We start from the raw sequence: 115,343 nt of genomic DNA, 5'->3' as shown, positions 1-115,343 counted from the left end.
GCTTGAGGACCAGCAAGGTCTTGATCACTCCGGCAATCCCGGCGGCGGATTCAAGGTGGCCGATGTTGGTTTTCACCGAGCCCAGGTAACAGCGCTGTTCAGGGTCGGCCCCCAGCTCGGCAAAGGCCTGTTTGAGCCCGCTGATTTCGATCGGGTCCCCCAGGCGTGTGCCAGTGCCGTGAACCTCGATGTAACCGATGCTGTTGATATCGATGCCGCGGCAGGCCTGTTTGATCAGGTCGGCCTGGGCTCTGGGGTTGGGCGCCGTCAGCGAGTTGGCATGGCCGCCGTGGTTTTCCGCCGAGCCGATGATCGCCGCGACAATATTGTCGCCGTCGGCCAGGGCCTGCTGATAGTCCTTGAGGATCAGCACACCGACGCCTTCGCCGCGAACATAGCCGTCGGCATCGGCGGCAAAGGCCTTGCAGCGCCCCGTGGGGCTGAGCATGCCGGCCTTGAGCGCACCGATGAACACCATGGGCTCGAAGCACAGATTGACCCCGCCGGCGACCGCCACCGTGCAGTCGCCATTGAGGATCGACTGCGCCGCCCTGTGTACCGCCACCAGCGAACTGGAGCAGGCGGTATCGATGGGGGCGCTGGGGCCGTGAAAATCGAACACAAAAGAGATGCGGTTGGCGATGATCGAGTGGGCATTGCCCGTGGCGTCGTGGGCCCCGGCCTCGGAACGGGCCAACAGGCCGTTGTAGTCGGCGGACGAGATTCCGATGAATACCCCGGTGTTGCTGCCGCGCAGCTCGTGCGGACAGATGGCGGCGTCCTCGAACGCCGCCCAGGTCTGCTCCAGCACCAGCCGATGCTGCGGGTCCATGGCCTCGGCCTCACGGGCGGAAATCTTGAAGAAGTCGGCGTCGAAAGCGCTGGGGTCGTTGATGAAGCCGCCCGGGCAGCTGAATGTTTCGCGCAGTTGCACACGCTCGGCAATGCCCGGCAGATGCCAGTACGGCAACTCGCTGATGGACGACCGCTCCTCCAGCAGCAACTGCCAGAACTGCTCGGCGGTGTCGGCGCCGGGAAAACGCCCGGAGAAGCCGACAATCGCCACCCTGGGAGGCTGCACGGGCGCCGCTACGGCGCCTTGAGGCCCCGCGCCGATCTGCCGCCGCGGCCTGGGTGCCTGGGTGTGCGGCGGTTGCTGAGTGGGCCGCTGATTAGGCAGGCGGATGTCCTGTGTATCGTTCAACGTCGTGTTATCCATTGTTCTGAATGCCCTTACCGTCCTGGTTTACCCGGCGGCCTGGCCAGCCGGGTCAATTCTTCAGATCAATGCAATGGTTCCTGGACCGCTTGCAGTTTTGCCGCCAGCTCGCCCAACTGCTGCTTTTCATAGAACAGGTCCGGCATCAGCCGGGTGCCGAAGTGTTTGTTCAGGCTGTCCGTCAGCTGCATCACCATGATCGAATCCAGCCCCAGGTCATGGACCTGCGCCGACTCGCCGATCTCCTGCGGCGCAAACCCCAGCTTGTGCTGCAACTGGTGCTGGATAAACGCCAGAATCTGCGTGCCGAAGGCGGCTTCAGCCTGGCCATCCTGCGCCGGGGGCGTGGTGGCCACGGGCTGCGGCCTGGGAGCGACCGGCACGCCGGCGTCGTCGGCAAGCGCCCCCGCCAGCCAGGGGTGATCCCGATGGACATGCGCCCGCTCCTGTTCGCCAAGGTGCAAGCTGACCCGATCGGCCTTGAGGCAGATCCGCGCCTGCTGATCGAGCACCAGCACGCTGAACCCCAGGGCGTCGCCGCTGAGGTCGATCTGCGTCAGCACCACCGAAAACGACCCGGCGGGCGGCTCGTAGCAACACAGCTGCTCGATGTTGCGCACGATGACCCGAGCCTGTGGCAGTCCCAGTTCTTCGAGCAGCAGACAAAGCGCTTTGTCGAGGGTGGTCGCCAGGTAGGGCGACAGCTGCAGGTTGTCGGCATGGTGATTGTGCCGATTGATCGGTGGCCGGCCCTCCAGCAACAAGCCGCTGCGGCTGATGGCCCCCCTGCCCTGGTGATCGAGGTAAGGCGCAAAGTCGTAACCGGCCTGGGCCAGTCGCTGGCTGATATCGGCGTCGCTCAAGCTGGCGTCAGCCTGCGTCTGGTTCAGCAACTCACTGGCAGCGTCCAGCAGCGACTGGGGCAGTGCCGGTTCGTTGCCGGTCAGCGGGTTGATCAGGGCAAACCCCAGGTTGAGTGACGGTTGCCCCGGACGTTGCACATCGAACTCGAGCTCCAACTGCCCTTCATCGATTTCCAGCAAGCGATACGCGAGCCCGCTGACGCTTGCCCAGTCGGCGACGAAGTGCTCGAACGCACAGGACACCGACAGGGTGCAGCCGGCAAACCGTGACACCAGCGCCGGCATCGCCAGGGCCACATCGGCAAAGTTGAAGGCGCTGATGCGTTGCCCACCGGGTGCCTGGTACAGGTAATCGAGCAATTGCGCCGGGACGAAGTCGGTGCGAAACAGTGCGCCGGGCTGGGTTGTCGAGCAGTTCTCGGCCACCAGGGGGTGCAGTTTCCCGGTGAACATCAGCGGATTGATGATGGCCGACTCGTAGTCCGGTTCGGTGTACCAGCAGCGGTTTTTTTCGAACGCGTAGGCCGGCAGGCTGATGCGCTGAGGCTGGCGCTGGTACAGGCTGGCCCAATCGACCTGATTGTCTCCCCCCAGCCACTGCTTCAAGCGTGAAGTCAAAGGCCCGTCGCCCTCGGGCAGCTGCGCCGCAGCGGTTTCCTGGAAGCGGTAGAAGGTGTTGCCGCCGTACTGCCCGTCGATGCAGGCGGTCAGCGCCTCCAGCAGCGCCTGGCGGCTGTCGCACCGGATCACCAGGCGGTTGCGCAGGTTGTTCTTGCCAACCTGCAGCGTGTAGGCGATCTGTGCCAGCGAGGCGTCGCTGCTGGCCAGCCAGTCGCGCAGACGGCTGAGGTTTTCCACCAGTAGCGACAGCTTGTGCACCGAGAACACAAACGCCAGGTGCTCCTCGGCGATCTGCCCGGCGGCGTCTGCCGGCTGCGGATATTCCTCGACGATCAGGTGAGCGTTCATGCCCCCGGCGGCAATCGAGGTCAATCCGGCCCGCCGTGGAAAGCGCTGCAGTTCACCATTGATCAGCCGCTCCGGGCGACGCCATTGGGTCAACTGCTGCGGCACCATGAAGGGCGTATCGGCAAAGTCGATGTCCTGGTTGAGCACACCGGAATGGATCGATGGCGCAATGTGCCCATGCTTGAGTTGCAGCAGGGTCTTGGTCAGCCCGGCCACGCCCGAGGCGGCCAACAGGTGGCCGATGTTCGACTTGATCGAACCCAGGTAACAGAACTGCTTATCGTCGGTGTCGACGGCAAAGGCATTCTTGAGCCCCAGCACCTCGATCGGGTCCCCCAGGCGGGTGCCGGAACCGTGGCCCTCGACATAGGAAATCGACGCCGGGTGCACCTTGGCCTGCTCCATTGCCTGACGAATCGCCAGGGTCTGCAGGTCGGGGTTGGGCACATTGAAGCCGTTGCGTTCGCCGGCGTTGGTGATCGCCGAGCCCTTGATCACCCCGTAGATCTGATCGCGGTCGGCGATCGCCCGGTCCAGGCGCTTGAGCAGCACCGCTCCCACCCCTTCGCCAATCACCGTGCCGTCGGCGCCCACCCCATAACTGTTGACCGATTGCGAGGTGATCGAGGTGAAGTTGCCCTGTGAGGTGTTGACCACCGTGTAGGGGTGGTACATCAGGTTCAGGCCACCGGCCAGCACCATCATGGTCTCGTCGTGGCGCAGCATCTGGAAGGCGCTATGAATGCAGGTCGAGGACGACGAGCACATGGTGTCGATAAACAGGCTGGGGCCGGTCAGGCCGTAGAAATACGACACCGTCATCGGGATGGTGGCCATGCCCGAGCCGGACGCGATCGAACCGCCGGACAGATTGTGTTCGAAACCGTAGTAGTGGTAGTCGTTGCTCATGGCACCGAGCAACACGCCGACGTTGCCGCCATAGCGGCTTTGCAGGGTTTCGCGCGAATAACCGGCGTCTTCGAAGGTGTGCACCGCCGTCTGCAGGAACAGTCGCACTTCCGGCGACATGTGATCGGCATAGACCTTGGGCATCTTGAAGTAGCTGTAGTCGAACTTGTCCACGTCCTTGATGAAGGAACCGTTGAGGCAGGTGCTCTTGCCCAGCACATCACGGTTCTTGTAGTAGAGCTTGCGGTGATCCCAGCGCTCGGCGGGGAACTCGCTCATGCAATCGACACCGTTGGCCAGGTTCTGCCACAGCTGGTCGATGCTGTCCGCACCGGGGTAATAGCCGCCCAGGCCGATCACCGCGACGTACTGCGCCAGGTCACTGTCCTCCACCGGCTCTGGGGCGGGCGAGGTGGCCGTGCTGCTGGCAACGGCGAAACGCTTGCCAGCCAGTGGCTGCGCTGAAGGCGCCGCAGGGCCGGCGGCCGGCAGCGGTTGCTGCTCATCTGCCAGCAGCGCGGCAAAGCGCTGGCGATACTTGACCGCGAAGTGCTCCACCATGCCGGCAATGTTGACGTGTTCGAACAACAGGGTCTTGGGCAGTGAGCCCAGGTGTTTTTCCAGTTCATGGGTCACCCCCACGGCCATGATCGAATCAAAGCCGTAGACCTCGAACTTTTCTGCCGGATGGATTTTCGCCTCATCGATCTGAGTCACCTTGGCGATGATCCGGGTGACAAAAGCCGCGATGTAGGTGCGCAGCTGGCTGTCGCTCAACTGCGCCGCGCCGCTGGCCGGCTGCGGTGCAGGCTGGTGCGCAGCCGGCGCCGGGACAGCGGGCGTCAGGCCAATGCCCGCCAGCCGCGACAACTGGCCATACACCACCCAGGCCTGAGGGTGGACCGACTGGGTCAACAGCTGGCGCAAACTGTCGAGGCCCTCGGCCTGTGGCATCGGCACGATGCCCAACTGTTCGCGCAGCTGTTGTTCGATCACCGGCGCAAGGCCCATGCCGCCGTCGCGCCACAACGGCCAGTTGATGCTCAGCGAGCGTCCTTTGCGCTTGCCATCGGCGGCCAGGTTCTGCCGGTAATGCATGTAGGCGTCCATCCAGGCATTGGCGCTGGCATAGTCCGCTTGCCCCAGGTTGCCCATTGCCGCCTGGGACGAACAGCAGAGCATAAAGTCCAGCGGTCGCTCGCCGATGGCCTGATCCAGGTTCTCGATACCGGCGACTTTCGCCGCCAGCACCTGGGCAAAGTCGCTGGCAGACTTGTGCATGATCAGGCTGTCGCGGATGACCCCCGCGCTGTGGATCAGCCCGTGCAACTGGCCCTGTTCAGCGTAAATGCCGTCCATCCACTGGCTGACCGCCGCGGCGTCGCTGACGTCCAGCGACCGGTACACAACCCGGGCACCGAGCGCCTGCAGTTGCTCGAACATCCCTTGAGCCGCCGCACTGGGTTGGGAACGCCCCGCCAGGTACAGCACCGGGTTGCGGCAACTGCTGGCGATCTGCCTAGCGAACACCAGGCCCAGGCCGCCGGCCCCTCCGGTGATGGCATAGACCCCGCCATCGCGAAATGCCCCGGGTTCATCGGCGTGCGCCGGCTGCACGGCCAGCTCGCGCCATTGATGGGCGTAGAGGCTGCCGCTGGCGAAGACCCGCACCCGTTGCCCGCAATGAAAGCGACTCTGCCGGGCGATGACCTGGCTCATGGCCGCGTCGCCCATGTCAGGGTCCACCGCCACCAGCCGGGCCTTGAGTTCGCAGTTTTCAATCATTGCCGTACTCAGCAACGCGTCCAGGGCCGTCAGGCGCAGGTCGTCCTGGCCCTGGCCGACATAAAGTTGCAGGTAATCTCCAGTCCCGGCACGGCGTTGCTGCAAGCACTCAAGCAGGGCCAGTGCCGCTGTCTGGTAGTGCGCCGCGCCGCTCGCCCCCGGTGCACCGGGCAATACGCTGACTTGCGGGCCGAACTGACGCCGCACATCCGCTACGACCGCGTCCGGCAGCCCCAACAGCAGCAGTTGGGGCCGGGCATCGCTGGGCAGCGCTTGACCTGGATTGTCGAGGGGTTGCCAGTACGGGGTGCGGATCAAACGGCCGAGTGCTTCGCCGCTCGCCCGCGGCGCCAATGTGGACACCGCCGGGGCTTCAACGCCGGTGCGCCGCGAACTGAAGCCCTCCAGGTGCAGCAGGCATGCGCCGGCATGGTTGCAAATCTGCAGATCCACCTTGTCCACCGCCGCGCCATCCGGCATGGCGCGGCGGCTGGCGATCACCGTCAACGGCGCCAGGCGCAGGGATTGTTCGAGCGAGCCGTACAGACGCAGGCTTTCCAGGGCAAAGGGCAGTGCCGCAGCGGCCGCCTGTTGCCCGGCACCCAGGGTCGTGGCGATATGCAGCGCACTGTCGACTATCCCCGGGGGCAAGGGCACGCCATCCATTTGTGGATCAAGGGCTGCGCCGGACAACTGGCCGAGCACCCGGTTCTGGCCAATGAGGATCTGCCCGGCCGCCCGGAAGCTGCTGCCGTAATGCACCCCCATGGACTCGAAGTCGCGATACAACGCGTCATGGCTACGCTCGCCGAGGTTGCACTCAGCGGCCAGTTGCGACAGATCCAGCGCCGCCGGCATGGGGGGGGCAACATCGGCCAGCAGCGCGTCGCCCTGGGCATGCAACTGCTGCACCGAGCCGTCGAGGCTGTAGATCCTGAATGACAGGCTGTCCCCCGAGCTGAGCGTCAACTCACAGAACAGCTCGACTTCGCCAGCACCTGCGCCCTGGGCAAAGGCCAGCGGCCGCAACCACACCAGGTTGCGCAGCGTGACCTGCTGCATGGGCCGCTCGCTGGCCCGGACAATCGCTTCGCGAGCCATTTCCAGGTACGCGGCGCCGGGGAAAATCAGCTGATCGCCCATTCGGTGATCCGCCAGAAAGCGCTCCCGACCGCTGAAACGGCTGACAAAACACTGGCGCGCCAGGGTTGAGACATTGCGCTGCAGCAGTGGGTGCAGGTGCTCTTTGGCCTGCCCGGCAGCGTCGGCCGAACGCGGGCGCGCCTGGGGCCAGTAGCGCTCGCGGGCAAACGGATAACCGGGCAGCGAAACCCGAGTGGGCGGCGCCGCAAACAGGCGCCGGCCGTCGATCTCATAACCTTGGCGGTAGCAGTCCGCCAGCCCTGACAACAGTTCGCGCAGCTCGTCGTCATGGCAGGTCAGGCTGTCGTCCAGCAACTGCTCGATGTAGCGCACCACGGTTTTGCGCGGGGCAAAGTCGCGTTCCACTTCACCGGCAAACAGGTTGGGCCGTTTCTCGCCGGCCAGGTAGCACTGCAGGCCGTAGCGGGTTTCTTCCAGATCCGCGGCCACCAGTGCCAGGCGATAGCGAAAGTGATGCCGCCCTTCGAGCAAGGTATGGCTGATCGCAGGCATCTGCGCATCCTGGTAACCGCCCTGCTCCAGCGCAACATTCAGTTGTGCGGCTTTTTCCTCCAGGGCCTCGGCGGTCTTGGCCGACAGCACCAGCACGTAGCAGGGACGCCGCAGTGCCGCGTCGTCGGCGCGCTGACTGTAGCTTTGCACAACCACGTGGGCGTTCGTGCCGCTCATGCCGAAGGCACTGACCGCGCCAAGGCGTTCGCGGTCGCGTCCGGCCTGGGGCCAGGGTTTGTTGGCCTTGTTGACGTAGAACGGGCTCTGTTGCCACTGGATGTAGTGGTTTTCCTGCTCGCAATGCAGGCTGGCCGGAATGGTTTCGTGGCGCAGCGCCTGCAACAGGCTGATGACGCTGACCAGCCCCGATGCGGCGAAGGTATGGCCCAGGTTGGTCTTGGTCGAGGTCAGGGCGCAATGGCCGGGGCTGTTGCCGCCAAAGGCATCGTTGAGGGCGTTGATCTCCACCGGATCGCCCAACTGGGTGCCGGTGCCGTGGGTGACGATGTAGTCCACCGCCTGGGTATCGATCCCGGCGCGGCGATAAACCTCTTCCAGCAAACGCTGCTGGGACACTCCGCTGGGGGCGGTAATGCCGTTGGTCTTGCCATCGTAGTTGAGGCCGCTGGCGCGCAATGTGCCGTAGATCCGGTCGCCATCGGCCTCGGCGCGGGCCAGGGGCTTGAGCAGCACGCAGCACACCGCTTCCCCCGGCACCATGCCGTTGGCCCGATGATCGAAGGCAAAGCACTTGCCATCCGGCGAGAGCATCCCGGCCTGGGTCATGCCGATAAAGGCATCCGCGGAAAAGATCAGGTTGACGCCGGCCGCGATGGCCATCTCGCATTCCTGGTTGCGCAGGCTGGAGGCCGCCTGATGCAAGGCCACCAAAGCCGACGAGCAGGCGGTGTTGATGGCCATGGTGGGCCCGGTGAGGTTGAGAAAGTACGCCAGCCTGGAGGCCAGAATGCCGTTATGGCTGGAGGTCAGGCTTTCTTCGCCTGCCAGGCGCTGGAAGTCGCCCTCCTCGACCCCGACGAACATGCCGACGCGCTGGGTTGCCAACTGACGCGGGCCAATACCGGCGTCCTCCAGGACATTCCAGGACTCCTGCAACAGCAGGCGCTGCCTGGGGTCGAGGTGGGTGGCCTCGCGGGGTGAAATCTCGAAAAACAGCGGATCGAACTCATCGATCCCCGGCACGCTGCCCATCCAGATGCAGCGGGTCTTGGTCGGGTTTTCCCGGGGGTCGCCATAATGCTCGCGCCAGTCATAACGCTCGGGCGGAATCTCGCCGACCATGTCACGGCCCTCGGCCAGCACCTGCCACAACTCATCGGTTGTGCGGGCACCGGGAAAGCGGCCGCTGATGCCAATGATGGCCATGGCCTCGGTGGCCGGGGCTGAGGCGCTGGCAGAGCTCGTCAGTGGTGCCGGTTGTGCTTCGGGTTGTGGTTCTGGCTGTGTTTCTCGCTGTGCTTCTGGCTCGGCTTGCGGGTCGCGGGTCACGGGGTGCAGGTAGCAGGCTTCAACCGCCTGGCGGTGCTGCGCCAGCAAGTGCGCGGCGAGCTTGGCCAGGGTCGAATGGCTGAAAAACACTTCCGGGGTCAACGTCAGGCCGAAGTGACGGTTCAACAGCCCGGCATATTCGGCCAGGCTGATGGAGTCGAAACCGAAGTCGGCGAGGTTGCACGCCTCCCCCAGGCTCTGCCGTTCGGCCTGTAGCGGCCGGCTTGCCAGTTCCCGCAGGTCCCAGGCCAGGGATTGTTCCAGGCTCAAGCCCTTGAGTTCGGGGCGACTGTGGGCCGGGGCGCGTGGCAGAACGGCGGCCGGGCGGCCAGCCGCGGCTTTGGCCGGCGGTTGATTGATCCCCTCCAGCAGCTGTTGCAAGCGCGCCAGTTGGCCTGCCAGCACCAGGACCTGCGGCATATCGCTGCCGACAATCTGGCGCAGCAATGCCAGGCCCTCGGCGCTTTCCAGCATGCGCTGGCCGCTGGACTTGAGGTAGAACTCGGTGGACTCGCGCTCGCCCAGCGCCATGCCGCCCTCGCGCCACAGCGGCCAGTTGATCGCCACCACCCGCCGGGCACGCCCACGCTGTACGTAACGGGCATAGGCCTGCTGGAAACGGTTGGCCATTGCGTAGCTGCACGCGCCCATATCCCCCAGCAACGCCGAGCTGGAGGAGAAATGACAGATCAACGCCAGGGGTTGCTCCGCCAGCACCTGGTCCAGCACCTGAGTGGCCCCGATCTTGGCATTGAGCACTGCGGCGAATGCCTCTGGCGAACTGGCCAGAACACTGCCACTGGCCTGCAGACCGGCCGCATGAATCAGGCCGTCGATCGGCCCGCTCTGCGCCAGTACCGGGGCCAATGCCGCCGTCAGCGCCGAGCGATCCGCGCAATCGGCCTGGACATGGAACACCCGGCAGTGCTCATGGCTCAGTGCGTCGATCCGTGCCCGGGTGGTGGCCGACAGTGGCGAGCGACCGTTAAGCAACAACTGCAATTGACCGTCAGTGCGCAGTCGTGCGCGGTTCGACAGCTCGCCCGCCAGCAACAAGCCCAGTTCGCCGAGGCCGCCGGTGATCAGCAGGGTATTGAGTGGGTCCAGGGCCAGCGGCTCGGCGGCAGCTTCCACGGGGGCCGCTATCAGGACCGGGCGCTGGGACCGTGTGTCGCGGTACAGCCGGCTGCCCGTCGGCTGGCCGCTCAGTTGCCGCCACAGGCGCTGCAACCAGCGACGCTCGTCGGCACCCGCGCCGGGCACGTCGATGGCCTCGTCGATGGCCTCGTCGATGGCCTCGTCGATGGCCACCTCGACGGCGCACGCCATCAGGCTGCCCAGGGAGCGTTCAAAGCCGATCCAGGACTCCAGGTGACAACGCTCAAGGCCATTGCTGGCCCGGCCTGCCAGCAACAGTCGCGCCACCGGCGCGGCGGTGACAGCCATGGCCTTGAGCAAGGCGACAATCGGGCTGCTGTCGCTGATCCAGCGGCGATCGTCCATGGCCCACAGATACAGGACCCGGGTCGCAACGGCGCTGCCCAGCACCTGCTGCAGCCCTTGCTGCAGCAGGTGCGGGTGATGCACCGCCACCCGGTAATGGCCCTCCTGGTCACGTTCATTGAGCGGGCCGGGCGCGACGAACAGCAGCTCGGTGTCCGGGCTCAGGGCCTGGACCTCATCGGCCAGTTGCCGACGCAGACCTGGCTCGGCCAACAGGCAGATCAGCCGCTTGATCCCGGCGCCGCCAATGGGTTCCTCGACGTCCTGCCACTGTTCGCTGCAGGTGAGCAGCGAGGTCTCAGGCGTCGTGGTTGCGCCGGTGGGTGTCGGCGCTTCCAGCCAGTAACGGTCTTTGGCAAAGGCGTAGCCCGGCAGGCCGATGCGCGCGGGACGGCGTCCGCTGCCATAGAGCTGCGCCCAGTCGATGCCGTTCTCAGTGTCTGCCCCCGCGAGCCACAGCGCCGCCAGTTGCCCCAAGTCAGCCGCAGCCAGGGCCTGTTCGCAGGTCATCAGCGGCACGGCTGGCGGGTCGGCGCGCTGGCCATCGATCCAGGCTTGTAGTTGCTGTTGCAGTTGCTCCTGGCTGTCCACGCTGAAAATCGCCCGGGCCGCCATGGCTTCGCGCCCGGTTTGCAGGGTGTAGGCCAGCGCGGCGAGGTCAGGGCTGTGTTGCTTGAGGTAGTCGAGCAGGCGCACCACCTGCTGCTGCAGACGCTGTTCATTGCGCGCGGACAAGGGCACCAGCACCGTCTGTCCCTGGTGCGTGGCGAACGTGCGTTGCTCGCGATACTCCTCCAGCACCGCATGGGCGTTGGTCCCGGAAAAACCGAATGAACTGACGCCCGCGCGCCGCGGCGTGGCTTGTTCCGGCCAGTCGCAGCCCTGGGTGTCGATCAACAGCGGCGAGTCTTCGAGCTTGATATGGGGGTTGTGCTGCTGGAAATGCCCCAGTGCCGGCAGCTTTTTGTGTTTCATCTGCAGCAGCACCTTGAGCACCCCGGCAATGCCGGCAGCGCCCTCGGTATGGCCGATGTTGGCCTTCACTGAACCGATATGGCAGAAACCCCGGTCGTTGGTGTAGCGGGCAAAGGCGCGCTTGAGCGCGTTGATCTCGATCGGGTCGCCGAGCCGGGTGCCGGTGCCGTGGGCCTCGATGTAACTCAGGGTGCGCGGATCGATCGCGGCGTTCTGCCAGGCCTGGACGATGACGTTTTCCTCCCCGGCCACGCTCGGCGCGGTGAGCGAGGGGGTGTAGCCGCCATGCAGGGCCGCCGAGCCCTTGATCACGCCATGGATCGGATCGCCATCGGCCAGTGCCTGTGCCAGTGGCTTGAGCAACAGCGTGGCGACGCACTCACCGGGCACATAGCCATCGGCGCGCGCGTCGAAGGTGTGGCAGCGGCCGGTTGGCGACAGCGCCCGGATCGCCGAAAAGTAGCGATAGTGCCAGGACGACAGCAGCAAGTTGCTGCCGCCGACCAAGGCCATCCCGCACTCGCCGTTGCGCAATGCCATGCAGGCGGCATGCAACGCCACCAGCGACGAGGAGCAGGCGGTGTTGAACATCAGGCTCGGCCCCTTGAAGTCGAACCAGAACGAGATCCGGTTGGCGGCGATGGTGCCGCTGCCGGTGGCGATGTAGGGGTCCATCGGCAGACCCAGTTCGCTGATCTTGTCGAGGTATTCGTTGAAGCAAGAGCCGATGAACACCCCGGTGTTGCTGCCGCGCAGCCCCGCAATCACCCCGGCATGCTCGGCGCAGGTGTAGGCGCTCTGCAGCAGCAGCCGCACTTGCGGGTCCATCCACTGGGCTTCGCGGCGCGACAGGTTGAAAAAGCCGGCGTCGAACTGGTCGACGTCGGCGATGAAGCTGCCCCAGCGCGAATAGGTCCGGTCCTGGGCCTCGGGATCGGCGTCGAACCAGGGCTCGATGTCCCAGTGATCTGCCGGCACCGGCTTGATCAGCTCCAGGTCCTGCCAGAGGTTGCGCCAGAACTGATCCAGATCCCCGGCTTCGGCGAACTGCCCGTGCAGGCCGATGATGGCGATATCGCTCTGGGGCAGCTTGCCCGCCTGGGGCGTGGCCTGGGTTTGGCTGATCACGTCGGGCCCCGTCACAGGCTGCGCTGGCCAGTCGACCTGCACTTGCACCGCCGCCCCGCTCTGCTCCTCCAACAGCCTGATGAACGCCGTGGGGTGTTCCTGCCAGAGAAACGTCGCCAGCTCGGCGAGGCTCGGGTACTCAAAGAACACCGTGGCTTCCAGTTCGATCTGCGCCGCGCTGGCGATGCACTGCGCCAACTGCACCAGTTGCACGGATTCGAGCCCCAGGTCCATCAGGTTGCGCAGGCGTTGCTGCTTGCCCACCTGGTTCGCGCCAATGCCGTGCAACTGAGCCAGCAGATAGTCTTCCACCGCGGCAGCGCTGCCGGTCCGGTGCGGCGCTTGAGGGGCAACCAGGTCGGCGCTGCGCAGGCGCTTGAGCGAGCAGCCCTTGAACTGGGCAATCAATGCGCCGTCGTCGCTGTACAAGTCAGCGTCGAACAACAGCAGTTCGCCGGAGTTCTTCAGCAAACGGGCATGAATCCAACCGCTGGCCGGGGCCTGGCGCCGATGAAACGTCAGGGACTTGATCCCCAGGGGAATGTAATGACTGGCCAGTTGCTCCGCGGCCAACAGGGGAATGAGGGTCATGAAGGCGCTGTTGATCAGCAATGGATGCAAGGCGTAGTGGCGCTCATCCTTGAGCAGCACCCGCGACACCGCCTCACGGCCGTTGGCTTGCAGGTAGAGCGCTTGCAGGGTGCGATAGCTCTGGCCAATGTGCAGTTGCTCGCTGATCCGGTAGATCGACTCCAGTTCCACCGCGGTCATGCCGGCGCGCAGCTCAGCTGGCGGCACTGACGGGGAGCTCATTGGCAGGGACGCCGCCGCGACCGCCAACAATTCGCCACTGGCCACCACCTGCCAAGGCTCCAGCGGCGTGCGCCGGCACACGGCCTCGAACCCGGGCTGCCCGGCACGGATCGCCACTTCAAGCTGTTCGCCTGCGGCCAGGGCCATGGGCGCGGCAAACGTCAGTCTCTGCAACTGCAGCACCTGGCCCTCGCTGAGCTGGCCCAGCCCGTGCTCCAGCGCCAGGCTGGCGTAGGTCAGCCCCAGGAGTATCTGCTGGTGATTGAACTGGTGATCGCGCAGGCACGGTTCATCGTAGTGATACACGGCGGCGGCGCTGAGCTCGGCATTGGCCGGTGGCGCTTCGATCCGTCGTGGCGCCGGCTCTTGCAGCGCCTCGGCCCTTAGCCTTTCGAACTCCAGCGCCGCTTGTTCGACACTGATTTCCTGCCGTTGGATCTTGCCATGCAGAACCCTGATTTTACTGTCCACTGCTCTCTCCAATCCTTGGTTCTGATAGTGCTCGCAATACGAAATCGACTCTGCGCCTTGCCGCCTCAGGCGCCGCTGAAGTCGAGGAAGGCTTTGTTCGAAGGCCGCAGGAACGGCAGGTAGGCCGGTGGCGGCATCTTGCCCACCAGGCGCGGCACGTTGCCCTTGGGCCCCAGCTCCCGGGCCAGCATGGCGATAAACAGGGTGATCTCCAGCGCCGCCACATGGCGCCCGAGGCAGGCATGGGGGCCGCCGCCGAACTGGCAGGTTTCCACCTGATTCAGCGCACGGTCCAGGCCCAGCCAGCGCTCCGGTCGCCAGCTGTCGGGGTCCGGGTAGCGTTCGGGATTGCGGGAAACGTGCAGCAGGCTGACCCCGGCCATGACCCCGGCGGGAATCCTCTGCCCGAGCAACTCGAACTCGGTGTGCACCTTGCGCATTTCAAAGGGCGCCGGTGGGTACAGGCGCATGGTTTCACGGAATATCCCTTCAGCCAGCGGCACTTGCCTGACCAGTTCCTCGTGGGTCACCGGCAGGCTCTCCAGCCCGGCGACCTGCTCGCACAGCTGCTGCCAGACATCCGGATGCTGCGACAGCATCAGCGCCGACCAGGCCATCACCGCCGCGGTGGTTTCCGAACCGGCAAACCCCAGCCCGAGAATGTTGTGCACCAGTTCGACTTCGGACAGGCCGTTGCCCTGTTCATCGCGGCCCAGGATCATCGCCCCCACCAGGCTGTCGTGATCATTGTTGGCCCGTGTGGTGGCGACAATCTGCGCCACTCGCTGCTCCAGCCAGCCCCGCGCCTTGCGACAGCGCCACGCCGGAAAACCGGGCAGATTGATCTTCAACGGAATCATGCCGAGGAAGAACTCCTCGTACTGGTGACGCCACAACTCCAGCTCGTGGGTTGCAATACCCAGAATCCGGAATACCACTTCCAGGGCGATGTCCTTGGTCTGGGGAAAAATCGCCAGCTGGTTTTCCCGGCTCCAGTGCTTGAGCCGCTGATCGATGGTTTCCACGATGAACTGGCCCACCTTGGCGCGGGTCAGGCCCTTGGGGGTGAAGGCATCGGTGCTGGCCTTGCGTGCATTGCGGTGGCGCGGGCCATCGAAGGCGTTCATCGCCTCCCCGGTAATCACCGGCATCTGTTCACGCAGGAATGAATTGTCGGTGTACTTGTTCTGCAGGATCGCCAGCCCCGCCTCGTCGACGATTTGCAGCACCGGCAACTGGCTGCCGAAATAGGTCCAGAACATCGGCCCGCACGCGGCCTCGGCCTGACGCAACTCGCCGAGGGCGTCCTTGCCAATCTTGTGCACGTGCCCGAGCAAGGGGATCTTGCCGGGCATCACCGGGAATCCGTCCTTGATCTTGATGTTGGCCGCCAGTGGTCGGGCAGCCTTGAGCCGCGGCTGGGCAGCGTCGGCCGTGCTCTGCGCGGGTGCGGTGGTGTCTTCAATCTGGCTCATAACCTTCCCTGTTCAGTGGTGGTGCCGGTGAGCAACTGGGCAAACTGCGCGGCGTCCAGCTCACCGCCGCTGATGCGCCGGTACAGATCACTGGAGAACAACGCGCTGGGCGCCGTGGCCGACTGGGGCGGCGCCGGTGGATGCTCAAACTCATAACCGGGCAGTTGCATTCGATTGCCGCCCTGGGGAAACAGCGCCGAAGTATCCAGTTCGGCGCCGCGACACCAGGCTTCGCCCTTTTGCGCCAGTGATCCGCTGGCGATTTGCGGCTCAGCCTCTTCAATGCCATCCAGCGGTGATAGCCAGCAGCCGTTATCCGGCGTGCCGGCCAACAACAATGTCAGGCGTGCCCGCAATTGCTGGCAGTCATCCACCACCAAGGCGGCGCGATGAGCCAGACGCTGTTCGCGCAGGGCTAAACTGTAGGCCAGATCTGACAGATCGATAGGCCGATTCCCATCGATTAATCCCTGAAGTTTGTTCAGATAGGCCAAGAGGCTGCCCCGGCTGGCTGCGGCGACGATCAGCAGTTGCTCGCCGGGCATGGGGCTCAGTGCTGGTCGCGCTGGCTGATACTCCTCCAGCACCAGACTGGCGTAGGTGCCGCCTGCGCCAAAGGAGTTGATCAGGCAGCGGCGCGGCTGGCCGCTGTCATCCGTGGCCCAGGACGACGCCTGTTGTTGCAGGTAAAAGGCGCTGCCGTCCAGACGGATATGCGGGTTCAACGGCTCGGCATTGATCGAGGGCGCCAACATTTGATGCTGCAGTTGCAGCAGCACCTTGGTCAGCTGGGAGATCCCCGAGGCGGCCTCAAGGTGACCGATGTTCGACTTCAGCGTGCCCAGCGCGCAGCTGCCCGGCGCCAGTTCGGCAAAGACTTTTTTCAACGCTGCCACTTCAATCGGGTCGCCGAGTTCCGAACCATTGGCCGCCGCTTCCACGTAGTTGATCTGCGCCGGCTGCAAGCCTGCGCGCTGGATGGTCTGGGCGATCAGGCGGGCTTGCTGGCGGGTATTGGGGGCCGAGTACTGCAGCTTGCCGCCACCATGATTGACGCCGGTGCTCTTGATCACCCCATGGATTCGGTCGCCATCGGCCACGGCCGCTGCCAATGGTTTGAGCAGCACGGCGCCGGCTCCCTCCCCCGGCAGCATGCCGTCGCTCTGGCCAAAGCCGCGACACGATTGGCCACTGCCCAGCAGATTGGCCAGCTTGAGGGTCTGGTAGCGGGACGGATCGAGGATCAGGTTGACGCCACCGGCCATGGCCATCGCGCATTCGCCCTGCAACAGACTCTGGCAAGCCAGATGAATCGCCGACATGGAACTGGCGCATGCGCTGTTGACCGCCAGGCTCGGGCCCTTGAGATCGAACGCGTGGGAAATCCGGTTGGGCAACTGCCAGTCGGTGACATTGGCCTTGATCGCCGCCTGTGCAGCTGGGTCCTCGCGCAGCGAGGACGGGTTGTACATCGAGCCGATGAACACCCCGATGGCCTGCGTGTCGTCCTGCTGGAACCGGGCCAGGGCATCGCTGTTGTAACCGGCGCTCTCGAAGGTCAGCCAGGCTACTTCGAGCATCTGCCGCAGCGGCGGCGAGCAGTGCTGCGCCTCGGCGTCGGAAATCGCGAACAGCTGGTGATCAAAGGCCTCGACCTGGTCCAGGAAGCCGCCGTAGTAGCGTTGATCGCCATTCAAGGCCGCTGACCAACGCTGAGCGCCAGCCTCGCTGATACAGTCGCGACCGTTGCGCAGGTTGTCCCAGAACCCGTCCAGATCAGCCGCCATCGGATAGCGCCCATTGACCCCGATAATCGCGATGTCGCGGCTCCCAGCCCGAGGCTCGACCCTGCCTGAGGCATGCGGCGCGGGCCGCAGCTGGGTGTGACCACGGGCCGGCAGCGGCACCTCGGCCCGTGCCAGCGGTGCCGGGCGTTCGGCCAGTTGCGGGGCAAAATGACGGGTCAGCGCCGGCCGGTGTTCGGCCACCAGGTAGCGGGTCAGCTGATTGATGGTGTTGTGTTCGAACAAGAGGGTGCGCGACAGATCGCCGGCGCTTTTTTCCAGCGCCTGGATCAGGCTGATCTGCAGGATGGAATCGATGCCATAGCGATCAAACGCGGTGTCGCGTTGCAAACGCTCGGGCGCCATGTTCACCAGCTTGGCCAGCACCTCGGTGATCAGTTGCCGGCAGTGTCCGGCCAGTACCTCTTCTTCCAACTCGGCCTCGGGGCCGGAGTTTGGCGCCTGGGGCGCGACCGGCAGCGGCAGCGGCGCGACGTCGACCCGGGCCGGCAGGCAGACCACGCCATCGCTAGCGGCAACGATGATCTGCTGGCCCAGGGAATGGCTGGCCGAGGCCGGAAAGGCAAGGTCCTCAAAACCTTGGTCCAGCAGCAGTTGCCGCCAACGCTCGGGGTACACACCAGGGCAGCCGGGAATGCGCAGCGCCGTGTCGTTGTGCAGCCACCAGCCTTCGAGCAGGCCGAACGTCAGGTGGGTGAACAGCGAACGGTCGCTGATTTCATTGAGCACCAGCAGCCCGCCCCGGCGCAGCGCGGTCTTGGCGTTTTGCAGGGTGCGCCGCAGGTCGGGGGTGGCGTGCAGCACATTGGTGGCGATCACCAGGTCATAGTGCTGCAGGCGGATGCCTTGCTCGGCGCAGGGTTTGCCCACATCGAAAATCGCCGTGCGCAGGTAAGGCGCCCGCGGCGCGAAATGCGTTTGGGCATGGTTCAGGAACGCCTGGGACAGGTCGGTGTAGCAGTATTCGGCAATGCCCTGCTGCCACGGGCCCAGGCTGTTTATCAGCCCCGCAGTGGTGCCGCCGGTGCCGGCGCCGATTTCCAGAATCCGCAGCGGCTGGCCGTTAGCGGCCTGACGGCGGACGACGTCGACGACCACCTGGCCCAGCACGGCATTGAAGTAATCGCAGACCCGATTGTTTTTGTAGATGCCCTCCACCAGGTCCATCGAGCCGTTGGGGAACATCACTGCGGTAGCCAACTGCTCACCGCGCAGAATGCCCGGCAACGCCCGGACAAAGGTCTGCAGCAGTTGCACTTGCGCCTGCAGGTCGGCGTCTTGGCACCATTGTTCACTGGCCAGCTGCCATTGCGCCGACAACGCCGCCTGATCAGGCAGGGCCGACAACAACCGCCCCTGCTCATCGATATCAGCGTTTTGCACCAACCAATCCAGACTTTCGCGCAGCCAGCGGCGATAGAACGGCTGGGCCCGCAGATTGGCCGCCACCGCCGGATCGGCCGCGATCCGTTGCTCGGTCAGCGGCCCGCCGGCGGCCAGGGCGCCGAGGCAGGCGAAGATGTGAGCCAGCAACAGCCGGTTCATATCGTTGGCCGCCGGATGATGTTGCGGCGCCGGGCCCGCGCCCTGGGCAACCTGCACCCAGTCGGCGCCCGCCAGTTCGGCTTGCGCCGGGTAGCAATCGAGCTGCCAGTGGCCGTTGATGCCGGCAATCGCCCGGGGCTCCAGCAACTTGACCAGTCCCAATTGCGGCAAGGGGCTGGCCAGCAACCGCTGCAGCGCCGCCATGCCTTCCTGGGGTTCGATGGAACCCAGGCCCTGGGCGGTCATGAGCGCCCGGTAGCCCGGATCGGCCACCACCCCCACGGAACCCCAATAACCCCAGTTGATGACCTTGACCGGGCAGCCGCCGCGCTGCCTGAGCTGGGCTGCCAAGGCATCGGTAAAGGCGCAGCCGGCGGCGTAGTTGCTCTGACCGGCAGCGCGGCTGAAGGCGATCATGGATGAGAAAAACAGCACGAAATCCAGCGCCGGGTTGTCCGCCGCGGCACAGACCTGCGCCAGGGCGCTGCTGCTCAGGCGCTTGGCATCGAACACCGCGCTGAACTGCGCTTCGTCCATCTGCGCCAGACGTCCATCGTCCAGTACCAGGGCCGAATGCACCCAGCCATTGATCGGCCCGCAGGCCTCGAGCACATGCTGCCGGGCCTGGGTCAATTGCCCGATGTCCGTGGCATCGGCCTGGATGTACAGCGGCGGCGCGGCGTTGTGTTGCCGGGCCAACCGTGCCAGTTGCTCCAATGAGTGCTTGATCCTGTCGTCAGCGGTGCGGCGGCCGAGCCAGACCACCCGGGCCCGCCAATGGCTGATCAGATGCCGGGTCCACACTTGGCCAATGCCTCCGGCGCCGCCGATCACCACATACACGCCACCTTCGCGGTACTGCACCGCGCCCGCTTCGACCGGCTCGCGCTCGGCCAGTGGCAGCAAGCGTTGGCAGAACCATTGGCCGTCACGCCAGGCCAGGCATTCCCCGGCCACTTCGGGCTCAGGCAGCGTCTGTGGCAGTGCCTGGCCGTGGGCCGGCAGGTCCATCAGTTCCACCCGCCACAGCGTTTGCTCCTTGGCCAGGGATCCGGCCAGCCCGTGGCAGGCGGCCTGTTCCGGCGCCAGGGGTTCATCGCGGTGCACGGCAACACTGGTGTTGAAGATCAGTTGCAGCTGCAAGGCCTGTTGCGCAAACCCCGACTGCAGCAGGGCCTTGATCAAGCGGAACAGCATCAGCGTGCTCTGCTGCGCCGGAGCCAGCCAGATCAGGCGCTGGAACGGTGCACAAGCGGCCAGTTGAGCACTGAGCGCCTCAAGGGTGGACGCCTGGGTCGGCATGAACTGAATCTGTGGATGCAGCCCGGCCAACCAGTCGCGCTGATCACTGGACGCACCAATGGCCAGCGTCGGCAAGGCTTGCATCACCTTGGCCGGGCTGTCGGCGATCAGCCATTGCGGGGCCAGCAGGCTCAAGCCTGCCGGCAGCACGGGCTCGCTGTCCTGCGCCAGCGGCTGTCCGCGGCCATCGCGCATGGGCCGGGAACTGAAACCGCGCAGCGACACGGCCACCTGGCCCTGGGCGTCGCACAGTTGGATGTCGATCCGCTGCACCGCGCTGCCCGGGTGACGGCTGTCGAGGCTGATCAGTGCCCACATCTGCGCTTGGCACCGGGCAAACACCTGCACGTGCTCAAGGGCGAAAGGCAGCAGCGTCTGGCCTGTGCCCTGGTGGTCTTGCAACAGACCGATGGAGGCCTGGACCGCCGAATCGAGCATGCCCGGATGCAACACCCAATCCCCCGCAAAACCCTCTGCCGCCAGCTCCAGGCGGGCCAGCACCCTGCCCTCGCCCAACCACAGCTGGGACACACCGCGATGGCCAGGGCCGTAGTCAATGCCCATCGCCGCAAACAGCGGATACAGCTCGTGCGCTTCCAGGCTGCGCTGCCAGGACGCCGCGCACAGCGTGGCCAGATCCAGCGCCGGCACCTGGGCTGCGGCAATCACCTGGGCACTGCCCTTGCAGTGTTCAAGCACCCCGCCCTCGGCGTCCGAATAAATCCTGAAGTCGATCTTGTGCTGCTCCAGTGTCAGTGCGACATGCAGCTCGCTGTGCTCCGCTGTCGGCGTATAGGGCGTCAACCAGACGACGTTGTTCAATTGCAGCGTGCCGCTCTGCGCTGCCTGCCGATCCAGCGAGCGCTCCACCGCGGCCCGGGCCATTTCCAGATAGCCGACGCCGGGCATGGTGTTGCACTGGTTGACCCGATGGTCGACGAACCAGCCCTCGTCGCCCTGCCAGCGGCTGCTGAAACGCTGCTGGTAGAAGTCCGAGGTGTTGCGCTCAAGCATCGGGTGCAGCCACGCCGCCGGCGCCCCACGGCCGGGCACTGCAGCGCCGGCCAGGTCTGTGACCCAGTGGCGCTCCTGGGCGAAGGGATAGCCCGGCAGACTCAGGCGCCGCAGCGGGCGATTGCTTGGATAGAGCTGACGCCAGTCGATCTGCAGGCCCTGCACCCACAGTTCCAGCAACTTGGGGTACTTGCGTTTGTCGATCCAGGCCGCCAGTGCACCGGCCATGTCCTCGTCCTGGCGAAACAGTGCCAGCGCCGGGTTGTCGCTCTCGGAGACGCCGCGATACAGGGCTTTGCCGGTCGCCGCAAAGTCATCGAGCTGGCGTTGCAGATCGCTCAGGGAATCGCTCAACAGCGCCACCCGCTCCTGCATCGCGTCGCGGCCCACTTGCAGGGTATAAGCCAGATCATCGAGGTAGGCCTGGCTTTCGAGCGGCTCCTGATGCGCTCGTGCGCCGATGAACGCTGCCAGGCGACGGGCAGCCTCACGCAGCCGCTCCGGGGTTCTGGCCGACAGCACAAACGCCCGCGCGCCGGTTGCCAGCAGCGGGCGCTCCACCTGCGGTGCGCGGTACTCCTCCAGCAGGACATGGGCATTGGCACCGCCAAAACCGAAGGAGCTGACCCCCGCCCGCCGCGGCAGTTGGTTGCCCTGGCGGTCCTGGATGGCCGCCCATGGACGATTGTGCTGCACCACGTAAAACGGGCTGTTGTCGAGTTCGATGTAAGGGTTGAGCTGTTCACAATGCAGGCTCTTGAACAGGGTCTTGTGCTTGAGTTGCAACAGCACCTTGATCACCCCGGCGATCCCGGCCGCCAGCTCCAGGTGCCCCATGTTCGACTTCACCGAGCCTACGCCGCAGTAGCCCTGCGCCAACGCCTCGTTGCCCAGCTCTTGGTTGAGTTCGCGGAAAGCCATTTTCAGGCCGTTGATTTCAATCGGGTCGCCCAACTCGGTGCCGGTGCCATGGGCCTCGATGTAGCCGACGCTGCGCGGATCGACGCCGGCCTTGCGGTAGGCCGACTTCAACAGCTCGGCCTGGGCCCGCGGGTTGGGCGCCGTCAGTGAGTTGGCCTTGCCGCCGTGGTTTTCCGCGGTGCTGCGGATCAGCGCGTAGATGTTGTCGCCATCGGCCTCGGCCTGGGCCCGTTTTTTCAGCACGATCATCCCCACGCCTTCGCCACGGGCATAGCCGTTGGCCTGGGCCGAAAAGGTCTTGCTGCGCCCGTCCAGGGCCAACATCCCGGCCTTGCTGAAGCTGATTTGCGCCTCGGGGGCGATCAGGGTGTTGACCCCACCGACCACCGCCATGGCGCAGTCGCCACTGTGGATCGCCTGAACGGCGCGGTGGATCGCCACCAGGGACGAGGAACAGGCGGTTTCCACGGGCTCGCTCGGGCCGTGAAAATCCAGCAGGAAGCTCATGCGGTTGGGGCCGACCGAAGGCACCATCGCCGTGGCGCTGTAGCCCTCCACCGGTATCCCGGCCTTGGCAATCAGGCTGCTGTAGCCGGTCACGCCGGTGCCGACGAAGATCCCGGTGTCACTGCCCGCCAGATCGGCGCTGGCGTAGCCCGCGTCTTCAATGGCCAGCCAGACATAGGTCATCAGCAGCCGCTGCTGCGGGTCCATCAACTGCGCTTCCCGTGGCGAAATGGCGAAGAACAGCGGGTCGAAGTGATCGACGCCGTGGATGAAACCGCCCCACTTGACGTTGGTCTTGTCGACTTCGCGATGGGGATCGCCGTAGTACTCGCGCCAGTCCCAACGGTTGGCGGGAATCTCGCTGATGCAGTCGCGCCCGTCCTTGAGGTTATGGAAAAACTGCTCGACGTCCTCGGCCATGGGAAAGCGGCCACTGATACCGATCACCGCGATCTCGTCATCGATGCGGTTTGCCGGTGGCGTTTGCCTGACTCCGCTGACGCCGTCCCCTGGCCCCGGGGCCATCGTTGGCAGCGCTTGCTGCCGGGGCTGGGCCGCGGCGGCTGGCGCTGCGCTGGCCTGCGGCGCGAATCGTGGAGCCAGCGCCGCCTGATGCTCGCGCTCCAGGTACGCGCAGAAACGGCCGACTGTGGCGTGTTCGAAAAAGATCGTCGGCGCCAGGTTGAGTCGCCATTGCTGTTTCAGGGTATTGGCCAGGGTGGTCAGGCTGATCGAGTCGAAGCCGTATTGGCTGAACTCGACATCCAGACGGATATCGCCAGCGGGAATCTTCATCTGCGCCGACACCTGTTCGATCAGCGCCCGCTGCAAGGCTTCAGTCAGCGGCGCCGCCTGCTGCGCTGCAGCCGACAACGATGCCGGCTGCGCTGAGAGCGCTTGTGGCTGTGGCTCCGGCATTGCCGCGGCGGTGGCCGCGTTGACCAGCGCGGTCATCGGCTCGCGCCGGCCGTGCATCACCAGCACCTGGGGCAAGGCCAGCGCCACGCACTGGCGCAAGGCGTGAATCCCGGCGTTGCTCGGCATGGCCACCATGCCGGTGCTCTGGGCCATGTGCTGCGCGGTGGCGGCATCGACCTGCATGCCGCCCTCTTTCCACAGCGGCCAGTTGATCGCCAGGCTCTGGCCCTGGCGCAGGCCCTGGGCGGTGAGCTGTTGGCGGTAAGCGGCGTAGTGATCGACAAAGGCGTTGGCGGCCGCGTAGTCCGCCTGGCCGACGTTGCCGACGACACCGGTCCCGGAGGAAAAGCAGATCCAGAAATCCAGCGCCAGCCCAGCGCTGGCAAGGTCCAGGTTGCGGCTGCCGGCGACCTTGGCCGCCAGCACCTGGCGCAGTTCGTCATCCTGCTTGTTGATCAGCAGGCTGTCGCGGATCACCCCGGCGCAGTGCAGCACGCCGTCGAGGCCGTGGTGCTCGGCGACAATCCCGTCGATCAACCGCTGTACCGCCTGGGCGTCGCTGACATCCAGCGACTGGTAGTGAACCCGGTTGCGGCCCGCATCAATCCCGGCCAAGCCGTCTGCGACCAATGCCGAGCGGCCGGTGAGAATCAGCGTGGCGTCGCTGACACGGGCAGCGATGGCCTGGGCAAACAGCCGGCCGAGGCCGCCGAGGCCACCGGTAATCAGGTACACCCCGCGGTCCTTCCACGGCGCGTCGATCGCCAGGTCGACCGGCGGGCATGGCCGCCAGCACTGAACCTGGCGCCGGCCTTCCCGGTAGCGGATGGCGACATCGCCGGCGGCGATATTTTCCGCCAGCCGTTGTGCCAGTGACGATGGTTGATCCAGCTCGATCAGTTGGCCGCGCACCTGCGGCGCCTCCAGCTGCAAGCTGCGCAGCATTGCCGCCAGGCCGCCGCTCATCCGCTCGCCGCGCGGGTTATGCACCGCCAGCTGGAGCAGGCGGCGTCCGCCACCGCCGGCCAGCAGCCCGCGGATCTGCTGCAACAGCGCCAGGGCCAGCTGTTGATAGTCCACCGCGCAGTCCTGATCGGGAGCCTCCAGCACCGTGCACTGGCAAGCGCCGTCCTGGGTGCTCAGTTGCTGCTGCACCTGGGCGGCCAACTGCGGATCAAAGCCACTGAGCAGGATCAGGCGCTGGCCAAGGATTGGCGCGGGCAGCGTCGGAGCCGCCTGTTCCAGCCACTGGGGCTGGAACAACAGGGTTTCCAGCAACTCAGGCTCGGCGCCTGGTGCTTCGCTCGGGGCGCTCAGCACCCTTGAAGTAAAGCCCTGCATCAAGACGCAGAGCGTGCCTTGGGCATCGAACAGCTCGATGTTCAAACGCTGCAAGCCGCTATCGGCCTGCTGATCGTCGCGGCGTTCGGCGTAGCTGACCCGAGCCCACATCCGTTCGCTGCAGGGTTGCAGAATCTGCAAGCCTTCCAGGGCAAACGGCAGGGTTGGTCGGGTCAACGGCGGCAAGTGCTGCCGCTGGTCCTCACTCAGCACCACGTCGGCCCCCAGACTCAGGGCGATGGCCGCTTGCAGCGCCGAGTCCATGAGCGACGGATGCAGCACATAGTCCTCAAGGCCATCGCGCTGACAGGCGGGCAATCGCAGTTGCGCCAGCACTTCACCCTGCCCGAGGTGCACCGACTCCAGGCCCTGATAGGCCGGGCCGTGGGCAAAGCTCATGGCCCGGTAGGCCTCGTAACACTGCTCGGCGCTCAACTGGCCGCCGTTCATCCGCGCCTTGAGCGCCGCCAGATCCACCTGCCGGGCTGGCGGCGAAGTGAAAGCGGCCAGGCCCTGGCTGTGCAGCAACGCCTCTGCAGTGGCTTGTCCGGTGAGCGGATCGAGTTCGCGGCTGGAGATCTCGAAGCGGATCGCCCCGTCCTCATCCTGGATCAGTTCGATATCCACCTGGCGCGGCTGGGCGCCGACGATCAAGGGCCGCAGCCACACCACCTGAGTCAGGGTTGGCTGTTGCCCTGGCGTGGCCATCGCCACCGCCGCCCGGGCCATTTCCAGATGGGCGACACCAGGGAAAATCCGTTGCCCGCCCACCACGTGCTGCTTGAGGAAAAACTCCTCGCCATCAAAGCGGCTGGTAAAGCGCTGACGCTGCAGGTCCGAGGTGTTGCGCGCCAGGAATGGATGCAACTGGCGCGGGCCGCAAGAGCCTTCGGCGCTGACCGTGCCCGCCGCCGCGCCCCGTTGCGCCGGCGCTATCCAGAAATTCTGCCGGGCAAAGGGATAGACCGGCACGTGCACTCGGCGGGCGTCGCCCCGGTGTTGGCGATTGAAGCTGTCCCAGTCGAGCTTGCCTCCCGCGGCCCAGGCTTGAGCCAGGGCTTGCAGGCGCTGTGGCTCGGCGCTGTCCGGCAGCTCGATGTCGCCCCCCTCTGCGGTGTCGATCTGCCCGCAATAGACGTCGCGGGAGGCGTGGCCGTCCAGCCAGTCATTGAGTTGCTGGCGCAGTTGCTCCTTGTCCGAGCAGAGGATGATCAAGCGGTGGGCCTGGGCCTGCCGCCCGGTTTGCAGGGTGTACGCCAGATCCACCAAGCGCAGCGCCGGATCTCGCAGGGCCTGGCGCACACGCCGGGCATAGCGCTTGAGGCTGTCGGCGGTGCGTGCCGACAACGGCAGCAGGCACAGGCGCGGCTCGTGGCCGAGCGGCGCGGCCGCAGGCTTAGGGGCTTGTCGGATGACCATGTGCACGTTGGTGCCGCTGTGGCCAAAGGAGTTGAGCGCCGCCATTTTCGGCGCCTCGGCCAGCCATTCCCGGGGCTCGGGGTGGATATGGAACGCCGAGCCCGCCAGTTCGATCCGCGGGTTGAGCTGCTGGAAATTCAACAGCCCCGGCAACTGGCCATGCTTCATCGACAGCAGGATCTTGATCAGGCTGACCACCCCGGCCGCCGCCGACGCATGGCCGATGTGCGCCTTGGCGCTGCCCAGGGCGCAATAGCCGGTGTCGGTGGTGAACTGACGGAACGCCCGGACCAGGGCATTGACCTCCACCGGATCACCCAGGGGCGTGCCGGTGCCATGGGCCTCGACGTAGCTGATCTGCCGGGGATCGATGGCAAAACGCCGATACAGCTCGCAGATCAAGCGCTCCTGGGCCTGGCCACTGGGGGCGGTTATGCCGTTGCTGGCACCGTCCTGGTTCATTCCCGAGGCGCAAATCACCCCGTAGATCGGGTCGCCATCGGCCAGGGCCTGGGAAAGACGCTTGAGGGTCACCATGCCCACCGCCTCGGACAGCACAATGCCGTCGCTGCGCTGATCGAAGGTATGGCAGCGCCCGGTGGGCGAAAGCATGTCCATTTGCGCCAGGCTGATCAGCCCGGGTTCGCCCAGGGTGGCGAAGACCCCTCCGGCCAGGGCCAGATCGGCTTGCTGGTTGCGCAGGCTTTCACAGGCCAGGTGGATGGCCGTGGCCGAGGATGAGCAACCGGTGTTGACCACCAGCGCCGGCCCCTTGAAATCCAGGAAGTAGGACAGCCGCGAGGCAATGATCGCGTCGGAGGCGCCGATGAAGGTTTCGTGGAAATAGCCGGTCGGCTCCGCCCCGACAAAGATGCCCACCGCCTGGTCGCGAAAGCTTTTCGGGTTGTAGCCGGCGTCTTCCAGGGCCTTCCAGCTCTCCTGCAGGATCAGCCGCTGATGGGGGTTCATCGACTCCGCATCCCGGGGCGAGATGTTGAAGAACAGCGGGTCGAAGTCGTCGCGCTCGGCCAGCACACCGCCCCATTTGCAGTAGGTCTTGCCGGGCTGGCGCTCGGCCGAATAGCTGCGTTGCAGGTCCAGGTAACGCTCGCCCAACTCGACCACGCCATCGGCGCCGGTGCTCAGGTTGTGCCAGAAGCGTTCGACGTTCTCGGCGCCGGGAAACTGCCCCGACATGCCGATCACGGCAATGTCGTCGTGCAGCTGCGGCGGCACCGTCGCAGGTGTTTCGGCACGGGCCTCGGTGCAGGTTTCGGCGCTGGCCTTGAGCTGTTGCAGCAGTTGCCGGGCCTGTTCAGCGCTGATCTGGCGCTGTTGCAGCCGGGCGATGATGGAGTGAAATGCTTGGCTGCTCATGATTGTCCTTTACCGGCCGTAGCCTGGGCTGCGTCGTGGTGTGCGCTAGTGCTGTGGTTGACCAGTTGCAGCAATTCATCGATGGCCAGTTCTCCGCAGAGAAAGGCCGCTTCCAGTTGCCCCACCGATGGCGCCGGTTCGCTTGCCGCCGCTGGCGCGGCATCACCGCCCAAGGCCGCGCACTGCGCCGGGTATTGAGCGAGCAGGTAATCCACCAGGCTCTCCAGCGATGGGTAGTCGAACAGCAAGGCGGTGTTGAGCTCGATGCCCAGGGCCGCGCCGATGTGGCTGACAAAGCTCACGCCCAGGATCGAATCGATGCCGTAGTCGGCAAACGGCTGATCCACCTGAATCCGCCCCGGTTCCAGCTGCAGGGTCTTGGCCAGGCCGTCCAGCGCCAACGCGGTCAGCGCCCCGCGGCCGCCGCCATTGGCTGCAAGCGCCGATGACAGGGGCTCGGAGGTCACAGTCGCGGCCAGTGGCCGTGTGGCAAGCGGCACAGGTTGGGGCTGGCGCTGGGGCTTTTCGTCGGGCACGAACAGCGCCGCCGGGGCCACGCCGTTGCGCTGCGCCACGACGATCTGCTGGCCAAGGCCGTGGGCGCATTGCGCCGGAAAGGCCACGCTGTGGAAACCGCTCTCGCCCAGCACCCGGGCCCAGCTCTGCGGGTACAGGGCCGGGGTGCCGGGGATGCGCAGTTCGGGGTCTTCGTACAGCCACCAGCCCTTGAGCAAGCCGAACGTCAGGTGAGCGAACAGCGACCGGTCACTGATTTCATTGAGCAGCACGATGCCGTCGCGCCGCAGCAATGCCGCGGCATGGGCCAGGGTGCGACGAATGCTGCCGGTGGCGTGCAGCACATTGGCGGCAATCACGATGTCATAGCCGCCCAGTTCCAGGCCTTGGGCCTGCGGCGGCTGTTCGACGTTCCAAAGCTGATAAGTGAGGAACGGGTTGGCCGCACCGTAAGTGTTCCTGGCGTACATCAGGAACGCCTGGGAGATGTCGCTGTAGCAATATTCAGCCATCCGTTCGCGCCAGGGCTGCAGCGCCGGCAGCACGATGGAACTGGTGCCGCCGGTGCCCGCACCGATTTCCAGAATGCGGATCTGCCGTTGCGGCTCACGGATCGACAGCCCCTCCAGGTGCTGTTGCACCACCCCGGCGACCACCTGATTGAAGTAGTCGGACAAGGCGTTGTGACGATAAACCCCTTCGACTTTGTGCATCGAACCCTGGGGGAACATCACGTCGGTGGCCTGGGTCCGTGCGCCGAGTATGGCCGGCAGCTGTTGCAGGCAAGCATCGACCAGTTCTACCTGGGCCTTGCGTTGTGGCTCGGCGAGCAACTGATCCCTGAGCTGGCACCAGTGCTGCTCCAGTGCCTGCAGATCCACCGGCGCGGTCAGTGCGACCTGCGTGCCACGGCGTTCCAGCAGTCCCTGCTGTTGCAGCATTTCCAGGCTGGTGGCCCACCAGCGAGCGTACTGCTCGCCGATACCCGCCTGGCGCCGCAGCCCGTCACTGTCGGCGAACTGCCCCGGCTGGCTGAACAGGCCCATGCGACACAGCTGCACCAGGGTCATGGCCGCCATGGCACGGTCAAACGGCGCCGGGTCATGGGCCGCAAGCAACGGCGCCGCCGCCTGGCGATAACGCTCGAAGCCGTCGTCCGCCGCGTGCCCGGCGCTCTGGCCCAGGACGATGGGCTCAGGTTGCAACTGCATCAACTGCTGGACCGGCGCCGAGGCGGCCATGCACAGCAGCTGATGGAGCTGGCCCTGGCTCAGGGCATCGATAAAGCGGGCAAAGCACTCGAAACCCTCGCGGTCCTGCAGAGCCCCGGCGTGGCGGCTCATGGGTTGCGCCGTCGGGTCCGCGGCCTGTTGTTCGGTCAGCGATGACAGCCAAAACCCCCAATTGATCGCCCCCACCGGGAACGCCGCCTGTTGTCGCAGGCTGCGCACCAGGGTGTCGCCGAAGGTGATGCCCGCGGCATAGGCGCCCAGCCGCGCCGCACCCGAGAAGGCAAAGCTCTGCCCGGAGGAGAAGTAGCACATGAAATCCAGCGGTTCATCGGCCAGGGCCCGGTAGAACTCGATGCCGCCCCGGCTTTTCACCTGCAGGATGGCGTCGAACTGCGCCTCGGGGATGCGGGTGATCGGGTCTTCATGGTTGAACACCACGGCGGAGAAAATCGCCCCGTTGATCGCCCCATGGTGCTGTTTGATCCAGGCCACGGCCCGTTGCAGCGAGGCCGGATCGTTGGCGTCGGCTTGCAGGTAGTGCAACTGCGACGGCTGCACGCTGCCCTGAGCCCGTTGCACACAGCTGGCGAGCCGCTGCTGCACCTTGGGGTCGTCGGCGCTGCTGCGGCCGAGCCAGATGACCCGGGCCTGATAATCGGCCAGCAGATAACGACTGATAATGCTGCCCACCGTGCCGCTGCCGCCGAGAATCACATAGACGCCCCCCTGCTTGAGCGCCGGGGTGACAAAACCGCCGTCGACTGCCGAGGGTTGCGCTTGCCAGCTCAACCTGAAAAGGCGCTGGCGATAGGCCTTGCCGTCCCGCAGGGCCAACACCTCTCCCCGAGCCAACCCGGCCTCACTCTGCAACTGGTGCAACAAGCGCGGGCGGCGTCGGCTGTCGGCCAGCTCGCGGCTGGCGACATCCAGGTTGCGCACCCGGAACCGGTGTTCGCCCTGGGCAATCGCATAGGCCATGCCCGTCAGGCCGCCCCCCATGGCACTCACCGCCTCGCCACTGATGTCGAAGTTGTCCTGGCTGATGATGTAACTGTCGATGGCCTGGCAAGGGCTGTGCTGCTTGAGCCATTTGATCAAGCGCAGCAGCAGGATTTCGTGGTTCTGCGGGCTGTCGAGCTGCGCTTGCCAGTCGGCGGCCGCGGCGTGGCCAGCGAAGAAATACAGGCAATCGATGGCCGGCACCGCACCCAGGCATTGCTCCAGCGCTTGCGGATCAGTGGCATCCAGCGCCCAGTGATCCGCTGCCAGACAGGCCGTGTGCCTGCCCGGTTCCAGGCGTATCACCCGGCCGGCGCCGGTGGCAAAACCGGCGCTGAGCAGGTAGTTCGCGGTGATCGCCTCCGCCACCGGCCGCAGCGCAGCCTCGGCGACAATCAGCACGCAGCGCTGTTGCACAGGCGCGGGCTCGACGCTCGACGCTTCAGCGCCCTGCTCCACGGCCTGCCAGCGCGCCAGGTAGCTCAGGCCATCACTGGCTGCGGCAGCCGGCGCCGGGGCCGCTGGCGTATGCGTGACCGCGCTGGCCCCAGGCTGCACAGCCGGCAACCAGTACCTTTCCCGGGCAAAGGGGTAGACCGGCGCGCTGATCCGGTACGGCAGCGCTCCGCTGCGCCGGGCCTGCAGCAGCGACCAGTCGATGACCGCGCCCTTGACCCACGACTGCAGCAACTGGTGCAACTGGCCGCTCTCGACCCACTGCCTGACCTGCGTGGCCGCTTCGGCATCGGCCTGGGCCGCCGGGCGCTTGCCCTGCAGGTCGCCGCGATGAAAATCGGCATCCGCCGTGGTGTCGTGGTCGATAAAGCGGCGCAGCCGGGTCGCCAGCGTGGCGACACTATCAACGATCAGTCCAAGCCGCGCCGCCATCATTTCCCGACCCTGCTGCAGGGTGTACGCCAGGTTTGCCAGGTCGGCACCCGACAGCCCCGGACGTGCCTCTATATAGGCCAGCAGGGCCTGGGCGTAGTCCCGCAGGCGGTCCGCGTCGCGGGCGGAAAGCAGGATCACTTCGGCGTCACTGGCGTGCGGTATCGGCCGGTATTCGTCGTGTTCCTGAAGCAGCACATGGGCGTTGGCGCCGCCAGCACCAAAGGATGAGACCCCGGCGATCCGCGGTCCGGCGTTGGCCGGATGCCAATCGTCCAGGGTCTGCTGCAGGTAAAACGGCGTGGCGTCCAGCCGCAGGTTGGGGTTGAGGGTGGCCGCGTGCAGGCTTGGCACCAGTTGCCGATGCTTGAGCTGCAGAATCACCTTGCTGACCCCGGCGATCCCGGCAGCAGCCTCCAGATGGCCAATGTTGGCCTTGACCGAACCCAGCGCGCAGTGGCCCAGGGCTACATGGTCAAGGGCAAAGGCCTGGGTCAGGCCGCTGACTTCAATCGGGTCGCCCAGCTCGGTGCCGGTGCCATGGGCTTCGATGTAGCTGATCTGGCTGGCGTCGAGCCCGGCCTGATCGATGGCCAGGCGGATCACCTTGGCCTGGGCCTGGGGGTTGGGCACGGTGTAACCGTTGGTTTTACCGCCATGATTGACCGCCACGGCGCGGATCACCCCGTGGATGTTGTCGCGGTCCGCCAGGGCCTGGGACAAGGGCTTGAGCAATAAGGAACCGACGCCCTCGCCCGGCACGAAGCCATTGCCGCCTTCACCGAAGCTGCGGCAGCGACCATCCTTGGAAAGCATCTGCCCGGCGCTCAACTCAACGTAATTGGAGGGGTGCAGGTACAGATTGACGCCGCCGGCAAAGGCCATGCGGCACTCGCCGCGGCGCAGGCTTTCACAGGCCCGGTGCAGCGCGGTCAACGACGACGAACACATGGTGTCCACCGGCTCGCTCGGTCCGTTGAGGTCCAGAACGTAGGAAACCCGATTGGCGGTGGAGCCGAACGAGGTGCGCGGAAAGACCAGTTGCCCCTGCTCGCGCAGCGCCGGCCCGTAAAGGCCGTAACCGGTCTTGGTGATCCCGGCAAAGACCCCGACATTGCCCTGATACTTCGTCGCCAGATCCGCCTTGGTGATCCCGGCATCTTCCAGGGACTGCCAGCAGGACTGCAGGAACAGCCGCTCCTGGGGGTCCATGTTGACCGCCTCACGGGGCGAGATATTGAAGAACAGCGGATCGAAATCGGCAAAACCGTCGATAAGACCGCCCCACTTGCTGTAGCTGCGAGCCTGCTTCAGGGCCTCGGCGACCGAGTCCACGTAGAAGCCTTCAAGCGGCCAGCGCTGCGGCGCGATCTCGGTGATGCTGTCGCGCCCCGCCTTGAGGTTGCGCCAGTATTCGTCGAGGTTGGCGGCCTGGGGATAACGCCCGCTGATGCCGATGATGGCGATGGGTTCGGCGCCGGCCATGGCCATCGACGCAGGCACTGGGCTGGCCTGGCCAACGGCCGGCGCCGCGATTGGCGCCTCCTCGGCCAGGCCGCTCCATATCAGGCAGGCACGCTGATGTTCGGCCACCAGGTAGGCGCTCAGGGCGTCGAGGCTGGGGTACTCGAAAAACAGCGTTTTCGACAACAGGCGCTCGGCCGGACGCAACTGCGTCATCGCCGAGAACCGCTCCTCCAGCGCTCGGTTGAGGCGAATGATCATGATCGAGTCGATGCCGTAATGCTCCAGCGGGGCGTCGCATTCGACCCGGGCCGGCGGCAGCTTGGTGACGGCGCAGAACACCGCCTTGAGGCGTTCCAGAACCGCCGCCGACAACTGCGCAGGGTCAACCGTCACCCCGGGCAAGCCAGGCGCCGGTGGTGCTTCGACCGGCTCAGCAGCGCCAAACTGACCACGAATCTGCGCCAGATCCCCTTCGATCACCAACAGCCGCGCCAGGCCGGCGCTTAGCCCCAGTTGCAACGCCTGGATGCCATGCACCGACTGCATCGGCGCCATGCCGGTCTGTTGGCGGATGTGCGCCTGGTCGGCGCCGCTGATCTGCATGCCGCCATCGCGCCAGAGGGGAAAGTTGAGCGACAGCGTGTGGCCGAAGCGCAGGCCCTGCTCGACGCGCAGGTTGCGCAGCTCGGCAAACTGATCGATGAACGCGTTGGCCGCGGCGTAATCGGCCTGCCCGACGCTGCCAAGCACCGCCGAACAGGATGAAAACAGCACGAAAAAGTCCAGGTACAACCGGCGGCAGGCGCGGTCCAGCAGATCGGTGCCTAGCACTTTGGCGGCAAACACCTCCACCACGTCCTGCGGGGTTTTCTGGGCCAGCAGCCGATCGCGGTTGATCCCGGCGGCATGGAGCACGCCGTCGAGGCCTCCGTGGGCCGTGCAGATCTGTGCGATCAGCCGCTCCAGCCCTTGGCCGTCGGTCAGGTCCAGTGGCTGGTAAACCACCGCGGCGCCCAGGTCGCGAATGGCCTGCAACTGCGCCTGCTGGCGTGAATCAAGGTGCGAGCGGCCAACCAGAATCAGGGTGACATCCCGGCATTGCTCGGCAATCGTCCGGGCAAAGATCAGCCCCAGGCCACCCGCGCCGCCGGTAATCAGGTACACCCCGCGGTCTTTCCATAGGGGGCGATCGCTTGTGCGACCGGCGGCGACATCGTCCGCCAGCTCTTGCCACTGCAGTTCCTGGTGCTGGCCTTGCAGGTCGAGGCGCTGCAACACCGAGCGGGCGCGCAGACGGCGGGCACCCAGTAGCCCAGGCAACAGGGCCAGTTGCGCGGCCGCCAACGGCTGCTCGTCCTCGGTGTTGACCAGCAGGCACCTGGCACTGAGGGCCGGTTGTTCCAGGCAGGCGCTTTTGAGCAGGCCTTCGAGGCCGGCGTACAGACGGTCCTCCGGTGTTTGTTCGGCGATCATCAGCTCCAGGTGAACCCGGCCCTTGAGGGCCTGCAAACGCCGCAGCAGCGCAATCGCCAGCGCCTGATAACAGGCTGCCGGGCCGCTGTTGGCGCACGCCAGCACCTCGCCGCTGATGCCTGCGGCGGCGCTCAGGGCTTGCAACTGTGCCACTTGGGCGTCGTTGAAGCCGACCCACAGCAGCAAAGACTGGCCCCGCTCAGCACTTGCATCAGCGCCGCTACTGAGCGGCTCCTGCCACACCGGACGCGCCAGAAACAGCCCGGTGGCAGGCGACTCCAGCCGCTGCGCCACGGCGGGCTGGACCAGGGGAGTCGGCGTCTGCTCGGCCCAGTAGCGCTCCTTGGCAAACTGGTACCCCGGCAGATGAATACGCCGGGCCGAACCGGCCGGCCACAGGGCCGCCCAGTCAATAGAGCCGCCGGCAAGCCAGTCCCGAGCCAATCGCCCGCTGTCGTCGCTGGCCATCGCCGGGGTGTCGCCGTTGGCCAGCCGGGTCAGTTGCGTGCGCAACTGGTCCAGGTCGCTGACGACCAACGCGGCCCTCACCGCCATCGGTTCCCTGGCGGTCTGCAAGGTAAAGGCAATATGGCTCAGTGGCGCTTCGCTCCTGTCCAGCCAGCGCGCCAGGGCGCGGACGTTGTCGCCCAGGCTTTCGACGGTTTTGGCCGACAGCACTATGACCCGGCTGACAACGTCTGCTGCGGTACTGGGCACAGGGGGCGGCAGCTCCGGGTATTCGGCAATCACCAGGTGTGCGTTGGTGCCGCTATGGCCAAAGGAATTGAGCGCCGCGACCCGTCGCTGGCCGCCACTGGCTTGCCAGGCCTGTGCTTGGCGGTTGATGTAGAACGGTGAGTGTTCGAGCTCGATCAGCGGGTTGATCCGCTCAAACCCCGGCATGGCCGGCAAGGTGCGGTGGCGGATCGACAGCAGCACCTTGATCAGGCCGATCACACCGGCTGCGGCGGCGGCATGGCCGAGGTTGGCCTTGGCGCTGCCCAGCACGCAGTAGCCCTGGGCGTCGGTGAAACCGCGGAACGCCCGGATCAACGCATTGGCCTCGACCGGGTCCCCCAGGCGGGTGCCGGTGCCATGGGCTTCGACATAGCTGATGTGCCCGGGGTCGACACCAAACCTGCGCCAGGTGTCGCGCAGCAGTTGCTCTTGTGCATCGCCGTTGGGCGCGGTGATGCCGTTGCTGACCCCGTCCTGGTTGACTCCCGAGGCCTCGATGACCGCGTAGATCGGGTCGCCCTCGGCTTCGGCGTCTTCCAGGCGCTTGAGCACGACCATGGCGACCCCCTCGGAAATCACCGTGCCGTCGGCGGCGGCATCGAAGGCGTGGCACTGGCCGCTGGGGCTGAGCATGTCGATGGCCGACAGGCTGATCAGCCCCCGTTGGTCCAGCAATGCATAGACCCCGCCCGCCAGGGCCATGCGGCTTTCACCGTGGCGCAGGCTTTCACAGGCCTGGTGGATCGCCACCGCCGAGGACGAGCAACCGGTGTTGACCACCATGGCCGGGCCCTTGAGGTCGAGGAAGTAGGACAGTCGCGAGGCGATGATGGCCTCGGAGCTGCCGGTAAAGGAGTCATGGTGATAGCCACCGGGCTCGGCACCGACGTACAGGCTGACCGCCTGCCCCGTCAGTGTCATCGGGTTGTACCCGGCATCTTCCAGCGCCTTCCAGCTTTCCTGCAGCACCAGGCGCTGATGGGGCGTCATGGATTCGGCTTCGTGGGGCGTGAGGTTGAAGAACAGCGGATCGAAGCAGTCGCGGTCCTTGAGGATGCCGGCGCGATTGCAATAGCTCTTGCCCGGCTGCCGGTCGGCGCTGTAGGCCTCGGGTTGCAGGTAGTCCGGCCCCAGCGCCTGGACGCTGTGCTGTCCGGCCAGCAGGTTGTCCCACAGGGCGTCGACGTCAGCGGCGCCGGGAAACTGCCCGGCCATGCCGATCACGGCAATCGCACCGAGTCCGCTGCGCCCGGGCTGGCTCGCGGCTTGATTGCCCGCCAGTGCTGCGGCCAGTACCGGGTTGCTCGGTACGGCTGGCGGGACGGCTGGCGCCTCCCCTGCCTGTTCGCTGCTCGCCTCGCTGTTCGGGATTGCCGCCAGCGCCTGCGCGATCTGCGGGCCGTGGGCCTGTTGCAGGTAATGCTGGAGCTTGCTCACGGTGGCGTGCTCGAACAGCAGCGCGCTGTTGAGCTTGATCTGCAGCTGCTGGCCCAGCTGCTTGATGAAGCCGACCCCGAGAATCGAGTCGACGCCGTAGTCGGAAAACGGCGTACGCAGGCCGATGCTCTGCTCATCGGCCTTGAGGGTCCGGGCCAGGGCCTGGATGATCACCTGCTGCAATCTGTCGGCAACAGGTGCTGCAGTGGCTGTCGCGCTTACAGGATGCTCGTTCAATCCAGACTCCTTGTCTTCTGCGGCGGTACTCGGCAGCGGTGGCGCAACGCTGTGCAGGGTCAGGGCGTCGCCATGGGCGGTGATGATCTGTTGGCCCAGGGCGAGTGGTTCCGGCAGATGCAGATCGACCTGTTCAAAGCCGCTGCTCCACAGCAACTCAAGCCAGGTCTGCTCGGCGATCAGGGGCGAGCCGGGGATGCGCACCCCGGGGTCCTCGTACAGCCACCAGCCATCGAGCAGGCCGAAGGTCACGGTGGCGGCGCAGGTCTTGCGGTTCAGTTCGTTCAACGCCAGCAGGCCGCCGCTGCGCAACAACGAACGGACATGGGCCAGGGTGTGGCGCATGTTGGCGGTGGCGTGCAGCACATTGGTGGCCACGACAATGTCATACCCCTGGCGGTTGCCGGGGGGCTGGCTGATGTCGAGGATTTGCGTGGTGAAGTAAGGCCGGCCGGCGGCGAAGCTGGCGTGCCCGTGCTGCAGGAAGGCGTGGGAAAGATCGCTGTAACAGTATTCACCCAGGTGCTCGGCCCAAGGTTCCAGCGCGGCCAGCAAGGGCGCTGTGGTGCCACCGGTGCCCGCGCCGATTTCCAGGATGCGCAGCGGCCGCCCGGGTTCGGCTGCGACCAGCCGTTGCACCTGTGCGCTGACCCGCGAGGCCAGTTGCGCGTTGAAAAAGTCCGACAGGCTGTTGTGCTTGTAGATGCCCTCGACCTGGTCCATCGAGCCGTCCGGAAACAGCAGGTCCGTGGCCTGGATCTGCCCCGTCAGGATCTGCGGCAGGTGCATCAGGCACGCGTCGACCAGGGTCACTTGAGCCCGGCGCTCGGGGTCTGCCAGGTAGTGCTCGCACTGGGTTTTCCAGGCCGCGAGGATCGCCGCATGCCGTGAGCGGGCAATCGGCGTGGCCACCCCAAGGCCTTGGCCTTGCTGGCGCAGGTAGCCGTGCTCCAGCAGAATCGCCAGGCATTCCTGCCACCAGCGGCGGTAGCGCTCGCCGATACCCGCCTGCTGGCGCCAGAGCTCGGCGCTCTGCACCTCGGGGCTGGTGAAGATCCCCAGGGTCTGCAACTGGACCAACAGCAGCACGGCAATCGATTGATCGAGCATTTGCGGGTCAAACAGCTGCTGCAAGCGCTCATGCTCGGCAGGCTGCAGTTCGCCCCCCGGCAACCTGGCACTGGCCAGCGCTCCGGGCTCCAGGCGCCCTTGCAGGCCCTCGGGCACGGCCATCAACTGACGCACGGCCGGCGAGGCCTTGATGCACAGCAAGCGGCGCAGCGAGCTGCCGGCCAAATGCGCGACAAAACGGCTGAAACAGGTAAACCCCTGGTCATCATCCAGGGCATCCAGGTGCTCGCTGACCGCCTGCGCCTGCAGCGAGGCGCGCCAGAACCCCCAGTTGATCACCCCCACAGGAAAGCGCGCGCGCGGGCCAATGGCCTCGGCAAAGGCGTCGGCAAAGGTGATGCCACAGGCATAGGCCGAGAGCTTGGCCGCGCCGGAAAAGGCAAAGCCCTGCCCGGAGGAGAAATAGCAGAGAAAATCCAGCGCCTGCCCGGCCAGCGCCTGATAGAAATTCAGGCTGCCACGGCTCTTGATCTCGAGAATGTGCTGAAACTGCGCCTCGCTGCTGTGTTGGATGCTGTTCTCGAAGTCGAAGACCATGGCGCAAAACACCGCACCATTGATGCGTCCATAGCGCTGATTGACCAGGGCCACGGCCTGCTGCAATTGCACCAGGTCGGTGCCATCGACCTGCAGGTAATCGACCCGACCGCGCCACTGCTCGTGCCCCAGGCTCTGCTGCAGTTGCGGACTGTCGGCGGCCTTGCGCCCGAGCCAGATCACCCGGGCCTGATAGTGCTCGATCAACTGACGGCTGATCACCTGACCGATCACACCGCTGCCGCCGAGAATCAGATAGACCCCGTTGTGTTGCAGCGCCGAGGCACTGCCGCGGTTCGCCGGCAGCGCCAACGGAATCAACTGCTGGACAAAGCGCTCGCCCCGGCTGAGCTTGATCGGTTCGCCGCGCTGGGACGCCGGCTCGGCGAGGATCTGTGCCAGCAGGCGTTGACGGCTGTCCGGGGTTTCCAGCTCGTCGCGGTTGAGGTCCAGGTTGCGCAGGTGCACCCGGTGCTCGCTCTGGGCCAGCGCATACCCCAGGCCGGCCATGCCCGCGCCCAGCGGATTGCCCCGTTGTGGTGCCCCGGCAAAGGCGTAGCGGCCAAACGACAACAGGAAACAGTCGATGCCGTGACCCGCTGGCATTTGGCTCGGCAACGCCTTGAACAGCCGCAGCAGCGGCAACTCGTGGTGTTGCAGGCTGTCGGCGAGCGCCGCCGGCGACAGTTCGTCGGCGCTTTGCCCGCTGATCACCAGCAACTGCGCCACCGGGCCCAGTGCCGCCAGAATCGTTGCCCAGCCAGCCGGATCAGCAGCACTGCAGCGCCAGTGGTCCGCCGCCAGTTGCGCCGTAGTGCCCAGGGTGCAATCGATCCGCAGCACCTGGCGGCGGTCCTGATAGTGCTCGGTCAGCGCCGCCAACAGCCCCTCGCTGGCAGCGGCAGACTCACCCAGCGTGACCAGCAGCACCGCGCCGGTGCCTGGCGCCTGAGCCTGTTCGTCGGCACTTTGCGCCTGCCAGCGAGGCAGGTAGCAGCAGCCGTTCAGATCTTGGTCCGAGGGTTCTGCACTGCGGACCTCATGGGCGGGCGGATGTGCCAGCCCGGGCATCCAGTAGCTGTTTCGGGCAAAGGGATAACCCGGCAGGCTGATCCGCAGCGGGCGCCGGTAGGCGTCGTGTCGGTAGAGCCTGGGCCAATCGACGACTGCGCCTGCGACCCACGCCGCGGCCAGTTCGCGCAGTTGCTGGTGCTGCAACCATTGCTCGATCAGCTGCGTGCCCGGCTCCTCCAGCGTCTCGTCATAGGGGTCGCTGTGCCCCTGCAACACCTGCTCTTGGGTTTCGCCTGCCAGCCATTGCGCCAGCCGACGCTGCAGCTCGGCGAGCGAATCGACCTGCAGCGCCAAGCGCTCGGCCATGGCTTCGCGGCCGACTTGCAGGGTCCACGCCAGATCGGCCAGGGCCACCTGTTGTGCGTCTTGTGTGGCGAGAAAGTCCTGCAAGCGCGTCACCGCTTGCCTCAGGCGCTGCTGGTCGCGGGCCGACAGCAGGATCAGCCAGGGGCCGGGCATGGCCGGGCGCGAGTCGGGGCTGGCGAGGTGTTCTTCAACGATCAGCGACGCATTGGCACCACCGGCGCCGAACGAGGAAATCGCCGCAATACGGGGCTCGCCCTGGGTGCTCCAGGGCGCCAGTTGCTGTTGCAGGCGAAACGGGCTGTGGGCGAAATCGATCTTCGGGTTGGGCTGTGCCGCATGCAGCGACGGCACCAACTGGCGGTGCTGCAATTGCAGCAGCACCTTGCTCAGGCCAGCGATGCCGGCGGCACTTTCGCAGTGACCGATATTGCTTTTGATCGAGCCAATGGCGCAGGAAGCGCCATCGCTGCTGGCAAAGACCCGGCTCAGGCCGCTGATCTCAATCGGATCGCCCAGCGCGGTGCCGGTGCCATGGGCCTCGATGTAGCTGATCTGCCGGGCATTGACCTCCGCCCGCGCCAGGGCTTTTTCCAGCACACGCTGTTGAGCCCCGGCGCTGGGGACGGTGTAGCCGTTGGTCTTGCCACCGGCGTTGATCGCCCCGCCACGAATCACCGCATAGATCCGGTCGCCATCGGCCAGGGCCCGCTCCAGCGGCTTGAGCAGCACCGCACCCACACCTTCGGCGTCGACAAAGCCGTCGGCATCATCGGCAAAGGCCCGGCAGTGTTCGCCGCGCGACAGCATCATCATTTCGCACAGGCCGAGGTAGTGCTGCGGGTTGACGATCAGGTTGATGCCCCCGGCGATGGCCAGATCGCAGCTGCCACTGATCAGGCTCTCGACAGCCAGGTGGATGGCGGTCAGCGATGACGAGCAGGCACTGTCGAGCGCCAGGCTCGGGCCCTGCAGATCCAGCTGATAAGACACCCGGTTGGCAATCGACCAGTAATTGCTGATGGGGTTGTAGCTGCCGTTCATGACGCCGACAAATACCCCGACCTCGCCCTGTTGATGCAAGGTTGCCGGGTTGTAGCCTGCGTCTTCGATGCTGTGGTAGGCGACTTGCAGGAACAACCGCTCCTGGGGGTCCATCCGTTCGGCTTCGGTGCGCGAAATGCGGAAAAACGCCGCATCAAACTGATCGATGCCCTCGATGAAGCCGCCCCAGCGCGTGTAAAGGTGCCCGGGCTGCCCCTTCTCGGCCGAGAAATAGCGCTGCCAGTCCCAGCGTTCTTCGGGGATTTCGCCAATGGCGCAATGACCGCCCGCCAGATTGCGCCACAAGTCGCTCATCGATTGCGCCCCTGGATAGCGGCCGTCGAGACCGATAATCGCGATAGAGCCGCCCGCGCCCTGCTCCCGGGCCTTGGCGCTGCTGTGCGGTGTGCTGGCGGGTGCCTGCGGCGCGGGCTGTTCGGCCTCGGGCTGGCCCAACAGCCGCTGAAGTTCTTCGCCACGCTGCTGGATAAAGTGCTCGGTCAGCGCCGCCAGGGTCGGGACTTCAAAAAACAGTGCGCTGTCCACGGCGGCAAAGTGCTCACTGAAGGCATGGGTCAGCCGCACCACCAGAATCGAGTCCAGGCCATAGTCTTCCAGTGGCCGCGACAGGCTCATCTTGTCGGCCGGGATCTTCAGCGTGGCGCTGACCAGATGGCGCAGGAAATCGGCGACCCGACGCCGCCAAGCGTCCGCGCTGCTCTGATCCGGGCCTGGGCTGAAGGTTTCCCGGGGCGCGCGGGCGTCAGTCGTCGCCGGCACCGGCCGCTGCTGGCCGACGACCGGCTGACGGACGATGCCGTCGCTCTCGGCGAGGATGATTTGCTGGCCCTGGGCATGGGCCTGCCGGGCCGGGAACAGCACCGGGCTGAATCCCTCTTGCTCCAGCACCGCCTGCCACCCCGCCGGCGACAATCCAGGGCAACCGGGCAGCCGCAGAGGGCCATCGCGATACAGCCACCAGCCTTCGAGCAGGCCGAAGCTCAGGTGGGTGAACAACGACGCCTCGCTGATTTCGTTGAGCATCAGCAAACCGCCCTTGCAAAGCAGGGCCTTGGCATTGCGCAAGGTCTGGCGGATGTCGGGGGTGGCGTGCAGCACATTGGTCGCCACCACCAGGTGGTAGTGATCGGTATCGATTCCCTGTTCGGCGCAAGGGCGCGAGACATCGAACAGACGGGTGTGCAGGAGCGGATGCTGGGCAGCGAACTGGTCGCTGCCGTGTTGCAGAAACGCCCGTGACAGATCGGTGTAGCAGTATTCGCCCATCTGCGAACGCCAGGGTGCCAGCGCCGCCAGCAGGCCGGCACTGGTGCCGCCGGTGCCGGCGCCGATTTCCAGGATGCGCAGCGGTTCGGCGTCCGCCGGGCGGCTTTCGATATAGGCCAGCACCGCCTCGATCAGCACCTGATTGAAATAGTCGGCAACCCGGTTGTGCTTGTAGACCCCTTCCACCAGGGACATCGAGCCATCGGGAAACAGCAGCCCGGGGGCGCTCTGCTCGCCGCGCAGCACCCCCGGCAAACCCTTGAGGCAGGCGTCGAGCAACAACGCCCTGGGCGCCAGGTCCGGGTCCTGGCGCCATCCGGACAAAGCTTCATCCCACTGTTGCCACAGGGCCCCGGCGTCGGCGGTTTCGACACCGGTCACATACTTGAGGCTCTCGGCCAGCCACCGCTGCAGGTAAGCCGGCGTGACAGGGCCGTGGCGAGTGGCCAGGTGTTGCAAGTCCTCGGCATGGCCAAGTCCCAGCGCCTGGAGCTGGCTCGCCAGCAGGCGGCGCGCCAGTGCATCGAGTTCACCAAAGGCGCCGGCGCTGGTCTGATGTGCGGCTGTTTGCATGCTTCAACTTCCCTGTGACGCGTGTGCTGTAAGTGAATGAACGAGGGGCCGCAGCCCTAGGTGATCGCGGCCAACGCCGCCAGCCTGTGTTGCAACCTGTCCTGCATGGCCGCCATGGCCCCGGGGTTGTCGGCGCACAGCACGATCTGTTCGTTGCCAAGCAGTCCGGCAAGGCTGTCGAATCCGTCGACCTGGGGGGTGTGCAACAGCTTGAGCAGCGCCAGTTGATCGAGGCCGCCCGCCAATAGCTGGTCGAGTGCCCGCAGGCCCTCCTCGGGCTCGATGGAACCCAGGCCCAGGGCCCTCATGCGCTCGCGGTAGCGCGGGTCGCTGACAGAACCGACGCCGCCCCAGTAGCCCCAATTGATCACCTTGACCGGGCACGCCCATTGGGCCCTGAGCTGGTCGGCAAAGGCGTCGGCGAAGGTGCAGCCCGCGGCGTAGTTGCTTTGCCCGGCGGCGCTGGTGAAGGACATCATCGAGGCGAAAAACAGCACGAAATCCAGCGTCGCGGCGCTGTCGCCGAAGACCTGGGCCAGGGCCACGCTGGTGGCGACCTTGGCGTTGAGTACCTGGCTGAAGGTCGCCTCGTCCATGTTGGCCAGGCTTTGATCCTTGAGCACGATGGCCGCGTGCACCACGCCATTGATCGGACCGAAACGCTCGGTAATCTGCTGTTTCGCCGTCGCCAGTTGCGTTGCGTCCGTGGCATCGACCTGCAGGTAAACCGGGGCCGGGGCCTCATGCATCAAGCTGACGGCGGTCAATTCGTCCAGCTTCGCTTCGATCTGCGCATCCCGCTCACGGCGACCGATCCACACCACCCGAGCACGATGCCGGCTGATCATCTGCTGGCTCCAGACGGCACCAATCCCGCCGGCGCCGCCGATGACCAGGTACACGCCGCCGTCCCGATAGACCGGCAAACGAGGCGGCGCAGCATCGGCCTGCACCCGCGCCAATTGGCGGAACCACCATTGCCCCTGGCGCAGCGCCAGCACTTCACCAGACCGCACTGCCGCGAACGGCGCGCTGGCCAACCGCGGCAGTTGCGCGTCTTCCAGGTCGGCAAGGTGCACCTGCCAGTGCGGGTATTCCTTGGCCAGCGAGCCGGCCAGACCATGCACCGCCGCATGCGCCACATGGCTGGGCTCCCCAGGACGCAGGCTGATGGCCTGAGCGGTGACCAGGGTCAAGCGCAGCGGCCGTCGGCCGTAGCCCTGGCGCAGCAGCGCCTTGATCAGCCGCAACAGCGCCAGAACCCCCCGGTCCTGGGCGGCAATCAGGTCCTCGCTGCCATCAACCGGGGGGGCCAGCCACATCACGTCCGCCAGCTCGGGGCCGGCCTGCAGTTGGGCGTCGTAGTTGACCGGGCAGTCGTCCACCAGCCTCGCCTGGGGATAGAGCCCGGCCAGGGCCTGATGACGACATGGGGTCGCGCCGAAGATCAGCATCGCCCCCTGCCGATCCCTAGGCGGGTTGCTGCGGGTGCCGTCCCCGGCGAGCGGCTCATCGACAACCGACCAGATCGGCGTCAGCAGTTGCTCAATGGCCGGTGTCGGCGCTTTGGGGGCAGCCACGGCAAGCGCTCTGGCAGCGAACCCGACCCAGCGTGCGCAGAGACGACCCTGGTCGTCGCTCAGCTCGATGTCGATCCGCTGGTTCGGGTGGTCGCCCGAGTCGCTGCGCAACAAGGCCCACATCCGCCGCGCACAGGGGGCGATGATCTCCAGGCGCTGCAGGGCAAAGGGCAGCATCAGTGGCAAGGGCTCGGTCGTCTCGGAATCCAGTGGCAGCAGCATACCGACGGCGGCCTGCAGCACGCTGTCGGTGATGCCGGGCTCCAGCCAGCAGTCGCTGGCCCCAGCGACCGCCTCAAGGTGCACCTCTGCCAGCACTTGGCGACGACCGCCCTGCTCCGCGATCAGCAACTGCTGGATACCGCGATGGCTGGGGCCGTAGGCCAGGCCCATGGCGTCGAACAGCCGATAGACGTCGTCGCGATCAAGACGCCGCTGCCAAGGGCGATTACGCCAGTACCCAAGATCCAGGGGCTCGGCGACAGGCGCCGCCTCGGCCGTCACTCGGGCCTGACAATGCACCAGCGGTTGCTCGCCGTCATCGCTGAGCAAGGTCACGGCCAACTGATCATCGACCGCTTGCAGCGTGACCCGCAGACTCCGGGGCGCAGACTCCAGCGTCCAGGGGGCCAGCCAATGCAGCTGTTCGATGACCATGCCCCCGGCCTCGCCGGGCGCCCGCGAATGGCTCGCCGCGGCCCTGATGATTTCCAGGCAGGCAGCCCCGGGCAGGGTTTTGCGCCCCTGCACCTGATGGTCAAGCAGCCACGGCTCGTCACCGCGAAAGAGGCTGGTGAACTGCTGAAGGTCGAAGGTCGAGCTGTTGCGGTGCAGCAAGGGATGCAAGGTCGTCGCCGCCGACGGTAACCCCGTGGTGGCAACGGGCGCCCAGTAACGACGGGTGGCGAAGGGATAGGTCGGCAGGCTGATACGCGAGGGGCGCTCGCCGCTGACAGCGCGCAGCGCGTTCCAGTCGATACGCAGCCCGGCGCTCCACAACGCCAGCAATTGTTGCCGCTCGCCCTTGGCAAGCAGCTGGGCCAGCTGTTCATGCCAGGCGTTGCGGTAACGGCGCTTGAACGCCTGCAAGGTTTCGCTGCCGCTGTGGGTGTCACCGCAGATCCAGCCACTGCAGTCGTCATTGGCCAACCCGCGCAAGGCCTGAAGCAGGCTCGCGAGGGAGCTGGTGATCAGCGCCGCGCGATGCTCCATGGCTTCGCGTCCGACCTGCAGCGTCCAGGCCACGGCCGCCAGGCTTGCGGCCACCGGGGCCTGCTCCAGTCTGGCCAGCAGGCGGCTGGCGATCTGGCGCAACTGTTCGGGCTCGCGGGCAGACAGCAGAATCATTTGCGGCTGGCCGTCAGGCGCCGGTACCGGCCGCTTGGACAGGTATTGCGCAACGATCAGGTGAGCGTTGGAGCCGCCGGCGCCAAAGGACGACAACCCGGCGATGCGCGGCAGCGGCTGGCCCTGGTGCCAAGGCTGCGGCCAGTCCCGCAACTGCTGGTTGACCTCGAACGGCGTGGCGGCAAAGTCGATAAAGGGATTGAGGGTCCGTGAGTGCAGCGAAGGTACGATTTTTTCGTGCTTGAGCTGCAACAGCACCTTGGTCAACCCGGCAATTCCGGCGGCCGCCTCGCAGTGGCCGATGTTGGACTTCACCGAGCCGATCCAGCAGGTCTGAGCCGGCGTGCGCGGGCCCAGGGCGCTGGCCAGGCCGGCGATTTCGATCGGGTCGCCCAGCCGGGTGCCGGTGCCGTGGGCCTCGATGTAGCTGATGGCGGCCGGATCGACCTTGGCGTCCTTGAGCGCACCGCTGATGGCGGCCTGCTGCGCCCGCGGATCGGGCACGCTGTAACCGGTGTTCTTGCCGCCGTGGTTGAGGTAGCTGCCCTTGATCAGGCCATAGACCTGATCGCCGTCGCGTTCGGCATCGGCGAGGCGCTTGAGCACCACTGCGCCAACCCCCTCCCCCGGCACATAGCCGTCGCCGCCTTCACCGAAGCTGGCGCACTGGCCCTGGTTGGAGATGAACTGACCACTGCTGAGCATCAGGTATTTGTTGGGGTGCAGGGTCAGGTTGACCCCGCCGGCAATGGCCATGGCCGTGCGCCCGCTGTGCAGATCCTGACAGGCCAGGTGCAAGGCTGTCAGCGAACTGGAGCACATCGAATCCACCGCCAGGCTCGGGCCCTGCAGGTTGAGGCAGAACGACACCCGGTTGGCGATGCTCGCGCTGGAACCGGCAAAGCCCATGCGCTGGCCGCGCAGGCTGGCTTCGGCACCCAGCAGTTGATACTCGTTGTACATCACCCCGGCATAGACGCCGACCTGCAGCGCCGGATCAGCCTGCTCGGCGCCGAGCTTTCGGCTGTAGCCGGCGTCTTCCATGGCAGACCAGGCGGTTTGCAGAAACAGCCGTTCCTGGGGGTCGATCAGCTCGGCTTCGAGGGGGGAAATATTGAAGAACAGCGGATCGAACTGATCGATGCCGTCGATAAAGCCGCCCCACTTGCTGTTGTGCACCCCGCTCAGGCTGCGGTCATTGCTGTAATAGTCGCGCCAGTCCCAGCGCTCGGGCGGAATTTCGCCAATGCTGTTCTTGCCCTGGCTGAGGTTCTGCCAGAAGGCCTCAAGATTGGCAGCCTCCGGGTAGCGCCCGGCGATGCCGATGATGGCGATATCGTCCCGTGGCTGGGCGGCCGGCAGCAGCGGTTGCGGCGGCCCGTCGAACAGCCGGCGTTGAGTCTCCTGGCTGGGGTTGCCCGCTTCGGCAGGTGCCTTGGCCGCCCTGGCCGTCAGGTAACGCGCCAGGGCCTGCAGGCTGGAATGCTCGAACAGCAACCCCGGCGGCAGCGCGCCAAAGCGCTGCTGCAGACGGCGCGTGAGTTCGACAATCTGCAACGAGTCGAGGCCATAGTCTTCGAAGCACTGCTGCTCGTCGATCTGCTGCGGCGGCAGGTCCAAGGCACTGGCAAACAGGTCGCGCAAGGAGTTGATCAAGGCGTTCTGGGGCGGTTTGCAAACCGGCCGCGTGGCCAGATGCTCGGCCAGGCCTTGCAGGCTGGGGTATTGGAAAAACAGGGTTTTGGACAAGGCGCCGAAGCGTTTTTCCAAGACCGCCGTCATCTCCATGATCATCAGCGAATCGATGCCGTAGTGTTCGAACGGCACCTCGCTGTCCAGCCGCGCTGGGTCGATCTTCAAGGTCTTGGCCAGTAGCTGGCGCAACCAGGCCAGCAGGTCATCACCCTCCAGAGCGCCGGCTTCGGGGGGTGCGGCCGGCTCTGGGTTGAGCAAGGCGAGCAGTTTTTCCCGGTCACCGGCCAGCACCATCAACTGCGCTTGATCGCTGTGCAGGGCCTGATAGAGGGCCTGGACCCCGGTGGCGCTGGCCATCGCTTCAATGCCGCTGCGTTGTGCCAACAGGCGTCGCGCCGTGTCGCTCATGTGCAGGCCGCCCTCCAGCCATAGAGGCCAGTTGATCGCCAGGCTGCGGCCGTGTCGCGTACCCGCCGCGACCTGCTGCTCGCGCAGGCTGGCGAATGCGTCCAGATAGCCGTTGGCCGCGGCGTAATCGGTCTGCCCGGGGTTGCCCAGAACGCTGGCGATCGAGGAGTACAACACGAAGAAATCCAGGGCCAGCCCGGCGCTGTAGCGATCCAGGTGGCGCACGCCGTCGACCTTGGCGGCGAACACCGCGGCAAAGTCCTCAATGGACTTGTCTGCCAGCAAGGCATCGCGGGTCACGCCTGCGCAATGGATGATCCCGTGCAGCCCACGGTCATCGCGCACCAGCTCAGCGATCAGTTGTTCAACCTGGTCGGCACTGGCCAGATCCACGGCGCGGTAGTCAACGCCGGCTCCCAGTTGCTCCAGTTTGGCCAGCACCGAGGGTGCGGTGGCCGGCGTGCGGCCACAGAGCACCACACGCGCCCGGGGCGCTGCCGCCCTGATCTCTCGTGCCAGGACCGTGCCGACACCACCCAAGCCACCGGTGATCAGGTACACGCCCTCGGGCCGCCAGGGTGCGGGCGCCGTGTCCAGGGGCTGGTGATCCCAGCTCAGTTGCTGGCGGCGCAGTGTGCCGGCGTCTTGCAGATAGCGCAGTTGGCGTTCAGCGGGGTCGGCGGCCTCGGCAACCAGGGCCGTCAACAGCGGCTGGGCGGCAAGCTGCGGTGCCACTTCTATCAGTTGGCAGATCAAGGCCGGCTGCTCACGGCTGACGCTGTACAACAGGCCGCCAAGGCCGCGATAGCCATGGGCGTCGTCGGCTGCGACCAGCAGTTGAATCAGGCAAGGTTGAGCGCTGTGCAGCCAGGGCTTGAGCTGCTCGGCAAGGGCCAGCGCGGCCTGTGCATAGTCAAGCTCCGACCAGGCGACATGACCGATGCCCCGCTCCGCCAGGTGCGGCGCCAGATCGGCAAAAGCCTGATGACGCCCCAGGGTCAGTACCTGATGCGCAAGCCCTGGCGCGGCAGCTGTTGGCGCCGGCCGCGCATCGTGCCAGTGCTTGTGGCAGAGCAGCCCGATGGTGGCGCCGGGGCCGGCGGCGAGGCTAGCGCCCGTCAGGGGCTGGAACGACAGTTGATTGAGGATCGCGCAGCACTGGCCCTGGTCGTCGAACAAGGCCAGATCGAAGCAATAGTCGTGCGCGGTGCTCGAGGCACGGCGTATCTGCACCTGCAGGCTGGCCGGGCAATCGGCCAACAGCACACATTGCCCCAGGCCGGCGGGCAACAGCAGTGCCGGGCGCTCCTCCAGTTGATCCAGGAGCAAGGCCATGACCCCTTGCATGGCGGCATCCAGCAAGGCCGGATGCAGCGCGAAACCGCTGTTCTGCGCCGGGTCTTGCAGGGCGATGCGCGCCAGCGCCTGATCCCCCTGGCGCACCAGCGACAGCAGCCGACGATGCCCCACGCCATACTCGATGCCCATGGCGGCAAAGCGCTGATAGCAGGCCTCGACGTCCACCACTTGCGCGCCAAGGCTGCTGAAGTCGAGCCGGGCCGCCTGGACCTCTGCGGTGCTGGCTCGGGCCTGGCAATGCAGTTGCAACTGCGCGGCCTGGTCATAGGCGTAGATCCCGATCCGATAGTCGCCCGCGGCCGGCATCGACAGTTCCAGGAACAGCTCGCCATTGTTGGCCGCATCAACGCTGAACGGCTGCCGCCAGCTCAGATCGCCGATCACCAGCCCCTTGCCCGCCGGCACCGCGCCGCCCAGGGCATCGGTCAACGCCGCCTGGATCATGACAATCATCGCGGCCCCCGCAAGCACCGCCTGGCCATTGACCCGATGCTCGGCCAGCACACTCTCATCACCGCTGAAGCGGCTCAGGTAGCGCAAGCCGCGCAGGTCCGAGACGTTGCGATGCAGCAGTGGGTGCAGGCGTTCCCCCCCTGTGGCAATCGCCGTGGCCGCCCCTTGCGTCGGTTGCCAGTAGCGCTCGCGAGCAAAGGGATAACCCGGCAGGCTGAGGGGCGCCGGCGTGCCCTGGGGATACATCAGACGCCAATCCAGGGTCGCGCCCTCGAGCCAGGCGTCGAGCAGGCCTTGTTGTTCACCGCGCTGGAGCGCACTGGCCATGTCGAGGCTCGGTGCCTGGGTATCGGGTTTGAGCCGGCTACGGGCCTGGGTCGCGCCGTGGTCGATGAAGTCCCCCAGGCACTTGTGCAACTGGGCCAGGCAAGCAACCTGCCAGCCATGGCGATGTTCCATCGCCTCACGAGCGACTTGCAGGGTAAAGGCCAGCGCCGGCAGGTCGGCGTCAACCAGCACGCCCCGCTCCAGTTCCTCGCGCAACAGTCGGGCTTGCTGCAGCAACTGCTCGCCGGTCTTGGCGGACAGCAGGATGAGCGCCGGTTGCTCGTGGTTGACGGTGATCTGTGGCCGGACCCGCAGGTCTTCGTACTCTTCGATCACCACGTGGGCATTGGCGCCACCCGCGCCGAAGGACGACACCGTGGCAATGCGCTTGAACGTCTGCAGCACCCCGTCGATCAGCACCTGCGGGCGCGACCATTGCGCCAGCGATTGCTGTACGACGAACGGGCTGTTGGCAAAATCGATGTGCGGGTTGGCGGTAGCGGCGTGCAGCGACGGCACCAACTGGCGGTGCTGCAGTTGCAGCAGCACCTTGGTGATACCGGCAATACCGGCTGCGCTTTCGCAATGGCCGATATTGGATTTGATCGAGCCGATGGCGCAGTACTGCTTGAGCGGCGTGGCGGCATCGGCATTGAATGCCCGGGCCAGACCGGCGATCTCGATCGGGTCACCCAGCGCGGTGCCGGTGCCGTGGGCCTCGACATAGCTCACGGCTCTGGGGTCGACCCCGGCCCGGGCCAGGGAATCGACCACCAAACGGCTCTGGGCCAGGGGGTTGGGCACGGTGTAACCGTTGGTCTTGCCACCGGCATTGATCATGCTGCCCTTGATCACGCCGTAGATGCGGTCGCCATCGGCCTCGGCCTGTGCCAGCGGCTTGAGCAGCATGGCGCCCACCCCTTCTCCGGCGACAAAGCCGTCGGCATCGGCCCCGAACGCTTTGCAGTGCTGGCCCGAAGAAAGCATTTTCATTTCGCTGAGGCCGATGTAGTGCACCGGGTCCACCAGCAGGCTGACCCCGCCTACCAGCACGCAGTCGCTGACACCGTTGTGCAGGCTTTCCACGGCCAGATGCAGCGCAGTGAGCGACGACGAACAGGCGGTGTCGACTGCGAGGCTCGGACCCTGGAAGTTGAACTGATACGACACCCGGTTGGCCACCGACCAGTAGCTGGACTGGCGGCTGTAGGTGCCGTTCATCACGCCGACAAACACCCCGACTCGCTGCCGCTCGGCCAGGCGTGCGGGGGTATAACCGGCATCACTGATGCAGTGATAGGCCTCTTCCAGGAACAGCCGCTCCTGGGGGTCCATTTTCAGCGCTTCCCGGGGCGACAGGTGAAAGAACAGTGGATCGAACTGGTCGATCTGGCCAATGAATCCGCCCCACGGGCTGTAGACGCGGCCCTCGGTGCCCGGTGTCCGATCAAAGTACTGCCGCCAGTCCCAGCGGTCCGCCGGCACCTGAGCAATACAGCTTTCGGCAGCTTTGAGGTGTTGCCACAGCTCGCGAACGTTATCGGATTGAGCGTAGCGCCCCGCCAGACCGACGATGGCGACGTCTGAATCGCGGCCAGCGGCCGGGAGGGTGTCGGGCAACATGACCCTGAAGCGAGACGGGGCCGCTGGTTCGACGCTTGCTGTTGCTGTGGGCGATGGCGATGGATTTGACGGCACCTGCCCCAGGCCCAGCAGGGTTTTGAGCCGATCCTGCTGGGTGGCGACAAAATGCTCCGCCAGCGCGTCGACCGTCTGGTATTCGAAGAACAGCGTGCTGCTGATCCCCGTCAGTTTGTCCCGCAGCAGGTTGGTCAGTTGCACCACCAGAATGGAATCGATGCCATAGGTTTCCAAGGCTTCACGGGCGTCGATCTGCTCGGGTTCGATCTTGAACAGCCCACCAATGACCTGTTTGAGGTAGCGCACCGTCTCGGCCTTGAGCCGGGCGCTGCTGACCTCGCCCAGCGGCGCGGCGATGCCCCCAGGTTGTGGCGCACGCGATGCCTGGGACGCCGGCTGGTGGCGCTTGCTAGGCGCGATGGCGGGCGCTTGGGCGGCGTCGATAGGCTCCTGCCAGACCAGGCCATTGCTCTGGGCGATGACGATCTGCTGCCCCAGGTCATGCTCGGCCAGCGCCGGGAAATACACCTGTCGATAGCCTTCGCTTTCCAGCACCTGCTTCCATTGCGCTGGGGCCAATGCCGGGCCACCGGGCAAGCGCAACTGCGGATCGTCGAACAACCACCAGCCCTTGAGCAGGCCGAAGGTCAGGTGGGTAAACAGGCCATTGCGGGCAATCTCGTTGATCAGCAGCAGGCCGTTGTGCTTGAGCGTGGCCTTGGCGTTTTGCAGGGCCCGGCGCAGGTCCGGCGTGGCGTGCAGGACGTTGGTGGCGATCACCAGATCATAGGCGTCGGGCTGGATGCCCTGAGCCGCCAGGGGCTGATGGACATCGAACAGCTGATAGCGCAGGTACGGCGTCTGCGGGCCGTAGGCTTGCTGCGCGTGGATCAGGAATGCCTGGGAGACGTCGGTGTAGCAGTACTCGGCGATCTGCGCCTGGAACGGCCGCAGTTTTTCAAAGGCTCGCGCGCTGGTGCCGCCGGTGCCGGCACCGATCTCCAGGATGCGGATCGGCGTCTGCGGCGACTGCTCCAGGCGAGCGCGGACAAACTCCAGCAGGGCATCGAGCAGCACTTCGTTGAAGAAGTCGGACACCGGATTGTGTTTGTAGATGCCCTCGACCCGGGACATCGAAGCGTCGGGGAACAGGATGTCGGTGGCGGCAATCCGGCCATCGAGGATCTGCGGCAACTCGCGCAGGGTCGCTGCTGCGAGCAGGGTCTCGGCCTTGAGACCGGGGTATTCGAGCCACCCCGGCTGTTGCCGATCCCATTCGTGCCACAGCTGCTCAAGCATCAACGGCTGCGGGTGGCTGGCACGCCAGCTATCGCCTGCACGCTCGACGTAGCCGTGCTGGGCCAGTTCCTCCAGGCTCTGGTCGAACCAACGCTGGTACATCGGCAACAGCCCGATACGCTGGCGCATCTGAGCTACGGATTCGCCGTCCTGGCTGAAGCAGCCCAGGTGCTGCAACTGGGCGTAGAGCAGGCCACGCTGCAATTCGTCGATCACTGCCCGTTGCGCCTGTAGCTGCCCGGTGGCATGCCGCACCTGCTGATTGCTCGGCTGCAGATTGCGCTGCAGCCGCTCGATCAGCGCCGGGTAAGCCGGCGGGCGAACTTCGCCGTACACGCCGAAGGTGCCGCCGGGATGTTGGGCCAGCCCCAGTTGGCTGAAGGTGTCGCTCAAGCGCTGCGAGGTGCGCAGGAAGGTCAATTGGCTCAACGGCGCGCCGTCATCACGGGCCCCGAGCAGCACGTCCAGGGCCTGCATCGCCGATTCGCCGTCGATGGAACCCAGCCCGACCGCGGCCATCCGCCGCCGATAGTCGTCGCTGGCCACCGAGCCGACCTCGCCCCAGTACCCCCAGTTGATGACCTTCACCGGGTAGCCGCGTTGTTGCGCCAGGTAGTGAGCGAAGGCGTTCTTGAAGGTGCAGCCGGCGGCGTAATTGCTCTGCCCTGCCGACCGGGTGAAGCTCTGCAACGAGGAGAAAAACAGCATGAAGTCCAGCGGCTGGTGCTCGAACACCTCGGCCAGACGGGCGCAGACATCGACTTTGGCGGCCAGTCCCGCAGCGAACTTCTGCCCGTCCATGCGGGCCAGGCTCTGGTCCTCAAGCTGGATCGCCGCGTGGATCACCCCGTGAATCTGCCCATGCTCGGCCAGCACCTGGCTCACCGCCTGCTGCAGCGCAGCGTGGTTGCCGGCATCGGCGCGGATGTAGCGCGGCGCCGGGCCCAGTCGGGCCAGTTCGCTGATGGCCGCGTCAATCCGGCTGTCTTGCTCGCGGCGCCCCAACCAGATGATCCGGGCGCCCCGGGTACGGATCAGGTGTTCGCTCCACAGCCGGCCAATACCGCCGGCCCCTCCGACCACCAGGTACACACCGGCGTCGCGATACAGACTGCCCACCTCGGCGGCGCTGTCGGCCGGCACCAGACACGGCGCCAGATAGGCGCGATGCCAGACGCCCTGGCGCCAGGCCAAGGCCTCGCCACGTGGATCGGCGGGCAGTGACAGCAGGTCCTGGTCCGGCCAGCTGTCCCCCGCCGGCAGGTCCAGCAGGCACACCGGCCAATGGCTGTATTCCTTGGCCATCACCCCGATCAGCCCGTGGACGCTGGCGTGAGCCGGCGCCACCGGCTCACTGGCGGCCTGATGCAGCGGGCTGGCCTCGGCGAACACGGTCAGGGTGGCCCGGGTGATGACGGTCCAGGCCAACGGCTGCTGGTCCAGGCCCAGGGCCAGCAATGCCTTGATCAAGCGGAAGCAGCCGAGCACGCCGCGTTGCTGGGCGCGGATCATGCCGTCGGCGCTGGTATCTGCTGCCCCCGCGCCTGGCGCCAGCCACAGCAGATGCTCCAGGGGGCCGGCCTCGCCCAGCAATGCAGCGATCCTGTCGCTGGTTTCGCTGCCGTCGAGCAACAGTGTCGCGGCCTGCGGATAGCGGGCAGTCAACTGTTGCAAGCCTTGGGGATCGTTGGCGATCAACAGCAGCCGGGCGCCGCTGGACGGCACCGGTTGCACAGTGACCCGGCGCCATCGCTGCAGCAGATAGGCGTCCGTCCGCGATGGGTCGTCGAGCATCAGTTGCAGTGGCGACGGTGCTTTCAGCTCGCGCAGGACAAAGCCCTGCAGGGCAACGCAATGCTCGCCCTGGTGATTGTAGATATCGATATCAACGCTCGACTGCCCCGCTTCCCGGCGTTGCGCGCCGGGTCGCACCCAGGCCCAGATCTGTTCGCCCAGTGCTGCGCCGCTGTGCTGCAACTGCTCCAGGGCAAAGGGCACAGCGGTGTGTTCGAGTTGCGGTGCAAGCCCCTGGTCCAGCTGATCCGCGACCAGTAGCCCCAGGGTGGACTGCAACGCCGCATCCATCAGGCTGGGGTGCAGGACGAACTGCCCGTGGCCGGCACTCAGTGACGGCGGCAGCTGGATCTGCGCCAGCACCTGGCCGCCGTCGATGCGCAGCTCGCGGACCGCCCGGTGGCTGGGGCCGTAATGGATATCGATGCTGTCGAACAGGCGGTACAGGCCCTCGGCGTCGAGACGATGGCCGTGGATTGCGCCTTGCAGCGACGCCAGCGAGGCCGGCGCCTGGACGGCGTTATCATGCAACAGGGCCTCGCCCTGACAGCACAGGGTGCGCTGTGGCTGCTGGCGAATATCGAATGTCAGTCGCTGGGGAGCCAGGCTATTGATGTGGATCTCGAGCGTAGCGGGCTCGGTGCCCTGCTCGCTGAGCGTCAACGGTTGCGACCACACCAGATGGCACAGGCTCAGGGTCGCGCGGGTGGCGCGGTCGCCGAGGGAGCGACTGAGGGCCTCTCGCGCCATCTCCAGATAGGCCACACCGGGCAACACTTTCTGCCTGCCCACGCGATGATCGCGCAGGAAGAACTCAGCGCCGCTGAACACCGCGGTGAACTTCTGTTGCGCAAGGTCCGACACGTTGCGGTGCAGCAACGGGTGCAGACGGGCCTCGCCCAGGGACTCGACCTGAAGCGGAAACTGGACATCGCCGGACACCCAGATCCGCTCGCGGGCGAAGGGGTAACCCGGCAGGCTGATCCGCCGGACGCTACCCATGGGCATCCCCAGCAGCGCCCAGTCGAAGTTCAGCCCCTTGACCCACAGCTCCAGCAGCTTCTGGTGTTTGCCCTTGTCGGCCCAGGCCGCCAGCGTCGCCGCCATGTCTTCATCGTGGGCCAGCACGGCCATGGCCGCCTTGTTCTCTTGCACCCGGCCTAGATGCAGGCCGTCAAAGCAGCCGAAGTGTTCGGGGGCCTTGAGCAGTTGCGCCAGGCCATGTGCCAGACGCTCCTGCAACGCGCTGAAGGAGGCGGCGCTGAACCCCAGGCGATACTCCAGGGCTTCGCGGCCCTGCTGCAAGGTAAAGGCCAGGTCCGCCAGACGCGGCAGTTGGCCTTGCTGCTCGCGCCGTTGCAGGAACTGCTGCAAGCGTTCGACCTGCTGCTGCAACTGGCTCGGGGTCCTGGCCGACAGCACGATGATCGCGGGCTGTCCGGCAACCGGTTCATCCCGTTCGGGCGCCAGGTACTGGGCAATGATCACGTGACCGTTGGAGCCGCCGGAGCCAAACGACGACACCGAAGCGGCCAAGGGGTACTCGCGCTCCCGGCCGTCGAGGTTGAGCCGTGGTCGGCGCCATTCCTGCAGTTGCTGCGGGATGTGGAACGGCGACTGGTCAAAGGCAATGCCCGGGTTGAGCCGGCTTGAATGCAGCGACGGTGCCAGTTGCCGATGCTTGAGCTGCAGCAGGACCTTGGCCACCCCGGCGATCCCGGCGGCCGATTCCAGGTGGCCGATATTCGACTTGGCCGAGCCCAGTGCGCACTGCTGCGCCGGCGCCGGTTCGCTGCCCAGGGCTGCGCTGCGCCGGGCAAAGCCCTGTTGCAGACCACTGATTTCAATCGGATCGCCCAACGCGGTGCCGGTGCCGTGAGCCTCGATGTAACTCAGTTCCCGGGGATTCATCCCGGCCTTTTCCAGGGACTCGGCGATCATGGCGCCTTGGGCATTCGGGCTGGGCACGGTGTAGCCATGGGTCTTGCCGTTATGGTTGATCGACGTCGCGCGGATCACGCCGTAAATATTGTCGCCATCGGCCTGTGCCTGGGACAGTGGCTTGAGCAACACCGCGCCGGCGCCTTCGCCCGGCACAAAGCCGTCGCCACCTTCACCGAAACTGCGGCAGCGGCCATCGCTGGAGGACATGGTCAGCTGCGACTGGATAAAGTATTTGTTCGGGTGCAACGACAGGTTGACGCCACCGGCCAGCGCCACCCGGCACTCGCCACGTTGCAGGCTTTGCACCGCCAGGTGCAGGGCCGTCAGCGACGACGAGCAGATGGTGTCGATGGCCATGCTCGGGCCGCTGCAGTCGAAGACGTAGGACACCCGATTGGCAATCGAACCAAAGGAAGCGTCCACCGCATCATCGGTGCAGTCGGCAGCGGCCGAGCGGGTATAGAGCAAGTATTCGCCGTGCATCACCCCGACAAACACGCCCATTTTCCCCTGGTAATGACGCTGCAGTGCGGCCCGGTCGTAGCCCGCGTCTTCCAGGGTGTGCCAGGCGGTTTCCAGGAAGATCCGTTCCTGGGGGTCCATGCGCTCGGCATCCCGTGGCGAAATGTTGAAAAACAGCGGATCAAAGCGGTCGACGTCGTCGATAAAGCCGCCCCATTTGCTGTTGATCTTGCCTTTGAGGCTGCGGTCGCGGCTGTAGTACTGCAGGTGCGCCCAACGCTCGGCGGGGATCTCGCTGATGCTGTCGACCCCGTTCTTCAGGTTGTCCCAGAAGTGCTCGATGTCCGGGCCCCCCGGAAAGCGTCCGGCCAGACCGATGATGGCGATGGGCTCATCGCAGGCCTGACGCCGCTCGATGTCGGGGCCGGGTGCGGCCTGCCGGGGGGCGGCAGCGCTTGCAACGGGCGCTTGCAGCCCCAGCAATTGGCGGCTGCGCGACGGATGCTCGGCAGCAAACCAGATCGCCAGTGCACGGATGCTCTGGTGTTCGAAGAACAGGGTGCTGGACAACTCGCCGAACCCTTGCGCCAGCCGTTGGTTGAGCTCGGTGATCATCAGCGAGGTCAAACCGTAGCGATCAAAGGTTTCCAGGCTGTCGATGCTGGCCTCGGGAATGGCCGATACCTTCGAGAAGTGTTGCTTGAGGTAGCCCTCCAGGGCCGTTTGCAGCCCCTCATCGGGCACAGGCGGCGCGACCATATCGCCCCTGGGGCTGTGGCCGAGATGGCAGTCGATGGCGGCAAAGGGGTACGCCGTCAACGCCACGCGCCGGCAATCGTGCCGGGCAATCGTCAGCAGCTCGGTCTCACCCGCCAGCCAACGACGAGCGATGGCGTTCAGGGCCTGGCGATCGAGGCCACGCAGGTCCGCCTCGCTGGTCGGCGCTGGCGCGGCTCTGTCGAGGTGGCCTCGTAGCACTGAGTCACCCTGGGCGGCGTTGAGCAGCGCCAGCAACTGGGCTTCGCTGTCAGCCACCAGCACCGCACGCTGGGCCTGCGCGACCCGTCCAACACACAGGCTGTAGCTGATGTCGCCGAGGCTTGCGGCGCTCAGGCGCCCAGCCTGAAGATCATCGGCAAACGCCGCCAGCAGTTGCTCAAGCTGCGCCTGACTGGCGGCGGAGAAGGGAAACAGCCAGGGCCCGACGGCCTTGCTCGGCGCGGCCACGTGGGGCGCTGCTTCGAGGATCAGATGACCGCCGGAACCGCTGGCGCCGAAGGCATTGATCAAGGCCCGCCGCGGCCCTTGCCATGGGCTCAAGGTGTCGGCGATGGCCAGATTGCCCGGCCCCTGTCCGATCAACGGGCTCAGCGGATGACAGCCGAGGGTCGGTGCTATCTGGCCGTGTTGCAATTGCAGCAGGACCTTGGTGATCTGCGACAGGGCCGACGCCGATTCAAGGTGGCCGATATTGGCCTTGATCGAGCCGACTTTCAGCGGCGTCTGGCCAGGGCGCTCGCCGAAGACCTTGCCAAGCGCCGCGAACTCGGCGCCGTCCGCCAGGCTGGCGCCGGGCGCCGCAGCCTCCACGTAGCCGATGGCCTCGGCGGGCAGTCCCGCCTGCTCCAGGGCCTGGCGCATCGACGCAGCCTGACTCTCGGCGCTGGGTGTGCCGTAGCGAAAGGTCTTGCCGCTGTGACTGATGGCCGTGGCGCGGATGACGCCGAGGATCTGGTCGCCTTCGCGGCGGGCAGCCTCCAGTGGCCTGATCAGCAGGGCACCAACGCCCTCACCCGCCACCCAGCCATTGGCATTGCGGCCGAACGGGTGCGACTGGCCCTCTGCGGACAACAGTTGCAGCGATGTCAGCAGCTCAAGGTGCGACGGATGGCTGATCAGGTTGACGCCACCGACAATCGCCGCCTGGCATTCGCCGCGACGAATGCTCGCGCAGGCGAAATGCAGGGCGGTCATCGCGGACGAGCACGAGGTGTCGAACACCACGCTGGGGCCATTGAAGTCATTGAAGTACGAGACGCGGTTGGCAATGGCCGAATGGAACGAGGTGGCTCGCTCTCCCTGCGCCCCTGGCCGCTGGTGCTGGTAATCGCCCCACATTGCCCCGACGAACACGCCAACCCGTTGCGCCGTGCGGCGCAGACCGGCTGCGGTATAGCCGCTGTTTTCCAGGCAATGCCAGACCGTTTGCAGGAACAGCCGCTCCTGGGGGTCCAGGGTTTTCGCCTCGGCGGGGGTGATGTTGAACAACAGCGGATCGAACAGCTGCTTGTCGGCCAGTGTGCCCACCGCCCACTGCGGCGCATCCGCCGTGGTCGGGTCGCCAGCCAGCAGCGCTTGGCCGCTGACACTGTGGATCGACGAACGTCCGGCACTGAGGTTTTGCCAGAGTTCCTGAGGATTGGCGGCGCCAGGATAGCGACCGCTGATGCCGATGATCGCCAGTGCGCCTTCACCCTCGGGCGCGGCGCCTGGTGGTTCATCAGCCTGGCGTTCGAGCCGTGGCCAGCCCAGCGGCAGCCGTTGGCTGACGGTGCCGCCAACGAAGCTGTGCAACAGCTCATCGCCCTCCTCCAGGTCGAAGGCGCCGCGAACCTTGTCGAAGTACATCGAGCCGATGGGGCACAGCCCGACGCCGAACTCCGTCTGATGGTCCAACAGCAACTGGCCGATTCTTCCTGCCTGGAGCAGGTTGAAATAGCGGCTGTCAGCGCCGTAGGCCGCAGAGCGAGCGCCAATGACGAAGATCCGCAAACGGGCCTGTTGTGCATGTTTGCGATTGAACGGCGTGTAGCTGCCGTTGAACGCCTGCGGCTCAGCCTCGCCGATGCGGCTCAGGCAATGACGGTCGCTGTGGTAGCGGTAGATGCCCGGGGGCGGACATTGCGCCTGGCCCGGGGATTGATCCGTCGGGCCGGCCAGATGCAGGTAGATCTTCAGTGGCAGGGCGGGCTCGGCGTGGTACAGGCAGCCGCTGTCCGGCTCGGCCCGCAACAGGCTCAGCAGCCGGCTCAACTGCGCCACGCTCAGTGCTTCGCCGCCGTACTGACGCTTGGCGGCCCGCAGTTGCAGTGCATCGACGCTGATCGGCGCTGCCGGCAGTTCGATGACCCCATCCCCCTGCTCCGCCAGGTCGCGGCGAATCTGCCGTTGTTGGCGGTGCAGCTGCTCCAGCGCATCCTTGCCCGGCAAGTCGAAGCCGTTGTTGTTACCGGCCAGAAAGTCGGCGAACAAGGCGCCGGGCTGCCCGCTGCCCAGCACAGAGGCCTGGGCCGGCATCAGACAATGCAGCACACGGTGGCTGGGCTGCAGTTGCAACAGTGGCCCAAGCGTCGCCACGTCCACGCCATAGGCCGGGGCCAGCGCGATGCCGAAGTCGGCCTGGCGCGACAGCAACAGTTGCTCGATATAACCCGCTTCGAGTACCAGCAGCGCCGGGGCGGCGTGGTTGTAGATGGGCTCGATGGCGGCCATTTCCGCCACCAGAAACAGTGCCAGACCGGCTGCCGCCAGCGGCGACGCAGCCAGGGCGTGCGCATCGAGTTCGGCCGGCAGACGGACCGGCAACAGGCGGTTGAGCCGTGGCTGGTAGTACCAGGCGCCTGCCGGCAAGCCCTCGACCTGCCCCTGGGCCACATACAGATAGCACTGGATGGCGTTGAGGCCCCCGGCTGATGAATACAGGTACTTGCCCTTGCCCTCCAGGGTCACTTCACGCAGCAACGACAGCAGGCCCCCCAGCCGTTGAAGGCTGGGGGCTGCCACGTCGGTGGTTCGCCGATAGGCGCCTGGATCAAAGGGCACGGCTTGCAGGCAGATTGACTCCTGGATGCTCGCTCGCGGCGCCGGCAAGGCCTGCGCCACGCCGTTCTGGTCGGCGGCGACAGTTTGTTGATCGAGGATGTAGGCGATGACGGCGGCGAGGGTCGGCTGCTGAAGAAACACCTCCACCGGCAGCGTGACCTGATACTGCTGGTGAATGCTGTGGACGGCCTGGACCAGGGTGAAAGAAGTTGCGCCCTGATCAAAAAGATCATCGTCGACCCCCAGCGCCTCGATCCCCAGCGCCTCGATGAAATACTGCTGCAACCAGGCGCTGAGTGCCTGGGGCTCCAGCGCCGGTGCACGGACGCTGGCGGGCGCGATGCCATCAGCGGCGAGCAACGCCTGGCGGTCGGTCTTGCCGTGGGCCGTGACCGGGATCTGCTCGACGAACTGCACCCGATTGGGCGTCATGTACTCCGGCAGGCGGGCCTTTACAAAGTCGCGGATCGTCTTTTTGTCCAGCCCCTGGGCCACGACATAGGCCACCAGTTTGGGGTCTTCGCTGCCGGGGTCCTGGACCAGCACCACGGCATCACTGATCCCTGGATGGCTTTTGAGGGTGTTCTCGATCTCGCCCAATTCGATGCGAAATCCCCGCAGCTTGACCTGGGAGTCGAAACGCCCCAGCACTTCGATCTGGCCATCGTCGAGAAAGCGCGCCTCATCGCCGGTGCGGTACAGCCGCGCATCGGGCTGCGCGCAGAACGGGTCGCGGATGAACTTTTCCGCCGTCAGCTCGGGGCGATTGAGATACCCCCGGGCCAGGCCGACACCACCAATGCACAGCTCGCCGGTCTGGCCAATCGGCACGGGATGGGACTGGGCATCAAGGATATGAATCTGAATATTGTCGATGGGCCGGCCGATGGGCACGCGCTGGTCGGGCCTTGGTTCGGCGGGCCACCAAGTGACGTCCACCGCAGCCTCGGTCGGGCCATACAGGTTATGTAAGCGGGCATCCAGTCGCGAACAGAATTGCAGCAACAGATCGTGGGTCAGGGCCTCGCCGCTGACGAACACCTGGCTCAAGGAGCGGCACTCGGCGACGGCCGGATGCTTGAGAAAGAAGCGCAGCATGGACGGCACGAAATGGCAGATGGTGATCTGCTGTGCCTGGATGATCTGCACCAGATAATGGGCATCCTTGTGCCCTTCCGGCCTGGCCATGACCAGGCAGGCACCGCTGAGCAACGGCAGAAACAGCTCCCAGACCGAGACATCGAAGGTAAAGGGGGTCTTCTGCAAGATCCGCTCGGCCGGCCCGACCTGATAATGGCGCTGCATCCACAGCAGACGGTTGCAGATGGCCTTGTGCGGCAACATGCAGCCTTTGGGACGCCCGGTGGAACCGGAGGTGTAGATCACATAGGCCAGATCGCCGGGGCTGTTGATCGAGGCGGGATTGTCTTCGCTTGGGTGCAGCTCTTCGCTTGCCGGATCGTCCAGGCAGATCACTTCAACGGCCTGGGCCTTGAGCCGATGTGCAAAGCGCTGCTGCGTCAGCACCACGCTGACTGCGGCATCGTCAATGATCAGGGCCAGTCGTTCTTCGGGGTAACCCGGGTCCAGCGGCAGGTAGGCGCCACCGGCCTTGAGGATGGCCAGCAACGCGACCATCAGCTCCAGCGAGCGCTCCATCTGCACCCCGACCAGGCTGTCGGGGCCGATACCGAGCTCGCGCAGGTAGTGGGCCAGGCGATTGGCCCGACGATTCAACTGGCAGAAACTCAAGGTCTGATCGTCGAAGCACACCGCCACGGCATCGGGGCTGCGCTGCACCTGTTGCTCGATCAACTGCTGCAGGCACTGGTCCAGCGGATACGCGTAGTGGGTCTGGTTCCAGCCGGCAATGAGCGCGGCTTCGGCAGTCCGATCAGCGGGTTGCGCTGCGCGCGGAGTGCTCTGTGGACCGTCATTGGTGGCGTTGTTGTCTGGCACTGCGCGACTTCCCTGTCAGGTTGGGCCGAGATCATCGGCGACTGTTCATCCGTGTCATTGCGTCAGCGCGGCACGCTTGAGTAGGCGCTTTGCCAGGCGACGTCAGATCGATACCCAGGAGTGTTCGGATTGGCTGTGCCGCTTAAGGACTCAATGGCGCGTAGAGCCGCAAGCCGACCGTCCTTGAAGGGACCGGGGCGTCCCACTCACAGGCACCTGCCCGGGAGAGGAAATGCGCAAAGCCGCCCACAGCCTCGCCGCAGCGGCAAGGATTGGGGCTGTTCAACGTGGATTCGATGAGGAGCAAGACCAACACATCCGTGTTCCTGAACACAGTAATTCCCTTTACCAGTGAGTGCCTGAAGATTGCCAGAGACAACGGTGCATGCCTTGCTTCGTTGTTTACTCACACTACTTGGGTCGTATTTTCTCGCTGGTGCCTGCCGCTTGGTGTCGCTTGCTGCAAGGCAACGGTACGAGCGTAGTAGGCAAAAATGAGCTGTCAAATTCACAGACCCAGACTTTTCACAGGATGGACGGATGGCCTGTCGGGCGACACCCGACCAGCGTCACTCAAGCCCCCGGCGCGGCTCTGCTCCAGCGCTTTCAGCGGATCGAAAGGGCCTGTTTGTGGCAGGCAGAAAAATTGCCAATGGCAATTTTCCAGATCGGTATTAGGCTGACGATCTACGTGCCTATCGGCTTTCGGCACAATGCCATCATGAAAAGGATGACCTTCATGAGTACTTCCAACACGGATCGTTTCCACGTCTTTGGCGTTTGCCCCCCCACTGATTACTGCCTGTTCGTCGACTATGTCCTGGACGACATCAAGGATCACGAAAACAGCTTGCTGCAGCGCATCCAGCAAACGCCCGATCCGGCCTTGCGGGTCTGGCGCGAGGGTACGGCGCTGCAAGGCACGGACATCTTCGAAATTGAATGCGTGAATGACCGGGAAACCGCACAGGAAGCCGTGGAATTCTGGCGCGCCTATTTTCGCTCCCTGGGCGAAACCATCATCAAGGCCGAGCACCTGTGTGACAGGCTGGAGTGAGGTCGGACCCAGCACCGGGCACGGCCGTCAAACCATCGGTACGCTGACTGCGGCAGCTGGACGCTAGGAGCCCATAACGCAAATCAGTTAGACTGCCGGCCTATTTTGTTCAGGCCCCTCGTCATGCCCGCAGAGCATGCTTCCAAGCCCTATACCCTCCTGGCGATCGACGACGATCCGCAGTCGTTGATCGTGCTGTCGAAAACCTTGACCTGCGAGTATGAAGTGCTGCTGGCGAAGAACAGCGAGCGTGGCCTGGCCCTGGCGCGCAGTGCCAGTCCCGACCTGATCATTCTCGACATCCTGATGCCTGAGATGGACGGCTTCCAGGTGCTCAGCGCGCTCAAGAGCGACCCGGCGACTGCAACCATTCCGGTGATTTTCCTCACCTCGCGCAGCAGCGTCGAAGATGAACGCCTGGGGCTGCTGCTGGGCGCCGCCGATTACATCGCCAAGCCGATTTCGCCGCCGGTGGTACTGGCCCGGGTGGCCACACAACTGGGCTACCGCAACAAGCCCCTGCATGGCCTGCCAGCGGCGCCCGGACCTTGCGCCGGCAGCGACATGCGCGACGGCTTTGTCAGTGCATTGACCCTGCAACTGGCCGGCAATCCGCTGATCCGTCTCCAAGCCCTGCTCGACAGCCTGTCGATTGTGCTGCGCAGCAGCCTGAGCCGGCGCGACCCCGCGGCCTTTCGCAGCGCCGCCTGCCTGGCGCTGATGGGCCTCAATCAGCCGGGCAGCCGCATCGATCAGGCCCTGGGCCACAGCAGGCTGTTGATCGAAGAGATTCTCGCCCACGCCGAGCCGGAAGATCCGATCCTCAACCTCGCCTGGAAAATGACCCACGCCGACGCCTTGCTCAAGGGCCCTGGGGAGCTGCCCAGCGGCGAGCAGTTGCCACTCTCGGCCCGTCTGTTTGCCCTGGCGCTGAACTACCACCTGAGCCTGCTGCAGAGCGCGCCCGAGGACCTCCACAGTCGGCATGCGCATGCCATGGACCAGCTGTACCGCCAGCCCGGGTTCGAGCAATGCATCGGCGGCGACCCGCAGGCACTGTCGGCGGCCTTGCTCAGTTCGTCACAGACCTTTTTTGGCCGGTGAGCGGACGGTGAGCCTGGCCAATGCCTAACTTCGCGGATCTGGAGCTGTTCATTCTGATCGCCGAGCTGCAGGGCCTGTCCCCCGCTGCCCGCGTCATGTCGATCACCCCGGCTGCCGCCAGCCTGGGGCTCAAGCGCCTGGAAAGTCGCCTCGGGGTGCGGCTGTTCACCCGCTCCACTCGCACCATGAAGCTCACCCCCGAAGGCGCACGCTACCTGGACAGTGCCCAGCACGCGTTGAAGATCCTGGCCAACGGCAAGCGCTCGTTGCGCCACGATGACGGCATGCTGGAACTCACGGTGTCTTCCGACCTGGGCCGCAATTTGCTGCTGGACATGCTCGCCCGGCTCAAGCATGAGCGGCCGCGCATGTACATCAAGCTGGCGCTGAGCGACAAGCAAGAGGACCTGCTCAAGGGGCGCTTCGATGCTGCGTTGCGCTATGGCAAGAACCAGGCGCTGGATCTGGTCGAGCTGCCGGTGCTCAAGCAGCATTACTTCATCGCCTGCGCCGCGCCCGACTACCTGGCGCAACATGGCCAGCCTGAGGCGCCGCAACAGTTGAGCGAACACGAATGCATCATCTGTCACAGCATCGGCCGCCCGGAGAGTCGCTGGCGTTTCCATGGCGCCGGCAAGGTCGAGGACGTGCCGGTGCAAGGGCACTTTTGCTGTGATGATGGCGATGCCGCACGGCGCTGGGCCGTGGCCGGCCACGGCGTGGTCAACCTGCCGCTGCTGAATGTCGTCGAGGACCTGCTCGCCGGTCGCTTGCTGGCGCTGCTGCCGGGCTGGCAATCCGATCCTGCGCCGCTGAATCTGGTGGTATCGCACCGCTCGCAGATCACTTCGTCGTTGCGGGCCTTGCATCAATGCCTGGTCGAGCACTGCACCGACCGCATGGCCCGCTATCAGGCCCTGAGCCAGAACAGCCGCTAGCCCTGCAAGTCCACTAGCAGGTCAAGGGCCTGCTGGAACTCCAAGCGGTAGATCCGCTCTTGAATGGCCCGCAGCGGGCCGCACGGGTATTGCTCGTACAGCTCATCGATCAGCGCCAGGGCCTGGGCATTATGCTTGCGCAGCAGCTGGGCCAGCCGCTCCAGCGCCAGCACCTGCTCAGCGTCCAGTCCCAGGCTCGGCGCTGCCAGATCTTCGTTCGCCACTGGCAGGGAAGCCAGGCCGGCCAGTACCGGCTCCAGGCACTGCGCCAGATGCTCGATCAGCGGCCCCAGCGCTGCCGGCCCGGCCGCCTGTTCCTCCAGTTGTCTAGCGGCTTCCTTGACCGCCGTGGCGCCGATGCTCCCGGCATTGCCCTGCAGGCTGTGGGCCAGAAAGCCGATGGCGGCCAAGTCCCCGGCGGCATGGGCGTGCCACAAGCGCTCGATGACCTGCTGCTGGCCGTCACGAAAGTCGACCAAGAGTTTGCGCTGCAGAGCCAGGTCCTGGTTGACCACCGCCAGCCCCAGCGCGGTGTCGATCCCTTCGTAGGTCGAGGTCAAGACGCTTGCATCCGGTAGCGCTGCGCTCTGCGCGAGCGGCATGTCCGTGCCTGCAATCCAGCGCACCAGGGTCCGATAGAGCGCCGCGACCTCCAGGGGCTTGCTCAGCAGATCGCTCATGCCGGCCGCCAGCGCCCTGCCCTGCACATCGGCCTGGTGACTGGCGGTCACGGCAATGATCGGCAGGGACTGCAAATGGGGGTAGCCACGAATCTTGCGCGTGGTGCCGAAGCCGTCCATGACCGGCATCTGGCAATCCATCAGCACGGCATCGAAATGCCCCTGCTCCAGCAACAGGCGCAAGGCCTCGGCACCATTGACCGCCAGCACCACCTGGACCCCGACGCGCTGCAGCAGGCCCAGCAGCACTTCCTGGTTGAGACGGTTATCCTCGACCACCAGCACCCGTTTTCCCGCCAGCCAGCGTGCCGGGGCATTGACCAGACCCGGCCCCGCGACCTCGCCCATCGATGGCCCGGCAGGCGCAGTACCGCTTGAAGCGTGCCCTTGCTCAAGCGCTGGCGGCGCCAGCCCCAGCTGCACACTGAACTTGAACGTCGCGCCCTGCCCCAGCCGGCTATTGACCCAGATATCGCCCTGCATCAGTTGCACGATTTTCTTCGAGATGGTCAGCCCCAGGCCGCTGCCGCCGTAACGCCGACTGATGGACCGGTCGGCCTGGACAAAGGCATTGAACAAACGGGCCTGCTGCTCGTCGCTGATGCCTACCCCGGTGTCGGTGACGCTGAAGCACAGCAGGGCCTGATGATCCCACTGGCGCACCAGGCACACACCGATACAGACATGGCCGGCCTCGGTGAACTTGATCGCGTTGTCCACCAGGTTGGTCAGCACCTGGGCCAGACGCAGTGGATCACCGACGTAACGGCGCGGCAGCGACGCCGGAATATCCAGCTGCAGCCGCAGCGCCTTTTCCTCTGCGCGCTGGCGAACCAGCAGCAACACATCGTCCACCAGCTCCCGCAGGTCAAAGCCGGTTTGCTCCATGCTCAGCTTGCCGGCCTCGATCTTCGACAGATCCAGCACGCCGTTGATGGTGCCCACCAAGTGCTTGGCCGCACGGTCGATCTTTTCGATGTAGTCGCGCTGCACCGGCTCCAACGGCAAGTCCTGGACCAGGTGGGCCATGCCGATGATCGCGTTCAGCGGCGTGCGGATTTCATGGGACATGCAGTCGAGAAATTCCGACTTGGCCTGGGTCGCCCGCTCGGCATCGCGCCGTGATTGCTGGATTTGCGCTTCCACTGCCTTGCGCTCGCTGATGTCCTGCAGCACCCCGGTGACTCGCGTCGGCGCGCCACTGGCGTCGCGCTGCATGATCTTGCCGATGTCCATGACCCACAGCCATTGCCCCTCTTTGTTGCGCATGCGGTATTCGGCGCGGTATTCGCCGACTTCATCGTTCAGGTGCGCCTTGAGCCGGGCCATCACCGGCTCGTAGTCGTCCGGGTGCACCAGAGCGGTCCAGCGCTCCAGGCCATGACCGAAGGCCTGTTCCATCTGCTGTTTGCTGTAGCCAAGAATCTGCAGCCAGACATCGTTGTTGATGACGGTCCCCAGGCGCAGGTTCCAGTCCCACAGCCCCAGGGCCCCGCTTTGCAGGGCCATGTCCAGGCGCTGTTCGCTCTGCTCGATCTGCGCCACGTCACGCTTGTGTCGTCGGGCGTCGGCCAGACGCCGCAGGCCGCCCCACAGCAACAGCAAGAACACCAGGGCACTCACTCCCTCGATCAGCAGCACCTGTTCCGCCGGTAACAGTGCGTCCAGGTCGCCCAGGGTGATCAGGGTCCAGGGACCGCTCGGGTCATTCCAGTCGAAATCCACCCGGGACAGGCTGTAGCGCCGGCCGTCCAGCCGGACCACCGGCTGGTGGGCATCGAAGGGCAAGCGCTCGGGCACCCCGTTGGCAAACCGATAGTCGCTGAACTGGCGGCGGATCTCCCCGGTGAAGCGGTTCCAGGGCCAGGCGCGGTCGGACTTGAGGACCAAGTCCGGGGAACTGGCGGCCAGCACCACGCCGCTGGGGGACAGGATCATCTGCAGATCGGCGCTGTAGGGCTTGCTCAAGCTGGCATCGAGCGTATCGGCGTCAAACCGCGCCACCAGCACCCCGATCACCTGGTCCTGGCGCGTACGCGACTCGAAGATCGGCACCGCCATGTAGAACATGCGCGTGCCGGTACTGGTGCTGATGGCGCCGTAGACACTGCTGCCGCCATTGAGGGCCACTTTGAAGTAGGGACGGAAGGCCACATTCAGCCCCAGGGGCGTCTGTCCCTGCTGGTCGTAGGCGGCCACCACCACCCCGTCCCGGTTGAGGACAAACGCATGGTTGGCATCCACCACCAGGGACAGGGTCTTGAGCGGCAGAGTGGCCCGTTCCATCAGCTCGGCAGAGGGCGCAGGCTCCAGGACGATGCGCTTGAGCCAGGGGTTGTGGCGCCCGAGGATCGACAGTGCGCCAATGGCAAAGCCGTTGGATTTCCATTGCTCCAGGTCCTGGGCCTGCTCCTGGGTCTGCATCTGGACGCTGGCCCGGTAGACGTCTTCGACCTGCACCCGGTAGTAGTTGCCCAACGCCACCGCGGCGCCGACCGCGATCACCACCCCCAAGGCATAACAGCAGCGTTTGTGACTGTCGAAGAAGTCCAATAACCCGTACAACCGCTCGCCCCTTTACCTTGAAAAAAACCCTGCCCGCCAACCCTGGCCCGGTGCCTTGCCAGGCCCTGTCAGCGTTTGGCCAGCCGGCGTGGAAACTCCGGCGGCAGAAAATCCAGGTCCGGATCGTAGTCGGCCTTGAGGTAATCACAAAGCGCCTTGAGGTCCTGGGGCGACAAGGTTCCCACCGCTTGCTTGAGCCGCAGGGTGTCGAGAATGTAGTCATAGCGGCTGTTGTTGTACTGGCGCACGGCGTTGTACAGCTGACGCTGCGCCTCCAGCACATCGACGATATTGCGGGTTCCGACTTGGAAGCCCATCTGCGAGGCCAGCACCGCGCCCTGGTTGGAAATGATCGACTGGCGCCGCGCCTGCACCTGATCGACACCGCTGTTGAGGCCACGATGCAGGTTGCGGGTCTGCTCCACGACCTGACGCCGCAAGCCGTCGTTGAGGGACTCGCGCTGGTTCATCCGCTGGTGGGCTTCGCGCACCTGGGAGCGGGTCTGGCCGCCGCTGAACAGCGGAATATTCAACTGCAGCCCGACCGTGCGCTGCTCGACGTTGCCGCCGTAGCCGTTGCCACGGATATCGCTGTTGCCGTAACCCAGGCTGTCGTTGTCACCGATCTGGTAGCGCAGCACCGCATCCAGGGTCGGCGCGTGCCCGGCCTTGCGCGCGCTCAGGGTCTGCTGCGTCGCCTCCAGGGCGTACTGGCTGGCCTGCAGGGTCAGGTTCTGGCGCACCGCGGTGTCCACCCAGCGCCGGGCGTCGTTGGGTTCGGGCAACAGCACCGGCATGTCGTGGCGCAGCCCCTGGATCGCCTGGTACTGCTGATGCGTCAGGGTGTCCAGGGCTTGGAAGGCATCGTCGGTCTGCTTCTGCGCGACGATGCGGTTGGCCCGCGCGGTGTCATGCCCGGCCTGGGCCTGCAGCACATCGGTGCGGTCCGACAGGCCCAGTTGCAAGCCGCGCTCGGCCAGTTGCTGCTGGCGCTTGAGCGCCGCTTCCTCGGCCTTGGCCGCCGCCAGGGCGTCCTGGGCCTTGAGCAGGCCGAAGTAGGCCTGGGCGCTGTCGAACATGAGTTTCTGCTCGGCGGCGGCCAGCTCCAGCTGGGCCTGCTGGTCTTCGGCTTGCGCCGCCTTGAGGGCGAACCAGCGATCGGCGCGGAATATCGGCTGGTTCAGCACCGCCTGATAACTGTTGCCACTGCGCCGGGTGTCCTGCCGTGGCTGCTGCAGGGAGGTGCGGGTGGCATTCAGATCGGCGCTGGCGGACAGCGTCGGCAGCAGGCCGGCCCTGGCCTGGGGCACCGCCTCGGCGCGGGCCGCCTGATCGGCCTGGGCCGCCGCCAGCTCGCTGTTGTTCTGCCGGGCATCCAGGTACACCCGCCACAGGTCACTGGGCAGCGCCTGGGGCCGCTGTTGTGGCATAGGGGGTGGCGGATGCTGCGCTGAGTCTTGTGGCAGGTCTTGCTGATGCAATGGCAGCGCCTGCGCCAGGGGCGCCGCCAACAGCGGGACGACAAGCAGCCAGCCGGCAAAGGCTCGCTGCCGCGAATTCATGGGTTTGCTCATGGTTGGATCTAACACCGGGAAAAGAGAGGGCCGCAGACAGGAGAGGCTTTGCGCCCCTCCTGTGTTTCTGCTGCGTGGTCAGGTCAGTGAAGGCACCAGCACCGCCTGCGCGGCCTGATGGTGTTTGGGCAGCTGTTCGCGAGCGCCGCCTGTGTCAGCGAAGGCCGCCATGGCCCCGCTGAGTTTTGCCAGGCTGGGGCCCTGGCCATCTGCCGCCGGGTCCAGCCCAGCCGCCGCCGAGCTCAGAGCATTCGCCGCCGGCAGCGTCTCGCGCTGGCTCCAGGCCAGCTCGAACACGCTGTCCCGGGCTGATCCGTTCGGGCCAAAGCCCTTGAGCAGCTGCTCGACGCTGAGCATCGACGCATCGCCTTTGAGCTCGATCAGCAAATGCCCATGGGCGGCCGCCTGGCTGCCCAGTACCTGGCGCAGCACCAGGGCGGTGCCATTGCCCGTGTCGGTCAACTGCACGTCCTCACCCCGACGGCTGACGAGCATGTGCTTGCCATCGGCCACCGGCAGGATCACCCGGTCCAGAGCCAGGCCCGGATCGTCGTTGTCGATGACCACCGTGCGGTAATGCGCCCACATCGCCGGAGTCAGGCGGTAGGTGTCACCCCCGGCGCCGCCGTGCAGCACCACACTGTCGACCCCGGCAATCAACGGCGGCGCCAGATCATCCTGATGACCATTGCCGCTGGCGCCCTGAAGCAGCAGCGAGGAGCCGATACGCTCGACATTGGCGTAGTGGCCAAGCTGCTGTGCCTGGCCGTCCTTGAGCTGATACAGCGCCTGCTCGGTCGGGCTATAGACATAGGCCGAGTTCGGCGTCCCGGCAGCGACTCCGATAAAGCGCAGGTCGCTGCCCGCAATACCGCTGCTGGCAAACATCTGCCCACTGGCGATATCGAACCAGCCGCGGCTGGCGCCATCCTGCAAGGTCAACACGCCTTTGGCGCCCCACTGTCCAGCCACGGTCGCCAGGGCCTGGGGCAGATTGCCCAGATGTGCCTGCTGCCAGCCCTTGTCCACGGCCACCAACTGCACATCGCCGTTGTTGCTGCGCAGCAGCACTTCGCCCTGCACGGTGGTCAGGCGCAAGCCGGCATCGACCTGGACCGCCGAGCGCAGTTGCAGCGTGGGCATCCAGTCAATGGCGGCCGGCAATTGGGCCGAGGCCTCAAGCACCTCATCGTTGCCAAACGCGCTCGGCAGTGCCTGGGATGTCAGCGGCGGCTGCAGATAGAGCTTGCCGCTCTCGGGCTCGAACAGCCGGGCACTGCCACTGGCACCGTCGAAGCCGAGAAACTGCAGCGGCTTGTCTTGCAGCGCGGACGACGCCACCACCACCTGAGCGTTGTGGTACCACACTGGCAACGCACGCTTGCCGTCGGCGGCCTTGACCCCGAATACCGCCAGGGTGGCGTTGCTGCCGGCGACCTCGGCGAGGTCCTTCCACCAGCTACTGCGCCCCTTGAGCCAATGCTCGTTGACCGCCTCATAGCTCAGGCGCCCGGTCGCCTCGATCCGCGCCATGCGCCCGTCCTGGGTCACGGCCAGCAGATGGCCGTTGAGATTGAGCACATTGGCCAGGGGCGGCGTGGCCAGGCGCAAGGCGCTTGGCTGGCCGGCATCGAGCACCTGCTGCCCCGGCCCTTCCTGGCGGAACAGCACCTGCTGCGCCTGGCTGTAGAAATAGAACACCTCCTGGCCACCGGGCTGGGCCAGGCTGCCGGCCAACACCAGGTCCGCCGGAATCTTCCAGGCACTTTGCACCTGCCCCGACACATCGGCACTCGGCGCCTGCCCGGCCGGTGGCGCCAGGTTCGGCTTGATCACCACACCATCGCTGCTGCGCACCCAGTAGCGGTGCGCGACTTTGGCGTTATCCAGGCCAAACACCGTGATCAGCTCTGCCGCGGTCGGCTCCAGCAGGGGCGCGCCCAGGCTGTACACCGGGGTGTCGCGCGGGGTGGTCTGAGCCTCGTAACCCTTGAGCAGGGTACTGAGCAGGGTCTTGGCGTCCCTGCCATGCTGACCGTTGCTTGCCGACCGTTGCAGCAGCGACTCATCGCCGACCACCCCCACCAGCTCCATCCGGTCACCGAGGATGCGGAAGCTCAGCTCGGCTTCCCGTTCCTTGAGCTGATAACGACGGGCCAGATACACCGCGTCGCCCTCTTGCCAGAACCGGCTGATCTGGCCGGCGCTCTGGTTGAACGACGGGGCGAACTGCGCATCGACCTTGCCGCTGGCAATCTCGACCCGCCAGGCGGCGGCGTTCTGGGCATCGACGAAGTAGGCATGCTCGCCGATGACCGCGCCCAGCTGGGCGTTGCCGGCCTGCTGTACATCGGTGTCGGTGAACAGCATGCGGTCCTTGGCGACGTCGTAGTACGCCCGACCGACATTGCGCTCACCGTGCTTGTAGTTCTCCACCAGCACGTATTGGCCGTGCAACTGATGGGCCTGGGCCAGGTCCTTGAGGTGCTGTTCGATGCGCTGCCCGGGCACTTGCCATTGGCTGGCGTCTTCCTTGACCACGTCAGTGGTCTGGCCGACAAAATCGACTGCCCGTACTTCGCCCTTGGCGTTGACCAGCAGCACCTGGCCGCTTTGGGCCGGATCGAGCTTGACCTTGACCCCGCCCACCAGCAAATGGTCCTTGGCCACCGTAATGCTGTCGCTCTCCAGCTGGCTGCTGTCGATGATCCAGCGTGACGGCTGACGGCCGGCCTCGTTGCTGAGCCTGACCTCGGTGCCTTCATTGAGGCCGATCAGGTATTCGCCGCCGGCGCCCTGAATGTCGTAGCGCAGGTAGCCGTACAGTTCCTTGGGCAATTGCGGTACCACCAATTGCCGGTTGCGCCCATCCAGCAGCACTTCTACCGGCGTCTCGACGTACTCCTGGTGAATGCGCCGGATCGTCTCCTCGCTCGGGAAGATGTAGAAGTCGTAGTCGAAGCGCCGGTCCTGCTCGAGCCTGCGAATCACATCGAAGCCCGTGTCATGCCGGGTGGTGGCCCCCGGCAGGATCATGTACTCGTAGCTGATGTAGGACTTGGGCGTGCCCGGCAGGATCACCGTCCGGCTGTCGCCGTGGTCGAGTTTGGGCGGTGGGTTGCCGTGGCCAATGCCGCTGCGCACCTCGATCGCCTGGGCGCGGTCGTTGATCATCCGCGGGAAGTCGCCAACCCAGAAGAAGTAGTTGATCGCCCCGGAGCCGGTGGAACCGTGATGGGTGCGGTAGATGTACTGGCTGTCGAAACCGACCTCGCTTGAGCGCAGGTCGAGGCGCTTGACCACCGCTCCGGGCAGCGGCACCAGCACCTGCTGTTTCTCGTCATAACGGTAGCCGTTGCCTTGATAGGCCTTGTCCAGGGTATCGAAGTAACGTCCCACCGCCTTGGCGTCTTCGGCCACCGCGCCAAAAGCCTGGGCCAGGGCCGTGAAGCCTACCGCCAGGCCGCCGAGGATCACCCCCGCGCCGCCCAGCACCGCCGCGGTGGTCGAGGCGCCGACCAACCCGGCACCGATACCCGCCGCGCCGCTGACGAAGCTCGCCGAATCGAACGCCAGTTGGGTGCCGAATACGGCTTTCTGCACATCGTTTTCGGCATGGGCCAGCTCATAGGCATCCAGGCCGACCATGACCCCGCCAAACAGCACGCCTGCGCCCTCGTTGACCGTGTGCCCCAGGGTCGAGGCAAAGTCCTTGAGCGAGGACTCGGCGGCCAGGGCCTCGCCACGCAACGCGGTTTGCACCAGTTGGGTGACCTTGGCCACATCTTGCACGGTGCCGTGGCCGATCTGCGCCAGGCCCAGGTAGCTATGGATCTTCAGGGCCGTGGCCAGGTCCGGTGACACCACGCCCTGGGCTGCGTCCTTGCGGTTCTTGTCGGCCAACCACTGGATCAGGGTCTGGACCGCAAAGCCCGCGTTCAGGCCGTCCACATGCGCCGCTTCGCCGACCCCGGCGCGGGGCCGGATCTGCCCGTGTTCCAGGGTGAAGTGCTCGCTGAGCACGCTCATGTGCTCATCGACGAAACGACGGAATTCGACAAAGGTGCCGTCGTCGGTGCTCAGCCAGCGGGTCTGCTCGGGCTGGTCACGGTTGATGAACTGCACCCGATAGCCGCCCTCCGGCTGCGCCTCGGTGTTGGCGATGATCGGTATCCACTGGCTGCTCAGCTGGTGCTCCTGGGCCAGTCGGGTGCTGGCGGCATCGAAGCGCGCACCCCATTGCTCGGCGTCGAAGGTGGTCAGCGCCGCCCCCAGGCGCAGGTCCTGGCTGACACGCTGCTGGGCACCTACCGCCTGCTCCACCTGACGGCGTTGGCCGATGACGCCGGCCAGTTCCTCGGGACGGGACAGATCGGCGACATTCAGCCCGCTGCCCAGCGGCACTTCGGCCATCTTGTGGGTGTCGATCTCGACCAGGTTGAAGGCCGGCTGCGACTGGCTGCCGAACGAGCTGTAGTGCGCCGCCAGTTTTCGGCGTACCAGGTGCTGCTCCATGGCCTTGGCCAGGCCCTTGCTGGAATCGAAGGCGAAGATCCCCACGTTCGGGTCATAGAAGTAGTAGCGACGGCCTTCGGGGCCCTGGGCACTGCCCACCAGCATCGAGTGGTTCCGGGTATTGAGGGCAAACATCGAGTCGCTGCCGCTGTTGGCCAGCCGCGCCACCACGTCGGACAACTGGAACTGCCCCAGCGCCTTGGAGGCCTGGACCGCGTCGACATTGGAATGCAGGCGGATCAGGCTGTTCTTGAGCAAGGTCGAGCTGCCGGCCTGGGGATCGGCCGAGGCCAGGAACAGCTTCTGCACCAGGCTGTTGACCCCCGCCTCGCCGCCATTGGCCAGGGCCACGGCCATGGCCCGGACCAGCGGGTAGCAGCGACCGCCGGAGCGATCCCCCACCAGCGACAGGTAAAAGTCCTGGGGTGCCAACTGACTGAAGACACTGCCGGCGCCCTGGAAGTCTTCACTGAAGGTCGCGGTCTGGCGCAGCACCTTGTCGACGTATTCGGCCTGGCTGGTTTCGCTGATGCGAGCACTCAAGGCGCCACGCTGCCCAGGCGTGAGCTGGCCGTCGAGAAACAGGCGCTTCATTTCCAGGGCCGACTGCTTGCCGTCCAGCCCGGGGATCTTGATCTCGCGGAAATCCCGCACGCCATCGCTGAAGGCCGTGCCCCGGGCCCCGCGCTGATAGGCCTCGGCAATGGCGTAGCGCTCGCCGATGCTGGTGCTGCGCTCATCGCCCCCGCCCTGGATCGCCGTGTCGTCGGTGCGCACCACCGCAGCGCTGCCTTGCTTGGCCTGGATCTGCTGCCAGAGCCAGGTCTTTTCTACCGAAGCGGCCTCACGCAAGACCGGCTCGTACTGCGCCCGGTAGAAATCCTGGGTGAGGTTGAGCTGCTTGATCTGCTGGTCGATCAGGCGCTTGTCGCCCGCCCCGCGCCGCTGCTCCTGGAGTTGATAGCGCTGGTTGCTGAGCTGTTCGATGTCGGCACTGACCCTGGCATGGACCGCTTCGCGCAGCCGATTCCAGGCGGCAATGGCCGGATGCTCGGCAGAGAAATCGCCGCCGTTGTAGACGCCATCGGCCACCCCTTCGCTGGACACGCCGAACTGGCTCGCGACTTTCTTCAGGTTCTGGTGCACCTGTTCGCGGTACTCGGCGAACTGGATCCGGTTGCGTTCCTGCACCTGGCTGTCGGCGGTCTGGATGGCAAGCGGCTCTGCACCCTCGCGCAACTTCGGCCAGACCATCTGCCCCTCGCGCTGGTACTCCTGGCGCTGGAACACCAGTTGCCACTGACCGTCGACGAATTGCATGTACGCCGCCGCCAGGCCCTCGGCCGTGCCGGCCACCTGGTAGTCCTTGTAGTCGACCGCCATCACCACGTTGTCGTACAGCAGCGAACTGTTGACCCGACCGTCGTGATAGACCCGATAGGTATCGGCGTCCAGGCGGGTCACCACCAGCGAGCTGCCCGACAAGGTGCCGGTAAACAGGAAGCTGCCCGGGCGCGCCTGCCGGGGAATGTCCACATAGGCCGGCGCGGCGTTGGCATGGTTCGGCCCGTTGTAGCCGAGGAAGTACGCCGGCACGCTGTCCGCGCTCGCGGTGCTCACGGAGTTGGCGCTGTGCTCGGTGTATTCGAGCTCATACAGCTTGGGCGCGACTTCCACCAACTGCACGTGGCCCTGGGCCGGCAAGCGTCCGGCCTTGACCAGGGCCTCGGCGCTGAGGGTGTGGGTCTGGGCGAACTGCACCGGGTCGGCGGCAAACTGATGAATGTCGGCGCTGCCCTGGCGTGGTTCGAAGCCGGCCTCGTGGGCTGTCAGTCCGCCCTTGAGTTGCCGGTCCTTGTCGGCCTGCCCCAACAGCGCAGGCAGCGGGCCGAGGTCGGTGAAGCGCGGCGGATGGAACTCCTCGCTCGGCGCCAGGCCTTGATTGACGATGGGCAGGACTCGGGCCATCACCGCGTCGTACAACTCCCCGCGCAAGGCCTCGCGGCGCCCTTGGGCACGGTAGCGGTCGAAGGTCTGCAGCAGGTCCTGGCCGATGCTGTCCGGCCCCTGGGGTTCATAACGGGCGGCGACATACAGGGTTTCGAAGAACGAGTGATAGCCGTTGCGGATCATGAAGGCCGCGTTGGCCATCTGGAACTGCCAGTACTGCTTGACGCTCGGCACACGACCGAACAACTCCGGCAAGGCATTGCTGACGGTCTGGGTGGTGCCGGAAATGCCCCCCACGAACGGGGTGTCCAAATCGTTCATGTAGCGCGTGGCTTCATTGTTCGGATCGGGACGGAACTGGCTGTAGCTGCGGTACTTGTCGTCCTGGATCAGCAGCGCTGTATCGGTCTGGGCCTGCTCCGGGCGGGTATTGAGGATCAGGTAGGGGTCGGGCTGATTCAGCCGGTTGTTGATCATGACCTTGTCGGCGCCGGTTTTCGGCGTCAGCGCGGCATGGGCATTGACCGGCACCGCGGCCTTGGAAAAGCTGTCGGCCACGGGCCGCAGGGCATGGAACAACGCCTGCTTGCGCAGGCTGCGGCCCTGGTCGCCGGACAACAGCGCCTCGACCGTCGGCCGCAAGGCGCCGTCGACCGGCGCCAGGCCCTGGGGGCCGCTCAACAACAGGTTCAGCAGTTTGCTGTCCAGGCCGCGCTCCAGCGTCACCTTATCGAAGACATGCACCTTCGGGTTGCCGGGATGCTGCGCGGCGTTGGCGCTGGCCACGCGCTGGGTTTCCACCTCGATCGCCTGGGCGTGCCACTGTTCATACAGCGGTGCCAGCAGCAACTTGGCCTGGGCAATGTCGCTTTGCAGATAGCCGCCTTGCAGGACCTTGCCCAGTGCCTGGCTCTGCACCAGGTTCTGCCCCAGGTCGAACAACAGTTGATCGTTGTCGTGGCTCTGCCAGACCGACGCGGCGAAGGCCTGTTCCCACAGCACCTTGTTCAGGTTGTTGCCCTTGATATCCCGCAGGCTCGGGCGGCTGTGTTGCGCCAGCAGCACCCCGGCCGGGGTGATGTGGTTGCGTTCGAGCAAGCGCGTCAGTTGTTGCACGAAGGTGGCGCGCTCGCTGCTGCCTTCGAACAGCCGGCTGGCCTTGAAGCCCTTGTCGCGCAGTTGTTCCAGGCGCTCGAAAAACGCCGCGTTGTATTGGTACAAAGCCTCGGTCTGGGCCTTGCTCAGGTGGCTGCTGCTGACCTTGTCGCCCTCGACGGTCATCAGGGCAAACGGCGTCGCCGAACGGAAAGCGTCGCCCTGGGGCATTTCCAGCAGGTACTGGTGCTCGGCAAAGCCGACCGAGCGCTGCAGCTCATGAACATTGACGAACAGCCCGTCGCGGTCCGGGTGGTAGCTGTGCTGCCGATAGTCTTCGACGCCCAGGGTCTGGAAGCTGCTGAGGTCCGCGTTCTGGTTGATCAGCTCGCTCAAGGCGCCGGCCAGGGGCACTTCGCGAGGCACGCTGGTGCCGGGCGACTGGCCCGATACCTGGATGCCGACCTGGTTGGGCACCTTGCGATCGACGTTGGTCAACAGCAGCTTGTGGCCGTTGCTCAGCAACTGGGCCTTGAAGCCTTCACGCAGGGAGCTTTCCGACACCAGATGGTTGGCGAAGTACTGCTCGACGAACCCGGTCTTGACCAGCACCGAGCGAATCGGCGCAAAGGTCGGCGAGCGCATGGACGGCGGCTCGCTCTTGAGCCGGTACTGTTGCTGCCAGGCCAGAGACCGGGCCGCGGTGCCAAAGGAAAAATTCAGCACGCCGTCGGTGGGCACCACCAGCCGGCCGTGGTCCAGGTAGAAGTCCTTGAAACGCCCATCGGTACTGGCATTGACCAGTGCCACGTTCATGCGGATATAGCCCGGGCGCTCTTCCATCATCAGCAGTGACAGGTTCACCGGCAGCTCGTCGGAAGCCCGAGGCGGCTTGACCAGTGCCGCCAGGCTCGCGGCCTGCTGCTGCGGTGCGGCCTTGAGCAAGGCGTTGTAGCGAGTACTCACCTCCTTGTAGGCCTGCAGCTCGGAGAACAGGGTCACGTAGGCCTGACTGAAGGTGGAGTCGGCAACCTGCACGCTCAGGAGCTTCTCCAGGCGATTGATCCGGCCCTTGAGCTCTTTCTGCTTGGCCGGCGCATCGGCTTGCAGGACCTCGGCCTTGGCGCCACCAGGACTGAGCAGCCGCAGGGCCTTGTTCCAGGTGCTGTCATAGTGGCTGATCGCCATGTCCTGGCGGCTGTACAGCTGGATGTCACGGTCCAGTTGCTGCTTGTAGGCAAGGGTGGCCGGAGTGTCGGCGATGGCCTTCATTTCTTTGCGGCGTTGTTGCAGCACCTGCAACTGGTCGCTCACCGAGACCGGGTTGTCCTGCATCTGGTAGTGCTGGGCGGCCAGCACGCTCAGGGTGCTCTGCTGCATTTCCAGCAGCCGCTCGCCGACCTGGCCGATGTACTCGGCGCGCTCGTCGGCGCTCATGTGGAACCATTCGGTTTGCCGCCCTGCCGTCTTGATCTGTTGGTCGATCAGGGTATTGAGCAGGCGCGTGAAGTCCTTGGACATAAAAGCCATTGCAATGATCCTTTGTCTGTTTTGAGCCGGGCCCTGCGTATTGCGCAGGGCTGCCTATGGATATGCGGAGTGGGGAGACATGACGGGTGGCTGAGTCCTCCTGCCGTGGGTGGGGTCAATCCTTCATCTGCAGTGCCCATTGCCGGGCATACACGCCGTCCAGGGCGAGCAGCTGTTGATGTGTGCCTTGTTCGAGCACCCGGCCCTGATCGATGACCAGAATCCGGTCCGCGTGGCGCAGGGTGTTGAGGCGATGGGCGACACTGATCACCGTGCGGCCGCGGACGATGCCCTGCAGATTGGCCATCACCGCCGCTTCCGACTCGTAGTCCAGGGCACTGGTGGCTTCATCCAGCAACAGGATGCCGGGGTTGGTCAGCAGGGCCCGGGCCAGGGCGATGCGTTGCCGCTGGCCGCCGGAGAGCTGGCCGCCCCGCTCGCCCACCTCGGTCTCGTAGCCTTGGGCCAGGGCCTCGATAAAGGACGCCGCCCCGGCCAGACTGGCGGCGTGCCGCACTTCGGCATCGCTGGCCTGAGGCCGGCACAGGCGGATGTTCTGGGCAATGCTGCCGGCGAACAGCACGCTCTCCTGGAGCACCACGCTCATGTTGCGGCGCAGGGCCACCGGGTCGGCGATGGCCAGGTCGATGCCGTCCACCAGCACCCGGCCGTGCTGGGGCACATAGAGGCGCTGCAGCAGGCGGGTCAGGGTCGACTTGCCGGAACCGGAGGGCCCGGTAATGCCGACGAACTCGCCCGGCTGGATCTCCAGATCCAGCTGGCGCAGCACCTCCTGGCCGTCTTCTTCGTAGCGAAAGCGCACACCCTGGAAGCTCACGGCGCCCTGCAACGCCGGCACCGAGGCCAGACCGCCGCTACCGCTTTCACAGTCGCTGTCGAGAATGTCCCCCAGGCGGCGCAGGGAAATCAGCGTGTGCTGAAAGTCCTGCCAGACCTGGGCCAGGCGCAGGATCGGCTCCACCACATGCCCGGCCAGCATGTTGAAGGCCACCAGCTGGCCGGGGCTCAACTGGCCGTCCAGCACCAGCATTACGCCCCACCAGAGCAACAGCGCCGCGGTCAGCTTCTGGATCAGGCCGATGCCCTGCCCGGCCCAGATGCCGACGATGCGGGTGTGGAACGCCGCCCGCACATAGGCCGCCAGCTGGCGCTGCCACTGCTGCTGGAAGGCGCTTTCGATGGCCCCGGTCTTGATGGTCTCGATGCCGCTCACGGTCTCGGTGAGAAACGCCGTGTTGGCCGCATTCAACTCGTATTCGCGCAAGGCCCGGCTGCGCAGCAAGGGCCCCACGCACAGCCAGAAAAGGAAATACAGGGCCAGGGAGCCCACCACCACCCAGGTCAGCAGCGGTGCATAGCTGTACATCACGGCGATGAACAGCCCGCAGAACGCCAGGTCCAGCACCAGGGTCAAGGCCGAGCCGGTGAGAAACTGGCGGACCTGCTGCATCTCGCCGACCCGGGCGATGATCTCGCCGCTCTGGCGGCGCTGGAAATACTCCAGCGGTAACTGGATCAGGTGCTGGTACAGGCGCGCGGACAACTCGGCGTTGATCTTGCTCGCCACATTGCTGAACAGCCAGGACCGCAACAAGCCGAACAATGGCTCGAACAGCGCCAGGGCCAGCATGGCGATCCCCAGCACTTGCAGGCTCGACAGGCCGCGACTGACCAGGACCCGGTCGATGATGTTCTCGAACAGCAGCGGCGTGACCAGCGCCACCCCTTGCAGCATCAGCGACACCAGCAGCACGCTGCGAAACTGGCGCCCATGCTTGAGGATCGACGGCAGGAACCAGGAGACGCCGAAACCACCGGTCTTGAGTTGCACGTGCCGCTCGGCCAGCAGCAGCACCTCTCCCGTTCGCTGATCCTGGCCCTGCCAGAGCGTCGCCAGCTCCTGGCGCGACAGGCTCTGGCATTGCCCCTGCAACGGCCAGAACACCCGGACCTGCTCGTCCTCTACCGCCTCCAGCACCGCCCAGCCGTGAGGGGTGTTCAACAGTGCCGGCAGCGGCAGGTGATGCAGGCGCTGCACCCGGCTCTGCACCGCCCGTGCGCGCAGGCCGATCCAGCCGGCGCAGCGTCGCAGGTCAAGGCTGTCGGCCGGACCTTCAACCCGTCCCAGGCGGTGAGTCAGTTGCGCCACGCTGATGTTCAGGTCGAAGCGCCGGGCGGCCCAGGCCAGGGCGTGCAGGCCGGTGTCGAGCAGCGTCGCTGAGGGTTCGGAGGCGGCATCGAAAGCGCGGGTCATGTTCAACGCTCCCGCAACGCTTCGGACTGATACTCACGAATCGGGCTCAGCAGGTAATTGATCACCCGCCGCTCGCCGGTGCGAATCTCGCCGGTCACGCTCATCCCCGCCTGCAAGGGCATCCAGCCCTGCCCCGCGGCAATGGCCGCACGCTCCAGGCGAATCCGCGTGGGGAACACCAGCCCCAGCTGGTCGTCCTTGATGGCATCACCGGAGACATGCTCCACCGTGCCGCGCAAGGTGCCGTAGCGGGTGTAGGGAAACGCATCCACCTTGATCTCCACCGGCTGGCCGGCCCTGACGAAGCCCACGTCCTTGTTCAGCACCATGACCTCGGCATCCAGCTCGGCCCCTTCGGGCACGATCACCAGCAACTGTTGCGCCGCTTGCACGGCGCCGCCCAGGGTATGCACCGCCAGTTGCTGGACCACGCCGTCCACCGGTGCCAGCAGGGTTTGCAGGCGCTGGCGGTCGCGGCCGCGAATCAGTTGCTGCTCAAGCACAGCGATCTCCTGTTGACTGCGGTTGAGCAGTTCGTGCTGCTCGCGCTGGGTCCTGGCCAGGAAGCTGTCGCGCTGCTCGCGACGGTTCTGCGCCTGGGCCTTGAGCACCTGCAGCTCGGCCTGTTGCTGGGCCAGCGAACGCTCGACTTCCAGTTGCTCCTTTTCCTGCTCAAGCAACTCGACCATGGGCATCAATTGTTCAGCCGCCATCGCCCGGCGTGCATGGAGCCGTTTGCGCACATTGCTGGACAGCTTGCCCAGGGCGCTGATCTCGCTGCCCCGGGCCCGCTGATTGGCCTGGTTGATGGCGATCTCGGCGTTGAGGCTGTCCAGGTTGGCGCTGATTTCCTTCCAGGTGCTCAGCAGTTGCTCCCGGGCCGCTGCTACCTGCTGTGCATCCAGGCCCGCCGGTGCCTGATAGCTGTGCAAGGGCTCCGGGGTCAGCAGTGCGCGAGCCCGGGCCAGCTCCAGACGTTTGAAGTCCAGTTGCGTGCGCAACTCGCTCAGTTCGGCGTCGATGCCAATCGGGTTCAGCGCCACCAGCACCTCGCCGGCCTTGACCCGCTGCCCGTCACGCACATGGATGGCCCGGACTTCACCTGCCTCGTGGGCCTGGATCACCTTGGTGTAGCTGGACACCATGAGGCGTCCGGCGGCACTGGCATGAATGTCGAGAAAACCGAAGATCGCCCAGCCCAGGGCCAGCAGGATCGCCAGGATCAGCAGCAGCGCCGTGCAGCGCGCCCAGGGCGCCGGTGGCCGCTCGACAATTTCCAGGTAGCCGGGCTGGAACTCGTACTCGTCGCGGCTGCGCTTGAGCCGCGTCCGTGCCTGCCCCAGGCGTTGCCAGGCGCGACGTGCGCGAGACAACAGCGTGCCGAACATCATGACGCCTCCTTGCTCAGCGCCTGCTGCAACGCCCACAGGCGCGCGTAGCAACCACCGTTGGCCAAGAGTTGCTGATGGCTGCCGGATTCGCTGATACGCCCCTGTTCCAGGGCGATGATGCGTTGGCAATGCCGTACCGCAGACAGGCGATGGGCAATGATGATCACCGTGCGTCCCTGGGCGATGCTTGCCATGTTGTCCTGGATCAGCGCCTGGGATTCGTCATCCAGGGCGCTGGTGGCCTCGTCGAAAATCAGCAGGCGCGGGTCGCCCATCAGTGCCCGGGCAATGGCGATGCGTTGCCGCTGGCCGCCGGACAACGAGCTGCCGGCTTCGGCCAGCACCGTGTCGTAGCCCAGGGGCAGGCGCAGGATGAAATCATGGGCACCGGCCAGGCGCGCTGCGGCAATCACGCTTTCCAGGGAAGCCGTGGGATGGCGCAGGGCGATGTTGTGGCGCACGCTGCGGTTGAACAGGTAGTTTTCCTGGAGCACCACGCCAATCTGGCTGCGCAGCCAGGCCGGCTGCAACTGATCCAGGGGCAAGCCGTCGATCAGGATGCGCCCGCCATCGGGGGTGTAGAGTTTCTGCAGCAGGCGGGTCAGCGTGCTCTTGCCGGACCCGGACGGGCCGACGATACCCAGGGTCTGCCCGGCGGCGATATGCAGGTCCAGGCCGCGCAGCACCCATGCAAGTTCCGGGCGGTAGCGGAACACCAACTGTTCGATGCGCACTTCGCCACGCAGCGCCTGAGTCGGGCGCAAATCCCCCTCGGCCTGCTCCACCGGCAGGTTGAGCATGTCGCCCAGCTTGTCCACCGACACCCGCACCCGGACGAACTGCTGCCAGACCTCGATCAGCTTGGCCACAGGCTGGCTGACGTGGGACAGCATCATGTTGAAGGCAATCAACTGGCCGATGCTCATCTGCAGGTCGATGACACGGCTCGCGCCCCAGCAGATCACCGCCACCGCGGTGACTTTCTGCAACAGCATCACGCTCTGGCTGATGGCGCTGCCCAGGGTCTGGCTGGCAAACCCGGCCTCGACCATCTGCGCCGTCTGCGACTCCCAGCGACGCTGCATGCGCGGCTCCACCGCCAGGCTCTTGATGGTTTCGCTGCTGCTGACGCTTTCATTGAGAAAGGCAGTGTTGCGCGCCGCGCTGTAGAACTGGCGCTCGATGCGCTTCTCCAGCGGGCCGGTGCTGAACCAGGCCAGCAGCGCATACAGCGGCAGGGTCAGCAGCACCAGCAGGGTCAAGGGCCAGGAAATCCAGGCCATGACCGCAAAGAACACCAGGGTGAAGGCCACGTCGACACACAGGGTCAGCAGCGAGCCGGTGAGAAACTCGCGGATGCTGTCCAGCTCCTGGACCCGGGTGATGATCGCCCCCACCTGGCGTTGCTTGAAGTACAGCAACGGCAGGCCCAGCAGATGGCGCAAGAGCTTGACCCCAAGGCCGATGTCGATGCGATTGGCGGTGTGCGCCGCCAGGTATTCACGCAAGCCCTTGAGCAGCACCTCGAACAGGCCCACCAGCACCAGGGTCAGCACCAGCACGTCGAGGGTCGACAGCGCCCGGTGCACCATGACCTTGTCCATCACCGCCTGGAAGAACAGCGGCGTCGCCAGGGCCAGCACCTGCAGCAACAGCGAGCACAGCAACACTTCGCCGAGTATCCGCCGATGGCGCAGCAGCTCCGGTACGAACCAGGACAGATCGAAGCGCAGGCCGCTCTGGCGCAGGCGAATCACCTCCCCGCTCCACTGCTCGGCCAACTGCTGGCGATCGAGCATGTCCGGAGTCGGCATTGAAGGTCGCTGCACCAGCGCCTGGGTGTCCGAGAGCCGCGCCAGCAGCATGAATTCGCCGCTGTGGTCGCGCCAGACCAGGGGCAGCATCTTCGGCGTCAGTCGGGCCAGCGCCAGGCGTTCCAGGCGCAGATCAACGCCGGCGTTGCGCGCATAGTCCCTGAGGGCCTGGCGCAGGTCCGGCGAGGGGGACTGCTCCTGGGATGGCGGCTGCGCAGCTGGCGGTAGGCGTTCCTGGGTCAGTTGCAGCAGCAGATGGCAACAGGCCAAGGCTGATTGAACGGCCGTATCGGCCGCGGATGAGGTGGCAGACAGCGTCGTCATAGCGGCGCGTCCGCAAAAAACAGGCTGCGGGGTGGTGCAATAGTGACTGGCATAGACCGCTCGTTGCTTGCTCCAGGGAGCGTGGAGGCACGAACGCAGTCTGAGTCAGCTAATTGCGAATGATAATCAGCAGTTTGATTGAAGCGTTTTAACTAAAACTTAAAGCTGTCCCCTAAATCCCCGGCATTCCCAGGCTGCGCATGCAGGGGGACCTGGTCCCAGGCTGACGAGGCTACTGATACAGCGCTGCCCACGGCTGTTCAACCTGAGTGTCAGCGCGTACCAGTCGCTGACCTCACCGGGTGCGCCAGCCCTGAACCGCGATGGCAATCAGCGGTCAAAATAATCCGTCAAATCCATCCATCTCTGCACATAACCCTCTAATCTTGGCGGCACGTTTTGCAGGTCGTTGCGGTCGGTCTTTGTAGGTGCCGAATACGCAGCGTTAATCCGAGAGCATGAAATGCCACTGTCTGTTGAGTTACTGCCATGACTCAGGTGAGTCAATCGTTGCGCCAGCGGGGGGCGCTGATCCTGACGACGCTGCTCGCGCTGATGGCCTGGGGGCCCGCAGTGTCTGGCGCAGAGTCCCGTAGCTTCGAGCTGTACATCGCCGAAGCGCCGCCTTTATCGATGCTGGATCAGTCCGGCCTGCATGGCATCGTCGGCGACGCGACACTGGAAGCGGCGACCCGGGCCGGATATGCGCTGCACTTTGTCGAAGTGCCTTGGGCACGAGCCCAGCAAAGCGTACGCAAAGGCGTCGACAAGCTGATCATTCCGCTGTCGCGCACGCCAGAAAGAGAGGCTGATTACACCTGGATCGCACCCATCATGACCATGGACAGAGCGTTTTTCAGCCTCGATAAACGCGTCCAGAGCATGCAGCAGGCACGGGAAACCTTTGCCCGCATCGCCGTTGGCCGAGGCAGCGCCCAAGAGCAAAAACTGCGGGCAGAGGGCTTTAGCGATGCCCAGATTTATCCGTTTGAGATTGGTGAGAATCCGGCGCAATTGCTGCTGATGGGGCGCGTCGATGCCTGGTTCAACGGCATTCCTGAAACGCAAGCTATCTGGCGCAAGCTGTCAAACAGGACGTTGCAGGTCAGTCCGTCCTTGATGAAGACCGATCTGTATCTGGCCTGCTCCAGACAGTGCGATGCGCTGCTCGTGCGCCACTTGCAGGCGGCAGTCGAGACACTGCGCAAGGACGGCACGCTGGAGCGGATAAAAAACGCTTACCTGAAAGAGCGGTGATCCGTTGCCCCGGCGCTGGTCAATCAGCACCTCGCGCCAGGGGGCAACTCACGCAGTGCACTGCAGCACCTCGGCCCTGTACCAGGCTTGCGCTGGCGTCATGACTGCGAGCCTGGAGGAGCCGTGCACGGCCTCAACGCGAGAGCATGAAGGTCTCGTACTCCAGGTCATCCAGCGCCGTCGACAGCCGCGCCAGCCCCAGCAATACGCAGATCAGCAGCGACAGGGTAAAGCCATAACCGAAGTAGCTCGGCCCCAGGTGCAGGCTCAGCAGGGTCAAGGCGGCGTTGAGGGCGACGAAGAACAGGCACAGCTCCAGCACGATTGCGCGTTTGTCGAGGTAGAAAAACACGTTGAGGATCGCCATGAACACCACCTGGATGCTCACCCCGATCAGGTCGATGTAGAACAGCGGCAGGTAATAACTGGACATCCCCAGCCACTCCAGCAGGCGCGGACCGAAGAGAAACAGCAGCACCACCGTCAGCCCCTGGACCTTGCAGATTTCCAGCAGGCCCTGGCGGATCGAGAAGGTCATCTCGGCTTTCAGCGAGCCGATATGCTGCAGGGTCTCGCCGTCGCGCACCGCGCGAAACAGCCGGTCGTACCACTCGGCGAAGTCGGTTTCGATCCTGACCAGAAACACCGCCATGCCGGGAATGATCGCCAGGTAGGCGAGGAAGATCGGCAAGTCGTAGAGGATCGAGGCGCGCATCGGCCCGATCACCTGGCTTGAGGTGTCCGGGTTAAACCAGAAGATGAACTTGTCGATCCAGATGCCCAGGTTGTAGCAGAACCCGGTCAACAGCAGGCTGAGGAACACCTGGCGACGGTCGAGGAAGTCGAAGGCCACCAGCTTTTCCGCCCGGTACTCGCGCAGGATGTCGTAGAGAAACAGGAACAACAGCGAGCTATGCCCCAGCAGCAACGCCAGCAACAAGCCTTCCATGCCCATGTGGCGCAGGAAGAATGCGCTGCCGACCATCAGTCCGTAGCCCACCAGCATCACCAGCAGGATGCGGTTATAGGCCTTCATCCCCGAGAGAAAGATGATCACCAGCCACAGGTTGCACAGCACCACGAAGTTGGCCAGGGTCAGCAGGCGGTAGAGCAGCGGCTGGTCGAACAGGGTGCCCAACAGCACGATGCCCAGCACCCCGGAGCCCAGGGTCACCAGCAGCAGTACACCCACCAGGTTCGGCAGGATCTGCTCGTACTTGCGCTCGAACAGGCGGTCGGAGACAAAACGGGTGAAGAACAGCTGCAAACCGCCGGTGAGGATCAGCGACGTGGCCATCAGGTAGGTCACGGTGATCAGGAACTGGCGGATCAACACCTCCGGAATCACCAGCCCCAGGCTGATGACCCCCACCAGCATCACGCTGAGAATCGACAGCACCCAGGGTCCGGAGCTGATCAGCCCGGCATAGACATAGGCGTGCAGCGTCGCCGTGTAGGAGTCGCGGGAGAGAATCTTGCGCAGTTCAAAACCGATGCCGGCCATTTACACAGCCTCCTTGTGTGCGGTGCCTATGGCGGTGTCATACAACGCGCGATAGCGTTCGATCATCAGGGTTTCGCTGTAGTAGCGGTGCACCCGCAGCAAACCGGCGGCCTGGGCGGACTTCCAGCGTTCGGGACTGCGCAGCAGGTCGATGATCGCCTGGGACGTGGCCTGGGGATCAGCGATGGCCACCACTTCCCCGGCCAGCCCCAGATCGCGGTCGGCCGCCTCGCCGCCCTCGATCAGCTCACGGCAGGAGCCCACGTCGCTGCTCACCACCGGCGTGCCGGCGGCCCAGGCTTCGAGAATCACCAGGGGCTGGGCCTCGCTGATGGAGGTCAGCACCATCAGGCCCAGTTGCGGCAGGATGTCCTGGATCTTCTGGAACCCGAGGAACAGCACCTTTTGCTCCAGCCCGAGACTGGCCACCAGGCTGCGACACTCGGCGACGTACTCGGGGTCTTCTTCTTCCGGCCCGACGATCCAGCCTTCGACCTGGGGCATGACGCTGACCACCCCGCGCATGGCCCGCAGGAAGGTCTTCACGTCCTTGATCGGCACCACCCGGCCGATCAGCCCGACCACCGGAGCGATGCCGTCGGCCCGGGACTCAAGGGCCTGGGTCCACACGTCCAGGTTGATGCCGTTGGGAATCACCCGGGTGCGCTCGGCCGGCGCGCCGTCCTTGATCTGGCGCTGGCGGTTGCCGTCGTACAGGGCAATGATCTGGTCCGCGCTTTCGTAGACCAGATGACCGATGCGCTCGAAGAAGCGCACCCAGAGCATGCGGATGTAACCGGAGCCTGCGTCCATGCTGTCGTTGAGCGCCTGGTTGCTGCTTTCGGCGATCCAGCTGGCCTGAGCCAGGTCGATCTTGCGCTCCTTGGTGTAGATCCCATGTTCGCTGAGCAGCAACTGGCAGCCCCACAGCTGCTTGAGAATGCAGCCCACCAGCCCGGCATAACCGGTTGAAATCGAGTGCAGGACCCGGGCCCGCGGCATGTGCCGGGCGGCATCGGCGAGCATCAGCAACGGCGACTGCATGGTGCGCAGGGTCCAGAAATAGTTGACGAAGGACGGGTCGGCACAGTGCTGTTCGTAACCTTCGGTCAGCGCCTCCCAACTGGGACGACTGTAAAGCACGTCATCCAGGGTGATACGCGCCTGGGCCAGGGAATCGAGCACGCCAATGCCCAGCTCGGCAGCCGGTTTCTCCGGGTTGTGCAGGTAACGGTACAGGTTGCTCAATTCCTCCAGGGACGCCGTGTGGGCAACCCGCTTGTGCTTGGGATTGCGCCAGGCCTCCTCCAGATACACTTCTTCGATGTGCACCACGTTGGCCGGGATCTCGTAGCGGCGCTGACCGTAGGCTTCGCGCTGCCCCCCAATGAACAGCACGGAAAAGGTCAGTTGCGGCAGACCGAGGATCATCTGGTGAATCCAGCTGGACACACCACCGCGCACATAAGGCCAGGTGCCCTCGAGCAACAGGCAGACATCGGCAATGGGCGTTGGGTTGACGGCGGTTTTCATGTCCAGGTCCTTACCAGCCCGGCAAAGGGCGGACGTTGTTGCATCTGCGGCGGCAAGCTTTTGAGCAGCGCGGGAATCTCTGAATAGTTGCCGGTTTCAAAGGCGATCTCGGCCCGAAACGGCAGGACCTTGGCCGGGTCCATGCCCGCTTCCTGGGCCTGGTGCATGTGCAGTCGCGCCTTGCCGATGTCGCCCCGCTCAAGGGCGATACGCCCGGCCAGCAACAGCAACTCGCCGCCCTCTCCCGCCTCCAGCGCCAGCTCGGCATGCTCGCCGGCTCGCCCTAGCACGTGCTGCTGGACGCTGCCCTGGGCCAGGCCCAGGTAGGCCAGTTCCCAGTACCAGCGCGCCAGGGTGGCATGCAAGGCACCGGCCTTCTTCGGCGCGGCACCGGGCAACTGTTCGAGGGCGGTCTGGATGCGCTGGTTGATGTCGGTTTCCTGCTTGTCGAGCATCGAATAGGCCAGCAGGCGGACATCGTCGCTGGGATCTCCCAGGGCCAGCTTGAGGATCGGCACCGCTTCCTTGCCCGGCATCTTGCGGGTGGCGAGCAGCGCTGCCAGGCGCTGGTCGGGGTCCGGGGCGTGGCGCAGCACGTCCTGCAAGCCGCTGTCGCCGAAGGTCGGCGAATGCAGATGGGTCTGGGCGCGAAACGGCAGTTCGGGAATGCCAACCGCCTGCCACATCTGCGTCTCGCGCTTGCGCGGCAGATACAGCGCCGGAAAGATCGCGGCAATCACCCCGACCGAGCCCAGCAGCGGTACAAAGAACGCCAGGCTGAAAATGAACAGCGGACTCCAGGGCAACGGCCGGCGATAGCGGGCCGGCAACAGCAGCCACACCGCCGCCGTCAGCAGGCCGCAGGCGATACCGTGGGACATTGCATACAGCAGCGCGATCTGCAGGTCGGGCAATTGAGTCGTCAGACTGGCCCAGCTCCCCACCTCGAAAAACAGCGCTCCGCTAAACAGCCACTTGCTGATCATTCAGGCCACACTCGTTGTACAGGAAGTTACGCAGCCCATCGCGTTGCCGGGCCGACTCCAGGTCGTAAGGCAGCACCGCGACCCCCAGGCTGGCCAGGTCCACGTTCATGCCGAAGTGCTCGTGAACCAGCTTGCCCAGGCGCGCCAGGTAGCCTTGGGCGCCCTCGGCACTGGTCAGTGGCAACAGCACCAGCAACAGCCCGTGCCCGCGACTGTTGACCAGGCTCAGGTGCAGGTCCAGCCCGCGCTGGCTGCGCTCGAACAGCCGCGCCAGTTCATCGTTGGGCTGGGTCAGTTCAAAGGCGTAGAGGCATCCGGACAGACCGTGTTGCTCGACATCCACCAGCGAACGCTTGAGCTGGCGGGTGAAATGCTGGGCGTCGGCGTTTTCCAGCTGCAGTACCTGTGAATCCGGGTGCAGCAGGTCGGCGATATGCCCGGCCAGCAGCGCCAGCAGGCTGAGGGTGCGCTCCTGGAAGGCAAAGAACGGCATCTGCCGCACCGCGAGAATCGCCAGCACCCGCCCCTGGGTATCGACCAAGGGAATACAGGCCTGCAGGGACGACACCGACGCCTGCCCGCCGCTGTCGAGCAGCTCTTCACGCACACTCACCAGCTCTTCGCGCTCCAGGCACAAGCGCACCAGCAGGTCCTGGTTGTCCAGGGGCCCCATGGTCCCGGTGGAGGCCAGCAGCGTCAGGGTGGGAGGCGCGCTACCGGCCTGCTCCACACGGTACAGCCCGGCCACCCGCAACGAGCCGTACTGGCCCAGCAGGGTCAGCACCGGCTCGGCCAGCAGGGTCAGCGAATCATCGCCATTGGGCACCGCACGCAGGCGCTCGCGCAGGCCCAGCAAGGAACTGCGCAGGCTCTGATCGCTGCCGGCCAGACGCTGCTCCAGGCGATCATGGGACACCCGCAGGATCTGGTGCGCCCGGGTGAAGTCGTCGAGTCGGTACTGGCGATACTCGTTGGCCATCTGCAAGCGCAACAGGCGCCGCTCCCACAGGTCGCGCACCTCGCCCACGAGCATGCCGCAGACCAGCACGCCGACGATGTAGGACGAAGCGATAGGCGCATAAGCCTCCAGCCCCGACTGACGCAGGATGAAGAACGCCGCCACCAGCAGGCTGGCGCTGATCAGGCCGCGGACAAAGCCGTAGCGCACGCCCAGCAACAACGGCGCCAGCACCGGCCAGGGAAACTCGGCCTGTACTTGCAAAGGGTCCTGCGGCGTCAGCCACAGCCCCAAGCCGATGACCAGCGCGGTCACCAGGAATGTTTCCAGCCATGACGCCGGACCGCTGGCGCGGGGCGCCAGCGCGTAGTCCATGTGTGGAGAGCTCATGACAGTCACTCGATCCTGAGGCCACCGACAAGCTTGTCGAGCACCTTCTGCGCTGCGCCAGCCAGGCTTTCACGAGACCAGCCGGCACGGGCGCCACTGTTGCTCCAGAGCACTTTGCCAGTGCCCGCCTCAACCACCCGCAGGCTGATGCCCACCGCCGGCTCGCCATCCAGGCCATTTTTGTACTGCCACTCTTCAACACTGCCGGACACCACATAGTCGAGCTTCTGCTCGCGGGCCCAATCCATGGCACCGGCCAGACGCTCGTTGTCGTCGAGCAAGGCCTGCTCGCCCTGCCCCGGCGCGCCGCTGTAGACCTGGGGTTGCAGGCCGCGGCTGCTCAGCACGCTGAGCAGAATCTGCTCACTGCGCTCCCCGGCCTGGGGCGTCTGGGAATAGTTGACCAGCGGCAACACGCCCCAGCGCGCACTCTTGGACAGTTCAGGGCTGTCTTGACCGGTAAAGCTGGTGCAGCCGGCCATCAGCAAAGCGGCCATCGCCAGACTCACGCAACGAATGGATTGCATAAGGTTCACTCCTCTTTGAATTCCATGATCAGCGTCCGAAACGCACGCTGTAGCTGACACCTGCGGTGCCACCGGACTGGCCAGTTCCGCCTTGTGGCGCCGACTGGTAGCCGAAGGTCACTGCCAATTCGTCATCCCCTATGACCTCGGTGCCGATACCGGTACTGATGGCGTAGTTGATGGTGTTGTCGGTCCACTGCCAGCCGGAGCTGACGTCCACCAGCCAGGTGTATTGCCCGCGCGTGCGGTTCAATGCCCCCGGGAAGCCACGCCGCCACGAACTGCCGAAGAACAGTTGGCCGTAGTGTTTCTGCAGCAGGGTCTGGCTGTTGATCTGGTCCGGATTGTCGAGTTCGGCCCCGATCAGGTCGATGCCCCCGCCCAGGGTATTGGCCAGGTTGGGCAGCGAACGGTTGTTCAGGCTGTTTTGCTGGTAGTCGATACCGCTGCGCAATTGCCAGTTCGGCCCTTCGAACTGCAGGGTGTGATCGAACTCGATCTTCAACGCCTGACCATTGCCCAGGTCATCGCCGCCGCGGGTCGAGAACCAGCGCTGGGCCAGGCTCCAGGACAACTGGTCACGGGCCGAATAGCGATGCCGCCCACCGACCCAGACATCATTCTGCCGGCCGAAGGTGCGCATGTAGCCGCTGTCCTCGTTCTTGCGATGCCAATCGGCGCCGACGTCCAGTTCGTTGCCGCTGTCCACCTGCCAGGTGCGGCTGGCGCCCAGGCCGTTGCGGTCATCGTCCTTGCGCAGGCTGCTGTCGAAAATCAGCTTGTAGTTGCCGTTCTCCAACTGCCGCTGCAAGGTCAATTCGGTATTGGTCTCGTTGCCCAGGCGCGATGGGTCGAGGACATCGCCGCTGTATCGACCCTGCTCCAGTACCAGCTTGGCGTACCAGTTGTCGTTCAGGTAACGCGCCGCGGTGAGGCGCGGGCCGTTGAACACCAGTCCGCCGTAGTCCTGGCGATCCCAGGCGATCTGCACACCTTGGGGGGTGCGCTCGGTCAACTCGATGGCCTGGCGCCGCAATTGCTCACGGAGCGACGCAGACTGGTCCTCGCCGAGCGCCGACAGGTCCACGGCCAGGGCTTCGCCACTGCGCCCCAGGCTGTTGAGGGCCTCGACCCGTTGCGCCGGGTCCAGGTCGTCGCTGGCCACCAGGCGTTCCAGGGCCTGGCGGTTGTTGCCGCGCAGGGCTTCCTGGATCTGTTCGTAGCGATTGACCTTGAGGCCACGGGCGCGGGCCCAGGCCAGCCAGTCATCTTTCTGCGCCGACTGATTGATCTCATCCAGGCGGGCCAGCATCTGCTCGAACCACAACTGCAGCATCGGCTTGGAGCCGTCCTGCCATTGCATCGCCTTGTTCAGCGCCTTGCGCGACGAGTAGCTGCTGGCCACCAGGCGCAGCCAGGTCGCATAGCCCTGAGGCGTGGCGCGGATCTGCTCAGGCGTCACTTCACGGTTGAGCTTGAGCCGCAGGCGCTGGGCCGAGTCGGCATAACCCGCGCCTTCCAGGGCGTCGGCGTAGGCCGCCTGGACCATCCAGTCCTGAGGGTTGCTCCGCAGGTACAGGCGGTACCAGGCCAGGGCCTCGGTATTGCGCCCGAGCAACTGACTGGCAGCGGCAAACGGCAACCATAGGGTGCTGTCACCGCGGGCCAGGGAGCGCCATTGCTGCAACAGCGGCTTGAGCTCGCCGGTGCGGCCCAGGTCGACATACAGCCACATCAGGCGCTCGCGGAAGGTGTTGTCATCCGGGAAGCGGCTCAAGCCCAGGCGATACAGGCGCAGGGCCTCGTCGGTACGGCCTTGTTGCACCGCCAGCGCACCGCGGGCAGCCAGGACCTGGGAGCGGTCGGAGGCATCCGGGTACTGGTCGGCCTCCTTGAGCAGGTCGACCACCAGTGGCCAGTCCTGAAGCTCCTGGGCCAGTTGCAGGGCCGCAATCAGGCGTTGCGGATTGTGCTCACGGCGCCAACTGTCAACGGTCAACTGCAAGGCCTTGCGCGGATCGCGGACGCGATAGAGGGCAATCAACTCACTCTCGTCGCCACTATTGAGCGAGCCCTTGATGGCCAGCATCTTCTCCAGTGCCAGCTGCAGTTCATCGTCCAACTCCAGGTCCCACGCCAGTGCGGCACGGGACTGCCAGTAGTTGAAGTCATCGATCTTGTTGCCGTCGACTGCGGTGATCACCTTCCAGGCCGACGGGCTGTCAAACAGCTTGAGGTGGTTGTTGGCCCAGTCCACCCGCTCGGTGCTGGTCAACGGATAAAGGCCGGCGAAACGCTTCCAGACCGCCAGCCGCTGCGGGTACTGCGCGGTGTTTTCCAGGTTCTGCAACAGGCGGACCCAGGCCAGCCGGTGTTTCGGGTATTTGCCGACATAGCGGCGCAGCCACTGTTCCGCCTGCTCGGGCGTGCCTCTGGACTCTTCGGCGTACACCAGGGCATCGAGTTCGACATCGCTCAAGGCCCGGGTGTTCATGATCCCCGCCAACAGTGGAATGCCCCGGTCGAAATCGTAGGTCTGCATCGCCAGGCGCCAGGTGTGCTCGAACTCGGCCGGGTTGTTGCGCAGCTTGCTCAGGCTGATCCAGTAGCCCAGCGCCGAGGCCGAATCGCCCTGCCATTCGGCAAGATGAGCCATCTGCTCCAGCAGCAGCGGATCATCCGGATGCAACTGGAGCAACTGCGTGCCCACGGCATGGGCACCGTCGAGGTCACCGAAGGCCAGGCGCTGCTTGAATTCCTTGGCCAGCACTTCCGGGCTGTCGGGTTGCAACTTGCGCCAGGCACTGAAGAACTGCTCGGCCAGGTCCCTGCGGTTGTGCGCCACCGCCACGTCGACGCCCTGATCCAGCAGCGCCGCATCCAGCGCCTCCGGCTGGCTGGCCAGTTCCCGGGCCAGCAGCTCGGCGGCCTGATCGCCACGATCCGCTGCCACCAGGCTCTTGAAGGCTTTCTCCAGGAACTGGCGACGCGCTTGCGGCGTCTGGCTGGCATCGAGCAGTTGCACATAGAGATCGGCGGCGCGTCCGGGTTGCTCGCTGGCCTGGTACCACTTGGCCGCCTCGGGCAGCCATTGATCGCGCTGCTTGGGATCGCGACGGGCCAGTTCGGTATAGACATCCGCCGCCAGTCCCGGGGCCTGGGCACTCAAGGCCAGCGTGGCCAGGCGCTCGAGCTGCGGGCTGGGCAGTGTCTTGTAGTCAAAGGCCTTGAAGCGCTCGGCCAGGGCCTGCAACGCGGCGCTGTCGGTGCTGTTGTTCAGCGCCAGGGCATCGAGTTGCAAGCGGTAGTAGGCCTTCAATGCCGGATCGGGCTGTGGCCACTGCGCCAGGTGCTTTTCCGCCCTCGGGTAGTCGCCCAGCTGAATCAGCAGATCGAGCAACTGGGTGCGCAACTCGTTGTTGTCCGGGTGGGCCGCCAGCAGGACTTCGGCATAGCTGGCGGACACTTCGTCCGGTTGGCCGCCCTTGGGACGGAACGCATCTTCGTTGCGATAGGTCGCCCACAGCAGCACGCCGACGACAATCGCCACCACCAGCAATGCCCAGGGATTGAGCAGCCGCGCGCGTGGGGCCTTAGTTGCAGAAGAGTTGGGCATCACTCACCTGCTTCATGGGAAGTTGGAAATGCCACAGGCCCTGCTCGGACTTGCCGGCATAGCGTTGGCCCTGGACCTCGACCCGGCAGGGGCTGGCCGAACGCACCGAGAACTCCAGGTTGAATTGACCGGCAAATGAGAATGTCACCTGTCGGTCGCTCACATAACGCCAGTCACGCAGGGGAATGTTCGCCAGCTCCAGAGCCGGACGTGGATCACGCTCAGGCCGCAGGGCCAGCAGCGCATGATCGCGGCTCAAGGCCACATAACGCCCCTGAGGCAGATCGCGGACCCCCGCTACGCCCTGGGAACGGCCGAGGTCCGGCCAGCCCAGCGCCGGGTCCAGGCGCAGGGTGCGCAAGCCATCCATGCCGCGAACCTGCCAGTCACCATTGGGCGTACGGGCCAGGCTGGCCTGGTACAGGCCATGGATCCGATCCAGGTAGTCGCTCATCCACAAGGACATCGGCTGCTGGCCACGCATGAACCGATAGATGTCGGTCATGGCCTTGATCGATGCCTGCTTGGTCCCCGAATAGAAGTGGTAGTACAGGTGAATGCCCCGCAGGCGCCGTGGGCTGTCGGTCAGTTCGAAGGTGTCGATCACGTCGCGAAAGCCGTAATACGGGCCTTTCCAGAGGTTGGTGTACATGTTCTCGTTGATCACCGGCGCGTAGTACTGCAAGCCGCCTTCGGTGGGACGCAGCAAGGGGTACAGGCCGGTCAGCGAGGGATTGGCCTTGGTCAGGATGGTCTGCCCGCCGTTGACGTTTTTCAGTCCGGCGTCGTAGGCCAGCTTGATGGTCTCGGCGCTGGGCAGCGCGTCCCCCGGCCAGAAGAGCAGCTTTACCGGCTTCTGCGCGGTGGTCAGGCGGCTATTGATGTAGTCCCGCGAGCCGAGGATCTCGCGCTTGTAATCCAGGTTCTTGTACCCCGGGATATTCAGGCGCAGGCCGTATTCAGCGCTGAAGTCCTCGTCCTTCTTGGCCTTCTCCGGCTGCAGGTAGAACGGGTGACTGTAGGTGTGGGTGGCCACTTCGACCTTGGGGTCGGCAAAGATCTCCTGGGCGATCGGCTCCAGTTCCCTGGCCAGAAACGGCGACATGCCCTTGGGCCCGATCTCCCCTTCGATGATCGACACCGAGGTCAGGTACGGGTTGGGACGAATGTAGTCATCCAGCACCTGGCGCCCGGAATACGGGGTGCCGCGCACTTCGGCGCGGGAGGGAAAGCCGTCGCCGTCGATATGCACGGTGGCGATCCGCCGGCCGTTCTCGGTGGTGGTGTCCGGGCGCGGTTGCGCCGGCAGACGCAGGGCTTTCTGGATAAAGGCGAAGGGGTCGAGAATCCAGCGGCTGCGCTCGATATTGGACTCCACCACATAAGGCGCCAAGGCCATGCCGCCCCAGGCGCCGATGGCCACGGGGGCGTACTTGCCACCCTTGTCATCGCCCAGCAACAGTGCCGGTTTCGGCCCGTCGGGCAGCAGCGTCACCCGGGTCAGTTCACGGGAACGGGCCACGACCGGCGCTTCGAAGCCACCGATCAGCGTCTTGTCCTGGCTCAGCACCTGCAGTGCCCCGCGAGCCCCCGGCGCTGCGAGGTTCAGCCCCAGGCGCTTGAGCAGTGCGCGATCTTCGATGGGCAGCCCGGCCATGATGGCCAACGGCACCTGTTCGTCCAGACGTTGGCCAATCCAGCTGTTAAAGGCACGACTGTCCTGGGGCGGGCCGCTGGTCATCCACAGCACCACCCCGGCATAGAGGCCGGCGAAGTTGTAGGACGGCAGGCTGTCATCGGCGGGCAGGTAGTCGACCCGATAGCCCAGGTATTCCAGCAGGCCGCCCAGCATCCGGTGCCCGGCGTGGTCGTAGAGTTCACCTTCACGCGGGTCATAGAGCATGGCGATGCGCCGCGGCTGCACTTCCACGGTGCTCATGCCGATGGCATTCAGGTCCGGGGTGGTGACCACCGGGATAAAGCCTTCCTGACTCAATTGGCGCACCAGCTTGCGCGCCTCTTCACGACGGTTGGACGGCAAGTAGTCAATGGCCACCAGTGGAATGTTTTTTGCCCGCAGTGGTTTGAGTTCGCCTTCGAGCCAGTTGCGATCGGACTCGGACACCGGACGATAACGCTTGGTCGAGGCATCCCAGCCGGCATGGATCGATTCGACCGCCACGGCCGAGGCGACGCCGTCGAGTTCGCCCAAGACCTCGAACCCCCGGTTGAAGAACAGTTTGAGGTTCGGCAGGCGGCTGTGCAGTTCCCGCAGGAACGACGCCAGGGCCTGGCGTTGCGGTTCGCGATCGGCTTCGGGAAGCAACTGGAAGCTGTCCAGGGTATCGAGGAACAGACCGGCATAACCCTGGTCCTGCAAGGCCTTGGCACGCTTGAACAGGTGTTCGCGCCAGGCCGGGGTGGCGATGTCCATCACCTGGCTGTTCCACGCCTTGTTGCGGATGGCGCTGGCTCCGTGGCTCAGGGCTTCCTTGTCCAGTGCGGCGCGATCGCCATCGAACTCGCCCACCGACAGGTAGGCGAACGGCTGGCTGCCCAGCTTGCGCAAGGTAGCGACATCCCCTGGGGCCATATGACCGGGCTCGACCACCGCCCACTCGAACTGCGCCAGCTCCGGCAGCGGCGGTTGCTCGGCGTACCAGAAACCGACGCTGGCGGGAGCCGCCGGGGCGGCTTGCACCAGCGAATGGCCGGCACATAAAGCTAATGCAGTAAACAGACGCCGAACCACTGTGCAGACACTCCCCCGGCGAAACTCCATGTCCATCACTCACTCTTCAAATAGATCAATCCGCACAACAGCAAACGTTCAAGTCCCCGGAAACGGGTCTGTGCAAGCCCGCAAAGCTAAAGACTGCGGTACAGCCTAGCCAAGCCTTCGGTCAAGCTGGTGGGCGTGCCCAGGTCGAAGCGCTCCAACAAACGCCGGTTGTCAGCCTTGGAATGGCGGATATCGCCAGAACGGGCCGCCCCATGGCTGACGTTCAGAGGTTGGCCGCTGATCTGTTCCAGGGCGGCAATCAGGTCATTGAGGGTGGTCACGCCGCTGAGGCCGACGTTGGTGGCATCGGCTGCAGGTGCCGGGTGTTCAAGGCCCTGGACCAGGATCTTCACCAAGTCCTCAACATAGACAAAGTCGCGGGTTTGGCCACCATCACCGAACACGGTGATGGGGCGTGCGCTCTTGGCCCGTTCGCTGAAGATGCTGATCACGCCGGAGTACGGCGACGATGGGTCCTGGCGCGGCCCGAAGATATTGAAGAAGCGCAGGATGACCGGCTCCAGGCCATGCTGGCGGCGGTAGAAATCCAGGTAGTACTCGCTGGCGAGCTTGTCCGCCGCATAGGGCGTGAGGGGAGACTTGGGCGTGTCTTCGTTGATCGGAGTGCCCTCCCCGTTATTGCCATAGACCGCAGCACTGGACGCAAACACCACTCGACGGATGCCGGCGGCGACCATGGCCTCGCACACCCGCAGCGTGCCGATGAAGTTGCTCTGGTGGGTGCGCACCGGGTCCTCGACCGAGGCCTGGACCGAAGCGACAGCCGCCAAGTGCACCACCGCGCCGCAGCCGTGCATGGCTTCTGCCAGGGCCGCGGCATCGGCCACATCCCCCACTACAAGTTGCAGTTGCGGATTGTCCATCGGCAGATTGCTGACCTTGCCGGTCGAAAGGTCATCCAGAACCCGGACCCCATAGCCTTTGGCCAACAGCGCATCAACCAGGTGAGAACCGATGAAGCCTGCGCCCCCTGTCACCAGTATCCGTTCAGTAGACATAGATCATCCCGAAGAAAAATATCGCAGCTGCGCCGTTTGAAACTAGCACACCCACTGAATACGCCATGGCTATTAGCCCCTATGGCCAATATTTCCCTGGTTACTCACGCTTATTCAAAGGCTGAAACGCGTTTCTGGAAGAACTCCCGAAACCATGACGTCAAAAAAACATCAACAAAATCAAGCGTTCAGCGGCCGGATACTGGGATAAAAAGACTGTTGCGTCAATATTGCGTCGATCTATTATTTTTTCATCTATAGAGCCAAACAGAGGCCAATATATTGACGATTTAGCGTTTCAAGGCTCTGGATCAAGGCTGTCAGCCTTGACAGTGATGGCATCAGGCGATCACCGCTACGGGTTGGGGGTGGAAATTAAATCGCTCACCAGGGGCAGAATCACGACAAAGCGACTGCCTTTGCCGCTGCCTTCGCTCATGCCTTGCACTGTTCCGCCATGGGCTTCCACCAGTTCGCGCACCACCGTCAGGCCGATGCCCAGCCCGGCGCCATTGAAGCCGATAGCATGGGCGTCCTGAATGAAGGGTTCGAAGATAAACGGCAGGGCTTTGGCAGAAATGCCAATACCGTTATCGCAAACCGTCAGTTGCACGGCATCGCCCCGGGTGCTGACCGAAAGCGTCACCTGCCCCTCTGCGGGGGTGTATTTGGCCGCATTGCCCAGCAGGTTGCCGAGAATCTGCTTGAGACGCACCGGGTCGCCTTCGACCGGCAACGGGTCATCCGGTCGCTGGGCACTGAAGTGCAGATGCCGGGCCTTCATCAAGGGTCTGCAGGTCTCGATGGCGTCATCGACAATCTGCCTCAAGTCCAGCACCTGGCGATCCAGATGCAGCTTGCCGGTGCTGACCCGAGAGACATCCAGCAGATCATCCACAAGTCGCGACATATGCTGCACCTGACCTTCGATCAGTGCCTGCATTCGTGGCAGCTCTTCACTGGGGACCCGGGCCAGGCGGCCGGCAATCATGCTGATGGGCGTCAGTGGGTGGCGCAGTTCATGGGCCACCAGCACCAGGATGTGCCGCTGTTGCTCCAGCAGTTGCTCGGCGGTGGCCTGCAGGTGTTGCGCGCTGAGCGCTGCAATCACCAACTGCTCATTGGCTTCGCGCATCTCCAGGCTCAACGGCTGCTCCTGCTGGATGCGCAGGGCTTCCTGCGCGCTGGACTGCGCCAGCAGGATGGCCTGTACCAGTTGCTGATTGGCCTCGATCAGTTGCTCGATGTACTGGCTATCGCCGACCCGGGTGCTGGCTTCGCCCAGTTCTTTTTGCAACGACGCCAGAACTGCGCGCGCCTGGACGATTTTCTGGCCGAGGAGCAACAGTTCACGAGCCGCCGTGGCGGCCTGGTCGGTCTTGCCATTGACCTCGTTCATCGTTTTCTACTCACACCTCGCCTTTGTCCACGTGTTGCCGAGTGGGACGACCGCCGAGCAGGCCTTCCTGATCAGGCAGCATTTCGCCGATCTGCAAGCCGTCATCATCGATGTGGTACAGGCGCAGCTCATCGGAATGAGCGCTGGCCCGCACCTTGACCACCGCCATGATGCGCTGCAAACGGCTTTGCACTTCGATGTAGCGCTGGACGATGATGGCATCGGTGAGAAACGCCGTACCGTAGGGACTGAAGCGCAGGTCGGTGTAGCGATCTTCCAACTCCGAGGTCAGCAGCACGGTAATGCCGGCACTGGTCAGCGCGCTGACCATCCGCGCCAGAGATTCGCGAAAATCCTCGCGAAAAGTCGGCGCCACGGCCAGCTCGAAGCCGGACAGAGAATCCACCACCACTCGGGTCGCCTTGATCCGGGTGATTTCGGTCAACAGCAGATGGACTATTTCATCAATCGACAAATCAGCGGCCCGGCTGTCCACCAGGCCAACCTGGCCACTGTGGATCAGGGCGGCCAGGGTGGGGTTCTGCGAATGGTTGGGTCGTTGCTCGAACACCGCAATCACGCCGGTTTCACCGTTGCGCGCGCCTTCGGCGAGGAAGGTCGCCGCCAGAATGCTTTTGCCCGAGCCCGACGGTCCGGCCACCAGCAGCGAATACCCCTGCGGCAGGCCGCCACCGAGCATGTCGTCAAGACGTGCAACGCCCATCTTCAGGCGCTTGATGGGGAACTCCAGTGGCGTTTCAACGGTGCCGATGGCCGCCGGTGCAAAGACCCGGACTCCCGAAGTGGCGATGCGAAAAGTGTGCAGCCCCGGCAGCGTCGGCTGGCCGCGCATCTTCATGATTTCCATCTTGCGCACCATGGAGTTGCGCTGAACGCTCTGACGCAACCAGATCAAGCCGTCGGCAACGGTGAACACCGGGTTGGTGTCGGTTTCATTGAAGTATTCACCGATGAGGAAGGTGGTCGCCTGCCATGTGGTCATCAACATGCCCAACTGCTGGACGAACAGCGGCAGGTTGTTGTTGGGGTTGTCCCGGGTCTGGCTTGCCAGCACCACCGAACGGAAGGAATCGACGAACACCAACCCCGGCGAGTGAGCCTGGACCTCACTGACGATGCGCCGCAGTACCTCATCCAGGTCGCCGGCCTGGGTGTCGTCGGCCAGGTTGATGTAGTGAATCGACTGGTTGATCGCTGCGCTATCGAAAAAGTCGAACTGTTGCTGATAGCGGAGCATCTTCAACGGCGGCTCCCCGAGCACCGTAAAGAACAGCGCCGGACGCTGCGGCGTCGCCAGGGCGAACATCATCTGGTGAGCCAGGGTGGTCTTGCCGCAGCCCGGCGGGCCGGCGATCAGATTGAACGAAAACTCCGGCAATCCTCCGCCCAGCACCTCGTCCAGTCCTGGCACGCCAGTGGCCAAGCGATTGATCGTGACTTTGCTGCTCATGGCGCATGTTCCTGCGAAGGGGGATCGCTCAAGAAAGGCTCCCACACGCCACTCAGCAAGCGCGCAGTGAGCGAGGGACCAATCAGCGTGGTCAGCAGTTCATAGAAGGTGGTGAGCATCACTTCACCGAAAAACAGGGCCTCGGCCGGGCTTTGCTCTATGAGTACCGACTTGAGGGCCGTCAGGTTCAATTCGGCCTGTAGCCCGTCATAGAGGCCGGCCAGGCGCGGTTGCGCCGAGATGCACAGATGAAGGCTGCGGCAGTAAAGAGCGGCAACTCCCTGCTCACCGATAATCGGCGTAAGGGCGAGGCTCATGCGCTGCAAGGTTGAGACAATCGCCTGAGCGATGCTTGCAACGTCAGCCTCCGGGCCAACACTTCGCGCCAGAGAAGCTACGAACTGGCGGCTCTCTTCGCTTAGCGTGGACATGGCTGGCTGATAGTGAGTGAGAAGAATTCCATGGTACACCCTATAGCCGCGTATAGAAGCGCTATTGCATGCGGCCCTGTCCCTACAAAGAGGGCTCCGGGGCCTGGCTGCTGAGAAACAGCGTCCAGGCCTCAAAAGCCTGTTGATGCCTGCGGGTTGCGTTCTCCCACTCCGGCCCGCAGGTCTGTCGTGCGGAAAGCAGCATCATCATGCTCGTCGTTGCAGCATCCAGCTCAAGTAGCAGCTTGTACGCCTCAAGCCGGAAATCATCGACGGACTTCATGGTTTGTCCCTGGTGGCGACACGTCTGGACGAAGAAATCTTGTTCCTTCTGCCGTGGAGTGCCTGCAAAACCAGTAGTTCAAATCGATCCTGCTCGGGAATGCGCCCTCGCCTGATCTCGCCCCTGATCAGACATTTCTTAAAAAACCGCTTTCCACGCACGCCGGGGCCTCTGTTAATCCGCTCTTAACGCCAGCGCAATGCAATCAGCCCGCCATTGCGGGCGCAAAGTGCGGGCGTGAATCAATGGCTTGAAAACCTCCCACGCAGAACACCGGACCGACTACCGGCCGCGGCGCGACCACTCAATGCGCCTGCCGCTGCGTGCAACAGCCTTATCCAACGGCCCGACTCGATTGATCGGCGCCAGGCAATGTGCGTGGCTATCCGTGCAGGTCGCAAGCCAGTAACCGCCGTCCAGCCCGCAATCAATCAGGTTGAGGCCTCTCAACCCTAGCCGCTGGCGCGACTGGCTGACAGTGCGTCCAGAAACCCAGACTGAGGAGTGTGCGAATGGTCCAACTGGACTTCTATGGAACCCTGGTGGCCGCATCGTTGGTGCTGTTACTGGGGCGTGGCCTTGTCACCCGAGTCGGTTTCTTGCGTGCCTACAATATTCCCGAACCTGTGGCCGGAGGCTTGGTGGTGGCCTTGCTGCTTCTGCTGCTGCGGGGTATGGGGGACATGGAAGTCAGCATTGATACCTCGCCCAGGCGCCCTTGATGCTGGCCTTCTTTGCCACCATTGGCCTGAGCGCAGACTTTGCCAGCCTGAAAAAAGGTAGGCGCAACCTGACGGTATTCCTGCTGCTGGTGACCGGTTTTCTGCTGGTACAGAACGCCATGGGCATCGGTCTGGCCAAGGCGCTGGGGCTTGATCCCTTGATGGGGCTGTTGACCGGCTCTGTGACACTGTCCGGCGGTCACGGCACGGGCGGAGCCTGGGGCGCAGTGTTCAAGGAGCAATATGGCCTGGCCTCGGCCCCCGAAATCGCCATGGCCTCGGCCACCTTCGGCCTGGTGCTGGGGGGCTTGATCGGCGGTCCGGTCGCCCGCCTGCTGGTCAAGCGGGTGCAAACCCCTGGGGCCGTACAAGGCGAACCGCGCTTGCCCAGAGGCTATGAGCAGCCCTACAAGGAGCGGCAGATCACCGCGCTGAGTTTCATCGAGACCCTGGCCCTGGTTGCCATCAGCCTCCAGGCCGGGAGTTTTCTCAGCGGCTTGATCCAGGGCACGGCGCTGGAACTGCCGACCTTCGTCTGCGTGCTGTTCGTCGGGGTGGTATTGCGCAATGGCCTGTCGGCGCTGGGCTGGCATCAGGTCTTCGATCAGGAAGTGTCGCTGCTGGGCAACGTGAGCCTCTCGCTGTTCCTGGCGATTGCCTTGATGTCGCTGCGGCTGTGGGATCTGGCCAGCCTGGCCCTGCCCATCCTGATTCTGCTGGCCGTGCAGACCCTGGTGATGGCGCTATTTGCGATCTTCGTCACCTTCCGCGTCATGGGCCGCAACTATGACGCTGCGGTCCTGGCTGCCGGCCATTGCGGTTTCGGGCTAGGCGCGACGCCGACGGCCATCGCCAATATGCAGGCGGTGACCCAGCGCTACGGGCCATCGCCGATGGCATTCCTGGTGGTGCCGATGGTGGGGGCATTTTTTATCGACATCAGCAACGCCATCGTGATCAAGCTGTACCTGGCGCTGCCTTGGCTGGGGGTTGCTGCTTGATGGAGCGCTCCGCCCGCCGGACTCCTGTGCCGGCGGGCGAATCATGATCAGCACAGCCATAGAGCAAAGCTGTACAGCACAATCGCACACGTACAACCTAATCGAGCGGCTGCTGCTCTTCGCCGCCCAGACAGGCACTGGCCTTGCGCATCGGTCGCCGCACCCTCGGCCAGCGCCGGCGCAGGCAAAGGAACAGCGCCACGACCAATACCAGGCCAAGCATCAAGCAAAAACCCCACATTGCCCTCTCCTTCCATTGCCGAAGCCGGCAGCGGCTTCACCCTGAAGACTTTTTAGCCGCAATCGCTGCAAAAATCCTGTACAAAATCAAATTTTATGTACAACTATTACTCATGGATTTTGACAGTGCGAGCAGGGAGTCAGGCTCGCTGCCACGTCAATCGGTGGGTAAAACACAATGAGCACTACCTTGAACATGCAGTCCCTGGGTGCGGGCTATCGTGCTCTGGTGATTGGCGCCAGCGGCGCGCTGGGCTCGGCCTTTTGCCAGTGGCTCGAAGAGGACCCGCGCTGCGCCGGGGTGCGCGCCCTGTCCCGCGGCACGCTTCCCGCGCTCGACCTTGAACAGCCCGACAGCATTGCCCGGGCCGCCGCCGAATTGGCGGATGAGGCGCCCTACCAGCTGATTGTGCATGCCGCCGGGCTGCTGCATCGCGCCGACATCAAACCGGAAAAAACCTACGCCGCCCTTGAAGACCAGGCGCTCAAGGCCGTGTTCCAGGTCAATGCCGTAGGCCCGGCCCTGGTCCTGCGGCACTTTCTGCCCTTGCTGGCGCCCCAGGGCGCGATGGCGCTGCTGTCGGCCAAGGTCGGCAGCATCAGCGACAACCGCCTGGGCGGCTGGTACGCCTATCGCGCCTCCAAGGCCGCGCTGAACATGCTGGTTAAAACCGCGGCCATCGAACTGGCGCGAACCCGGCCCGGGGCCCGTCTGCTCAGCCTGCATCCCGGCACGGTGGTGTCGCAGCTGTCGCAACCGTTTCGCGGCTCCGCGGCGGCGCGGCCGGCCAGCGTGGCGGCCTGGGAGCTGCTGACACTGATCGACCGCCTGAGTGCGGCCGACAGCGGCCAGTTCTTTGCCTACGACGGCGAGCGTCTGCCATGGTAAGCGCCGGTACTGGCGGCCGACTGGGGCTGGTGCTGGGCGACCAGTTGTCGTTCGACCTGGAGTTGCTCAAGGTCCTGGACCCGGCCCACGACACACTGCTGATGGCCGAAGTCGACAGCGAAGCGCGGTATGTCCGGCATCATCCACAGAAAATCCTGCTGATCTTCAGCGCCATGCGCCACTTTGCCGCGCGCCTGCGCGAGCAAGGCTGGCGGGTGATCTACGTCAAGCTGGACGACCCTGACAACAGCGGCAGCCTTCCTGGCGAGTTGCGGCGCTGGCAGACGGCCCTCGGCGCGGCTCAACTGCATGTCACCGAGTGCGGAGAATGGCGACTGGAACAGGCGCTGCGCGATGCCGGCCTGCCCCTGACCGTTCATGTGGATCGGCGGTTCCTGTGTTCGCGCGAAGCGTTCCGTGATTGGGCGGCCGGGCGGACGTCGTTGCGCATGGAATATTTCTACCGCGAGATGCGCAGGCAAAGCGGCCTGCTGCTGGAGCCCGACGGGCGCCCCTGCGGCGGCACCTGGAACCTCGATGCCGACAACCGCAAGGCCCTGCCCCGGGGCTTGCGCGGCCCCTTTGCGGCGCGCTTCGGCCACGACGCCATTACCCGCGAGGTACTCCAACTGGTGGGCCAGCGCTTCAGCGATCACTACGGTGACCTGGCGCGCTTCGACTATCCGGTGACCCACGAGCAGGCGCAGGAGCTGTGGCAGCACTTCCTCGACTTTTCCCTGGCCGCGTTCGGCGATTACCAGGACGCCATGGCCGAGGGCGAGCCCTTTCTGTTTCATGCGCGGATCAGCGCCGCGCTGAACATCGGCCTGCTGGATGTGCGCCAGCTCTGCGCCGATGTCGAGCGTGCCTACCGCGAGAACCGGGTGGCACTGAATGCCGCGGAGGGTTTCATCCGCCAACTGATCGGCTGGCGTGAATATGTACGCGGCATCTACTGGCTGCGCATGCCGGAATACGCCGAGCTCAACGGCCTGGGCAATACCCGGGCCCTGCCGGAGTTCTACTGGAGCGGCGCCACCGACATGCGCTGCATGTCCCAGGCCATCGGCCAGACCCTGGAACTGGGTTACGCCCACCATATCCAGCGGCTGATGGTCACCGGCAATTTTGCCCTGCTGGCCGGCATCGCCCCCAAGGCCATCTGCGACTGGTACCTGGCGGTCTACCTGGATGCCTTCGACTGGGTCGAACTGCCCAATACCCTGGGCATGGTGATGCACGCCGACGGCGGCTACCTGGGCTCCAAGCCCTATTGCGCCAGCGGTCGTTATATCCAGCGGATGTCCAACTACTGCGGCGGCTGCCGTTACCGGGTGGACCAGGCCACCGGCAGCGATGCCTGCCCGTTCAATGCCCTGTACTGGCATTTCCTGATGCGCCACCAGGAGCAACTGAGCGCCAATCCGCGCCTGGCGCTGACCTATCGCAACCTGCAGCGCATGGACGCCCCGCGCCGGGACGCCATCTGGCAACGGGGCGAGGAGTTACTGGCGCGCCTGGACGCTGGAGAGGCCCTGTGAAGAAGTCCGAACTGCCGCGCAAGGACTGCGCCGCCTGCGGCCGGCCCTTTACCTGGCGCAAGCGCTGGGCGCGTTGCTGGGATGAGGTGCGCTGGTGTTCCGAACGCTGTCGCCGCAGCGCCCGCGCCAGGCAGCCATGAGCCCTGGGCAGGCTACAGGCAGTCTTGCGCGGCCTTTTCGAAATGGGACGGGGCAAAGCTGGAGGCCAGCAGATGCCGCTCATAGAGGAACACCTTGCCGCCATTGGGGGCCTTGTAGGCTTCCAGTACGTTGTCCGCCGCCACCTTGCTGGTGACCACGATCCGGTAGCCGCGCTGCGACTGCGAAACGGTGGCGGTCTGGTCGCTGCTCTGCAGCTTGGGGATCACGCAATCGGCATACTGGGCGGGTGTTTTGCGGGTCTGCATGACCAGGCTCGGGTCGTTCGGCGCGGAGGCACAGCCAGCCAGCACGAGAACGGCAGAAGTCATGGCAAACAGGGGTAAAAGGCGCATCGGACAAATCCTGGAGTCAAGAACGCGGTACAGGGCGCCACGGGTTGAACCCTGCGGGCGCTATCGAGGGCGGCGATTTTCCACGGTTGACGCGTCCGACAAAATAGCTGTTTTTTGATTGTCACTATCACTTGAACCAATAGTTGCCCCCCGGGCAGACTGCCCGGCAGTCCAACTACAACTAAAAGGGATTCTTGCGTGCGAACTTTTGACCTTATCCGCGATGCCGTCCTGCCCGAATTTCGCGAGCGGGTGGCCGACTACCTGATCGAGTATGAAAGCGTATTGCGCGACGACAGCGCAGAACCGCAGGCATTGCAGGCGGTTGCCTACCAACTGCGCGGCTATTTGCGCGGCCTGAACACCACTCGGGTGCTGGGAATGGCGGACTGGGAAGAGCTGGATCGGCGGGTGGTGGCGACCTGGTTGAGCCCGGCCGCCGGTGAAACCCTCGAATAACCCGGCTTCTCAGGGTGCCGACGGCGCTCCCTTGCTGGCGGCGAGGTAGGCGGACAAACGCTTGCCCATTTCCTCTCCCAGGGCCTGCAGCCCACTCATGGGCCGCACCATGACCTCGAATTCGACAATCTTGCCGCCCTCGTCAAAGCGGATCATGTCGATCCCCTTGACCTGTTTGTCGCCGACCCGGGCACTGAACTCCAGCACCACGCTCAGGCCATCGGCGGTGGCCAGCTCGCGGTGATAGGCAAAATCCTCGAAGACATTGAGCACCGTGCCAAGGATGGTCGCCACGACCTGGGCTCCCGGGTAGGCGGTATGGGCCATGGGCGAACGAAACACCACCTTGGGGTCCAGCAGTCCGGGCAAGCCGTGCAGGTCTTGCCCGGCGACCATGGCGTGCCAGCGTTGCAAGGATACAGCGGCCTGGGGTTGCAGTTTCAGTTCTGACATAGGGGGCTTCCTTAAGCGGTCTTGTTGTTGTGGCGCCCAGGCTACGAGCCAATCTTAGCGCCGTCAAGATTATGGCTCATGATAAGATTTCGGCGTTTTTTTTGCCTTTCCGTCGACGCCATTCGGGGCCTTCCAAACATGACCAAGCACTCCTCGCGCTCACGGGATTCCTACCACGTGGGCAATCTGGCACCGCAACTGCTCGATGCGGCCCGGGACATGCTTGAGGAAGTCGGCCCGACCAAGCTGTCGCTGCGCGCTGTGTCCGAACGGGTCGGGGTCAGTGCCACGGCGGCCTATCACCATTACGCCAATCGCGCGGAGCTCATTGGCCACTTGGCCGCTCAAGGCTTTCACGAATTGGCCCAGGTGTTGCCCCGGGACAGTACCCAGAGCGGTCAGCAAAAGTTGCGCGATGCCTGCCTGGCCTACTTCAGTTTTGCCCGCGCCAACCCGGCGCTGTACCAACTGATGTTCGGCCCCGAGTTCGCCACTGGCGAGATGCCGCCCCTCTTACTCGATGCCCGCAACCAAGCCTTTGGCGAGCTACGACGGATCATTGCCGAGATCCTCGAACTGGACATCGAACAACCCGAGGTCCGTCGGGCCGCCCTCGCCGGCTGGTCCTATACCCACGGCCTGGCGTCACTGGTGATCCATGGCGTCCTGCACTTTCCTGCCGGCACCTCCGACCAGCGCTTCGTCGACAACACCCTGCAAGGCTTCCTGCAGCTGTTCCAGGCCGGTAGCCGGGAATGAAGTTCGCTGACGACAAGCTCAGTGTCATGCTCAAAAGCGCTCCCGCAGCCGACGCGCAACGGGTCCGCGATTTGAACAGGCGCCTGAGCCTGCAAGCGTGACCTGGACGATGCATGGGAGGAGGACCGGAAAAAGACCCTCACAACTTGAACTTCAATCGGCACCCACTCATCCTTGCGAACCGTTTTCCCTCGAACAAGAGACCCCCATGGCCAACCCAGACCTCATCTTCACCCCCGACCCGGACGCGGACTCCATCTCCTCCGACGTCGCCGCGTTCAACGGCATCCTGGTTTCCACCCAGATCCCGACCCGTGCCGACGGTAGCCTGGAACTGGGGGACATCACCCTGCAGAGCGAATGCACCCTGCAGGCGCTGAAAGTGGCCCTGGAACGGGCCGGCAGTTCCATGGATCGGGTCATGCACTTGACCATCTACCTCACCGACATGGCCGACCGCGCCGCGTTCAACGAGGTCTACCAGCGTTTCTTCGCCAAGCCCTGGCCGGTGCGCGCCGCCGTTGGCGTGGCCGCTCTGGCGGTGGAAGGCATGCGCGTGGAAGTCACCGCGATGGCCGCCAAGGCCTGACGCAGCGGCTGTAACCGGCGGCTGCGCGCAACGCGTGGCCGCCACCGGGCAGCATACGGATGCCGGGCACGCGTTTCGCCGCTACAATGCGCGCCTTGACCCTGATAAGCCTGACTAAAAAAACATGTCCTTGCCCAAACATCACCTGGAACTGCTCAGCCCTGCCCGCGACGTGGCCATCGCCCGCGAAGCCATCCTGCACGGCGCCGACGCGGTGTACATCGGTGGCCCGAGCTTCGGCGCCCGTCACAACGCCAGCAACGAGGTGGGCGAGATCGCCCAGTTGGTGGAGTTCGCCCGCCGCTATCACGCCCGGGTGTTCACCACCCTCAACACCATCCTCCACGACAACGAACTGGAGCCGGCACGCAAGCTGATCCATCAGTTGTACGACGCGGGTGTCGATGCGTTGATCGTCCAGGATCTGGGGGTGATGGAGCTGGATATTCCGCCCATCGAGCTGCATGCCAGCACCCAGACCGATATCCGCACCCTGGAGCGGGCCCGGTTCCTCGACCAGGCCGGTTTCTCCCAACTGGTGCTGGCCCGTGAACTGAACCTGAAAGAAATCAGCGCCATCGCCGCCGAAACCGACGCGGCCATCGAGTTCTTCATTCACGGCGCCTTGTGCGTGGCCTTTTCCGGCCAGTGCAATATCTCCCACGCCCAGACCGGTCGCAGCGCCAACCGCGGCGACTGCTCCCAGGCCTGTCGCCTGCCCTACACCCTCAAAGACGAGCACGGCGGCGTGATCGCCTACGAGAAGCACCTGCTGTCGATGAAGGACAACAACCAGAGCGCCAACATCCGCGCCCTGGTGGAAGCCGGCGTGCGCTCGTTCAAGATCGAGGGGCGCTACAAGGACATGGCCTATGTGAAGAACATCACGGCCTACTACCGCCAGCGCCTGGACGACGTCCTCGAAGACCGTCCGGACCTGGCCCGCGCCTCCAGCGGCCGCACCGCGCACTTCTTCGTCCCCGATCCGGACAAGACCTTCCACCGTGGCAGCACCGACTACTTCGTCAGCGAGCGCAAGATCGACATCGGCGCCTTCGACTCGCCGACCTTTACCGGCCTGCCAGTGGGCAGCGTGGAAAAAGTCGGCAAGCGCGACCTGCAAGTGGTGACCTTCGAGCCGCTGTCCAACGGCGACGGCCTCAACCTGCTGGTCAAGCGCGAGGTGGTGGGTTTTCGCGCCAACATCGCTGAAGCCCGCGGCGAGTTCGAAGAAGACGGCGAGAAACGTTACCGCTATCGGGTCGAGCCCAACGAGATGCCCGAAGCCCTGAGCCGCCTGCGGCCCAACCATCCGCTGAGCCGCAACCTCGATCACAACTGGCAACAGGCCCTGACCCGTACCTCCGCCGAGCGGCGCATTGGCCTGTCCTGGCTGGCCACCCTGCGGGAAGAACGCCTGCAACTGACCGCCACCAGCGAAGAAGGCATCAGCGCCAGCGTCGCCCTGGACGGTCCGTTCGGCGTGGCCAACAAACCGGAGCAGGCCCTCGGCCAACTGCAGGACCTGCTGGGGCAACTGGGCACCACCCTCTACCACGCCACGAACATCAAGCTGGATGCGCCCCAGGCGTACTTCATCCCCAATTCCCAGCTCAAGGCCCTGCGCCGGGAAGTCATCGAAGCGCTGGACACGGCCCGCGTCGCGGCTCATCCACGGGGCGCGCGCAAGGCAGAGAGCAACCCGCCGCCGGTGTACCCGGAGTCGCACCTGTCGTTCCTGGCCAACGTCTACAACCAGAAGGCCCGGGACTTCTACCACCGTCACGGCGTGCAACTGATCGACGCCGCGTTCGAGGCCCACGAAGAGCACGGCGACGTGCCGGTGATGATCACCAAGCACTGCCTGCGCTTCTCCTTCAACCTGTGCCCCAAGCAGGCCAAGGGCGTGACCGGGGTGCGCACCAAGGTGGCGCCGATGCAACTGGTGCACGGTGACGAAGTGCTGACCCTGAAGTTCGATTGCAAGCCCTGCGAGATGCACGTGGTGGGCAAGATCAAGGGCCACATCCTCGACCTGCCGCTGCCGGGCAGCGCCGCCGCCGAAGCCGTCGTCGGCCACATCAGCCCCGAAGACCTGCTCAAGACCATCCCCCGCGCACCGCATTGAGTGCCGGGCCGGCGCAACCCTAAGCGGTTGCGCCGGTTGCAGCAGCCGACAGCCGCTCACCCAGCACCTGCTCCAGCACCGCGAAAAACTGCTTGATGTGCGGCTGCTTCAAGGCTTGCGGCCGGGTCACCAGGTAGACCTCCAGCGGCGCAAATGTCATGGGCGCAAACACCTCCAGCAGATCCCCGGCCAAAATCCGCGGCATCACCGCAACCCCCATCCCCTGACGCACCGCCTCGACCTGCGCACTGAACGAGTTGACCCGGATCTGCTTGCCGTCAAGGCCTGCGGCCTTGGCCGTGCGCATCGGCGGCAGGTTGTCCAGGGGCGGCAGCAGGCCGATGGTGGGGGCGGTGGCCGGGGTGATGCCCGGGCAGCGGCGCAGCAGCTCCGGGCTGGCGAACACCCCGTATTCAAGCTTGCCCAGGGCTCGATAGATCAGCGACGGCTCTCCCATATGCGCGGTTCGCACGGCGATATCCGTCACACCGCGAGCCAGCTTGTGAAACTCGGCACTGACCTGCAATTCCACCGAGCATCCAGGGTGGGCCGATGTCAGGCGCCGGGCCGCCTCGAGCACACTGGAGGCAAACCCCTCCCCGGCGCTGACCAGGATGCTGCCCTGCAGTTCGCTCGGTCGCGGCGGGTTGCCCAGGGCCCGCTGTCGCCTGAGCCCGGCCTCCGCCGCCAGGGCCACGTCCACCAGCGCCTGGCCCCGAGGGGTCAACCAGCAGCCTTCGACGCCCCGCTCCAGCAACGGTTCGCCCAGGGCCGCCTCCAGCTGGCTCAAGCGCCGGGACACCGTCGACGGCGCCACCTGCAGCAACTGCCCGGCCTGTAGCAAGCTGCCCCGTCGCCAGACCGCCAGCAACAGGCGCAGATCATCCCAATTGGCTTCCAAAGTGCTACTCCCTGCCGTCAGCTGTGCAAATTCGCAAAGCTATTATGCAGGACTCGCCATTTTTCCAGGGTCTCGTCCAAGGTATATCTAGCGCCCTCGCCTCCCCATGGAACGGATTGAATGAGCAACGCCCCCGAACACCCTGTACCCACAGACACCGATAGCGGCTATTGCCCTGAAATGCACTGCACCTTTGTCACCGGTGCCACCGGCCTGCTGGGCAACAACCTGGTACGCGAGCTGCTGGCCCGAGGCTGCAAGGTCAAGGCCCTGGTGCGCTCCAGGGCCAAGGGCGAACAGCAGTTCGGCCCCCTGCATGGCCTGGAACTGGTGGTCGGCGACCTGGCCGATGTCGACGGGTTCGCCGCCGCGTTGCAGGGCTGCGACACGCTGTTTCATGCCGCGGCGTTCTTTCGCGACAATTACAAGGGCGGCAGCCACTGGGAGCAGTTGCACAAGATCAACGTCCTGGGCACGCAGCACTTGCTGGAGCGGGCCTACGGCGCCGGCATCCGCCGCGTCGTGCAGACCTCGTCGATTGCCGTGCTCAACGGCGCGCCCGGCAGCCTGATCGATGAAACCTGCCTGCGCGACCCGGCAGGCGCGGACCACTACTACCGCAGCAAGATCCTCGCCGATCGCGTCCTGCTGGCCTTTCTCGACAGCCATCCACAGATGCAGGGGTGCATGGTCCTGCCAGGCTGGATGTGGGGCCCCGGCGATATCGGGCCGACCTCCGCCGGGCAATTGCTCATGGACGTGGTGCGCGGCCGCCTGCCGGGACTGGTTCCCGGCAGCTTCTCCCTGGTCGACGCCCGGGATGTGGCCCTGGCGCAGATTGCCGCTGCCCGCTACGGACGCCGCGGCCAACGCTACCTGGCGGCGGGCCGGCACATGACCATGGCCCAGTTGGTGCCCATCATCGGGCGTATCGCCGGGGTCGCCACGCCGACACGCCCGCTGCCGGTGCCCTTGCTCTATACCTTGGCCGCCGTGCAGGAGGTCTATGCGCGCCTGACCGGCAAGCCGGTGTTGCTGAGCCTGGCGACCGTGCGCCTGATGCTTCGGGAAGCGGACCGCAGCCACTTCGACCCCCGCAAGAGCGAACAGGAACTCGAGCTGAGTTTTCGCTCCCTGGAACGCACCATTGGCGATACCCTGGCCTGGTACCGGGATCACGGCTGGATCGCCCAGGCTGCCCCCGTCTCCTCAAGCAGCACCAACAAGGACGTAGAAAGCCGTTGAACAACACCATCATTCTCATGCGTCACGGTCAGCCCCAAGGTATCGCCACCCGGAAAGTTTCCGCCCTCGACATGCAGGGCTGGATACAGGACTACGAACGTTCCGACATCGGCGGGCAACCGGCCCCGCCCTCCAGCCTGCAACTGGCCGCCAGCGCTGGGGTGATTGTCTCCAGCAACGCTCCGCGGGCCCTGGCGTCCGTCCAGGCGCTCAGGAGGGAGCCAACCCTGGTGGACCCGGTGTTCGGCGAGGCGCAACTGCCCTACGCACGCTGGAGACGACCACGCCTGTCGCCCTTTACCTGGGCTGCGATCCTGAGAATCCTCTGGCTGTGCGGTTACTCAAGGCAGGTCGAATCGGCCGCTGCGGCCCGCCAGCGCGCCGCTGTCGCCGCCCGTCGATTGCAGTCCCTGGCCGGGCAACAGCCGGTGCTGTTGCTCGGTCATGGCTGGATGAACCGCCTGATCGGCAAGCAGTTGGCCGCGGCCGGCTGGAAACGCCAGC

Annotated in this window: 41 protein-coding genes and 1 pseudogene (2 of these 42 running past the window's edge); 14 read left to right on the top strand and 28 right to left on the bottom strand. The window is 65.2% G+C overall.

The annotated features are described in order from the left end of the window. The 6 genes from Q8O96_RS22885 to Q8O96_RS22860 form a co-directional block, all read right to left on the bottom strand. A protein-coding gene (locus Q8O96_RS22885) for an SDR family NAD(P)-dependent oxidoreductase (protein ID WP_305949455.1) crosses the window boundary here: on the bottom strand, positions 1-1,204 show its beginning. It extends 6,407 nt beyond the left edge of the window; only the first 1,204 of its 7,611 coding nucleotides appear in the window; the start codon lies at positions 1,202-1,204; its stop codon lies beyond the left edge, outside the window. Between the two features lie 80 nt (positions 1,205-1,284). Further along, positions 1,285-13,800 (bottom strand): SDR family NAD(P)-dependent oxidoreductase, encoded by a 12,516-nt coding sequence (locus Q8O96_RS22880; protein WP_305949454.1) that lies wholly within the window; start codon positions 13,798-13,800, stop codon positions 1,285-1,287. 65 nt (positions 13,801-13,865) lie between these two features. Further along, positions 13,866-15,275 carry a cytochrome P450 gene (locus Q8O96_RS22875; RefSeq protein WP_305949453.1) on the bottom strand — a complete coding sequence of 470 codons (1,410 nt, stop codon included), beginning with the start codon at positions 15,273-15,275 and terminating at the stop codon, positions 13,866-13,868. Then, on the bottom strand, positions 15,272-27,424 hold the full coding sequence (locus Q8O96_RS22870) for an SDR family NAD(P)-dependent oxidoreductase (RefSeq protein ID WP_305949452.1): 12,153 nt from the start codon (positions 27,422-27,424) through the stop codon (positions 15,272-15,274). The genes Q8O96_RS22875 and Q8O96_RS22870 overlap by 4 nt, the downstream gene beginning before the upstream one ends. Beyond that, the gene (locus Q8O96_RS22865; protein ID WP_305949451.1) at positions 27,421-42,360 is read right to left on the bottom strand and encodes an SDR family NAD(P)-dependent oxidoreductase; all 14,940 of its coding nucleotides are present in this window, start codon (positions 42,358-42,360) and stop codon (positions 27,421-27,423) included. The genes Q8O96_RS22870 and Q8O96_RS22865 overlap by 4 nt, the downstream gene beginning before the upstream one ends. Before the next feature lie 56 nt (positions 42,361-42,416). Continuing rightward, the gene (locus Q8O96_RS22860) at positions 42,417-62,450 is read right to left on the bottom strand and encodes an amino acid adenylation domain-containing protein (protein ID WP_305949450.1); all 20,034 of its coding nucleotides are present in this window, start codon (positions 62,448-62,450) and stop codon (positions 42,417-42,419) included. A 739-nt stretch (positions 62,451-63,189) separates the two neighbouring features. Between Q8O96_RS22860 and Q8O96_RS22855 the strand changes: the two genes are divergently transcribed. The 3 genes from Q8O96_RS22855 to Q8O96_RS22845 all read left to right on the top strand — a co-directional run bounded on the left by Q8O96_RS22855 (position 63,190) and on the right by Q8O96_RS22845 (position 65,549). Continuing rightward, entirely contained in the window at positions 63,190-63,507 is a 318-nt protein-coding gene (locus tag Q8O96_RS22855; protein ID WP_207167909.1) for a hypothetical protein, read from the top strand. A gap of 123 nt (positions 63,508-63,630) precedes the next feature. Further along, positions 63,631-64,611: a two-component system response regulator gene (locus tag Q8O96_RS22850; RefSeq protein WP_102865050.1), complete on the top strand. Its 981-nt coding sequence runs from the start codon at positions 63,631-63,633 to the stop codon at positions 64,609-64,611. 20 nt (positions 64,612-64,631) lie between these two features. Then, on the top strand, positions 64,632-65,549 hold the full coding sequence (locus Q8O96_RS22845) for a LysR family transcriptional regulator (RefSeq protein ID WP_115580025.1): 918 nt from the start codon (positions 64,632-64,634) through the stop codon (positions 65,547-65,549). On the opposite strand, the gene Q8O96_RS22840 is transcribed toward Q8O96_RS22845, so the two are convergent. From Q8O96_RS22840 to Q8O96_RS22815, 6 genes are all read right to left on the bottom strand, one after another. Then, on the bottom strand, positions 65,546-68,782 hold the full coding sequence (locus tag Q8O96_RS22840) for an ATP-binding protein (RefSeq protein WP_305949497.1): 3,237 nt from the start codon (positions 68,780-68,782) through the stop codon (positions 65,546-65,548). The two genes, Q8O96_RS22845 and Q8O96_RS22840, sit on opposite strands and share 4 nt — an antisense overlap. Positions 68,783-68,862: 80 nt before the next feature. Further along, positions 68,863-70,368, bottom strand: coding sequence for a TolC family outer membrane protein (locus Q8O96_RS22835; RefSeq protein ID WP_305949449.1), 1,506 nt, complete (start codon positions 70,366-70,368; stop codon positions 68,863-68,865). 78 nt (positions 70,369-70,446) lie between these two features. Next, on the bottom strand, positions 70,447-79,458 hold the full coding sequence (locus Q8O96_RS22830; protein WP_305949448.1) for a TcdA/TcdB pore-forming domain-containing protein: 9,012 nt from the start codon (positions 79,456-79,458) through the stop codon (positions 70,447-70,449). Positions 79,459-79,573: 115 nt separating this feature from the next. Next, entirely contained in the window at positions 79,574-81,733 is a 2,160-nt protein-coding gene (locus Q8O96_RS22825; RefSeq protein ID WP_102865055.1) for a type I secretion system permease/ATPase, read from the bottom strand. A gap of 2 nt (positions 81,734-81,735) precedes the next feature. Continuing rightward, positions 81,736-83,124, bottom strand: coding sequence for an HlyD family type I secretion periplasmic adaptor subunit (locus Q8O96_RS22820; protein WP_207815137.1), 1,389 nt, complete (start codon positions 83,122-83,124; stop codon positions 81,736-81,738). After that, positions 83,121-85,262 (bottom strand): type I secretion system permease/ATPase, encoded by a 2,142-nt coding sequence (locus Q8O96_RS22815; protein WP_102865057.1) that lies wholly within the window; start codon positions 85,260-85,262, stop codon positions 83,121-83,123. Before Q8O96_RS22815 ends, Q8O96_RS22820 begins: the two co-directional genes overlap by 4 nt. 489 nt (positions 85,263-85,751) lie before the next feature. Between Q8O96_RS22815 and Q8O96_RS22810 the strand changes: the two genes are divergently transcribed. After that, entirely contained in the window at positions 85,752-86,519 is a 768-nt protein-coding gene (locus tag Q8O96_RS22810) for an ABC transporter substrate-binding protein (protein ID WP_207815136.1), read from the top strand. Positions 86,520-86,652: 133 nt separating this feature from the next. Here Q8O96_RS22810 and pelG read toward each other — a convergent pair whose 3' ends face one another. The 12 genes from pelG to Q8O96_RS22750 all read right to left on the bottom strand — a co-directional run bounded on the left by pelG (position 86,653) and on the right by Q8O96_RS22750 (position 103,418). Next, positions 86,653-88,023 carry an exopolysaccharide Pel transporter PelG gene (gene pelG / locus Q8O96_RS22805; protein ID WP_102865059.1) on the bottom strand — a complete coding sequence of 457 codons (1,371 nt, stop codon included), beginning with the start codon at positions 88,021-88,023 and terminating at the stop codon, positions 86,653-86,655. Further along, a complete protein-coding gene (gene pelF / locus Q8O96_RS22800) occupies positions 88,024-89,556 on the bottom strand; it encodes a GT4 family glycosyltransferase PelF (protein WP_305949447.1) in 1,533 nt (510 codons plus the stop codon). Continuing rightward, complete coding sequence (locus Q8O96_RS22795; RefSeq protein WP_305949446.1) at positions 89,553-90,542, bottom strand: lipopolysaccharide assembly protein LapB; 990 nt, start codon at positions 90,540-90,542, stop codon at positions 89,553-89,555. Before Q8O96_RS22795 ends, pelF begins: the two co-directional genes overlap by 4 nt. Next, complete coding sequence (locus Q8O96_RS22790) at positions 90,520-91,890, bottom strand: PelD GGDEF domain-containing protein (protein WP_102865062.1); 1,371 nt, start codon at positions 91,888-91,890, stop codon at positions 90,520-90,522. Before Q8O96_RS22790 ends, Q8O96_RS22795 begins: the two co-directional genes overlap by 23 nt. Positions 91,891-91,895: 5 nt before the next feature. After that, positions 91,896-92,417 (bottom strand): penicillin-binding protein activator LpoB, encoded by a 522-nt coding sequence (locus Q8O96_RS22785; RefSeq protein WP_102865063.1) that lies wholly within the window; start codon positions 92,415-92,417, stop codon positions 91,896-91,898. A gap of 28 nt (positions 92,418-92,445) precedes the next feature. Further along, positions 92,446-96,033 carry a tetratricopeptide repeat protein gene (locus tag Q8O96_RS22780; RefSeq protein WP_305949445.1) on the bottom strand — a complete coding sequence of 1,196 codons (3,588 nt, stop codon included), beginning with the start codon at positions 96,031-96,033 and terminating at the stop codon, positions 92,446-92,448. Continuing rightward, positions 96,011-98,821 carry a bifunctional glycoside hydrolase 114/ polysaccharide deacetylase family protein gene (locus Q8O96_RS22775; protein ID WP_305949444.1) on the bottom strand — a complete coding sequence of 937 codons (2,811 nt, stop codon included), beginning with the start codon at positions 98,819-98,821 and terminating at the stop codon, positions 96,011-96,013. Before Q8O96_RS22775 ends, Q8O96_RS22780 begins: the two co-directional genes overlap by 23 nt. 80 nt (positions 98,822-98,901) lie before the next feature. Continuing rightward, positions 98,902-99,834 carry an NAD-dependent epimerase/dehydratase family protein gene (locus Q8O96_RS22770; RefSeq protein ID WP_102865066.1) on the bottom strand — a complete coding sequence of 311 codons (933 nt, stop codon included), beginning with the start codon at positions 99,832-99,834 and terminating at the stop codon, positions 98,902-98,904. A 355-nt stretch (positions 99,835-100,189) separates the two neighbouring features. Next, positions 100,190-101,233, bottom strand: coding sequence for a HAMP domain-containing sensor histidine kinase (locus Q8O96_RS22765; RefSeq protein WP_102865067.1), 1,044 nt, complete (start codon positions 101,231-101,233; stop codon positions 100,190-100,192). Positions 101,234-101,243: 10 nt separating this feature from the next. Further along, a complete protein-coding gene (locus tag Q8O96_RS22760) occupies positions 101,244-102,704 on the bottom strand; it encodes an ATPase domain-containing protein (protein WP_207167898.1) in 1,461 nt (486 codons plus the stop codon). Then, entirely contained in the window at positions 102,701-103,135 is a 435-nt protein-coding gene (locus Q8O96_RS22755) for a hypothetical protein (RefSeq protein WP_240321997.1), read from the bottom strand. Before Q8O96_RS22755 ends, Q8O96_RS22760 begins: the two co-directional genes overlap by 4 nt. A gap of 82 nt (positions 103,136-103,217) precedes the next feature. After that, a complete protein-coding gene (locus Q8O96_RS22750; protein ID WP_305949443.1) occupies positions 103,218-103,418 on the bottom strand; it encodes a hypothetical protein in 201 nt (66 codons plus the stop codon). 512 nt (positions 103,419-103,930) lie between these two features. Between Q8O96_RS22750 and gltS the strand changes: the two are divergent. Further along, a pseudogene (gltS, locus tag Q8O96_RS22745) lies at positions 103,931-105,141 on the top strand (sodium/glutamate symporter). A 97-nt stretch (positions 105,142-105,238) separates the two neighbouring features. Here gltS and Q8O96_RS22740 read toward each other — a convergent pair. Further along, positions 105,239-105,382: a hypothetical protein gene (locus tag Q8O96_RS22740; RefSeq protein WP_162884047.1), complete on the bottom strand. Its 144-nt coding sequence runs from the start codon at positions 105,380-105,382 to the stop codon at positions 105,239-105,241. A gap of 177 nt (positions 105,383-105,559) precedes the next feature. On the opposite strand from Q8O96_RS22740, the gene Q8O96_RS22735 reads away from it, so the two are divergent. Genes Q8O96_RS22735 through Q8O96_RS22725 form a run of 3 tightly spaced genes read left to right on the top strand, consistent with a single transcriptional unit; the run spans position 105,560 to position 107,951 of the window. Continuing rightward, positions 105,560-106,270 (top strand): SDR family oxidoreductase, encoded by a 711-nt coding sequence (locus Q8O96_RS22735; protein WP_102865071.1) that lies wholly within the window; start codon positions 105,560-105,562, stop codon positions 106,268-106,270. Next, complete coding sequence (locus tag Q8O96_RS22730; RefSeq protein WP_102865072.1) at positions 106,264-107,811, top strand: cryptochrome/photolyase family protein; 1,548 nt, start codon at positions 106,264-106,266, stop codon at positions 107,809-107,811. Before Q8O96_RS22735 ends, Q8O96_RS22730 begins: the two co-directional genes overlap by 7 nt. Continuing rightward, positions 107,808-107,951, top strand: a complete 144-nt coding sequence (locus tag Q8O96_RS22725; RefSeq protein ID WP_082729243.1) for a DUF2256 domain-containing protein — start codon at positions 107,808-107,810, stop codon at positions 107,949-107,951. Before Q8O96_RS22730 ends, Q8O96_RS22725 begins: the two co-directional genes overlap by 4 nt. Before the next feature lie 12 nt (positions 107,952-107,963). Here Q8O96_RS22725 and Q8O96_RS22720 read toward each other — a convergent pair whose 3' ends face one another. Further along, a complete protein-coding gene (locus Q8O96_RS22720) occupies positions 107,964-108,305 on the bottom strand; it encodes a hypothetical protein (RefSeq protein ID WP_102865073.1) in 342 nt (113 codons plus the stop codon). Between the two features lie 198 nt (positions 108,306-108,503). Here Q8O96_RS22720 and Q8O96_RS22715 point away from each other — a divergent pair, with 198 nt between their 5' ends. Beyond that, a complete protein-coding gene (locus tag Q8O96_RS22715; RefSeq protein ID WP_102865074.1) occupies positions 108,504-108,764 on the top strand; it encodes a hypothetical protein in 261 nt (86 codons plus the stop codon). Positions 108,765-108,773: 9 nt separating this feature from the next. Here the strand turns inward: Q8O96_RS22715 and Q8O96_RS22710 are convergent, their stop codons facing one another. Next, the gene (locus Q8O96_RS22710; RefSeq protein ID WP_102865075.1) at positions 108,774-109,217 is read right to left on the bottom strand and encodes a nuclear transport factor 2 family protein; all 444 of its coding nucleotides are present in this window, start codon (positions 109,215-109,217) and stop codon (positions 108,774-108,776) included. Positions 109,218-109,355: 138 nt separating this feature from the next. Between Q8O96_RS22710 and Q8O96_RS22705 the strand changes: the two genes are divergently transcribed. The 3 genes from Q8O96_RS22705 to Q8O96_RS22695 all read left to right on the top strand — a co-directional run bounded on the left by Q8O96_RS22705 (position 109,356) and on the right by Q8O96_RS22695 (position 112,693). Continuing rightward, positions 109,356-109,976, top strand: coding sequence for a TetR/AcrR family transcriptional regulator (locus Q8O96_RS22705; RefSeq protein ID WP_305949442.1), 621 nt, complete (start codon positions 109,356-109,358; stop codon positions 109,974-109,976). 208 nt (positions 109,977-110,184) lie between these two features. Then, positions 110,185-110,565, top strand: a complete 381-nt coding sequence (locus Q8O96_RS22700; RefSeq protein WP_102865077.1) for a RidA family protein — start codon at positions 110,185-110,187, stop codon at positions 110,563-110,565. Between the two features lie 124 nt (positions 110,566-110,689). Next, positions 110,690-112,693 (top strand): U32 family peptidase, encoded by a 2,004-nt coding sequence (locus Q8O96_RS22695; RefSeq protein WP_305949441.1) that lies wholly within the window; start codon positions 110,690-110,692, stop codon positions 112,691-112,693. A 19-nt stretch (positions 112,694-112,712) separates the two neighbouring features. On the opposite strand, the gene Q8O96_RS22690 is transcribed toward Q8O96_RS22695, so the two are convergent. Continuing rightward, positions 112,713-113,594 carry a LysR family transcriptional regulator gene (locus Q8O96_RS22690; RefSeq protein ID WP_305949440.1) on the bottom strand — a complete coding sequence of 294 codons (882 nt, stop codon included), beginning with the start codon at positions 113,592-113,594 and terminating at the stop codon, positions 112,713-112,715. Between the two features lie 180 nt (positions 113,595-113,774). Here Q8O96_RS22690 and Q8O96_RS22685 point away from each other — a divergent pair, with 180 nt between their 5' ends. Next, on the top strand, positions 113,775-114,839 hold the full coding sequence (locus Q8O96_RS22685) for an SDR family oxidoreductase (protein WP_305949496.1): 1,065 nt from the start codon (positions 113,775-113,777) through the stop codon (positions 114,837-114,839). 17 nt (positions 114,840-114,856) lie between these two features. Further along, a protein-coding gene (locus tag Q8O96_RS22680; RefSeq protein ID WP_305949495.1) for a histidine phosphatase family protein crosses the window boundary here: on the top strand, positions 114,857-115,343 show its 5' portion. It continues 50 nt past the right edge of the window; the window shows 487 of its 537 coding nt (coding positions 1-487); the start codon lies at positions 114,857-114,859; the stop codon falls past the right edge of the window.

Source organism: Pseudomonas sp. LPH60 (genome assembly GCF_030718165.1).
GTDB lineage: Bacteria > Pseudomonadota > Gammaproteobacteria > Pseudomonadales > Pseudomonadaceae > Aquipseudomonas > Aquipseudomonas danubii.
This window is presented reverse-complemented; position numbering and strand designations above follow the sequence as displayed.

Coding starts and splice junctions, on each gene's coding strand:
- Q8O96_RS22875 (WP_305949453.1), bottom strand. CDS start 15,275: ATGAGCCAGATTGAAGACACCACCGCACCCGCGCAGAGCACGGCCGAC.
- Q8O96_RS22870 (WP_305949452.1), bottom strand. CDS start 27,424: ATGAGCAGCCAAGCATTTCACTCCATCATCGCCCGGCTGCAACAGCGC.
- Q8O96_RS22865 (WP_305949451.1), bottom strand. CDS start 42,360: ATGCAAACAGCCGCACATCAGACCAGCGCCGGCGCCTTTGGTGAACTC.
- Q8O96_RS22855 (WP_207167909.1), top strand. CDS start 63,190: ATGAGTACTTCCAACACGGATCGTTTCCACGTCTTTGGCGTTTGCCCC.
- Q8O96_RS22850 (WP_102865050.1), top strand. CDS start 63,631: ATGCCCGCAGAGCATGCTTCCAAGCCCTATACCCTCCTGGCGATCGAC.
- Q8O96_RS22845 (WP_115580025.1), top strand. CDS start 64,632: ATGCCTAACTTCGCGGATCTGGAGCTGTTCATTCTGATCGCCGAGCTG.
- Q8O96_RS22835 (WP_305949449.1), bottom strand. CDS start 70,368: ATGAGCAAACCCATGAATTCGCGGCAGCGAGCCTTTGCCGGCTGGCTG.
- Q8O96_RS22830 (WP_305949448.1), bottom strand. CDS start 79,458: ATGGCTTTTATGTCCAAGGACTTCACGCGCCTGCTCAATACCCTGATC.
- Q8O96_RS22825 (WP_102865055.1), bottom strand. CDS start 81,733: ATGACCCGCGCTTTCGATGCCGCCTCCGAACCCTCAGCGACGCTGCTC.
- Q8O96_RS22820 (WP_207815137.1), bottom strand. CDS start 83,124: ATGATGTTCGGCACGCTGTTGTCTCGCGCACGTCGCGCCTGGCAACGC.
- Q8O96_RS22815 (WP_102865057.1), bottom strand. CDS start 85,262: ATGACGACGCTGTCTGCCACCTCATCCGCGGCCGATACGGCCGTTCAA.
- Q8O96_RS22810 (WP_207815136.1), top strand. CDS start 85,752: ATGACTCAGGTGAGTCAATCGTTGCGCCAGCGGGGGGCGCTGATCCTG.
- pelG (WP_102865059.1), bottom strand. CDS start 88,023: ATGGCCGGCATCGGTTTTGAACTGCGCAAGATTCTCTCCCGCGACTCC.
- pelF (WP_305949447.1), bottom strand. CDS start 89,556: ATGAAAACCGCCGTCAACCCAACGCCCATTGCCGATGTCTGCCTGTTG.
- Q8O96_RS22795 (WP_305949446.1), bottom strand. CDS start 90,542: ATGATCAGCAAGTGGCTGTTTAGCGGAGCGCTGTTTTTCGAGGTGGGG.
- Q8O96_RS22790 (WP_102865062.1), bottom strand. CDS start 91,890: ATGAGCTCTCCACACATGGACTACGCGCTGGCGCCCCGCGCCAGCGGT.
- Q8O96_RS22785 (WP_102865063.1), bottom strand. CDS start 92,417: ATGCAATCCATTCGTTGCGTGAGTCTGGCGATGGCCGCTTTGCTGATG.
- Q8O96_RS22780 (WP_305949445.1), bottom strand. CDS start 96,033: ATGCCCAACTCTTCTGCAACTAAGGCCCCACGCGCGCGGCTGCTCAAT.
- Q8O96_RS22775 (WP_305949444.1), bottom strand. CDS start 98,821: ATGGACATGGAGTTTCGCCGGGGGAGTGTCTGCACAGTGGTTCGGCGT.
- Q8O96_RS22770 (WP_102865066.1), bottom strand. CDS start 99,834: ATGTCTACTGAACGGATACTGGTGACAGGGGGCGCAGGCTTCATCGGT.
- Q8O96_RS22765 (WP_102865067.1), bottom strand. CDS start 101,233: ATGAACGAGGTCAATGGCAAGACCGACCAGGCCGCCACGGCGGCTCGT.
- Q8O96_RS22760 (WP_207167898.1), bottom strand. CDS start 102,704: ATGAGCAGCAAAGTCACGATCAATCGCTTGGCCACTGGCGTGCCAGGA.
- Q8O96_RS22755 (WP_240321997.1), bottom strand. CDS start 103,135: ATGTCCACGCTAAGCGAAGAGAGCCGCCAGTTCGTAGCTTCTCTGGCG.
- Q8O96_RS22750 (WP_305949443.1), bottom strand. CDS start 103,418: ATGAAGTCCGTCGATGATTTCCGGCTTGAGGCGTACAAGCTGCTACTT.
- Q8O96_RS22740 (WP_162884047.1), bottom strand. CDS start 105,382: ATGTGGGGTTTTTGCTTGATGCTTGGCCTGGTATTGGTCGTGGCGCTG.
- Q8O96_RS22735 (WP_102865071.1), top strand. CDS start 105,560: ATGAGCACTACCTTGAACATGCAGTCCCTGGGTGCGGGCTATCGTGCT.
- Q8O96_RS22730 (WP_102865072.1), top strand. CDS start 106,264: ATGGTAAGCGCCGGTACTGGCGGCCGACTGGGGCTGGTGCTGGGCGAC.
- Q8O96_RS22720 (WP_102865073.1), bottom strand. CDS start 108,305: ATGCGCCTTTTACCCCTGTTTGCCATGACTTCTGCCGTTCTCGTGCTG.
- Q8O96_RS22710 (WP_102865075.1), bottom strand. CDS start 109,217: ATGTCAGAACTGAAACTGCAACCCCAGGCCGCTGTATCCTTGCAACGC.
- Q8O96_RS22705 (WP_305949442.1), top strand. CDS start 109,356: ATGACCAAGCACTCCTCGCGCTCACGGGATTCCTACCACGTGGGCAAT.
- Q8O96_RS22700 (WP_102865077.1), top strand. CDS start 110,185: ATGGCCAACCCAGACCTCATCTTCACCCCCGACCCGGACGCGGACTCC.
- Q8O96_RS22695 (WP_305949441.1), top strand. CDS start 110,690: ATGTCCTTGCCCAAACATCACCTGGAACTGCTCAGCCCTGCCCGCGAC.
- Q8O96_RS22685 (WP_305949496.1), top strand. CDS start 113,775: ATGCACTGCACCTTTGTCACCGGTGCCACCGGCCTGCTGGGCAACAAC.